Origin of the sequence: Xenorhabdus siamensis (assembly GCF_037996745.1) — a bacterium.
Classification (GTDB): Bacteria; Pseudomonadota; Gammaproteobacteria; order Enterobacterales; family Enterobacteriaceae; genus Xenorhabdus; species Xenorhabdus indica.
The window spans coordinates 1-115343 of the sequence record NZ_JBBMXE010000017.1 but is presented as its reverse complement, the minus strand read 5'-3'; the positions used below and the strand labels follow the sequence as shown (position 1 = coordinate 115343).

Genomic DNA, 115343 nt, shown 5'->3' with positions numbered 1-115343 from the left:
AAAAAGAGGTTCCGTTGATGAGTTGTTCACCGAGCACATCGAATGTGTCAGATCATGTTGATTCTGCTATATGTGGACACTTACTTATCCCTAATACCACGATAAGCAAGAATACTTCCATATTTGAATGTCTCACTATTAATGAAACAGTATTTAGGGTAATTGTTTTATAATACTCTTCATATGAGTGATAGTGATATCATATCCCAAATAGTTTCTTAATTTAAAAATATTCTAATTTGATTGTTTTAACGGAAATATTTTTACATCTGGAAACCATAAACTACTTCCAACAACTTATTAGAATATTTATTTTTATTACTACGTTAATAATGAGTCTTACATAAGGTTTTTTATTTGTCTGTTTAATTTTAATATTTACACATTGAAATCATAACTTTTGTCAAAAATAATATTGCAATTAATTAGGGTAATTATTTTATGTATGAGAGCATTCTTAATGAAAAGCTAATGAAGTTAAAGGAAAATGGACAATATCGTGAATTTGTAACATTAAATCGCATCTGCAGACAATATCCTTTGGCAAAAACAAATCATATGGAAAATGAAAATTCCGTTGTCGTTTGGTGTAGCAATGATTATGTGAATGCAAGTAATGTCATTATCATTTTTAACTAATGTTTTTATTATTTATTTAAATTGTTTTTTAAATAAATTAAATTAATATGATTTGATGTGGTGATTAATTATAATTATATTTTTAACTCGTTGTAAATAATAATACTTCACATATATCCAGGAGGGTGAGTTGAAAGAGAAAAACATTAACGTTAGCTTAAGCATTCCTACGAAGATAATAATAAAAAATGGTGCGATAGAGGATGTAACTAGCTATCTTGAACAATATGAATTAAAGAAGACATTAGTCATTATAACTGAGGGGATGCTAAGTAGATCACTAAAAGTAAAAAATTTTTTAAGTGAAAAAAATCATAGAATAAAGATAATACCTTATATTTTAAATAGTAATTTTAAAGCTTCTGTTAGCGAGCTTAAAAAAGTGAAAGAAATCATTTATAATAATGAGTTAGATTCAATAATTTCTATTGGAGGTGGGAATGTTATAGATTTTGGTAAAGTGGCCGCCATCTGTATTGATAAAACTATTAGTCTAGATTCCATTGTTGGAAAAACAATAGAAAAGGTTGAAAAAAAATTATTTCATATATCAATACCTACAACTTTTGGAACAGGATCTGAGGTAACTAAAGGTGCTATTATTTATGATGATTTTAATGGATTAAAAGATGGTGTTAGGGGAGCATCAATATTTCCTGATTTAGCAATTATAGATCCTAACATTGGTAAAACATTGCCTGATAATATATTAAGGGAAACAATATTTGATAGCTTTTCACATGCTTTCGAATCTATTCAATCAGTAAATAACAATCGATTTATTGATTTAATTAGTTATGAGTCTTTGTTTACACTTGATTTAACGTTAGATAAGTATAGTATGGGAATATTTGATGATGACTTTTACAATAATATTGCTTATATTGCTCTTTTAGGTGGTATTTGTGTTTATCATAACAGTACTTGCTTACCACATAGATTTGAACAAGCACTATCTCCTATATATTCTTTGTCACATGGAGCAGGCTTATCAGCGCTTTATCCCGCATGGATAAAACAATTAGAAAGTCATAACGCGTTTACAGCATTACCTGAATATGTTATTAAAGGAAAAAGTCTCTATGAATATGTAATGGACATTATTGAGAAATTAAATTTAACTCATACACCAAACCAATTGAAATCATTAAATATATCATCAGATTTTATTTCAAATAAAATAACAGGGAAAATTGAGAACGATCCTCTTATCAAAAAAGAAGGAAATCATATTATTCAATTTTTATCACGTAAGTATTTAGGGGAATAAAAAATGTATTATTCATTAGTTTGCACTGGTATAGGAAAACAACAATATAAGCTAGAGAAAATAAAAAAATTAAAAGAATCTTTTGTTCTTGTTGAAGTGATAAAAGCTACTATTTGTGGCTCTGACTATATGGTTTTACATGGAATTCACCCATATAAAAAATATCCTGCAATACTTGGCCATGAATTTATCGGAAAAATTATTGATGCAAATGATACTGAGTTTAATATTAATGATATGGTGACTTCTCTTTCTTATGGTTATTGTGGGAAATGTGATCAATGTAAAAAAGAATATTTTAATCATTGTGTAAAAAAAATAACTTATAATACTTTTGGTAGCAGTGGTGCTTTTACAAAGCACATGATAGTACATAGAAATTCATTACTTACTCTACCTAAAGCACAAGATAATCAGTTATTCGTTATTTCTGAACCTTTAAGTATTGTAGTACATGCATTTAATAAAATAAAAATAAATAAATCAAGTCGATTGCTTATCATTGGTGCAGGTGCAATGGGTTTATTAAGTGCTATATATTACAGTGAATATACAGACGGTAGTAATTTGATTATCGTCGAACATGATAAATCAAGGAGAAAATTCGCACAAGATATGGGATTTGAGGTTATCTCAGATATAAATACAGTCCCATCTGATTACTTTAATATTTTAATAGTTGCCGGAGGAAATAAGTTCGATATAAACAAGGCAATGAAAATAATTACAAATAATAGTCTGTTAGTTTTGATTTCTTATTTCGATGCCAATAATGAGATTGATATGAATACAATAGTAAAAAAAGAAATCACTATTAAAGGATCATTTCTAAGTAGTAAAATAGATTTATTGGATTCTATAAATATACTATATAAATCGTTAAACAATAACTCATTGTTTAACAAAATAATAACAAATGAGATTAAATTTTCTGAACTTGAAGAATATATGGGTAAACACATTTCAAACGGAAAAGTACTTATTGATTCACTCGGGGTATTATAAAATGAAAATGAACGCTTTTGTTATAGGTGCAACTGGATTAACAGGATGTGAAGTCATTCGTTTGCTTTCTGCTCATCCAATGATTGGGGGTATATATCCAATTTCTCGTGAATCTGGTACTAGTTTGGAGGAGCTGCATTCTAACTTAACTGGTATTAGAAAGTATACGTACACATTAGAAGAAGTTAAAAATGTTGAACCAGATGTGGTTTTTATATGCTTGCCATCAGGACAATCTTTTGATGTGGCAAAAAAATTTATTAATACTAAAACTATTATTATAGATCTAGGAGCAGATTTTCGCTTTGATAATCCAGAACTATTTGAAAAAACGTACAAAAAAGCACACAGGGCTAAAGAAATACAACATAAATTTACATATGGATATATTGAAGAATTTAAGGATGAAATAAAAAACTCTAAATATATTTCCAACCCAGGGTGTTATGTCAATGCAGCACTATGCCCTTTAGTTCCTTTAATTAAAGCTGATATTGTAAATACTGATTATATTTTTATTAGTGCCATAAATGGAACTTCTGGCGCTGGTATTAATAATCAAAAAGAATTAATTCATCATAATCAATTTGCTAATATGTTAGCTTACTCTCTAAATGGGCACAGGCATACTGAAGAAATAGAGAATGTTTTATTCAAAACAACTATGAAAAAAGCAAATGTTTCTCTTGTAACTTCTCATGGTAATTTCGTTAGAGGAATATTTATGATTCAATGCATGAAATTGAATTCTCATATAACTTATCAACGAAATGACATCCTTGAATACCTAAGTGATTATTATAAAAATAATAATTTCATTTCAATAATAGGTTTAAATAAAACCTCTGAAGGAATAGGAAAAAATTATGGAATTTATCCGCAACTATCTAAAGTAATTGGTTCTAACTCTTGCCATATATCTATTGATATAGTTCCAGAAACTCGTGAGTTAAGAGTTGTTAGTATAATAGACAATTCAATAAAGGGAGCAGCAGGTACAGCTATCCAGAATATGAATGCCATTATAAATATTGATGAAGAAACAGGACTAACAAAATATGGCATTTAAAATACTTGTAATAGATCCTATTCATATCAAATTAAAAAATTATTTAATAAAAAACTTTAACGTTACTATAAAACAACAGATTTCTCAACAGGAATTAATGGAGTGTATTGTTTATTATGAAATTTTAATTTTGCGCAGTGGTGCAAAAGTTGATAATGCATTGTTAGATAGAGCAGTTAATTTAAAAATTATAATTCGTGCGGGGACTGGAACGGATAATATCAATATCTCTGCAGTGAAGGAAAAAAATATTATATTTTATAATACTCCTAATACTAATTCTCGTGCGGTTGCTGAAATGAGCTTTGGGTTCATACATTGTTTATATAGGCATATAAAAAGAGCTAAATGCCTTTTCAAAATGGTAGGAGTATCAAAGAAACTCAGTCCAATTTTTGCGAATTTTGATTTTCCACAAACAAAAAAGCAAAAAGAAGGACTGAGTTATGCCTATCCTACCACCAATCTCCCGTAATGAACGGCGCCTGATGAAAAAAACGGCACAAAAAACACGTAATAAACAGTACAGCATTCGCATTCTGGCCATTCTTATGGCTTATCAGGGAAAATCGGTCTGCCAAATCGCTGAAGCGCTTTGCGCCGCAGAATCTTCCGTATGGCGCTGGATAAAACGTTTCAAAACTGACGGCTGGATAGGGTTACAAAGTCAGCCTGCGGGACGTCCTCGCCGATGGAACTTAACCTGCCTCCTTCCTTTAATCACCTATTTGTTGACGCTTTCTCCCCAGCAGTTCAAATATATCCGCTCTCGTTGGAGTCTTGAACTTTTTGTCATACAAATCAAAAAAATAGCTAATGTGAAAATTTCAATCAGTACACTTTACCGGTTCTTTTGTCAAAATAAGATCGTTTGGCGGCGGGCTGCCCCGACATTAAACCTGCCTGATCCGGAGTATGAAGAGAAAATGGTGCGTATTAATCAGGCATTATTGCAGGCTTCAAGCGAAAATCCGGTGTTTTATGAAGATGAAGTGGATATCCACTTTAACCCCAAGATGGGTTCAGACTGGTGTTTCAGGGGCCAGCAAAAACGGATTATTACTCCGGGCCAAAATCAAAAATATTACTTTGCGGGTTGTTATCATGTCCAAACCCGAGAAATCGTTTATACCGGTTACGGAAGAAAAAACTCTCAATTATTTATCAATATGTTAGAAAAGTTAAAAGCCCATTATCGTCACGCAAAAACACTGACAATTATTTTAGACAACTACAGAATCCATACCAGTCGGCTAGTTGAAGATTGGTTGTCACAAAATCCAACGGTAACGCTGTTATTTCTTCCGGTATATTCGCCTTGGTTGAATAAAATAGAACGGTTATGGCATTCATTGCATGAAACGGTCACACGAAATCATTGTTGCCAGTACATGTGGCAATTGATCAAAAAAATTAAGATCTTTTTGAATACAGCCTCAGCAAGTAGCTGGAAAGGAATAGGAAATATGGAAGTCTCATAATTATGAAAAGGTATTTAGTATAGAAATAGAATCTAATATTTGGAATAAAAAAAATTTTCAAGGGATAGAGTTGCATGAGAAAACAATAGGATTAGTAGGATTTGGGAGCATAGGAAAAGAAATTGCACGAATAGCAAAAGGATATAATATGAGTATATATTGTATTGTATCTAATTACTCACAAAAAAGAGCATCAGAGTTACTTGAAGAAAATGTAACTCTTTTGAAAGAATTATATGATCTTATCACTTTAAGTGATATTTTGGTTATTTGTTGCCCTTACAATGATTCAACCAAAAATTTAATAAATTTAGATAATATGAAAAACATGCATTCTAATTCAATTTTAATAAACATTGCAAGAGGGGGAATTGTCGTCGAAGAAGATTTATATCAACTACTTTTAGATGCAAAAATTTATGGAGCTGCTAGCGATGTATTTAGACAAGAAAGGAAATTTTCTCCATTATTTTCACTCAACAATTTCATAGGAACACCACATATTGGTGCAATGACAAATGAATCCCAGGAAAAAATAGCTAATTTAATCATAGAGCTTCTGGAAAAAGAAAGCAATTAAAATTACTCTTATTGAATAATATAAAAATAGGTGTTATTAAATGAATATCAAAGAAAAATTGAAAAAAAATATAAACACTCAGTTTATGGAGGCACATAATGGTTTAAGTGCAAAAATTGTTGAACAAATTGGTTTCAAAGCTATTTGGGCCTCGGGACTTTCAATTAGTGCATCAATGGGATTATCAGATCGTAATGAAGCATCATGGTCTCAGGTTATTAATGTTATTGAACAAATGTCTGATAATGTTGATATACCTATTCTAGTTGATGGGGATTCTGGTTTTGGAAATTATATTAATGTCATTAGATTTGTAAAACAGCTGAAGAAAATTTCTATTAATGCTTTATGCATTGAAGATAAACTTTTTCCAAAAATAAATTCTTTTATAGGAGAAAATCAAAATCTCGCTCCGATTGATGAGTTTTGTAATAAAATCAGAGCAGCCAAAGATACAGGAGGAGATGATTTTACTCTGGTTGCACGTGTTGAAGCTTTAATATCAGGAAAATCAATGAAAGAAGCTCTTGAACGTGCTGAAGCGTATAAAGAAGCTGGTGCTGATGCAATTCTCATTCATTCTAAAAAACATGATGCTCACGAGGTGTTTGAATTCTCTAAAAATTGGGGAAATAAACTTCCATTATTTGCAGTCCCAACAAAATATTTTAAAACATCTTATCCTGAATTCATTGAAAATGGTATAAATAATTTAATTTGGGCTAATCATCTGATACGTAGTTCCATTAAAAGCATGAAAGAAACAGCTAGAATTATTCATTCCGAAAAATCACTTATTAATATAGAAAATAAAATATCAACATTAGATGAGCTTTTTGATTTAACCAATGAAAAAAATATAGTTAAATTAGAAGAAATGTATGATCCGAAAAAATAGTAATTTGAGTATGATATTAAAATTGAAACTTTTACAAAATAAAAGAAATTAATAAAGGTGAATGCTATGATTAACATTGCAATAATTGGTGGTGGTCCTAATGGAATGTATACACTTAACGGATTATTAGATATAGCAAATAGCTTTCCAGATGAAAAAATTGCTATTACTATTTTTGATAAATATGGTAATTTTGGTTCAGGGTGGGCACATTCTCCACACCAACCGAAAACTAGTATGCTAAATCGTATAGTAGGTCAAATATCTTATTCTCCTGATTGTTCCAATCCACAATATAGTGATTATTCAAACTCAACAAGCATTACTTTTAGTCAGTGGTGTAGAAAAAAATATAAATTAACTAATAATGAGAGATACAATAAGAAAAACGATGAATTTCCTACTCGGGAATTGTATGGGGAATCTTTGTTTGAGATATTTAATGAGTTAGTTAGAGAGTTTTCAAATATTGGCGTGAAAGTTGATGTGGTAACAGAAGAAATTGTCAAAATAACAAAAAATATTATCGGTGGATACTTTGTTGAAACACAAAATGCACTTGAGAAAAATATATTTGATATTGTTATTCTGGCTACTGGACATCAAGAATCAAAGAATAATTTCTTTTTAGCTAAAGAACTAAATGAGCGTATAGAGTATTATACCAATCATCATTGAAGATGCTTGATTTCTTATCCGAATCAGATCATGCTTGCAACCATGAAAATTCATCTGACACCAGACCAAAAACACGCCCTCGAACTGATGCATGATACAACGCGTGATGGACGCGTTCGCGACCGCATCAAAGCGGTTCTTTTGGCTTCCGAGGGCTGGACTGCTCAGATGATTGCTCAGGCCTTACGTATTCATGAAAGCACTGTCAGTCGTCATCTGAAAGATTATTTCAGTCAGGAAAAACTCGCCCCTGAAAATGGCGGTTCTGAAAGCCATCTGTCTGCCCGGCAAACCGCTGAACTGGTGGATTATTTGACGGTGAATCTGATGCATACTACCGCACACATTGTGGCCTATGTCCAGGCACGCTGGCAGGTTTCGTTTACCGTGGCCGGGATGACCAAATGGCTTCACCGTCAAGGGTTCAGTTACAAGAAGCCGAAAGGGGTTCCTCATAAATTTGATGCGGATAAACAGCAACAATTTATTGAGGCCTACCACGCCCTGAAAGACGAATTCGGTCAGAATGAGCCGATTCTGTTTATTGATGCTGTGCATCCCTCACAGTCTACAAAATTAAGCTATGGCTGGATAAAATCAGGGGTAAAGCACGTCAAAATGATTGAAACTACAGGCAGCCGTACCCGACTCAACATCATGGGCGCCCTTAATTTACAGTGTATTGAAGAGACTATTATTCGTGAATATCCGAGCATTAACGCGGAAAATGTGGCGTATTTTTTCGGTGCCATTCGAGAAACCTATCCGCTTTCGCAGAAAATTCATCTCATCTTGGATGGGGCGGGTTATCACCGTACCGATTTGGTGAAAGATATCGCCGAGATCCTCAACATTGAGTTGCATTACTTGCCACCTTACAGTCCTAATCTCAATCCCATAGAGCGATTATGGAAATATATGAACGAGCAGGTGCGTAACAATGTCTACTTCGCCACACCGAAAGTGTTTCGCGAGGCAATTCACTCCTTTTTTCGTGTCACACTCCGGGAAAAAGCGGGTGAACTCGCTTGTCGATTGAATGATAATTTCCAGATTTTGAAACCGGCATCTTCAAGTTAGATTGGTATATAACTTTGCCTACCCACTTTTTGATGTTCCTGATTGGAGGAATAAGCGTATTGGTATTATTGGCATGGGATTAACAGCTATTGATATCATGCTTTATTACACTGAGAATAAAGGCGGATATTTTCAAAGGAATGGCAAAAAACTTGTCTATCATCCATCAGGAAATGAACCTGTAAAATTATTTGCATTAAGTAGATCAGGATACTTTACTTATAGCCGTCCACATAACTTTAAAGAAAAAAATATACATAAATATGAGCATAATGGATATTTTTTCACTAGAGAGTTTATCGATAAAATTCGTGATAATTTAGGCTATCCAGCTCATAGAGATAACTCATCAATTAATTATTCAAAACAGTTGGATTTTGATTGTCATATTTTTCCTGTGTTGATACTTGAATTGCAACTTTGTTACTATAGAATTTTATTTGGTAATGAAATATTGAACATTATGCTTGATAAGACTAATGTTCTAGTAGATAATTTCAGTCTTGATAATCCATATAAGGGTGCATGTGATGATGTATTCAGAGATTTGAGACAGATTGTTGTGTATGCTGTCGATTTTGGGGGGATTACACCTACTTCTTATCATCACATGCTAAAGGATTTTTATTCAATTCATAATCGTGCTGCAAATGGCAATTGTATTGAATTAATGGAAAAAATAGAAGCATTAATCGAGGCTGGGATGATTGATGTTACATACGCTAAATCTAACATCCAAATCGATGATAATACAGTTTATCTTCATAGCCTAAGTGATCCGGGTAACATTACTACACTTGAAACTATGATAGATGCTAAACTTCATAACTTCGATATCAAAAAATCGAAAAATCCTCTTTTTACATGTCTCATTGATGAAGGAATTGCTTCTTATTGGATACATAAAGACTCTTATGGAGTATTAAATCCTATTTCAGGTTTTAACATATCGAGAAATTTTCAATTAATTAATGACAAAGGTATAAAAGAAGCTGTTTTTTGTATAGGACAACCTTCAGAAGGAGTTATGTTTTTCCAAAATGGCTCTATTCGTCCTAATGTTAATCATCATGTAGCAAATGATGTGCTTAATTGCATTAATGCTATTAAAGAGGAAATTATCAACATTAAAAAAAATGAATTATGTTGATAACAGAATTTTAGCTTCATCTATTACAATAATGGAGTTAATTCTTAAAAACCAAGTGGATTAAATTAATTAATGTTAATTCAACAGGGATAGTGATATAAAAGATTTATCCCATAGATTATATCATCCTAAATAATAATTAACCTGAATTCTGGAGGAACAGGCCATGGACAAGTTAGTTGAAATTTTCTGCGATGTCGACGACTTTTGTCGTCTTTTCATCCCCCAGTGGGCGCAGTTTTGTCTCGATAACGGATACCGCCTGCGCCGCAGACAAGGCCGCATGTATCCCAGTGAAATCATGACAATTTTAATCCTCTTTCAGCGGTCGCATTACCGTGATTTTAAAAACTTTTATTTGGAGCATATCTGGCAATACCATCACCGCGACTTCCCCTCCTTGCTCAGTTATACCCGTTTTATCAGCGTTGCCCCGTCCGTTTTGGTCCCCTTATCCAGTTATCTGACTCAATTAAAAGGAAAACCGACAGGCATTGCTTTTATCGACTCCACGAGTTTGCGCGTTTGTCATAACATCCGTATTCCTCGTCATAAGGTCTTTCAGGGCATAGCGCAACGCGGAAAAACCTCAATGGGATGGTTCTATGGGTTCAAATTACACCTGATTATTAACCATCTGGGCGAAATTTTAGCGCTTAAAGTGACCCCGGGTAATGTGGATGATAGGGAGCCTGTACGCGAATTATCAAAAGATCTCACGGGTTCTCTTTACGGCGACAAAGGATATCTGAGTCAGGAATTGGCGGATGATTTAGCTAAAACGGATATCACCTTTATCACGAAAAAGCGCCGCAACATGAAAGCGCTTGCACTGGCTGAGTGGGATAAGGTTATGCTTAAAAAGCGTTTTAGTTAACCATTTTAACGGGATTGATTGGGGTTAAAATTATATATTAGATGGAGGTTTTGCATGAGTTACATGTATCCTTTTAAGAATTATCATCTGGATTTACCCAAAATTATTTCAGCAAAAGGCATTTGGTTATTTGATGAGTCTGGAAAAAGTTATATTGATTCTTCATCAGGACCTATGACTGTAAATTTGGGGCATTGTCATCCGTTAATTATAGAAAAAACTAAGAATCAATTGGAAAGATTGCATTTTATATATCGTTCTCATTTTCGTAGCAATGAATCTGAAGTTCTATCAAAAAAATTGATAGAGTTATCCAATGATAATAAGAGTCATGTGTTTTTTCTTAATAGTGGTTCTGAAGCATCTGAAGCAGCTTATCGTATTGCATTAGATTTTTTTCGTTATCAGGGAAAAGAAAAAAAAATAGTAGCTTTAGGAAGAGAAATTACTAATCATGGAAATACTATTACTTCCCTAAGTTATGGTGATCTACGTGCTCGAAGAAAAAGTTTAGATAATATCTTAGATTGTAACATCAGCAGAATAAAACTTACTCCATGTTATTGTTTTCAATGCCCTTTAGATAAATCACCAGAAACATGTAAATTAGATTGTGTATCAGAATCATTCAATATTATAGATAAGTTTGGAGCAGAAAAAATAGCATGTGTCTTCGTTGAACCTATCACTGGTTCTTCTGGTGGTGCTTTAGTTCCTCATAAAGACTATATGAAAAAACTAAAAGAGGGGTTAATTCAACGTGATATCTTACTTATTGCGGATGAAATAGTTACTGGTCTTGGGCGAACAGGAGCCTGGTTTAATATGAAAAGCTGGGGTGTAGACTCAGACATTACGATTATAGGTAAAGGTCTTGGAGCTGGCTTTACTCCTATATCTGGTGTGTTAATTTCTAAAGAAGTAAGCTCAGTTCTTGCTAAACAACCTATACCACATTTTGTAGGCCATACTTATTCTGGTAACCCACTTTCTACAGGCATAGCCCTCTCTGTTTTAGATGTGCTCGAATGAAGTTGGTATTGATAATATTAAAGTAAAAGGTGAGTATTTAGGAAATCTTTTATTTGATGTATTAAAAAAATTCTCTTTTGTTGTTGATATTAGAGGTAAGGGATTAATGTGGGCAATTGAAACAACATTCAATCAAGACTATTCTATTAATTTTATTAAATCGGGTCATAAGTATGGAATAAATATTTATAGTTGTATTTCTTCTGGAAAGAATGGAGATGCATTGACATTATTATTGACACCACCATTAACTATTACTAAACCAGAATTAGAAGAATTAGTTACTAGAGTGAAAATGGTTTTTGAGGATTACATATGAAAAAAAAATCCATTTTATATAGTGCTGGAATCAACATTGAAGAAGGGGTGCTTTTGCACCCTAGACTTGACGAGGAAATATATTCACTATCGGAGCTAATTCATAGTAATAGCAATGCATCTATATCAATAATTAATCATCAAGGTGATTTTTATAAAGGAACATCCAGAGAAATTACTTATATTGCAGAGTTATTATCACAAAAACTAAAATGTAATGTTAATTATATAAGTGATTGTATAGGTGAAAATGCAGTGCGTTATTCTAAGAATATGAAAATGGGAGAGATAGCACTTTTTGGTAATACTAGGTTATATAAAGAAGAGCAAGAGAATGATTTTAATTTCGCTAAGGAGCTTTCAAAGTTAGGTGATGAATTGATTATTGGTGGTTTTTGTAAATTACATAGGGAGAATTCTTCTAATTCATCTATTAAAAAATTTATTCCTTGGGAATATTCAAGTGGCGTGCGGAAAGAAATTAATAAATTAAATTTTTTATATAATAAAATTTTTTCTAAAAAAAGAACTATTTTAATATTAGGAGGTAATAAAATAGAAAAAGTTAATTTTCTCCTTTCACACCCTAAGTTATCCCATGTAAGTAAAATTGTGATTGGCGGTATAGTTCTTAATAGTGTTCTTAAATCTATAGGTGTTGAAATTGGTATTTTAAAATACTTTGAAATTAAGATACCAGATGAATTGCTAAATAAAATTTATATTCCAGACACTTTTATTGCTGAGAGGACTAATAAATCACATGTTATTCGAAAATTATATAATATCAATTCTGATGAGAAAATTATAGATTTTATTTTTGATAAAAAATATTTTAGCGATGTTTTTTTTTCACCAGAAAAATATGCTTTTTTAGCAGCAGGGCCTTTATCTATACCTAATAGTAAAAACTCCCATATTTGTTATCACACTCTCAGTAAAAATAGTATTGATGGTTTATTTATGGGGGGGGATACACTGATTGAAGTTTCAACTTTTTCCAATGTTTCCTCTGGAGGAGGAGCTTCGTTACAGTTTTTTTCTACAGGTTATGATCAGATGAATTTTTAAACATTTACTATAATTATTATGTAGGTTAAATTTTGGATGCTACCTAGCAGTAATAAAATAAGGTAATAGAAATAAAAATAAAAAGATAAATAGAGCAGTAAATTGAATATTTATCTTTATAGATTTAAGTTACCATCTCCGATGAAAAGTATTAAGAGAGACTTATTATGATCGAAGATCCTTTAGAAAAATTTAAAATCTGGTGGAATGAGATAAAAAAAACCAATATTAAACATGTAGGTGCAGTTTGTGTTTCAACTATTAATACCAATGGATTCCCATCTGGCCGTTTTGTTGATTTGAAAGAGGTAAATAAAGATGGTTTTATTTTCTGTACTAACTTAGGCTCGCCAAAAGGTATCGATATTGCACACAACGAAAAAGTAGGGTTAACTTTTTGGTGGGAAAATTTAGGCTATCAAGTTCGAGTTTTAGGTTATGCTAAAAGAATCCCATCACTTGCTGCTGATAAATATTGGGATACACGAACACAAGATGCCAAAATAATATCCCTTAGTTGCCAACAAAGTCAACCTATAGCTTCAATACAAGAGTTACACAAGCAGTTTGAAATAAAATTCCATGGCATTGGTAATAGAAGAATTTCACGACCTGACAATTGGGGAGGATATATTGTGAAACCGATATCTATAGAGTTTTTCTCCTTTAAAGACAATAGATTACATCTTCGTGAGTTATATTTATATGAAGATATGAGCTGGAAGAAAACATTATTACAGCCTTGAATTTTATTCTATACTCTATAGTTGAAATCATAACATTTTGCTTTCAAAATGTTATGATTGCCTTAATTAATATGTTAAAGTATTTTTACTTTATAGTTGAATAATAAAACATATCAAAGTTAGCGGATTATTCTGTTTATTCCAAAAAATAAAAATTTTAACCTACATATGGGTTATGGAGATTTTAAATTGAACATTTTAGGATTTATTATTACTATTTTGCCTATTGTGTTATCTCCTGGTGTTAGTTTTACCTTAGCTATGGCCAATGTAGTTAGTCAAGGAATGAAAGGATTAATCGTTGTTGTTTTAGGTACTGCTTTAGGTGTTTATACACACGCTTTCCTTGCTGGTTTAGGCATAAGTAGTATCTTTGCCAAATACCCCCATATAATGAGTATGATAAATGTAATTGGAACAGTTTACCTTATGTACGTTGCTATCTTGCTAATAAGAAATGGAATGTCGATAACTGCTAACCATCTTTATGGAATAACTAAAAAAACTACAATAAAAGAAGCCTACATTGCCAACCTATTTAATATAAAAGCCATTATGTTTTACCTAACAGTTATACCTCGTTTTTCTGATGCAGCCATGCCACATATCAGTCATTTTATGATCTTGGCATCAATCCATGTTTTAATTATGGTAATATGGTTGACTGCTATGACCTCTTTAGTTGCTTTGGCATCTAGTAAAATTAATCTGCTGATTTTGAGTAAAACAATAAATATTGTTGGTGGATGTTGCTTATTTTATTTTTCTTTACATAACTACTCAAACTAATCTCCGATCATTGTAGATATGCTCGCGCCCTAGGGCAACACTGACGCGCTGCGCTTGTCTTCTCCGATTTACTGGGCTAATACATTAACCCGGCAAATCGGAGAGCCGTAAATGTAGTGGTCAAGAAATTCCGGACACATTTCTGGCCTCTTCCTACTGCCTTTCGTATTCAGCAGGAGAAATTCCCCCATTAAAGCTATGAGGACGGATGTGGTTGTAATACCCGCCCAAATATTGAGTGATATCCCGTATTGCATCATGGATATCCAGATAGCCTTCCGGTGGGACCCATTCACTCTTCAGACTGCGAAAGACCCTTTCCATTGGGGCGTTATCTAAACAATGGCCGCGTCGGCTCATGCTCTGGATAATTTTGTTTCGCCACAATAAACGACGGAACTTATTGCTGCTGTATTGGCTTCCTTGATCTGAATGGAATATCAGGCGCCCCTTAATATGACGGGTTTCAAGTGTTGTGCTTTAATAAATTCGGACATTTTGGTAAAGGAATAGAATGACTTTAATTAAGAAGTCTTTATGAAACGAAAATCGCCCCAAAAATTTACTGATAACTTTAAAAGAGAAGCTGTCAATCTGGTTGTTGAACAGGGTTATACCGTCCCACTGGCGGCTGAAACTTTGGGTATCTCAACAAAACTCCTGTATACATGGCGAAAGCAGGCTGTGGAGCAAGCCAAACCCGGAGCGTTAACCACTGAGGAGCGACAGGAGTTATTGCAGCTTCGTAAAGAAAACAAACAGCTAAAAATGGAGAAAGAGATCTTAAAAAAGCGAGCGCATTCTTTGCGAGAGAACTGCTGTAAGGTGTTGGTTCATCAAAGAACATGCAGAGCAATTTCCCATTTGCCAGTTATGTCGCGTGATGAAAGTCAGTCATTCCACGTTTTATGCCTGGCAGGCAAAACCCGTTCGGCTGCTTTCCGATGAGCAACGTGCATTGCACCAAAAAGCCACCACGCTGTTTAAAGAAAGCCGGGAAAGCTTAGGCTATCGGGTGTTGGCGAAAAAATTACGCAAAGAAGGCTTTACTATCAGTGATTATCGGACCCGAAAGCTGATGAAACAGCTCGGCTTATCCGTCAGGCAGCGTAAAAGCTACCGGGCTCCACGCAAAGGGAAAGCTGTATCAACGGCCTGTAACCTGCTTAACCGGAACTTTAATCCGTTGGCCCCGAATGAAGTCTGGGCAGGCGATATGACCTATCTCAAAACGCCTGAAGGCTGGTTATACCTGGCCATCGTGATGGATTTATACTCGCGGCGGATCGTGGGATGGCAGATGTCAACGGAGATAGAGACGACCCTGCTCAGCCAGGCCTTAACGAAAGCGTATCACTTACGCCCGCCGTCAAAAGGCTGTGTTTTTCACAGTGATAGAGGCAGCCAATACAAGCCAGCCATATCGGAATCTGCTCGACAGTTATGATATGAGAGCGAGTCAGGGGGATGTGGGGGCCTGTTGGGATAATGCAGTCGTTGAACGTTTCTTTGGCAGTTTAAAACATGACTGGCTCTTCAAAATTCATCATGAAAATCAGGCGGAGATGAAAAAAGATGTGCGGGATTATCTGCATTATTACAATTTAACGCGATTACACACGGCTAATAATGATTTAACTCCTGTGGAATATGAAATGGCCTTCGTAAAAATGTCCGATTTTTCTTGAGCAGAACAGTTGGATTATGCGCTTCTTTCACATAAGCATCAGACCTTATCTTCATTTAACTTTTGCATAGTGAGCTTGATTTACGTCATGAACTCACTTCACGTTATACGTGCAGGATATTCCCATATTCCTAATTCAACGCCTTAGCCACCTCTGCTTGTGAAATATTCAGCAGGCAATTTTCCTACATAAAACAATTAACTTATTACTACCATTTGACGCTTAATCTTGCTGCGTTTTGTTATACCTGTTGGCATTTCAACGTCCGCACGACTTTTGCTAACTGTTTGCGGAACTCAAGGCGTCACTTTTTGCGAGTTTACCGCTGAAAGTGACGCCGCAGCAAAAGAATAACGCAACTCTGACAGGCTCAAGCTTGCTTAACCACCCAGTGAATCTGACACTGCTTTTTACAGATTGAAAAAGGAGAGATTGACGATATCGAGGCTGGCTTTATGCTGGTGGGGATGACCTGTTAATACAGGCGGCAGTACTGAGTACTCAACCGATGCCCCGCAATACCTCAACTTGCGTTCACTCTGGCGCACAGATATTCGTCAAGGGCAAGGCAGGCATTTTCTGTTTTGTCCAAAATGTCGCGCGCCAGAGATTGCATGTTGTCAGGTATAAGTAAGGAAATTGATGAATTGGCTGATTGAAGAATTAAGCATTCGGATCGCTGCCTGTTATGTTGCGTGGGTTTATAGCTGTTAAACTTAGTCGTCCAGTTATTGATTCAGATAAAGCAATCAGTTAAAGTTCTCCCGCCATTGGCACAATCCAATGGTAAGGTTTAGCAGCCTTAAAGAGTAACCCCGCTGGTAGGAATTTCTACCAGTGGTGCTTGTTATCATCCTTTCAATGGTGATTCAGGCAGGGGAGGCTTCGGCCTCGCCGGATGGTTACTCCCGGTCTGCTAACCCTGCTTTGAATCACCACCATCAATGATCAATTAATGGAAGGGGTAGCAGGAATGAATAACAATGTTAAAAATGATTGGCATCAGGCCGATATTATTGCCGCATTACGTAAACGCGGTACAACTTTAGCGGCTGTTTCTCGTGAGTCGGGACTTAGTTCATCTACACTAGCAAACGCATTCAGTAGGCCTTGGCCTAAAGGCGAATGGATCATTGCTGATTATCTTGGCATCCATCCCTCAGAAATCTGGCCAAGTCGTTATTTCGATTCTCATACTGGAGAATTATTAGAAAGGAAAGCCCGCTCTAAGCCATAGGAATAACCCGTTTTAATTTGTGATCTAGTTCGTAAAAATGATAAATGTTTATATGAAGCCTTGAGCATGAAATGGCAGCCAAATGTGACCATTTTCAAATCTCATGGCTTTTTTGCTTTAACGTGATGATTAAAAAGTTATAAATCTAATTTCTACGCACAATCGACCAGATTTAACGTAGCAAAATAATGTGGGGGTACAACTGGGGGTATGTGACTTTTTTGATAAAATTAATTTATTAAATATTAATATGTTAACATGCCAGTGTTGCGCTCTCCTCCACTTCTGTCAGCATCTCTTAAAGTCTACTTTCCCCAGTAAAATCAACGAAAACTCCCAAATAAAGCTCTACTAACGTCTACAGGCATCTATTGCAATGTATCCCAGTCAGGGGATATATATAGGGGTAACTTTCTGTACCCTCTAAAAAAATACCCCCATTACTGTGAGGGGGCAAGGATGCTGGAAATATGAAACTAACAGCCCGACAAGTTAAGCATCTTGATACGGCAATTATTACAGAAGGTTATGCCACAGCACTTACGATTAACCAGCTTTATAAAGGTTGTGTTCTGGCGGCATTGTTTATGGTGCTGTCGAACCGTTATGACTGGCAGTTGTTTCTGGAAATCACCGACGCCGGGTAATTTTCAACTTTTCCGAAGTTGTACCGGAAAATGAACGTGATCCGCTCCTGCGGGATAAAATCGCGGCAGAATTGCCTGTGATTATCCGGCATTTGTTGCATCGGTTTGCTGATCCACAATCAGCGAGGCGTTTACTGGCAGAGCAACAGAAATCTGCGGAGGCGCTGGATATCAAACGCGGTACAGATCTACTGGTCGATTTTTGTGGTTATCTTATTGCTTCCCATGAAGCAGACGGTTTGTTAATCGGCAATGCGGAAATTAGCCGTTCAATCCCCGTAAGTACCTCTATCACGCCTACCTTGCTTATATGAAAGGCAATAACCTGAACAAACCTGTTTCTGTAACTCGTTTTGGCATGGATATGCCGGGCGCACTGGCAGAGTACAGCCAGCAATATTTACGCAAGAAAAGCAAACAAGGCATTCGTAGCAATCTGAGCCTGAATCTTGATACCGCTATCGAATGGATGCCAAAACTGACAAGGAGTAGCCAGCCAGAAGAATAATTTTTTTCTGATTGGAGGTGAACGGTTGGGTGAAGAGTTTAATTTCAACTCATCACCCTTTAACAATATGAATTTAAATAAAATTATTCGAAGGTGAACAGGATGAATAGTTTTACCCATAATTCTTTAATAGGGAGGGGGTAGGTAAAAATGTTTTCTCTGGCAGGTGATCTTTTAGATCTCCGGGTTACTGGAGTAATTTATTAGCCCGGTAACTCGGAGAAGACAAGCGCAGCGCGTCAGTTTCTCGCTTTAAGCAAACCAAAATTAGTCTGCCACATCAAGTTGCTATGAGCAAAATATAAGGCCGGGTTGTTTCAGGTTGGTGGTAGTTCAAAAACTCCCCTGAGATGTTTACTAAACTTGTAGCGATTCAAAATGATTAGAGCGTCTTTACTCGTTATAATACCGGCCTGATTATAGGCCTAATGGCTATTTAAAACGTATTAATAGTGGAGTTTCACAATGACAAGTACCCAACAACGCGCCGAACTACAGCGTCAAATCTGGCAAATTGCCAACGATGTGAGAGGTTCAGTTGATGGCTGGGATTTCAAACAGTATGTACTGGGTACGCTGTTTTATCGTTTTATAAGTGAAAATTTTGCAAACTACATTGAAGGCGGTGATGAGAGTATCAACTATGCTGAGCTTTCAGATGATATTATCACTGACGAGATTAAAGATGATGCCATTAAAACCAAAGGCTATTTTATTTATCCAAGCCAGCTGTTTGCCAATATTGCCAAAAATGCCAATAAAAATGAAAATTTAAACAAAGACTTAAATAGTATTTTTGTCGCTATTGAAAGCTCAGCTAGCGGCTACCCATCTGAAGCCGAGATCAAAGGCCTTTTTGCTGATTTTGATACCACCAGTAATCGTTTAGGTAATACCGTTAAAGATAAAAATACCCGCTTAGCCGCCGTATTAAAAGGTGTAGCAGGACTTCAATTTGGTCAGTTTGAAAATAACAAGATTGATCTGTTTGGTGATGCTTACGAGTTTTTAATCTCTAACTATGCTGCTAATGCAGGTAAATCAGGTGGTGAATTTTTTACACCACAACACGTTTCTAGGTTAATAGCTCAACTTGCCATGCACGGGCAGACCAGCGTAAATAAAATCTATGATCCCGCCGCCGGTTCGGGTTCACTGCTATTACAAGCGAAGAAACACTTTGATGCTCATATCATTGAGGACGGTTTTTTTGGTCAGGAGATTAATCATACTACCTATAATCTTGCGCGTATGAATATGTTTTTGCATAACATTAACTACGATAAATTCAATATTGCGCTAGGTAACACCCTGCTAGAGCCGCATTTTGGTGATGACAAACCGTTCGATGCCATCGTCTCTAATCCACCGTATTCGGTGAAATGGATTGGCAGTGATGATCCAACACTGATCAATGATGACCGCTTTGCTCCTGCTGGCGTATTAGCGCCGAAATCCAAAGCCGATTTTGCCTTTGTACTGCACGCATTGAGTTACTTATCCAGTAAAGGCCGTGCAGCGATTGTTTGTTTCCCCGGTATTTTTTACCGTGGTGGAGCTGAGCAAAAGATCCGCCAATATTTGGTAGATAACAACTATGTTGAAACCGTAATCTCATTAGCGCCTAACCTATTTTTTGGCACGACCATTGCTGTCAACATTCTTGTGATGTCTAAACACAAAACAGACACCACTACTCAGTTTATTGATGCAAGCTCTCTGTTTAAGAAAGAAACTAATAACAACATACTCACCGACAATCATATCGAACAAATTATGCAGGTCTTCGACAGTAAAGATGATGTTGAGCACTTTGCAAAATCAGTCAGTTTTGAAGCCATCGTTGCTAACGATTACAACCTGTCGGTGAGTAGTTATGTCGAAGTTAAAGATAACCGCGAATTAATTGATATTACAAAACTCAATGCTGAATTAAAGACCACTGTTAAAAAAATCGATCAGTTGCGGGCGGATATTGATGCCATTGTTGCCAAAATTGAAGGTGTGGAGAGCAAGGAATGAGCAACATGAGTTTTATGGAAAAACTGCTTCAAGGGGTTGAGGTGGAATGGGAATTGTTGGGGCAAGTGGCGAAAGTAAAACATGGCAAAGATTGGAAGAAATTGAATTCTGGTGATATTCCAGTGTATGGTTCAGGCGGGATCATGGGGTATGTCGATACTTATTCATATAATAAGCCAACGGTTTTAATTCCCCGCAAGGGTTCTATAACAAATATTTTTTATATTGAGTCACCTTTTTGGAATGTTGACACAATTTACTATACAGAAATTAATACTAAGAAAATTATCCCTAAATTTTTATATTATTTTATCAGAACTATTGATCTATTGGCACTAGATACAGGAGCAGGAAGACCTAGTTTGACGCAGGCTATATTAAACAAAATACAAATTCCCATTCCCTCACTTCATATCCAAAAAGAAATCGTCCGTATTTTGGATACCTTTACCGATCTCACAGCCGAGCTCACAGCCGAGCTCACAGCCGAGCTCACAGCTCGCAAAAAACAATACAACTACTATCGTGATCAGTTGTTATGTTTTGAAGAAGATGAGGTGGAGTGGAAGACTTTGGGGGAAGTAGCGGAGTATTCAAAAACTCGCATTTGCTTTGACAAACTAAATAAAACTAATTATGCAGGTGTTGACAATCTCCTGCAAGATCGGGCAGGAAAAAAAGAATCTAGCTATATGCCAACTGAGGGCAACTTAACCGAATATCGAAATGGTGACATCTTAATCGGTAATATTCGGCCCTATTTGAAGAAGATATGGCACGCTGACCGTATCGGCGGTACAAATGGAGATGTGCTTGTTATTCGTCTTACTGATGAAGCGGTAAAAACGAGGTATCTATATCAGGTTTTAGCGGATGATAAATTTTTCGATTACAACATGCAGCATTCTAAAGGAACCAAAATGCCCCGCGGTAATAAAATAAAAATAATGGAATATCTCATTCCTATTCCTCCGCTTGCAGAACAAGAACGTATTGTCGGCATCCTAGATAAATTCGACACTTTAACCAGTTCTATCAGCGAAGGTTTGCCTCGTGAAATTGAACTACGCCAAAAACAATACGAATATTATCGCGATCTGTTATTGAGTTTCCCCAAACCAGAGGTAGAGGCGTGATATGAGTAAAACGCTAACGGAAATAGCACAGCAGCTAAAAGAGGCCAATAAGAAAGTACAACTGATCTATGCCTTTAATGGTACGGGTAAAACTCGGCTTTCGAAAGAATTTAAACAGCTGATTGCGCCAAAAATTGATAATGATGAAAGTACCAACAATAAAGAACTATCATTAACGCGTACTAATTTTTTGTATTACAACGCCTTTACCGAGGACTTGTTTTACTGGGATAACGACTTATCTGAGAATACCGAACCTAAACTCAAAATTCAGCCGAATTCATTTACAGATTGGGTGCTGAAAGATCAGGGGCAAGACCAAAATATCATTGCTAACTTCCAACGCTATACAGATGAAAAATTAACTCCACATTTTAGTGAAAATGGTTCAGAGGTCACGTTTTCTTTCGAACGTGGGAATGAAGCACCAACTAAAAATGTTAAAATATCAAAGGGTGAAGAAAGCAACTTTATCTGGAGCGTGTTTTACACACTGATTGAGCAAGTTATCAGCGTGCTGAATGTTGCTGAACCTGATGAGCGAGAAACCGATCAGTTTAATCAATTGCAATACGTCTTTATTGATGATCCTGTGAGTTCGTTAGATGAAAATCATTTGATTGAATTGGCAGTGCATCTTGCTCAGCTTATTAAATCTAACGAATCTAGCGTTAAATTCATCATAACGACGCATAACCCTCTTTTCTATAACGTGCTACATAATGAACTAAATAGCGATGATAAAAGCTATAAAAAGAAAGGATTTGAGAAATACAGGCTGACAAAGCATGAGGATGGCACATATCAACTGGCAACCCAACCGAATGACTCACCATTCTCATATCATCTTTATTTAAAGTCAGAACTCGAAAAAGCCATCGAAAACGATCAGTTGAGCAAGTATCATTTCAACTTTTTAAGAAATATATTAGAAAAAACCTCTACTTTTCTGGGCTATAAAAAGTGGGGTGATTTATTGCCAAAAACAGATGATGGTAGGCCTAATCCTTATGAAGCCAGGATTATTAATATCTTTAGTCATTCAAAACATGCAGGTGAAGAGGTCTCTGCACTTACAGATGATGACCAGCGTGTATTGCGTTATCTGGTTAATGAAATTAACACGATGTACCGCTTCCACCAGTCAGAAGACTAGAGTGAATCGAATTTATAGGTGAAGTATGCACGAATACAACACGATTGCTGAGTCAAAAAACTTTATCGTACTTGATAAATATATTAAGGAATTACAACTTAATGAGGCTTATCAGAGTGAGAATGATTTAGAACGGGAATTAATCGATGATTTAATCAGCCAAGGTTATGAACATGTGACCGGCTTAAATACGCCCCAAAACATGCTGGCTAATGCGCGGAAGCAATTGCAGGCACTGAACAATGTAGAATTTCTGGATAGTGAGTGGCAACGCTTTGTTGAGCAGTACTTAGATAAGCCCAACGATAGCAGCATAGATAAAACGCGTAAAATTCATAACGATTATATCCACGACTTTGTTTTTGATGATGGGCATATTGAGAACATCTATCTGGTCGATAAGAAAAACATTCCCCGTAATAAACTACAAGTCATTAAGCAATTCGAGCAAGCAGGATCGCAGGCGAACCGATACGATGTGACCATTTTGGTTAATGGTCTGCCATTGGTACAAATTGAGCTTAAAAAGCGCGGAGTTGCTATTCGTGAAGCCTTTAACCAAGTGCATCGTTATAGCAAAGAGAGTTTTAATACAGAAAACTCACTGTTTAAATACTTACAGCTTTTTGTGATTTCAAACGGTACAGATACCCGCTATTTTGCCAACACCACCAAGCGTGATAAAAACAGTTTTGATTTCACCATGAATTGGGCGAAGTCTGATAATAAATTAATTAAAGACTTGAAAGATTTCACGGCGACATTTTTACAGAAAAATACCTTGCTGAATGTGTTAATTCATTATTCTGTCTTTGATATTAGCAATACTTTATTAGTGATGCGCCCCTATCAAATAGCGGCAACTGAACGTATTTTGTGGAAAATTAAAAGTGCGTATCAGGCTAAAAATTGGAGTAATACGGAAAGCGGTGGTTTTATTTGGCATACCACAGGTTCGGGAAAGACCTTAACCAGTTTCAAAGCAGCACGTTTGGCCACTGAGCTGGATTTTATCGATAAAGTGTTTTTTGTGGTCGATCGTAAGGATCTGGATTACCAGACCATGAAAGAATATCAACGTTTTTCGCCTGACAGTGTTAATGGTTCGGAAAGTACCGCAGGGCTAAAACGGAATATTGAAAAAGATGACAATAAAATTATTGTTACGACCATTCAAAAACTGAATAACTTAATAAAAAGTGAAAACGATTTACCTATTTACAATAAGCAAGTGGTGTTTATTTTTGATGAGGCACACCGCAGCCAGTTTGGTGAAGCACAAAAAAACCTAAAGAAAAAATTTAAAAAATATTATCAGTTTGGTTTTACCGGCACGCCCATTTTCCCGCAAAACGCATTGGGAGCAGACACCACCAGTAGTGTGTTTGGGCACCAATTACATTCGTATGTAATTACTGATGCTATTCGTGATGAAAAAGTATTGAAGTTTAAAGTTGATTATAACGATGTAAGACCACAGTTTAAGTCCATTGAAACAGAGTTAGACGAGAAAAAGTTAACCGCGGCAGAAAACAAGCATGCTTTTTTACATCCCGTTCGTATTCGTGAAATTTCCCAGTATATTTTAAATAACTTCAGGCAAAAAACGCATCGTCTCCAGGCCGGTGGCAAGGGGTTTAATGCGATGTTTGCGGTCAGTAGCGTGGATGCGGCCAAAGCTTACTATGAGGCGTTCAAGCATTTGCAAAAAGATACTGACGAAAATAAAACAAGCAGAAGACCGCTTAATATTGCCACCATCTTCTCTTTCGCCGCCAATGAAGAGCAAGATGCTAAAGGTGAGATTATTGATGAAAGTTTTGAGCTCACCGCGATGGACAGCAGCGCCAAAGAATTTTTAAGCGCAGCCATTGATGATTATAATGCCGCGTTCAAAATGAATTTTGGTGTGGATAGTCAAGGTTTCCAAAATTATTATAAAGATCTCGCTCAGCGAGTCAAAAATCAAGAAGTCGATTTACTGATTGTTGTTGGTATGTTTTTGACGGGATTTGATGCGCCGACACTGAATACGTTATTTGTCGATAAAAATCTGCGTTTCCACGGCTTAATGCAAGCTTTTTCACGCACTAATCGTATTTATGATGCCACAAAAACCTTTGGTAATATCGTCACCTTCCGTGATTTAGAACAGTCTACAGTTGAGGCTATCACTTTATTTGGTGATAGCAATACCAGAAATATTGTGCTGGAGAAAAGTTATCAAGAATACATGGAAGGCTTTACTGATTTAGTCACCGGCGAAGCACGCCGTGGATTTTTAGATGTAGTGACAGAGTTACAAAGACGCTTTCCTAATCCTGATGATATTGTTAAAGAGCAAGATAAAAAGGATTTTGCCAAGCTATTTGGCGAATATTTGCGTGTAGAGAATGTACTGCAAAACTACGATGAATTTGCAGGATTAAAGGCTCTACAGCATGTAGATATGAGTAATCTGGAAGCTGTTGAAGCATTTAAAGCTAAATACTACCTAGACGATGAAGATATCGCTGCTATGCAAGCGATTGAGATGCCGACTGAGCGTGCTATTCAAGATTATCGCTCGACCTATAATGATACGCGTGATTGGTTACGCCGTGAAAAATCATCTAATGAGAAAGATAAATCGACTATTGACTGGGATGATGTCGTTTTTGAAATAGATTTGCTCAAATCACAGGAAATTAATCTGGATTACATTCTTGAGTTGATTTTTGAAAACAATAAAAAGAATAAGAATAAGGCAGAATTAATTGATGAAGTTCGCCGTTTGATTCGTTCCAGCCTTGGTAATCGAGCAAAAGAAAGTCTAATTGTTGATTTCATTAATCAAACTAATTTGGACGAAATTATCGACAAAGCCAGTATCATTGATGAATTCTTCAAATTTGCTCAAGCTGAACAAAAACGTGAAGCAGAGGAGTTAATCAATTCTGAGAACTTAAATGAAGATGCGGCTAAACGCTATATCACAGCATCATTAAGACGAGAATACGCAAGTGAAAACGGCACAGAACTCAATTCAACGCTACCAAAGTTAAGTCCGCTTAACCCGGAATACAGAACGAAAAAGCAAACCGTTTTCCAGAAAATTGCTGCATTTGTTGAAAAGTTTAAGGGGGTAGGTGGGCAAATATAGGTATAAGCTATATACAACACCCGATCTGCTATTAGCTATCATAAACCACTTATCAGCCATTTAGACGCCTTGGTGTTTAGATGGCTATTACGCTATTTCTCCCTCTTCCATTTGCATCATTATCTCACCTTTCCTCGGTTCACAAATTGATGTGTTTCAATAGCTTTAAACACCACAACAGATTGTAATTATTGTGAATTTTTATGAGGCTATTTTTAACATCAAACAATAGTTGACCTTGACAAACCTAATCGATTAGGTATTAACCTATTATGACAAAGATCCTATCGCCTGTAAGGATCACCTACTGGGTAGCGAAACAAAACTCCCGTAGCCTGAAAAAGAGAGAGCAATAATTGCGGTACATCTGCGCATCTTTGGAAGCAGATATTGTCAGACATAAACCCCTTGTCTGGCAATGAAGGTTTATTAAGCTAGAAATACGCTCAAAAGGCGTTTTTATCTTACCATAGAAGTGTATTGAACATTGAATCATGCATTTTCTTTCATATCAACATAAAGCATATTTTCCTTTATCTTCAATGAACAACAGGATGGCTTTCGCACATCCGGTTCACGCTTCTCACGATCACTGTCTGAAGTATTCAGCAGGCAGTCTTTCTACACCTGACAATTAACCCATAGCTACCATTTGGGCACTTCAAGGCTTGCACAGCCTTTGCTGATTGTTTGCAGAACTCAAGGCGTCACTTTTTGCGGATTTATCGCTGAAAATGACGCCGCAGCAAAAGGGCAACACATCCCTGATAGGCTCTGGCCTAGTTAACCACACAGTGAATCTGACACTGTATTTTATAGATTGAAAAAGTATCAAAAGGAGAACTTGATGATATCGAGGCTGGCGTTTAGCCGATGGGGATGACCTGCAAACGCAGGCGGCAGTACAGCGTACTCAACCGATACCCCGCAATACCTCAACTTGTGTTCACTCTGGCGCACAGATATCCGTCAAGGGCAAAGCAGATATTTTTTGTTTTGTCCGAACTATCGCGCGCCAGAGATTGCATGTTGTCAGGTATTAAATAGAAGCCAATGAGTCGATTGATTGAAGAATTAAAGTTTTTGCCAGGGAGATTGGCGGTAGCTATAAAGCCTACCATGACCGCATTCGGGATATTGATCGTTATGTTGAGCGTGTTTATATTCGTTAAACTTAGTTGTTTAGTTATTTAGTATTATAAAACAATAAGTTAATCATTACAGCCATTGGGGCAATCCAATGGTCAAGGCGTTGCGGCCTTGTGTTCACAGACACTGGTAAGAAGTTTTACCAGTGTGCCTGCATTCGCCCTTTCAATGGTGATTCAGGCGGTGGAGGCAATGCCTCGCTGGTGTGAACCCAGTCCGCGAACCCTGCTACTATCAATGATCAATTAATGGAAAGGGTAGCAGGAATGAATAACAGCGTTAAAAACGACTGGCATCAGGCCGATATTATTGCTGCATTGCGTAAACGTGGTACAACTTTAGCGGCCGTTTCTCGTGAGTCAGGACTCAGTTCATCTACATTAGCAAACACTCTCAGTCGTCCCTGGCCTAGAGGTGAATGGATAATCGCGGATTATGAATATGTTTCCACGGGCTGATAAACCGACCTTTCTATAAAATATTTACCGCCTGATGGATCAAGCCAGAAAAGTCTACTGCCCCTGAAAATAAAATGATTGTTTCCCAATGACTTAATAAACACTATTAAAAAAACACCATCAAATAAATAATATAAATAAATATTTCATCAGTTTTCAATAAAAATTGATATTTGCTAATATTAATATCATAAGCATTTGTTTTTGATATTGATTATATAAGAAAATTCTGTAGAGTCTCAAACCTGTAAAAAACAACAACCAATTATATTTATTTTTCATATTATTAATAGTGATTATTATCACTTTTGAATTTATAAACAAGTGGAAAATCATATGGAAGAGCTAATTGCCATAGCTAAATACCCTATTGGCCTGGATCCGGAAAAGCTTTTTGCCATGCCTAAACTTAACTATGCATTTATACGCATAAATAATATTTGTAATGCACGTTGCGAATTTTGCGATGTATGGCAAACCGCTCAGATTGATGCACATAAACAAATAGACATGATTAGACTCTGGCAAGAGTTAGAGGCTCTTTCACCACAGGAGGTAAATATTCATGGAGGAGAGGCTTTTTTATCAAAAGATTTTCTGGCTATTTTGGATTGTAATAGAAATACACCGATCTCTATTACAACCAATGGAACTGCTTTATCAAAAAAGATTTTCAATCGTGTACAAAACAAGAGTCATCTTGTCAGAAAATTTTATATCTCAATTGACCATGTAGAACCTGAAAAAAATGGCGAGTCACGAGGCATTCGTTGGCTAACAAACAATCTTTATGATGCCATGGAATATATTAAGCAGGAAATACCCGGTTCTATTATTATCGTTAATCATGTCGTTACTTCATTAAATTACGATACTATCGATAAGTTTCTGCTTAAAATGGCCGAACTGAGCGTTGATGGTGTTAATCTTATTCCGATTAAAGATTATCCTTTACTGTTTTTAAATAGTGCTCAAATTAAGTTATTTATGCAGAAAATAAATACTCTATTGGAAAGCAAACAGATTTCACGCCATTTATTTATGGATGCCAATTATGAAATTTTCGGCCGCAATGAGGAGGATTATTGCCGCGCTGAAATGGGACATTATAATGCGTCTGGCAAAAAAGCATGTGCCATTCCATTGACAACACTATTTATCGATGCTGTAACAGGAAATGTCTATCCTTGCGATACCACGATGTATCGACCAAACCCTGAGCAATATATTATGGGGAATGTCTTGGAAAGTTCATTACACGATATTTGGCATGGTGATAAATTCTCACTCTTCCGTAAAAAAATGTATCCCGTAATCACTTGTAACTGTATTAAAGGCTGTGATCCTGCCAATAGATTAAGGTAAAACTATGTCTCTAGAAATACATATCAATAATCAGGCTAGTTTTCATCGCGGGAAGCCGACTATTTTCTGTATGCCAGATATCAAAGATAGTGAGCGCTTTGTTCAACTCTGCTATCAATATAATTTAAATCTTATTCTATTGATCAAGAAAAAGTGGCTGGATTCAACGGATTGCTCTTTAGCATTGGCATATTTGGTGGTTGATGATCCGCTAGCTAATCACACCTGTAAAAAAATAACAGCAGCACTGAAACAGGTCAAAGGCACACTATCAATTATCACAGCCCCAATTCACATCAATTACTTTATCGCTTTTTCTGAGCTTCATGTTGAATTGATGGCCTCCATCGCAACCCATATTAACCAAGATACCCACATCATTGATGTAGCCCAATCATTTAGAGATAAATGGATAATGCGCAAGACTGCCAATGAACATGGGCTGTTTTGTCCCAAATTCACTCTGGCATCAGAGATGTTAATCTCACCTGAACATTTCGAGCGCTTTACTGAATCCGTTGAGAATTCTGCCAAACACAAAGGCAACCAGGTTGGTTTTATTATAAAGCCCCGTTCATTTTGGGGATCGATGGGGGTGACCGAGCATTCAGACCGCACTTCCTTATTTTATGCATTACAGCAACTTGATACACCTGAAGAGTATCTAGTGGAAGAAAAAATCCAGGGCAGGTTACTGCATGTTGATACAGCAGTATTCCAGCATAAGATTATCTATCAAAGCATTGGAGTTTATGCCTGTTCATTACTCCCTTCCGATCAAACCAAACCTAACCATTTTATGTGGCATACCATGTTACCAGGCTCCCCAAATAGCCACAGGTTGTTTGAATTTAATCGACGGGTATTGCAGGCATTCAATCTCGAATACGGTTTCACTCATACTGAAATTTTCATCGAAGAAAATACCGATAATCTTATACTTTGTGAAACCGCATCACGCCCACCAGGTCTCAGGCTATTCGAGCTTCATGCGAAGGCCTATGGTAAGCATGCTTTTGATGTCTTTATTAATGCATTAATTTCCCCTGCCTTGGCTTGCAAAGAGCCTTCTTTTCCCATAAAGAACGATGATCTTAATTGCATTGGTATGATCATTTTTAACCCACCGATTGGAGAAGTAAAATCCATAACTCCTATAGAAGAAATTATTGATGAGCATGTGATTGAATGGGAGCAATATGCCAAGATTGGCAGTTATTTTTCCAGCACCCATTACACTGAAAAAATGGGATATGTTATTTGCTCTGCCAAAAATGAACATGAATGCGTGAAATATTTAAACAATTATAATAATAAATTTAATTATACAACCATAAAAAAAGATTAATACAATGATAAGATATCTGTTTCTTTTTTCTTTATTTATTAATGGCGTTGGCTCAAGTATTCTTGCCGTCGGATATCCCTATATCTTATTATCTGAGAATACGCCAATGACATACTATTATGCCAATATGGGAGTCATATTTTTATTTACATCCATTGGCGCTTTGTTATGGGGATATAAAATTGACTATTCATCAGACATCTGGAAATTTCGTATTGTTATATTATTGATTGAAATTTTTAGTACATTGTTATTATTAATATTATTACTAAGCGAAATAGCATTCTCCCCTGTTATGTTGCTTTTATTTATTTCAATACTGGAATTTCTTTTTGCCTATGAAATTCCATGGTCACGTGTTGCCTGGCATGAACTTAATGACTGGATAGGGCAACAAGGTGGTAAACATTTGAATGTCTCGCTCTATATTGTTATTGCAACATCGCTTATTTCAGCTCTTGGCCCTGGATTTGGCGCTCTACTGGGAATTACTCAAGGGATAGATACTATTGTGACTATCAAATTATTCTCTCTGTTACCTTATTTTTATATCTGCTATCTTATGATAAAAATGCAAATAAAACGGACAGCAGAGCATAAATCTCAGTTGTCCGTTGGGTTACGTTCTGTATTTCAACAGAGCTATTATAAGACATTTGCTATTACTATTGTCTTTACAATTCTTGCCAATGCGTTTTTGATGGTGGCACTCCCTGTTGTTGTTATGGAAAGTCTGGCAAATGAAAGTTATGGATTGGTCACCTTGTTCTATTTACTCAGTGCCCTGATACCCATTTTCTGTACAACATTACTCAATAGAACAAGCGTTGATAACCGTATCCAACGTTATCCCATTTCAATATTTATTGGTATGTTTATATTTGGTATTCTGTTTTTTCAGTTAAACATGTTTTATGCAAAGTCCTTTTTCTATTTACTCTATAACATTGCAATAATTTATTTTAATGTCTTAATTACCAAGACCATTTATCAAAAGGGATTAGAAATGCAACAAGGTCGTCTGTTTTCTTTATTTCAGATCACAATGAATTTTTCATTCCCAATCGCTGCAATCATCGTATCCATTGCTCCTGACTCCATACAATCTTTTTTACCTGTGGTCGGTTTCTCTATACTTTTACTGATTGCAATAGCTGTTTATTTAATAATTCAAATGAATAAAGTATCTGCTCCGGTTCATCATTGGCACAGGTAATATTAATAAAAATATTGATTATTAGGATTATAATATGTCATATCTTAGACCTTACCTCGGTAATACCAAGATTGCTGATAATATACAATTCCGCTTGCAAACTGTTCTTGATAATAAAGCGGTATTTAGATATGCCACAGAGAGCCAATATTGCCGTCAGGCAGAAAGGTTGTTACAAAATATTCTGCATACCCAATTTGCCATTCTACTGACAAATGGTACTGTTGCGCTCAAAGCTGCTTTGCTTGGACTCAGGCCCAAAGTAGGGCAATGGGTTCTTATTCCTTCCATCTCATTTATCGCTACTGCCAATGCCGCGCTCAGTTGTGGATTAATCCCTGTTCTCGTTGATGTTGATGACAATGGCATGATGTGTCCAGAGGCATTAAACAAGACGTTAAATCAAATGGATACCAAACCTCTGGCAGTCATTGCCGTTCACCTGGAAGGTACTGCTGCTTCAATTGCTGAAATCGCCCAAATTTGCCAACAACATAATGTGTATCTGATTGAAGACTGTGCACAAGCTATGGGGGTGAAATATCAAAATCAGTCTGTGGGCACATTTGGCGAATATGGCGGTTTCAGTTTTCAGGCCAATAAATTAATCAGTAGCGGTGAAGGGGGGTTACTCATTGCCAAAAATAATTCTTTGTTTATCAATGCCTGCATGATGACTGACCACGGTGCTGAGCGTACAGCAGAGGGTTACCCAGATTGGAGTCATAGTATTGGTTTTGGTGACAATAATAAATTCAATGAAATACAAGCTGCATTGCTGATTAACCAACTGGAAAATATCGAACTGTTCCGCGCCTTATTAATAGAGCGTTATCAAGAAATCCTGAAACATTTACCCGCAGATTGGATCACCCCACGCCCAAAGGGGACGATACCCGTTTCTGTCTGGTTAAAACGCAGCAAATTGCCCAAAGATCGCTTCAATTCAACACTGCTATATGATTGGCAAGCCTGGGATCTGGCTAACCACCCGATTATAAAAAATCAGCTTTCTCCCTACTCTGACCGTTTCCCTTGGGCTCTGCAAGAAAGTCCACTCTCTGTATCAGCATTAGAGAAACACAAAGTCATCGTAAGTGACCGTATTTGCCTGCCTGTACCTATTGATAATGCGATTTACGAAAATGTCTTACAGTGGGCGATGGAAGGAAACTTGTCATGATGTTAGACAATAATTTTTTCACTCAGATCAACGGAAATAACCAGCCTGTCCAATATGTGTTGGGAGGCTCTTGCATCTGTTACGCAAAAGGTGTGCCTGCCCGGCTTTCACTACAAGATTTGATCGATTCTGTGCTGCCAACAATTATCGCTTCACAGCACAATGCCTCTGTTTATCTCTATTTTCAATCTCATGAAGCAATCATGATGGCCGACTTGTTACATTTTGATCCGCAACAAGCTAACCACAAAACAATGAGAGAGTGGTTAGAAGCCGGCATTGTTTATACTTTGGAGCAGCTTGACATCCCTTTACCCCATAAGATCCGGCAGCATATTGATCTGTTGGTTCCTGATATCAAAACGGTGTTACCAACTTCAATGCTATATGGTCTCTACGCCAAAAAACCGGATGCCACTTATCCGCAGGGAACAGATGAAGAACAGATGATATTGGATGTGTATTACCGCAACATTACCCTCTATACACCCGAATTCCTCAGCACAGTGCTTGAAATTCCTCCAGAACAAGCACTGTTTGTGGAAAATACCACGCAACAAAAAGCAATCCAGATTTACTATCATGCGACTGGGCAGAATTGCAATATATTGCTTTATACCCCGGCACCAAATACACAAGGAAAGGAAATGTGTTTGGGCAATAGCAATCATAAAATCGAGTTACGCCTCACCACAAAACAGATTATGCATCGTGCCGCTAAAATTGGTCATGACGATTACTATCAAACCGTCTTTAACCTGCATTCTATTGTAGATATCATGCGAGGCTGGCAATTAAAGGTATTAGGCAATGAAGCATAAAACTGTTGTTGTCATTAGGGGAACACCGGCAAGTGGTAAATCCACAGCGTGCAACGGCCTGAAAGATGCCATGTTGGCGCAGGGGCTAACCGTCTCCTATTTACCCTGGGATACTTTTCATCATTTTGTTGAACCAAGAACAGACCTTACACAAAAAGTCATCATGGAAGACACTTTGCGGTTGTTAAAGGTTGCTGATGATTGTCTTGATGCCGGTAGTGACTTGATCATTCTGGATGGCGTATTTATTTATCCTGAAGAAATTGACGCTATCCATTCCCTATTGGCGCGAAAAGGTGTTCGAATTCTGTATTATCGGCTCGTTGCGCAGGAACCAACGCTGGTTACCCGTAATCAGGAGCGAGCTATAGAAGATCGTTTACCCGATTCCCGTATCAGAGAAGTCGCCCAGGATCGTTTATGGGATAACAATATCCCTCATGAAACGTTGCTTGATAGCACGAAATATTCTCCAGACAGTATTGTGGCTCTGATAAGCCAAGCAATTATGCAACAATCTGCACCAATTGCCCTTTTTTCCAATCCAACCACATCTCATTTATGGCGTTTGGGTACAGCATTGCGTTACTCTGAATTCAGACGTTTTGAACATGTTGATCTGGTTTGGCAAGAAGGCCAGCAACAGTGGCAAAGCAATACTTTCTTCGATTTCACTTTTACGCCTCAAGAAGAAAAAGAATTGCTCTCTTTTTTAAAGCAGCAACCTGTTTTATTTAAGTATTTGAACGAAAAATCCCGCGTCTATTCCTACCTGCGTGATTTAGCGCAACAATACGGTTTACGATGTTATGAAGAAAGCAAATGGTCAGCTCCCATTGTCAACATACCTCCTAAGACAAGGGTGGCTAATTTTTTGATCCAGCACTCAACACGATTAAAACGCAGCCTTAAGAAGGCACAAACTTACCATACCATCACACGTTACAGTACTTCGGCTCAAATTGAACAATTGTGGCAAGATGCGCTGTATGTAGACGCGAAGGGCTGGAAAATCATTCAACAAAGTGATATGCGCAGCCTGAATCGTGAAGACCTCCAATATCTTCCTGGACTGTTATCCAAAAGTAATCAATATCATCTGGCAGTCACTTATGACGATAACGGTACGCCTGGAGCTTGGTCTTTGATGATAAACAACGGTGCAGGTCAATGGTATGCCGCTAAATGGGGTTGTAGTTATCAGGGTAGAGAAAAATTGATGGGAATCAATTGCCTGATTAGTCATCTGGAAACGCTCTATTGCCCTTATACTGGCCTTCAACTTGATCTATGGGGCAGAGAAAATGAATTCTATGACCAGTTAGCCAATGAATATATTGAACGTCTTCATCTCAGGATAACACCATGATATCTCACCACAATCGACTATCTTTGCAAGGTATACAATCTCAGCAAGATATCATGTCTTTGGACAATATCATGAGCTATGGCTGTTCAGTACGAGGCTTTTTCCGCGCAGATCTACAATCCGTGGCGGCTCAAGGTTATTGCCTGATGCCAGAGTGGATATGTCAAAGCATGGTTGAATCCGTTTACACAGCCAATTGGCAGCCACTCTTCTATCCTGTTTTACCGCCAAAGCAAGCCAGCATGATTTTGCAAGCGGATTTCCAAGCTGTGATGGAAATACTAAGCCCTCTTCCACAACCATGCGCCATTCTTCTCGCTCATCCTTTAGGTTATATTGACCCAGGATGTATGGAATTTTTGCGAAGGATTCAAAACAACCACAATATCCATGTATTTCTAGATCTTTCTCAGGGATATGGAAGAAAGGATTGTTTACAGGAGCTCCTGCATGCTCATGCCGCTTATTATTCTTTTAACGGCAATAAACTTATCCGTACCGGTGGAGCATTACGCCTTGAGGTGACAGAGGGCTATTTTTGTTGCTAAAGGCTGGGCAATTGGCGGGATTAGCCAATGTGTATCTTGAACGGGAAGAAAAAGTGACCCTGAATATTGCTGAATTTTATATCAGGAATGAATACCAACGCCAGAAACTGGGTTATGGATTATGGCATGCCATGTTGCAATGGGGACGTCGCCACGGTGCTACACGTGTCCATCTGGAGACAGATATGGGCAAAAATGCCAACTTTTTTTGGCAATCTCATGGGCTTGTAAGCCATCAAGTAGATGGACGCATACACTACAATGGCCCTATAACCTCCCTAAAGATACTATGGATCAGACATGGGCAAATTATCCCGCTTGATCATTTAGATTACTGCCCTGAAGATAATTTGATCGCCCTTGATGCCACTTCAATCAAACAGGCTGAAGAAATTGGCAGACGAATATTGGGGAAATTTCCTTGGCAAAATATTTATACTTCACCTCAACGTCGGGCACTTGAAACAGCTAAAGCACTCAGCTCAGCATATCAATCTTGTTCAATACAAGAAACTGATGCACTTTGTGAATTTTTTCCAGAAGAACTTATTGGCATGAAACTGGCAGATATTCCGCATCGCTATGGTGAAGATTATGCTTATCGGTTACTACATAACCCTCTCGATTCACCTTTCAAAGATTCAGAACAGGTAATGGACGCGGCTGATAGAATCTATCGTTTTATTACGCAAATTGGCGATGAACTCTCAATGTCTTCTATGCGGATTATTATCTCCCATCAAAATTTGCACAATATTTTCTTAGCCCATTTAATGACAAATGATCTCAATCTTTCTGGACGATTGCATCTTAACAATCTCCATGGCAGTACTTTTTTATATTGTCCTTATACTAAACAATTTGATATAGAAAATGTAAATATTCCTTTGTGAGATAGCAATATGTTTAAAAAAACTCCATATATTATTTTTGACGCAGACCCATTCTGTTTTGGCCCAATATCCACCACATTAAATGTGGTGGAGAAATTAAAGCGTCGAAATAAATTAATACCGGACATCCAATTTATTTTATTAGGCACACTTACCTCTTCTCAATTAGGTGAAAAGTCTGGTCTTTTTGATGCAATTTATGAATGTGATACCACTTCGGTTACAGCGCTTTCAAGCTATTCTGAACTTATTTCAGGTGCAAGTTTGTATATCATTAACACCAACCTTAACTCGATTGATTTTATCTCAAAGTTTAATATACCAATTATCTATATCGACACACTATTTTGGATGTGGAATAATCTTCATGTCGATCTGCACAAAACTGAAAAAACATTTATTCAGGATTTTCATGGAATAGAACACAACATTGAACGATTTCATGATAAGCTGGGTAATTATCAAGTTATTCCACCCATTCTTCACAGTTCTCTGCAACAATGCATGGTGGATGACCATCCTCCAGAAGGTATATTAATTACTCTTGGTGGCATTGATACAGTCTATGCCGACACAACAAATTTTTATTATCATTTTCTCGAAGAGTTATTATCTATTCCCTATATGCAAAATGAAACCAATATTACTATTGCAGGCGGGGGAAAGACCATCATAAATCTGGCAGAAATGTTTGCCAAAACGCATCCCCATATTCATATTGGCTGTTTTGCCAGACATGATTTTTTGCAAAAATTACACCGTGCTCGTAAGGTATTAGCCAATCCGGGTTTAACAACATTTTATGAATGTATCTCTCTCAATAAAGATGTTTTTTTCTTACCGCCACAAAACTATAGTCAACAATTACAATTAGACGTGTATCTGCAAAACTATTATAGTGATGAGTACGGTTTCTTATGGCAAACGGAATATGGTTATCCTGATATTCCCCCATACCTACCAGAGAAAGATGGATTAGCATTAATTAAAAAATGTAATAACTTATTTATCAATAACCCTACAGAAAGAAAACGTGCCATGAATAAGATAAATCAATTTTTTGAAAAAGAGAAAAGCAACCCTCATTCTTATCATAATATTTTCCAAAACGATTCAGATGATATCATTGCCGATTATATTGAAAATAGGATGTCCAATAAAAATCGGCAATATGAAACTATAATTTAAATATAATGCAATAATGAAAAATATAATTTATTCAAGGCATAATTATTTGATATCTTTATAAATAATTTATTATCATCTATGCATAAATATTAAAGCTTATTTCTGTAAGAGGCGACCCTATGTCTATGATATTTTCTGATGTTAAAGTATTTGTTGGTGGTCCTATTCAACACGCATTGAAATTAAGGGTGTTAGACAATAATTTACAAGTTCACATTAAATCTGCTATCCATCATCTGGAGTCACTAGGTGCAGAGGTTTTTTCGGCTCATCGTACAGAGCAATTTGGCGGAACAACACACTTATTTACTCCAGAGAAAGTTTCTCAGCGGGATCGCCAATGGATGGAACAATGCGATATTTTTGTTGCCATTTTACCTGTCTGCCCACAACAGAAACAACTAATAAGAACAGATGGTACTCATATTGAGTTGGGTTGGGCTTCCGCCTTAAAACGTCCTATCATATTAGTTACCGAAAAACCCTTTGATAACTCTGCCAGCCATCTACTAAAAGGCCTGTCTGCTATTGCTCAAGTTTATCATGTCCCTCTGAATGATTTTGAACATGAGCCGGCTATATTAAGCAATACCATTCAGTCTATAGTAGAAAAGAAAGTTACCCAAAAAACCTCAGCCGTCGCATGAAATTAGGAGGTAGTAGGGGAGATGGGCCCTGATGGATTGGTAAGGCAATAAAAAAGATTATTTTTGTTAATCATGTATTAATATATTGTTGTTGGTGGGTGGCTTATATGATAAACCCGCAGGAAACTGCGGGTTAAGTATTGAGATGATTTATTTCCTTTCTTCGAGAGGAGAATAACGTGACTCTATTTTAACGTTGACATAAAAGTCACCGGAATTATCTTCATAATGGGTATCAAAAAATAAAAGAATTAATTCACCATCTGTGGAACTGTCCTGTGGAGTACACCATTGCCAATTTCATAGGTCTTATCGCCGATTTTTGCAATTAAAGCACCACCTGGACGATTAGGCGGACTCCCTTGAGGGGCGGACCACGGGTTCGGACGGTTGTCATTGGCAAATTTCACCCATCCTGAAGCAATAATAGATATTACATCTCCTTTTTGGAGTACAAGACCTGTCGGTTGACCTTGTGCCAGTTTGCCGGGAACAGTTCCAGACCAATCATACATAGTATTACCTCCAATTATGTTTTTATATCTTTATAAAAGCGGTATAAGACTTTGCCGCCTGTGAACATCAATAAACTGGTTCATAATACTGGAGAGTGTTTCTTGGGTTAGGATGGCACAGAATGGCTGATAGGACATCAATAAAATCCATTCCCATTGGTGATAAAATTTGGTAACGATGCTTCCTTTTCGTCTTTTAACTTCTTGATTACCTTAATTTCCGGTTCTATGACTGAATTGCCTAAAATCAATACGTTATGCTAAATGAGAGGATCTTCCCTTTTAACTCATTTAACCCTTATTACGGGGAAAATTAACTACAGGGATTCGTTCAGTTTAAGGAGTCCTATCGCTGAGGTTCTCAGTTTGGCTCGTCACTCAGCGAAATTTTCGGCTGAGTTCCAATCGGATAAATTTTTGTCTTATTCCCGCATGTTAAAGGACAGATTTTTGTTCTATAGTGATAGTTACTTTATATTCTGTACAATACGTCTGTGTTTTAATCCTGAGTTAGAAGGAAAATTTTTATGTGTAATAGGTTTATTTTTATAATTAATATTTTTTAAAATCAATGTAATAATTGCGTATAATAATGAAATAAACTCAATGTCCTCTTATTTTATTCAATTATCAGGCTTAAATAAAAAATATCAATCAAAGATGAAAAACTCATTTTTATCACACCAGCTTTATCAGTCATCATATAAATTATATTGATTCCCTATTTATGATTTTATGCCATCCTGCCGTCAAAATATGCACTCACAAAATATTAATCAATGGAATTTAGTCAAGCAGTACTTTCCAGTATTAATGAATCAATTTTATTGATGTTCACAGGTGGGGAAGTCTCCCACTGCCTCATATTGCCAAAGGTATTTGTAATAAACTTCTTTGGCTTAATCAGTAGTCTACGTTGTTAATACATGAGGAAATAAATATGAGTACTCCAGATAAAAATCCTGAAATAAAAACATTAGAAAATAATTTCGTAATTGTGCCGACTCGCGAATATGTGCAAAACGCAATCGAAGAACACGCCCGGAGCCGTAATCACCCTTACGCGACATTGAAAGACAGAGGGTTTGTCATTCTAAGTAATGAGGTCGATAGCGATAGTGAAATGACCGCGGCAACATCAAAGGCAGTGAAAGCGGCATATGATTTAGCCAATACCGCCAATCAAAATGCTCTCAACAATAATTCCAATCTCTGTTTGGAAAAAAAGCGGAATGGGGCAGATATTCCTGATAAAGCAGAATTTGTGAGGAATCTTGGTTTATCAGAATTGGTTTATAGAACTGTAGGAAATAGTCCAAACCAGATACCGGATATGAACAGTTTTGAATCAAAACTTGATGAATCTGGCTATCAGAAGCTCCCTGGTGGACTAATTATTCAATGGGGAGTTGTAAGCGGTGGAATAAATTCAACGGACCTGCGAAGATTTCCAATTCCATTTAAAAACAAGTGCTTTGTTGTAAAAGGGTAATCCCCCGGATCACGGGGGATTATCTTGTTAAAACTGACAAACAAGGGCTGTATCAAGGCAATTTCGTTGATAATCATCCCAAAAACCTGGGGGATAATTATCAATATCGCTTTTTAACAACATGGGTTTTTGCCATATAAATTGTTTGAACCCCGCCTTTTGGATCGCGGTTTGATATTGTTCACGACTCCAACGATATGCCGTACAAGGGCTAGGTGGTGTGGTAAGAAATTCACATCTCAGTAGAATTGTATCTTTCACGGGCTCTTCACTCAGAATTTTTATACAATAATTTTCATAATTCCCTTTTTCTAATCGATAATCAGGTTCAACGGTATAAGCAATCAATTTACCGGAAGGCTTGAGATGAGCGGCAACAACACGGAACATAGTTTCAAGGTCTTCAATAGATTCTGCATGGCAGAATAACCAGGCTGCATTAACTATGTCAAATTTGCCAAATGATTCCATCTTGCAGACATCTCTTACATAAAACTCGATATTGTCACCATATTGTTGTGATTTGCTTTTCGCAATTGCTATCATGTTATCTGATATATCGACCCCAATGACTTTTGAAGCGCCACGATTCTTGTATTCCCGACTAAAGAGACCATACCCACAGGCTAAATCTAACACTGATTTTCCTTGTATATCTCCTGCCAGATTAAAAATGGTTCTGATTTTTATTTTGATATGGGCAGCAGTATTTGAAAAACTCTCGTAAAGATGGGCAATAGGGTCATATAAAATGTCATCTTTCATGTTTTTTATCCTTAGCTAAAAGCAAAAGTATTTATTTGTCAGAGAGATATATTATTTAGTATAAATTTAATAATCATTAAAAGTATTTTTACTATTATACATTAATACATCAGTGATGAGTCAGATATGATTTTTTATATTGTTTAATTTTCAGATAAATATAAGGGGGTAAACAAATATAAAACGGCTATGATATATTTTGTGGAGACTACCATTCCTGTGATGATTTTCCTGTGATGATTAAGTAAAAATGCTTTATAATAAACCGATTAAAGCGTCTGTTTAACTGTCTTCCAGTATAATGCTCTCTTTAGGAATGGCCTGGGGAATGGGTCTGCGGATGATGCCTCCAGTATTGTTGAAATACTGGAGATTTTTCTCCCATCTAAACGTGGAGCTATTCACCTGTGAGAAAAGTGGCATCCATCACGTTACTATATTTTCTCTTAGTTTTTCTGCATTTTTTGATAAGCCAGCTATATTTATTAATGTCCTATCCCAAGTATATGTTCATTTTATGTTTTGATTAAGATCTATTCAGGATCAAGATAATAAATAGAACAATCTGAAGAGATAGGGGCTAAGTCTGGTTAATTTAAAACAAGGTAGTAATATGAAATATCGTCATTTCTTTTTTTTTGTAGTGTTGCTGTTTTTATCTTTACCAGTTATGGCTGATGAAAAATATTGGTATTATGGGTGTCCTAAATATTCAGAAAAGGGAATAGAAGAGGTAATGCAAAAAATAAAAAATACTCCTTTTAGAATAATTAGTGAATTGCAGGGGTATAGCAAGGGTGAAGCTGAAATGTATATAAAAAAAACAAAATGCGATTTGCGGAATCTGGATGAGTACGCTCAGGAATTAAAAAAACGGATAAAAGAGGGTAAAAAATTTATAGCTCGTTAAAAGACGTTTTTGACAGAGTGTTTTGTAGTTTTGCGTAATCGCCATTTTATTAAATGTGACCGTTTAGGCGGTCACTTAAAAAATCATAAAGCAAGCCATGTTAATTGTCAGCGTTTAAACGATTTTTTTAAGTGGACTAAAATCTCTATAACCTGATTTTTCACAGTTTTTTCACCATTAACAATCCGATCCGCATGTTTTTTTAATTCATCATCAAAGAACAGACTACGAGAATCTGACAGATAAAAACACATTTCTTCCATTAACTCTTCTTTGGTTGTTTCGTTGTTCTTGACATCACGAAGTAATCGACGACAAAGAGTGATGTCCATTGGTGTGTTGAGATGAATAGCTATATCCGTCGTCTTTCAAAATTGCTTTTTGTTGGCTGCGCTTGCTCACTCCGGTCACATAATCTCTATTAAAAGTCTATTTATCAATCTATTGGATATTTGTAGCTTATTATAAATTATCCAGCCAGCCCCTAAGAAATATCGTAAAAGGTGTCGCAGATTCGCTGGCTGGTGGTTTTTTTATGGCAACCGAGCTACTTTGGCCTCTACAACGACACCCAGAATATGAATTTTATCACTGAGTGGTATCATATTATATTGGGAATTCAGTGGCTTAAGATAAGCATCATACCCTTCCGTAATCAATTGCTTGAACGTCAGTTCCTTTTCTCCTTCAAGCTTTGCAACAACCAAATTATTGGTGATGGGTTTTATCTCCGGATCAACCAAAATAATCATTCCTTGCGGTATGCTCAAGCCATTTGGTGAATTCATTGAATCATCTTTTACTTCCAGCCAAAAAGCACGGTATGAACATTCAACAGAAGTATCGTACTGTTTAATATTGTTTCTATGGTATAGCGATATAGGTTCTTCACACCAATTTCCAGCATCAGCCCAGTTGAGTAACGGGTATTGCCTGTAATAGGTTACATTATCAACCAAAGTCATATTATCGCCATAGACTGCGGTCAGCAGTTTCCTTGCTTGTTTGTCTAGTGATGGACTGAAATCATTAATGGTAACTCCTAATCTGTTGGCGAAATCGGCAGCTATCTCCAAATTAAGGGCATTTGTGCCATTAAGATAGTGTGAAATAGCCCCCTGACTTTTGCCAAGCTCGTCCGCAAATTTTTCCTGAGAGATGCCTAATTGTTTTTTCTTTGACTCAAATATGTCTTTCAAACGCTTGGCATCTGCGAGTTGTTCTGTTGTAAGTTTCTTTTTCATGCACGCATTTTAATACCAATGCTATTGAAATGATAAATACTAAAAGTATTGAAATATTTAATACTTTGGATATTATTTGAGAAATACAGGAGGAAAATATGGAAAAAATACCATTATCAGAATATGTGAAGCAGAATGGACAAGCCAAAACAGCAAGTTTGGTTGGTGTTCATCAAACTGCTATCAGTAAGGCATTACGGGCTGGTCGTAAAATATTTTTGATTCGTCAGGAGGATGGTAGTTATAAAGCGGAAGAGTGTCGGCCATTTCCTAGTCAGAAACAGATTGTATAGCGAAGAAAAAGAACATTAGGGGAATTAGGCAGTATTATTTACTGATTAACTTTAGTTATTTCATTGATTTTATTCTTATACATTTTGTGTATATTGTCTCGGAGAAAATATGGAGTATCACTTTCGTCATTATATTAGTGCAATGGGGAGTATTTTAGATATTATGCCCACAAATGATTACCAAAGAATTTTGGACAATGAACAAGATTTAAAAAATCAAATTGGTTCTGATTGTTTGGGGCCTCTTCCTCCTCCTGATGTTTTGAAGGACTATGAATCCATTCTTTCTGGTAGCACAGAGAGAATATTATCGTTCAGAGAAAAAGAGCAAAAATTTCAGTATGATAATCAAAAGCTGGCACTGGATGGCATGATAAAAAAGGATAGAAGAGGGCAATGGATGGGTTTTTCTATTGCAATGTTTATTTTAATTATCGCTACGTTTTTTGCACTCAGAGGTGAAATGGTGTTTGCAGGAACACTAATTACAATTGATTTAATTGGGTTAGCGGCAGTATTTGTTATAGGAAGAAAGTTAGGTGCTAAGTGATTTTGTTATGTCAGTAATGATCAGAGCATTTAGAGATGAGTTTTTTACTTAGTGTTTTTATGATTTTTTATTTTTAGTATTCTTGCTGCATATTAAGATATTACGTAATTTATATCGATAAATATAAAAAGTTTTTGTATTATATTTATTGGCTATAAATGTAATGTATTAGTGTGCTATGGAGAACTAATATGGATATAAAAACCTTATGTAAGCTTTATCAGTCAGAAAAAAATATTAAGTATCTTTTTTTCTGGGGACATAAAACTAAAAATTCTGGTCTTGTCACAAAATCTTGCTTAAGTCAGTGGTATCCAGCGCAATTTATTGTAGATGGTGTCAAAAGGACAATTCTAATATTTATAATCCATTAACATGGAATGGATTGAATTTATTAGGTTTTGCTCTGATGACTGTGCGTGAAAGATTAAAAAATAGGATAAGATAAATGACACAGCTAACAGTAAGGGATTCTGATCGGTTTTCTGGCAAGAAAGTTATCATTGTTCATGGTTATATTGCTTCACCTTCATCACACTGGTTTCCCTGGTTAAGTAAAGTGCTGACTGAACAAGGGGCAGAAGTGATTGTGCCAGAAATGCCCGATTCCTTATCACCTAAGCCTGAAGCATGGGCCAAAAAATTAACTGAGGTAGTGCCTAAAACAGACGGTAACACAATTTTTATTGGCCACAGTCTTGGTTGTGTGACTTTACTTCGGTATTTAGAGGTAATATGCTCCACAACCGATCAAATTGGTGGGTATATTTTGGTTTCAGGATTTGATTCCATGCAGTGTACATTGCCAGAGTTAGCAAATTTCACTTTCCAACCATTGAATTATGTCCTCTTGCGCGAAGTAACAAAACACCGTATTTCCATTATCTCTTCCAATGATGAAATTGTTTCTCCTCAATCATCCTATGCTCTTGCCAATTCGTTGCAAACCGAAATCATTAATATTGAAAATGCAGGCCATTTTCTTGATAGAGACAGTTTTACCCGTTTGCTTCCTATTTATGATGTACTGAAAACTATCGTATCAGGATAAATACTAAGAACTCAGCTCTTGGTCATGTTTTTAGCATAGTGGGCGATATTCGCTCACTATATCTCTTTTTAGCTCATTATCCCTTTGCTGTTTCACCTAAGTTATCATCAAATAAAACAAATGTTTTGTGAAACAAGTTTATGTATTTTTAAGCTTCTTATTGCGTTGTTTGATGTATTAGTCATGGGCAATATGATTAACCAGAACAATACTATTGCCGTCCACTCCATTTTGGGTAGAGGTACAGACATGATTATTTCCGCTTCAACTGATTATCGGGCTGCTGCACAGGCTAAATTACCCCCTTTCCTGTTCCACTATATTGACGGTGGAGCTTATGCAGAGCATACCCTTAAACGCAATACCGAGGACTTATCTCACATTGAACTACGTCAGCGTGTACTGAAAGACATGTCTGAATTGGATCTGGAAACCCGTTTATTTGGGGAAAAAATGACAATGCCTGTGGCATTGGCTCCCGTTGGATTAAGTGGGATGTACGCTCGTCGGGGGGAAGTACAGGCTGCGCGGGCTGCTGCTAAAAAGGGTATTCCATTCACGTTATCGACGGTATCAATATGTCCGATTGAAGAAGTTGCTTCTGCAATTGAACGTCCAATATGGTTTCAGCTTTATGTACTGAAAGATCGTGGTTTTATGCGTAATGTTCTGGAAAGAGCAGAGGCGGCCGGCGTTAAAAATCTGGTATTTACTGTTGATATGCCTGTACCCGGTGCTCGTTATCGTGATGCACATTCAGGTATGAGTGGCCCAAATGCTTCTTTACGGCGTTTTTTGCAGGCGATAACGCATCCACAGTGGGCGTGGAATGTTGGCTTGATGGGTAAACCCCACGATCTCGGTAACATATCTAAATATCGCGGTATATCCACCAAATTGGGAGATTATATTGGCTGGTTGGGAAGCAATTTTGATCCATCCATATCGTGGAAAGATTTAGAGTGGATCCGCGATTGCTGGAAAGGGCCAATGATTATTAAAGGTATCCTCGATCCTGACGATGCTAAGGATGCTGTCCGTTTTGGCGCGGATGGTATTGTGGTTTCTAATCACGGAGGGCGCCAGTTGGATGGTGTTCTTTCAACCGCCAGAGCTTTACCAGCTATTGCCGATGCTGTCAAAAATGACATTACTATTCTGACTGACTCCGGTATTCGTACCGGGTTGGATGTAGTACGAATGATCGCATTGGGTGCTGACAGTGTTTTATTGGGACGCGCTTTTGCTTATGCATTGGCAGCAGCCGGAGAAGCAGGAGTTTCTAATTTATTGGATCTGATTGATAAAGAAATACGGGTTGCAATGACATTGACGGGAGCAAAGTCCATTGCAGAAATTAATTCAGATTTGCTGGTCGATAAGTGAACGTAAAATTAGTGACTTTAGGCAGTTGTGTGTTCTGATTGATAGTCAGCAGAAACGGAATTGTTTTGCTGACTATTTTTCATCAGATGCCGATAGGGCGGTATCCTTGCCATTCTGGTTTATCTGGCTGACCGTGAGGGTTTTCAGTCAGATGAACATGGTAGCCGCTGATTTGCCCCAAAAGCAGGCAGTCATCAACATCTTTTAGGTTGTCTTTATGTAGTTGATCATAACCAGTGAGCAAATATTTTTTAGCTTTTTCTTTTGCATCTTCTACGCTATGAGCAACGAAAAATCCGAACTCATGGGCTTCTGCCAGAGAGTGATTTTGGTAACCTCCCATGTTTACGAAATAGAGGTTCATCTCTCCGTGGTATTCGTTATCGCTGAGGGAAATATCATAACCGTCGGCCCATGTGACTGGCATATAACCATCCAGATGAAGTTTATCTTTATCACCAAACCAGACATCACGTAATACAGGGTATGCTTCTTCAATCTTATTCACTGCAACAAACTGGACATCATGAACTTCGATATTGGATTTTCCAGCGTTTCCACCAAGATAAAACATATATAGCTGAATCATATCCTTCCTTAATTACTTGAATACTTTTGAATGGCTACGTTTGAAAACAAAAAAGTTATTGATTTAAAAAACTATTTTCCCATAAGAAAATAATTTTGCTTTTCCTGTCAGATAAACACGTTCTCCTTGTATTTCGCATAATATATCGCCGCCTCTATCTGATAACTGACGGGCACGAAGTACCGATTTATTGAGCCTTGTTCCCCAGAAAGGTGCCAGAACACAATGAGCCGAACCTGTGACAGGGTCTTCATTAATGCCTTTTGCTGGAGCAAAATAGCGCGAAACAAAGTCGGTAGATAAATCGCCAGAGGCAGTAATGGCAAGCCCTGATAGCGGAAGGGCGGCTATTTTATCAAAGTGTGGTTGGGCATGAAGAACTTGATCGGCAGAATCCAGTACACAGATATAACGATCATGGGAAGTAAATACCTCGCTGATCTCTTGGCCTAAAGCCTCTTGCATGATGGGAAGAAGTGTTTTCTCTTCTTGGTAACCAGCGGCAGGAAAGTCTAATGTAAAAACGCCATCCTGATGGGTGACACGAAGTTCTCCAGAACGGGTTTTGAATGTAATTGGATTATTTTGATAAGAATGTTGTTCAACGAGAACAAAAGCTGTTGCCAGTGTTGCATGCCCACATAAATTGACTTCCACTCTGGGAGTAAACCAGCGTAGGTGATCGCCAACTAAAAAAGCCGTTTCTGAAAGGTTGAACTCGGCAGCAATGGCAATTAATGTTTCATCTGATAACCATTCGTCCAGTAAGACAACAGCAGCAGGATTACCGGAGAAGGTTTTTTCTGTAAAAGCATCGACATGATAAATAGGGTATGAGCGCATCAGAAACTCACTTTGCTGTTAAAAAATGTGATCTAGCATGTTGGAATTGTTATTGTTTGTAAATGGTTATTTTTTTGACTCTGGAACTACCCATTACTAGTAGTTGATCTAAGGTGGTAATGATTATTAAATAATAATACTTGCAATAGTTACACTAGGGGATTTATGAAAATAAAAGGGATACATAGCCTGTTTTTTCTTACGGTAATTGGTTGTTCTCAGGCATCAGCGTATGATTTCAGCTACAAAAGTGATATACCCGCTGATAACAAACCTTCAGAAGAATATCTGAAAAAAAGGGAAGAATTGGGCACCAATTATTGGAACATTAATAAGTTAGCACAAGACAATGCCCTGGCTGAGAAACGAGAAGAAGAGTTGAAGGAATACAGCGAAAGACACGATTCGAAAATGTATACTGGGCTTCCTTCCGACTGGGATTATGCCAAAAAAAGGTATCTTATGAATGGATTGCCCCCCCAATACAACGAGTCCGCCGGATTCCAAAAACTGGGATTTTCTTACCAAATAAAGGAAAGGCATTTTTTCAACGAAATGACCCCCCGTTCAGCCCGACGCAAATGTTATCGTGAAACCAGACAGAAATTGGAGAAAGAACGAGGTAATCTCTATTCCGAGATGGAGATCTCCGATGCTTGTGGGAGATGGTGATGGTTATTATATGATTTAATAGATAACTTTCATCTGCCAGAACTCAGGCAGCCACGTAAAAAAATGGCTGCCTTAGGGCATTTTAATGAAGACTGACTAATGCATATTATCACTATATAAAGACGGCATATCTTTAGGGCGTGTTTTAAAACGGCGGTGTAACCACATGTATTGCTCTGGAGCTTGCATAATTTCCCGCTCGATCACCTTATTCATGAAGGTTGCCGCCTCGACTTCACCTTTTTCAGGGAAATTTTCTACAGCGGGTTGAATAATCAGCTCATAACCTTTTCCATCAGGTAATCTGCGTGGTGTAAAAGGTAATAAAGCTGGATTGGATAATCTAACCAGAATTGAAGTTCCAGTTGTTGTTGCGGCATGTTCAACAGCAAATAATGGAGCGAATACACTTTTACGTGGACCATAATCATGATCTGGTGCGTACCAAACGATTTCACCATTTTTCAGGCAACGGATCATTCCCTTGACATCTTTTCTGTCCAACATGTATTTGTTGGAACGTAAACGTCCCCAGGTTTGTAGCCAATCGATAACTGGATTATCATTCGGGCGATAAACCCCGATGCCTGGATTGAGCATACCAAAAATACGGGCTCCCAGTTCCAGTGTCAGAAAATGGATCCCAATTACGATGATCCCCTGACCTGTGGCTTGTACTTTTTGGATGTTCTCTCGTCCTGTAATTTTGAACCAGTGTTTAATTCTCCAGTCAGGCCAGAACCAAGCCATACCGGTTTCAAATAGCCCCATACCAACAGATTCAAAGTTTTTGACCAGCCATTTATTCCGTTCCTCCGGTGGCATATTAGGAAAACAGAGAGCCAGATTGCGTTCAGCGATTTTGGCTCGTTTTTTCAAAAAACGCTGTGATAACCGACCAAGCCGGGTTCCTATCCAGTAAATTATGGGGTAAGGAAGTAAGACCAGCAGATAGAGTATGCCGATACCTAGCCAAGTCAGCCAGTACCGGGGATGTAAAAGTGAACGATGAAAAGAAGGCGCTTGTATCATGTGTTTTCAGTGTATTAAAGATAATAATCTAACTATAAGAAACTATTTTATAAGGTCTTAAGAGTAATACAGGGGGGTATTGTGACACTTTTTAGTAGAATATCGAAATACCGAGGCACTAAATGATTCATCAATTGATAACAAATAGAAACTTCCCCCATGCCCTGGCTATGCTGTGCTAGGGTATGATTATGATATTCCTCAGCATCATATTCAAATAATTGTTTTATTCCGGTAGAAATTGCTCAAAGTGATACTGTGATAAGCAAGCTAGTTTGGGGATTAAGCTGATTCAGAACAGGGATTGATAGATCTGGGTCACAGAAAAAAGTAATATTGCAGGGAATAAAAACCTCAAATGTAGTGTGTGGGGTTTCTGGTTAAAATTGTCGGTAATGATCTAGTGTGGACACGCTGTGAACACAGACGGACATAAATGTATAAATATCAACAAACTACAAGGGTATTTTGAACACCATGCCAGTGTTACATAACCGTATTTCTAATAAAGAGCTGAAAGAGCGCATGTTGGCTGAAGTAGAGCCGCGCACAACTATTTCTTTTTATAAGTATTTTACTATTTCTGAACCACAGGTCTTTCGCGATAGCTTGTATCAAAAATTCACTGAATTATCAGTCTTTGGGCGGGTTTATATCGCCAAAGAGGGTATCAATGCGCAAATTAGCATACCTTCCAAAAATGTTGATGCTCTGAAAACATTATTGGATGCAACGGATCCTGCCTTGTATAACCTGCGACTCAATATTGCGCTGGAAGATGATGGCAAGTCATTTTGGGTATTACGTATGAAAGTGCGTGAACGCATTGTTGCTGATGGTATTGATGATGAAACTTTTAATCCGTCAAAAACGGGTGAATACCTGAAAGCCGCTCAGGTAAACCAAATGCTGGATGATCCTAATACTGTGTTTGTCGATATGCGTAACCATTATGAATATGAAGTTGGGCATTTTGAAAACGCAATTGAGATCCCATCGGATACATTTCGTGAACAATTGCCGATGGCAGTAGAAATGTTGAAAGATGATAAAGATAAAAATATCGTTATGTATTGTACTGGCGGGATACGTTGCGAAAAAGCGAGTGCCTACATGCTCCACAATGGTTTTAATAACGTTTACCATGTAGAAGGTGGCATTATTGAGTATGCCCGCAAAGCAAAAGAGCAAGGTTTACCTGTTCGCTTTATTGGTAAAAACTTTGTTTTTGATGAGCGTATGGGAGAGCGTATTTCTGAGGACGTTATCGCTCATTGTCATCAGTGTGGTGCAATTTGTGATAGCCACACTAACTGTAAAAATGATGGATGCCATTTGCTATTCATTCAATGTCCATCCTGTGCAGAGCAGTTTGAGGGATGTTGTAGCGATGCTTGTCGGGAAGAAATGTCACTCCCTGAAGATGAGCAACGTGCTCGCAGGGCAGGAAGAGAAAATGGGGCTAAGATTTTTAATAAATCTCGTTATCGGTTAAATGACGGTCTAAATATTACCTCATTGCAATTCAATAAGTAATAAATTTATCTTAAGTATCTTCTCTCAAGCAGATACAAAAATTGGCGTAATAATACTTAAGTTATTACGCCAATTTAGTTATTTTTGTAGTGTTAGCAGATATACTTAAAAATATTATAAACGAAAAGTAGCTCTATTTTGTTGGTTACTCCTATTTTTTCTATGATATGCCGTTTATGTGAATAAACTGTACTGCTACTTATATTTAGTAATTTGGCAATGTTATAGGTATCTATTTCCAGCATCCAATAATAGATGATCCTGTTTTCTTGTTGACTAAAAATAGAACTTTTTATATTGAAATTGGCAAAATAACGTTGAATATCATGTGATGCCAACTCTCTTAGCCGTGCCAACAACAAGGACAGATTCTTTTTTGGTAAGATAAAATCTTTATTAGTCAATTGGATATGATTTTCTATCCATGGGTATGGTTTATCAAGATAGATATATATACGGGTATCACGAACTAATGAAATCAATAACTTCATTTGTTCACAATATGAACTGTGATGACCATAATGTGTCATATTCATCAGAACAATATCAGGCGAAAATATTGACAGAATATTTATCGCCTCCTGAATTGAATGAGCTTCTGTTGGAAGGATATCTGTATTTTCTTTTAGAGATTCAATGATCCCAAGACGTGTATAATGACACTCATCAATGATTAATAATTTCATTAATTGAACATCCTTGTTCTATAGCGGTTATCATTAAATGAATTAGGTCGCTTGATATTTCAAAACCAAGCCAACGAACATAGCGGTATGATACAGTATTGTACAGAATAATAAACTATATAAATGATTTTATCGGCTGAAATTTGTTTTGATACTCATGTTGGACACTCAGTGTATTGAGTGTCCAGTTGTGTTTGAATTTTCAAGTTTGTTGTTAATGTTTCGTATAGTCAAGTTGAGTGTATTCCGATGATTCAATCTTTTCGATTCCAGCCTGCAAGATTAGGATCAGTTGTTTTGCAACCCCTGTTGTCAACCACAATGTTTTGTCAATACTAACATTATCTGTGGCTTGATCTTGGGAGGATAAGTAATGAAGACGAATCATCATGGCGTCGTAGGCATCTACGATACTGATGTCCCAACCTACAACTGGATGGGTTTGGATTATTTCATTTTTTTGCCCCATATAACCTCCTAATCAGACTACAGCACCTTGATTGATATAATTGACTAAGAGCAGTGGAACTCATCTAAGGATGAGCAGTTGCAGTATAAACCTTTTTATCAATCTAATACTACAACCAGTTGTAGAAACCAGATATTGGTCATTTTATCTGATAATAAGAAACTAAAACTTTTGTGAATTAAACTTGCTTAAGCATGAATTACTGTTACTTCCCATCTTGCATCTTCTCCAGCCAGGAATGGAATCAGTTTTTCACCAGCATGTTCGATATATTCGGTAATTGGTGTAGGCTTGCGTATAAGCTCAATAAATCCCTCATTAACCGGTAAATCATAAAATTTCGGGCCATTTAGAGAGCAGAATGCTTCGAAGTGATGCATTGCATCCATTTCTTCGAACACAGTGGCGTAGGCAGCCAAAGCCGTAGGTGCATTGAAGACACCAGCACAACCACAGGAGGATTCTTTACGATGCAATAAATGAGGGGCGGAGTCTGTTCCCAAGAAGAAACGGTCACAACCACTGGCGATGGCTGAACGTAACGCTTCTTGATGAATATTACGTTTTAATATCGGCAGACAATAGAGATGAGGGCGGATACCACCGACCAACATATGATTACGGTTAAACATCAAGTGTTGTGGTGTTAGTGTCGCTCCTAATTTATCGTTGCTTTCAAGAACGTATTCGGCAGCTTCTTTAGTCGTAATATGCTCAAAAACAACTTTCAGATCAGGGAATTGTTTACGTAAAGGTTCCATCACTTGTTCGATGAAGCGGGCTTCCCTATCAAAAATATCAATATGAGCTGCGGTAACTTCACCATGAATTAATAGAGGCATGCCCAACTTTTCCATCGTTTCCAATAAAGGATATATCTTTTGTACGTCAGAAACACCATGGCTGGAATTAGTTGTTGCATTTGCGGGATAGAGTTTACAGGCTGTAAAAATGCCCTCGTTATAGCCGATTTCAATTTGTGAGCTATCTGTTGAATCCGTCAGATAGCATGTCATCAGTGGTTCGAATGAATGCTCTGACGGAATGGCTGCCATGATCCTCTCTTTATAGGCTCTGGCGCTGGCAATATCTATTACAGGCGGAACAAGGTTGGGCATGACAATAGCTCGGCCAAAAAAGCGGCTGGTATGGGGGACAATGGTTTTCAATATATCACCATCGCGAAAATGAACATGCCAGTCGTCAGGGCGGCGGATTTTAATAGTATAAGTTTCAGTAGTCATGGAACCGGCTCCAGAATATAGATGAAAAATGACGGATGCTGATTCAGCATTCCTTAAGCCGGAGGAAGATGATAAAGAGAAAATAGTTAAATAGCTATTATTAAATGATAGAATTCTACATTCTTGCAGAATTAAGTCTTTAATTTTATATAAGTTAGGGTATTCAGAGGAAATTAATCGTATCAAAAAAGGAAAAAATAGAAGTAATAAAACGAGGGTGAATTGAAGTTGGCTCCTCCAACTGGACTCGAACCAGTGACATACGGATTAACAGTCCGCCGTTCTACCGACTGAACTATGGAGGAACTCCTTCAAGACGGGGCGAATATTAATGGCTTTCTTTCTATTTGTCAAAGAAGAAAATCATAATAACGGTTTGTTTGTTGTTAATATGTACTTTGTGCGCTTTTTTTAGCTTTTTCGTGTTATTTTCAGGAAAATAATCAAAATATTACAGAAACAAAATTGATAAATAGGGCATAAGTGGTGAGCATGATCATTGGAGAGCAAAAAGCCCGACTAGCAGAGCTAAAATCGGGCTTCTTAGAATTTGGCTCCTCCAACTGGACTCGAACCAGTGACATACGGATTAACAGTCCGCCGTTCTACCGACTGAACTATGGAGGAATTGCGGTGTTCCTGAGAACGAGGCGAATAATAGGTGAATGGAGACGGGTTGTAAAGCAGAAATAATGAAAAATAAGTTCAAGTGGTTGATGGTTATTCAAGGTGATGATGTTTTATCATTTTTTGTGACGAAATATCACCAATACTATAATTTTTTTATATCTTGTACGTGAGATTAATATCTCGTTGTATTTTCTGAAATGAGATCGCAGAGAAAATTACAGGTAGAACTAATAGGAAAAATTTTAGCGAAAAACATCGTCAGTTTTTTACCCATACAATAGGAACATAAGTAATGATTAGATAGTTGAGGGAAAATGTGTTTGGGTAAGGTAGATGTGGTTATTGGCATCAGTACCAGTGATAAAAGGTAAAAAGCCCGACTAGCAGAGCTAAAATCGGGCTTTTTAGAATTTGGCTCCTCCAACTGGACTCGAACCAGTGACATACGGATTAACAGTCCGCCGTTCTACCGACTGAACTATGGAGGAATTGCTGCGTTCCTGAGAACGAAACGAATAATAGGGGAATACTGAGGAGTTGTAAAGCGAAAAAATAGAAAATAAATTCAATTGGTTAAGTAGTGTTCAGAGTGACAATGTGACGATAGAAAACGTATCTGAGTAAGATAAAAAATTGTTTGTTAGAGTTAGAGATAGCCCACAAAGGGGGAGATAGCAAAAAGCCCGATTAGCAGAGCTAAAATCGGGCTTCTTAGAATTTGGCTCCTCCAACTGGACTCGAACCAGTGACATACGGATTAACAGTCCGCCGTTCTACCGACTGAACTATGGAGGAATTACTGGGTTCCTGAGAACGAGGCGAATATTAACGATGAACTCAGAGAGTGTCAACGCAAAAATTCTATTTTTCTATTGGTTGCTCATCATATGAGCGCATTGTGCTATGAATATGCTACTTTGCTGAAATTACATATTTTTGTTCAACCTTAGGAGATTGAAAATAAGGCGATTGTTCTGAACACGCAATCATAAAATACATCATAAAAACAAATTCCGTCTTTTCGCCTGATGATTCGTTTGATTTCATTCTTTATTTCGTTAGATACATTTGGGTGAGCAAGTATTGTGTTGACAGCATCCTGTGATACTTTTTCATCAACGAACCACTCACCGTTGTAGCAGACGCGTAAATCTAGTACATCAATGTCTTCAAAATGATAAACCGGCTTGATATCAAATAGCAGAACGGCAGCCATGGCGAAAAAAAGCATGGTAAATAGGATAAGTGACCAAACGCCAAAATAGGGGGCATACCACATCAGTACAGCGAGGAAGGCATAAGCAACGATCATCGCCAAAAACAGGTATGGATGCTGGTGAATAAAGATGCTATTAAAGTGCACCTTACCATCTCGATGCTCTGCGAGATTGATCCGCTCAAGATCCTGAATCAATATCTGTTTGATGATATCCATAATACTAGCCCGATTATTGTAGAAATCTGTTATCGAATTAAAAGTGTTAACATTTTTAAGGTTATCATGCCCAGAGCATCCACCTGTATAGCAATTACTTTTTTTTATTTGCAAAACTGTTATTGTCTGGAAAGAACACGAGAATTTTTTCTTAAGATAAAAGTTGAATAAATCAAATAAAATCATAAATTCATCTATTTATTCGGTTATTCTGTTCTAATATTGAGCGTATAAATTTTTTTTAGATCGATAATACATAAAAAGGTTGCTATTCCTGTGCGGTCATGCGTTAATGCGTCTGGCCTGATAAACAGACCTACTTTATGTACGACATCTTGAGTTAATGCGTTATGTGTAAAAGTGCTATCCTAAGTAGCCTTTGTAGACCGTTTCCTTCTTAGTGCCTCCATAAGTAATAGCTGATACTGGCCAACACATGCCCGAGGTGGCGAGTTTTTTTTGATATATAGGAAAGTCACATGAAAATGACAGGTCAAGTGAAGTGGTTCAACGAGTCCAAAGGTTTTGGTTTCATTACTCCAACTGATGGTAGCAAAGACGTATTCGTTCACTTCTCTGCCATTCAAGGTAACGGTTTCAAAACTCTGGCTGAAGGCCAGAACGTAGAATTCACCATTGAAGATGGTGCCAAAGGCCCAGCAGCAGCAAACGTGACTGCTATCTAATTTAGCCTTCATGCCTTATTAAGCTCGCCATGCTAAAACGCGTTGGCGGGCTTTTTGTTTATAGAATGATTTTTAATAAAAAATAATATCTATATATTATAAACTTCGGTAATTTTTTTTATTGAACAGATGATAAAGATAGCATTTTTTCAAGTTCATTTATTAATTAAGGCCTTTACTTATCCATTTTACCTGATTATACTCCCGGCCAAATTCTATTGGAGTGCTGATAATTGAACAGTCAAAGTTTTAGGTTTAATAAAAAATAATTCGGTAAGCTGTTCATTTACATTCAATTTACTGCTTACCTGAAATGGTGTGCAGTACTACTTAATTTCCACGAGTTGTACTCTCCCGGAAAATCACGCAATGCTGTAGGGCTGCTATTTTAAATCTTTAATTCTTTAAATATAGTATCAACAGGTATGTCGGGGTATCTATAATGCAACTTTATACTCATTCCTTGTTTCCTCCGGGGACATATCAATAACCAGATCGAATTTCTATATTCGGTCCTGTTCCTATTGCACAAAATAAAGAAATTATTTCTTTAGGCTACCCGTTGAACTTTAGCTCAATACAAAAAATGAATAGCGATTAGAGATCGTACCTGTAAAGCGTACGATCATTTTAATTGCAGGCTTGATATTATCTGAAATCTTGAAGCCAATAAATACTCAGCTATAGAAACCCGGAATCAAGTTGGATCCTATACCTAATAGATTTTGGGTTATAGTGTAGAAGCTGTAAATGAGCGGTTGGTAAATGAGCTAAGCCAATGAATAAGTAACCTGGCAGGTAAAAGGAATACATTTATCCATTTTAATATTATTGGGAGAGTGTCATGTTTCTAACATCTATTGCTATTCATTTACTATCTGCTATGTGTTTCGGGGCATTAATTGGTGCAGAACGCCAGTGGCGCCAACGTATGGCAGGATTGAGAACCAATGCCTTAGTTGCCACTGGCGCTGCGGTTTTTATTCTTTGTTCAATATCAACTTCGCCTGATAGCCCCGGACGTATTGCTGCGCAGATTGTATCTGGTATTGGTTTTCTTGGTGCTGGTGTGATCATGAGAGAAGGCATGAATATTCGTGGTTTAAATACAGCGGCAACTTTATGGTGTTCAGCAGGTATTGGGGTCTTGTGTGGGTTAGGGCAATATTGGTCAGCGAGTATTGCAACTGCAATAATTCTATCAGCAAATATTTTGTTGAGAGAAGCGGCTCAGAGAATTAATGCTCAGCCTCAACAATTAGCCTTAGATTTAGAGCAGCGTTATAAAATCCAAATTATCTGTGATATTGGTGATGAAATATTAATCAGGACGCTGATCCTGCAAGCAATTAATGGATTAAACATTCGGCTACAATCATTAAGTAGTACTGATACCCACCAACCAAATAGACTTGAGGTGTGTGCAGAAATATTGGCAACGCCTGCGAAGCAAAAAGAGATCGAATCGATTGTTTGTCGAGTGAGTTTAGAAAAAAGCGTCAGCTCAGTTAACTGGAAAATTGCTGCTGAGTTACCTGCTTAGAATAATTTTATATAAGTAATCTAATTATTTTATAAGGAGTTTATGTGGACGATCCTCCTTCATTTCTTAGTATGAATAAGATGTTGCCTATGAAATAACGTCATTACATTAATAATATAGAATGGTATTGAATATAAATCCTTTCATTAATGATAATGAACATTATTCTCAGTTAGGCAACACCAAAAACTTTATAAATTCTTCTCTATTAGCAAAGAAGAGGTAATCACTATGATGGAAAATTGAATATCGCGTGTATGATTGGGAGTGCCGTCACAAAAACTGATTAATCATTTCAGAAAAGAGTTTATTATAGTGCAACACTTCAACACTTCAACACTTCAACACTTCAACACTTCAACACTTCAACACTTCAACACTTCAACACTTCAACACTTCAACACTTCAACACTTCATAGAATCGTCGGGATAATAAACTGAAGGATAAGTCAATTATCAGATATGGAAGTCAAAGAAAGTAGAGATTTGTTTTCTTTACGGCTACAGAAAAATTGATGAGTTACCTTTTAGTTGTGTTAGTTGGAAGTTATCAATTTTTGTGTAGGAATCACAGAAAAACTACCAATTGATTTTCAAAGGCATAGCAGAAAGGATGTGATCTGTTTGCTGCCATGTGTAGAAAAAGGAGTAGCTATTCCGCTTACTGAAGAAAGTCGTAACAATATCATGTAATTGGTTAGCTACCATAACGAACAAGGTTTCAGGGTGTTAATCTTAGCAATACGTGAATTAAACCTTGATGAAGTGAAACATCTACTTCTGTTACTAACGAAAAAGAGTAAGTATTTCGGTTAAGGTGTTTTCCGAAGATAATTCTGTCATTACCGCTAAAATTTGTCATGATATAGAGTTAGATATTAAGAATATTCTTAGTTGCCTTGATATTGAATGTATGAGTGATGAAAACCTTTCAAAATAAGTGGAATTAAGATCTGTTTTTTCACTTAATCCTTCGGAAAAAAATCATGTACTTTAAAGTCACTACAAAATAATAAGCATGCAATAGATCTTTCTGATGATGGAATAAATGATGTACTGATATTGCAGTATGTTGGAGTATTTATGTGGATATTGGGATGGATATCGCAAAAGAATTTGCAGGTATCATTTTGTTTGATAAAAATCAAATGGCATTAGAAGAAGGCGTAAAAAGATAAGGAAAACGTTTGGTAATATTATGTAGTATTTAAATATGACGGTCAGATCGAATTTTGGAATGTATTTTCTATACTGTTGCCAATGCATTTATTCTATTTTTACCTATGTTAACCATTTATTAATTCGTACAAAACCTAATGTACGATATTTCACATTAAGTCTTTGGAGTGGGATAAAATGGATAAAAGTTTCTTGAGAAAACCTCTCAAATAGGATGTGAAAAATGTGGGGTATTTTATGCTCCGACACTTTCTATTTTCTATATTACAACACATTCTATGTGGTATTTATCTGAACTAATAGTGTATAACATTAAGCCGTATTCCAATCTGAAGAGTAGTGGAAGAGGTGTTATCACAAAAATCAGGTGTACATATGTTGTGCAAAAAACTGATTGTATAAAGTACCATCGTTTTACCTGTATTATTGATGACATTAATAACAATGGCATTAGGTAGTTACATATCATGATCATCATTTACTACTTTCATAAGGGTTAAAACTGTTACCTTGGGAATATTTTCCTTGATTAATTGAGGAAACTGATAAGCTCCTGCATTATCATTCATGTGATAAAACGATTTTATATTCATAGTATTGGTGAATGATTGTGAGTAATTTCCATTAATTAATACCTTATTCTATCTTGAGTAAGAAAATAGCCATCGCAATTTTCGTATCAATAGCTCTGGCTATTAATGACTTTTGGCAGATATTTTGAATAGGTATTGATGTTATTCTTTAACTACGAACCTACTATCATAATAATGATAAACTTAACGAAGTAATAGAATTATTTTTTTACGCTATTTTTTTTATTTGAATTGTTTTATTACATGACTTGTTATTATTTATATTCCAAATTAAGTAAAATAAGACACTATTTGTTTTTATTCCATCTATTGTTTTTTTGCATTCTACTTAAACTATAAATTACTTTTTAAATTTAGTTTTGCGCTGTATAATAATTTATTGGTTAATTTGCCTTTTGTAATTATTTTGTTTCTGAATTTATCCTATTTAAGGAAATTAATATTAGGAAAATAGGTTATTTTGTACTTGATATGTCAGTTTATAAACTGGTCGGATGAGTGTTATAATCATCGATTATTCTTAACATTTATGAAGTTGTGGAGGATATATATTATAATTTTTTCTTATGTTTTTGGCTTGTGGAGTGCTCAGCGGTTGTAAATAACCACCAATGGGGTTTTCGTTAAAAAAATGTCAAAAGCTATCATTCTGTGCGTTATTTTTAATAAATAAAATTTATCAATTGTAATGGCTTGGTAATGTGGTACTGGCATTGTTATGTGGTAGGATTTGTTAGGGTATCGGAGACTTGTTGATTACTATTGCTCTGGGGTGAAGATGCAGATGTTTTTTTATTTCAACATCATACTGTATTTTATCTTATTTTTGTGATCTGTGCGATACTTGTACTCTAAGTGATGTTGATGTCGCCTCGGTCACTGTATGAAAATGGTGCAATCGTAAATTAAAAATGATCAGAGTGGTATCTTTTCAATAACTAGTATTCACATATGATTAATAAATTTGGCATAACTATGATCTAAATCAACTAATAGTGGAAGATGAGTACCTATCCACATTATCAGGAAACAATTTTTAATAATATTTTGATAATTTAGCTAAAGAAAGGATTTTTTATCGTTATTTTAAATTTATAAGTTTAATAGATCGTACAAAACAAAAAATGGTCTCTAATATTTTTATTTAAATAATTTAACTTATTAATTATGGACTATTTTTTGTTTTCTTTTGCTTGAATAGTTAATGAGCTAGAATCATAATAAAAAAAGGTAGTTTTGTGATGTATGTCACATAGTATTTAAAATGACATATATTCTCCGTTGTATAAATTGATGATTCAGGAGTAAAGTTAATTAGTATTAAGAATATTCTTAATCAATTGTGGCAAGTTCATTATCCAGATGACGCAATAATACTTTTACAATCCATTACCGAAATATTTTAGAAATTGGGCGATCCCAAGAGTAATACAAAGGACAGTTACTGCTCTGGCTAAAGATGTATATTTCAGTTATGTCGGAGATTATTGAATCTCATGCTACTGGTAATTTTGTCGTGAGTGATTCTTTGATCACTTAATTGATTTTTTCATGTAATCGGACGGGATATATAGAAATGAGTACGGTTGAATTGCTCAAACATATTTATGACATAAATTTATCGTATTTGCTTTTAGCACAACGGCTAATTAACCATGAGAAAGCGTCTGCGATGTTCCGTTTAGGTATTAGTGAATCTATGGCTGATACATTGGCCGAGCTGACATTGCCTCAGTTAGTAAAATTAGCTGAAACAAACCAACTGATTTGCCATTTTCGGTTTGAAGATCACGAAACTGTACAGCAGTTGACGAAGGAATCACGGGTGGATGATTTGCAGCAAATCCATACAGGGATCTTGCTATCTACCCATCTTTTTCAACAGTTATCCACTCAGGATGACGCTTCAATCAAGAAAAGAGCATAAAGATGGTTGAGAAAAGTATTGTCCAGGAAGCTAAAGATATCCAGTTGGCAATGGAACTCATCACTTTAGGCGCACGGTTGCAGATGCTTGAAAGTGAAACGCAATTAAGCCGGGGAAGGTTGATCAAACTGTATAAAGAATTGCGGGGAAGCCCTCCGCCTAAAGGGATGCTCCCCTTTTCGACGGATTGGTTTATGACTTGGGAACAGAATATTCATTCTTCCATGTTCTACAATGCTTACCGTTTCCTGTTGAAAAGTGGACATTGTGCTGGTGTTGAGGCTGTAGTAAAGGCTTATAGATTATATCTTGAGCAATGCCCTCCAGCGAGTGAAGATGGGCCCGTTTTGGCTCTAACCAGAGCCTGGACTCTCATTCGTTTTGTTGACAGTGGGATGTTGCAGCCAACCGAGTGTCGCTGCTGTGGTGGGACTTTTATCACACATGCTCACCAACCGGTAAATAGTTTTGTTTGTAGTCTTTGCCAGCCGCCTTCAAGAGCAGTAAAAAAACGTAAACTTTCTACGCAATCTGCCGATACTAATTCACAACTGCTGGATGGATTTGCTCAGCAAGCTATGTGAATTTAAATGGGAAAGTGAAAATTAGGTTACAGGTTTTGGTTACTCTGGCCTGTAATCTACACCCATCCTCTTCCTCATTGACTAGTTCGCCCTGTTCAAATCCCATCTGCTCACCAACTTAGCTAAAGGATATCGCGTGTTAGTACTTTTAGGATATATCATGGTTTTCGGTGCGGTAATTGGTGGCTATCTGCTTGTCGGTGGTCACATGGGCGCACTTTATCAGCCAGCGGAATTTTTGATTATTACAGGTGCGGGCATTGGTGCTTTTATCGTGGGTAACAATGGCAAGGCGATAAAGGCTACATTACGTGTTTTACCAAAAGTATTGCGTAGATCAAAATACAATAAAGCGATGTACATGGATCTGATGGCTTTACAGTTTCGTCTGCTATCCAAATCCCGCCAACATGGGCTTTTGGCTCTGGAGCGTGATATTGAGAATCCGCAACAGAGTGATATCTTCACACAGTATCCCCGCTTACTAAAAGATCCTTATCTGATGAACTTCATCACGGATTATATGCGCTTGATCATCAGCGGTAATATGAATCCACATGAAATCGAAGCCCTGATGGATGAAGAAATCGAGACTTATGAGCAGGAAAGTGAAATTCCTGCAACCAGTCTGACAATGGTGGGAGATTCATTACCGGCATTTGGGATCGTTGCGGCCGTGATGGGGGTAGTTCATGCGTTAGGTTCGGCTGATCGGCCAGCAGGAGAACTCGGAGTATTAATTGCTCACGCAATGGTAGGAACATTTCTGGGGATCTTACTGGCTTACGGTTTTGTCTCGCCTCTAGCGACTTTGTTGCGTCAGCGCAGTAGTGAGCAGGTAAAAATGATGCAATGTATTAAAGTTACTCTGCTTTCCAGCATGAATGGTTATGCCCCACAAATTGCGGTTGAATTTGGTCGTAAAACATTATTTCTCACAGATCGTCCTTCATTTACAGAACTTGAAGAGCATGTTCGTAGGGTTAAGGCCCCTGTACAACAAGAAGCTGAAGACTAATTATGAGAGCGAATAATGTTTCTGTTATCAGAATAAAAAAGCGCAAAAAACATGGTCATGGTCATAGTGGTGGCTCATGGAAAATTGCGTATGCCGACTTCATGACTGCAATGATGGCTTTCTTTCTGGTTATGTGGCTGGTATCTATCGCCAGTCCACAGGAATTGACCAGTATTGCAGAATATTTCCGTACCCCTTTGCAGGTTGCAATCAATAAGGGGAAACAGAGTAGTGATAATACAAACCCGATCCCTGGGGGAGGGGATGACGTTTTCCAGCAGGATGGAGAAGTTTTCCGTCAGAACAAGCAAGTTGAAGCTAGTGAGGAAACTCGTCGTTTGGATCGGTTGCGTCAACAACTTGATCACCTGATCATCACTGATCCTCGTCTCAAAGAACTGCGTCCGCACTTATTGATTGACATGATGGATGAAGGTTTACGCATTCAAATCATCGACAGGGAAAATCGTCCGATGTTCCTGATTGGTAGTGCGAAAGTTGAAAACTATATGAGCGATATTTTGCGGGCAATTGCACCAATTCTGAATACCATTCCAAATAAGATCAGCCTGTCTGGGCACACTGATAATTTGCAATATATCAATGGACAACGTGGTTACAGTAACTGGGAGCTCTCTTCAGACCGTGCAAATGCATCAAGACGAGAGTTGCTAATTGGTGGCTTAGAGGAGTCCAAAGTCCTGCGGGTTGTTGGTATGGCATCCACCGTCAGTATGCAGAAAGATATTGCTCCCGATGCTCCTGTTAATCGTCGTATCAGCATTATTGTTTTGAATAAGGAAGCAGAAAAACGGATTGAGCAGGAAAACAGCGGCGGTAACGCCATGACTGCAAGCAGTAGTATGGATATGCAAGACGTCATCAGAATGGATTCGAATGAGGGAACGCCTTCTCAGCAACCCACCAGACAATCCAATGAAATCACAACGCCCGGACAGCCAAAAGTAGAATCGGCAAGTGATACTAATAAGGTGACAGAGTAAGTAACGATGGATATTACCGCGTTTTATCAGACTTTTTTTGATGAAGCAGATGAGCTATTGGCGGATATGGAGCAACATTTATTGCTGCTTAATGCCGATGAACCTGATCATGAACAGCTAAATGCCATCTTTCGCAGCGCCCACTCTATTAAGGGGGGCGCTGCGACATTTGGTTTTACCAAGCTACAACAAACTACACATGTATTGGAAAATCTGCTGGATAGTGCCAGACGTGACGAAATACGCCTGACAACTGACATTATCAACCTGTTTTTAGAAGCGAAAGATATTATGCAGCAACAATTGGATGCCTATAAAAGTTCTCAGGAGCCAGATGAAGATACATTCAATTATATCTGCGAGACATTGCGTCAGCTTGCATTAGAGTTACAAGAAGATCAGCAGCGGGAAGAACAGCAAAATATGGAAGTTTTGACTGCAATATCTGAAGTTGAGCCTGTAATGGAAGAGACTATCCAACATGCGACAGAAAGTCAGGCAGAGAAGGAAGTACAAGCAGTAACAACAGATCAACCTGGACAATCAGAAGAAAAAAGCTCTCCGGCTGTGGCAATAGATCAGGGCAGGATCCGTGTTCATCTGTCTGGGTTGAAAGAGCGTGAAGTTGCTTTGATGAAAGATGAACTCGGACATCTTGGAGAGGTTTATGACGTTGAACAAACCACAGATAGCCTTGAGGCCTCATTAATCACATCTGCAACAGAGGATGATATTACTGCGGTATTGTGTTTTGTGGTTGAACCTGAGCAGATAACTTTTTTGCCTGTATCGGATCTCCAACCGACAGAATCAAAAACTGAAGAAAGTACGACATCATCCGATACTACAACGACAAATACTGTCATAAATAATGTGGCATCTGATACTGTCGATAGACCACAGTCTGTTAATACGAATAATGCAAATAGTACAAATAGCGCGAAGAAAAAAGCAGACGTACATGACGTTGGTCGTCCGGCACCGCGTCCAGTAGCAGGATCACCGCGTCAACGTGTGGAATCTTCCAGCATTCGTGTGGCTGTTGAGAAAGTGGATCAACTCATCAATCTGGTAGGTGAGCTGGTGATCACTCAATCTATGCTGGCGCAGCATTGTGATGCTTTAGAGCCGACAAAACACAGTGAACTGTTGAGTTGCATGGCTCAATTGCAGCGCAACTCTCGTGACTTACAAGAGTCTGTTATGTCGATCCGCATGATGCCGATGGAATATGTTTTCAGCCGTTATCCACGCTTAGTGCGGGATTTGGCAGGAAAATTGAATAAAAAAGTAGAACTGACATTAATCGGCAGCTCAACAGAGTTGGATAAGAGTTTGATTGAGCGAATTATCGATCCGCTTACGCACTTAGTGCGCAATAGTCTTGACCACGGTATCGAAATCCCGGAAAAACGTCTTGCAGAAGGTAAACCGGAAACGGGTAATTTAACTCTTGCTGCGGAGCATCAGGGCGGCAATATCTGTATTGAAGTTATTGATGATGGTGCAGGGCTAAATCGAGAGAAAATCTTAGCCAAAGCTCAGTCTCAGGGGCTGACGGTGAGTGAAAACATGAGCAACGAAGAAGTGGCTATGTTGATTTTTGCTCCCGGATTTTCTACCGCGGAAGTGGTCACAGATGTTTCCGGCCGTGGAGTGGGGATGGATGTGGTTAAACGTAACATTCAAGATATGGGAGGACAGATCCAGATCAACTTCCAAGAAGGGAAGGGGACAGTCATTCGTATTTTGCTGCCGCTGACATTGGCAATATTGGATGGTATGTCTGTCAAAGTTAACGATGAAGTCTTCATTTTACCGTTGAGTGCTGTTGTCAGCTCCTTACAGCCACAAGAAGCAGATATTTATCCATTGGCGGGAGATGAAAAACTGTTGCAGGTACGTGGTGAATATCTGCCATTGCTTGAACTGTACCGGATATTTGACATTGCAAATACAGAAACGGATCCAACAAAAGGTATTGCCGTGATTGTACAAAGTGCGGGACGTCGTTATGCACTGTTGGTAGATAAACTGGTCGGGCAGCATCAGGTTGTTGTTAAAAATATTGAAAGCAACTACCGCAAAGTACCGGGCATTTCAGCGGCCACTATTATGGGGGATGGCAGTGTTGCCTTAATTATTGATATTCCTGCTTTGCAGAAACTTAATCATGAGCAGTTGGCCGTGCGTAAGGCTGAACTTGCAAACAAAAATAATCACTTAAGTTAGACTCAATTTCAAGTCACAGTAAAAGGTAACATCATGCCAGCCATAGACGAATTTAGTAAATTATCGGGGGAAACAGCCGGAAAGGAATATCTGGTTTTCACCTTGGGTGACGAAGAGTATGGAATTGAAATCCTGAAGGTACAAGAAATACGTGGTTATGATCAGGTTACCCGGATTGCCAACACTCCAGCTTTTATAAAAGGTATAACTAACTTGCGTGGAGTGATTGTTCCCATTATTGACCTACGGATCAAATTTTCACAAGAAAATGTCACTTACAACGATAACACTGTGGTCATCATTTTGAATCTGCTTAATCGCATAGTGGGGATTGTGGTTGATGGTGTATCTGATGTGCTGTCTCTGAAAGAAGAGCAAATTTGTCCTGCACCAGAATTCGCCGTCACCTTATCAACTGAATATCTGACCGGGCTTGGCTCCATTGAAGAGCGTATGCTGATCCTGGTAGACATTGAAAAATTGCTCAACAGCGAGGAAATGGCATTGGTAGATTCTGTCGCCAGAGATTGATATTTCAGGGCTGCCATAATTCTCGCTCTTTTTGCCAAGAGTTTGGTGCAAAGTAGAAGTATGAAAAGGCAGCCCGGTTTGTTGTAGATCAAAAAGACACAGTAAAAACTCAATTTTTTGTATTACGCGTAAAGTTCCCTTTAAGGATGCCGATAACACAGGCATAGCAATTTATTACACAAGGGAAGTCATGTTTAACCGAATGAAAATAGTGACGGGACTTATCTCGGTCATCATATTATTTGGTGCTCTGCAATTTGTCTCAGGGGGACTGTTCTTTAAGGCATTAAAGAATGATACCAAAGCCTTTGATACATTAGATGAAATGCGGCAGCGTCAGAAATTATTGGATGAGAGTTGGATCAACCTGTTACAAGCGCGCAATAACCTGAATCGTATTGGCATCATCTATATCCTGAAAGAGCATGGTGGAGAGAGAGAATACAAAATTGAGGATGTTTTAGCAGAAGCTAAGGTTAACTTAGCGCGTGCTGAGCGTCGTTTCCGGCAATTTGAGCAATTGCCAAGCATAGTTATACGCGAACCAGAGCGTATGCAGAGCTTAAAACAAACCCACCAAGACTATCTCAATGCACTGAAAGAACTAGATGTGTTGCTGGTAAAAAAACAGTTTAAAGAATTTTTTGCCCAGCCAACTACTACGTATCAGAACGCATTTGATGCTGAATACACCTTTTACTTGGATCAAAATGAAAAACTGTATCAGCAGTTGTCAGATGAAGCTGATGCCGCCTACCACAATATTATCATTAGCCTGATTTTTGTATTTATATTGCTGATTGCCGTTATGGCAGCAAGTTGGGTTGGTTTGCGTAAGTCATTGATTGATCCGCTGCACAAACTGTTGGATGCCATTAAAGCTTTCTCGAAAGGTGATTTGACTAAATCTGTTGATGTCTCTGGCAACAATGAAATGGGAATGTTGGCGGTTGGCCTGAAAAATATGCAAGACGAGCTGATCCATACCGTCAGAAGTGTGCATCACAGTACTGAAACCATCTATACCGGCACCAGCGAAATCGCAGCGGGTAACAATGATCTCTCTGCCCGTACTGAGCAGCAAGTGGCTTCATTGGAGGAAACTGCGGCCAGCATGGAACAGTTGACAGCAACGGTAAAACAAAATGCTGACAACGCGCGCCAAGCCAGTAATCTGGCGGATAACGCCTCAGATATCGCCCGTCAGGGAGGCAAAGTGGTAGCAAATGTAGTGCAAACTATGCACGAAATTGCTGATAGCTCACGCAAAATTTCAGATATCACGGGTGTTATTGATGCCATCGCTTTCCAGACTAATATTCTGGCTCTTAATGCTGCGGTAGAAGCGGCTCGTGCAGGTGAACACGGTCGTGGCTTTGCTGTGGTTGCTGGTGAAGTCCGCAATCTGGCACAACGCAGTGCAGAAGCAGCGAAAGAGATTAAGTCACTGATTGAAGACTCCGTCAGCCGTACTGATACAGGCTCTGTACTGGTAGAAAGTGCTGGCGAAACAATGAATCAAATTGTCGATTCTGTTACCCGTGTGACCGACATCATGGGAGAAATAGCATCGGCTTCTGATGAACAAAGTCGGGGAATTACACAAGTTGGTGTCGCTATCTCTGAAATGGATAGGGTTACACAACAGAATGCATCATTGGTTGAACAGTCTGCGGCCGCAGCAGCAGCGTTGGAAGAGCAGGCCATGATCTTGACCAAAGCAGTATCATTATTTCAGTTACCGGAGCAGGCAGAAAGGAAGCAGCCTGAGAAAAGAAAACATGAAGTTTTACCGACGATAAAATCGCCGACTCCTCCAGCTAATAAAACAAATCCTCCCGTGCTGAAAAAAAGCAGCGATGTGGAAGACCCATCTAATTGGGAAACATTCTAAAAAAATAATAGCGATAACTACGGCTGCATTATGCAGCCGTTAAACGAGGTGATTACATGTTAGGCAGGTTTCGCATATCAACCAGTTTGTATCTATTACTGATGATGTTTTGTGTTATGCAGATTATTTCCAGTGGCTTATCTTTGGGGATAATTCATACAGACCAGTCATATATAGAAAGAATTGATTTGGGAACTCAACGAAGAGATACCCTTGGATTGAGTTGGGCGGCGTTGCTGCAAACGCGTAATACCTTGAATAAGATCGCGATTGCTCATAAAGTCGGGCAACCGAGAGAGCAAATAGATGAAATGGAAGCACTGCTCAAAAGTTCACTGAATGAAGCTGAAAGGAACTTCGCACGTTTTAGTGCATTGCCTCTGATGGAGCAGAGTGACAATGGAGCTGAATTATTGTTGGCTGTTGAGCATTCATACCAAGAATACATTAATGCATTGAAGGAATTAAAAACCTTCCTTTATGAAGGGCACTTTCAGGAATTCCTCGATCAACCAACAGAAAGTTATCAGAGTAAATTAGAGGTTGCATACAATAACTATATGCATTATCTCGGTGCTCATATCAGTAAAGCAGTTTCTGATGGCGCATTCTATTATAAAGTCTCCATTGCCATGTTCTTTGGCGCTATCCTGATGGTGTTTGTTGTTTCCCTGTCAGCTCACTGGTGGCTGAAACGTAATCTTCTCAAACCTTTTGCAAATATGAGAGCGTGTTTTCAGGATGTGGCTGAAGGGCGGCTAAATAAAGAAGTGGCAGTCACCACCGATGACGAAATTGGTAACATATTCAGAAAACTGCGTGATATGCAGAATTCACTGATCAAATCTATTTCGTCGGTGCGGGACAATACCAACCAAATGTATGCCGGTATCCAGGAAATCACGCAAGGTAATACTGATTTATCCTCACGTACTGAGGAACAGGCGGCATCACTGGAAGAAACTGCGGCCAGTATGGAGCAGTTAACGGTTACTGTTAAGCAAAACGCAGAACATGCCCGTCAGGCCAGTGCACTTGCGGTAGCAGCTTCTCAAACAGCAATGAAAGGTGGTGAACAGACCAGCAGTGTTGTTGCAACGATGGACGAAATTGCCAATAGTTCAAAGAAAATCAGCGCGATTATCAGCGTGATTGATGGTATCGCTTTCCAGACCAACATTTTGGCCTTGAATGCAGCGGTTGAAGCTGCCCGCGCTGGTGAGCAGGGCCGAGGATTTTCTGTAGTCGCCGGAGAAGTTCGTGATCTGGCGCAACGTAGCGCTGATGCCGCAAAAGAAATCAAAATATTGATCGATGAATCCGTCCATCGTGTTAACCAGGGTTCTGATTTGGTAAATAATGCCGGACGAACAATGGATGAATTGGTCAAATCAGTAAACCAGGTCACTGATCTTATGTCTGAAATTGCTGCGGCTTCTGACGAACAAAGCCGTGGTATTCATCAGATAGCCCAAGCTGTCAGTCAGATGGATCAAGTCACACAGCAAAATGCGGCATTGGTGGAACAGTCCGCTGCCGCCGCTGCTGCGCTTGAAGATAAGGCAGATATATTGGTGAAAACGGTTGCTCAATTTGAATTACCGACAGATTTGGAACATGAGCATGATCATCAGGGATATCCTGCGTCAAAAATGACCGATGAGTATGTTGTAAATCAAGTACGCTGAGGTCAGATGAAATCCAATTTAACAGCTTCAGATGCTGAAGCTACTGCACCGCTGAACTTTATGTTTCAGCGGCATACGTTGTCGGATGCGCAATTTCAGCGCATCTGCCAGTTTATTTACCAACGAGCTGGCATTGTCTTGGCAAAAAATAAGCGCGAGATGGTTTACAACCGCCTGGTCAGGCGCTTGCGTGTTCTGGGACTCAATGATTTTGGTCAATATCTGTCAATTCTGGAACAGGATAGTTATAGCAAGGAGTGGGAACTATTTATCAATGCATTAACGACTAATCTCACCGCATTTTTTAGGGAAGCCCATCATTTTCCTATTCTGGCGGCACATGCTGGTAGAAAAAACGGGGGAACTTACCGTGTCTGGAGTGCAGCCGCATCAACGGGAGAAGAGCCGTATTCCATTGCGATGACACTGTATGACACTTTATGTGGTAAGGACACTTTGTATGGCAGATCGTGTGATGTATTGGGGCACCGTTCAAACCGGATAAAAATCATTGGCAGTGATATTGATACCCAGGTGTTGGAAAAAGCTCGCCAAGGTGTTTATCGATTAGATGAATTACAACATCTGAGTGAAAGCCAGAAGAAAAAATATTTTTTCAAAGGCGTTGGTTATTTTGAAGGGTACGCCAGAGTTCGCCCAGTGCTTACTGAGCTGGTTAGCTTTCAGCACCTGAATTTACTTGATTCTGAGTGGGCACTGGAAGGTAAATTTGATGCAATTTTTTGTCGTAATGTCATGATTTATTTTGATAAAAAAACGCAGGAAAGAATTTTGCGCCGCTTTGTCAATTTCTTAAAACCAGATGGTCTGCTCTTTGCAGGGCATTCCGAAAACGTCACTCAAATCAGCCGAGAGTTCTACTTGCAAGGACAAACCGTTTACGGTTTAGGCCGGGCAAGGAGGGGTCATGAATAAAATAACCGTTCTTTGTGTGGATGATTCGGCGCTGATGCGTCAAATCATGCGGGAAATCATCAATAGTCACCCAGACATGGAAGTGGTGGACTGTGCGCCTGATCCGTATGTTGCCCGCGATTTAATCAAAAAATATAACCCGCAGGTATTGACATTGGATGTCGAGATGCCGCGGATGGATGGCATTGATTTTCTTGAAAAATTAATGCGTTTACGACCTATGCCTGTTGTGATGGTTTCATCACTGACGGCAAAAGGTTCGGAAATTACATTAAAAGCACTGGAATTGGGAGCTGTAGACTTTGTAACCAAGCCGCAATTAGGTATTCGTGAAGGCATGCTGGCTTATAGTGAGCTGATTGCGGAGAAAATCCGTGCGGCGGCACAGGCAAAAATCAGCACAGTAAGACCAACACAAGAAATTGCGGCTCCACTGAATTTTAAGCCACTTTTGTCCAGTGAGAAATTGATCGCGGTTGGAGCTTCAACCGGAGGAACTGAGGCAATCAAGAATCTGTTACAACCTTTACCTGTTACCAGCCCGGCATTACTTATTACACAGCATATGCCATCCGGCTTTACTCGCTCATTTGCAGAACGACTAAATAAATTGAGCCAGGTTACTGTCAAAGAAGCGGAAGATGGTGAGCGTGTCTTACCGGGACATGCCTATATCGCACCGGGAGATCGCCATATGGAACTGTGCCGTAGCGGAGCTAACTACCAAATTATGACCAGCAGTGCTCCACCCGTTAATCGTCACCGTCCTTCTGTCGATGTTCTGTTTCGTTCTGTTGCTAAATATGCAGGGCGTAACGCGGTGGGCGTCATATTAACGGGTATGGGCAGTGATGGTGCGGCTGGTTTATTGGAAATGAAACAAGCGGGAGCTTACACATTGGCACAAAGTGAATCAAGTTGTGTGGTCTTTGGTATGCCGCGGGCCGCGATCCAGTTAGGTGCTGTCGATGAAGTGATGGATCTGCAAAAGCTGAGTAAAACGATGCTGGCTAAAATCAGTACCGGGCAATCGATTCGGATTTAGTCGTTATTATACCTGATATATTTCAAGTTGCAGCACAATCGGCAAGCCGCACCTTGAAAGATAAAGGGAATATTGTGGTTAACTTTTACAGCACGATGCTGCTGGATGAATAAAATTTCAAGGAGTTTTTATGGCAAGTAAGGATCTAAGATTTCTGGTGGTTGATGACTTTTCAACCATGCGTCGAATTGTGCGTAATTTGCTGAAAGAACTGGGTTTTAACAATGTTGATGAAGCATTGGATGGAGCAGAAGCGCTGGCAAAACTTCGTGCAGCCGAATTTGATTTTGTTATTTCTGACTGGAACATGCCTAACATTGATGGTCTCGAATTGTTAAAAACAATTCGCAGTGACGAAAAATTGGCTGCTTTGCCAGTTTTGATGGTGACGGCAGAAGCAAAAAAAGAAAACATCATTGCCGCAGCACAGGCTGGAGCCAGTGGTTATGTTGTGAAACCATTTACTGCGGCAATTTTGGAAGAAAAGCTCAATAAAATATTTGAAAAATTGGGGCTTTAAGGAGACAAAATGAGTGAAAATCCAGTCATGCCGAGAGATGAGGCGGTTACAACCAGTGAAATAATCAGTCGTATCGGACAGTTAACGAGAATGCTGCGCGATAGTCTGCGTGAACTGGGATTGGATCGAACCATTGCTCAGGCGGCTGAGGCGATCCCTGATGCGAGGGAGCGATTGAATTACGTTGTCCAGATGACAGCACAGGCGGCTGAAAGAGTGCTGAACTGCGTTGAAGTAGCTCAACCTCGCCAGAATGAATTGGAAACCTCTGCAAAATCCTTAACCCTACGTTGGGATGAATGGTTTGCGAACCCGGCTAATTTAGAGCTGACTGATGCGCGCGCTTTGGTGACGGACACGAGAGATTATCTCAAACTCGTGCCAGAACATGCTGCCTTCACCAATGCTCAATTGCTTGAGATCATGATGGCTCAAGATTTTCAGGATCTCACCGGGCAGGTCATTAAACGGATGATGGAAGTCATTCAGGAATTGGAAAAGCAACTGGTCATGGTATTAATGGAAAATATGCCTTCTGATCAGGTGGCCAAAACTAAAAAAGAGAACGAAAGTCTTCTTAATGGCCCTCAGGTTAACCAGAATGGGATTGGTGTCATTGCCAACCAGGAACAGGTTGATGATTTATTAGATAGTTTAGGTTTTTGATAACGAGTGATAATACTTTAACGAACGACATTTATTCTTAAATATATTTGATGTTTGGGCGAGTCAAGCGGCTGCCCAAACGTTATTTCCAAAGTTTCCAACTATGCAAAAATGCCAGATTTTCGGTTAGAGCACAATGTTACTGATTGATTTGATGTATAAAATGATTTCATTATTCAGATCCTATCAAAGGAAAACACAGTGCAGTCGATTGAAAAAGTCATCTATTTGGCAGATTCATTTGTTTCTTACCGTAAATATTTTAATGAGAATCACCAAAATCCGGTGATGTTTCTCCATGGTACGAATAGCAGTGGTAATGGTAGCTTTGGAGGGATAAGAACGGCATTTAATGGTGACAGGACGGTTATTATTCCTGATTATGCCGGGTGTGGAAATTCTGGGTTGCCATCAGAAATATTGACTGTCGAGCACCTTGCGGAACAGACAAGGCTAACAGTTAAATTCGCAGGCAAATATTTATAAATGGTTGACAGCGACACATTGTAAATAATTGAGAGTTGTTTTCTGCTGTGGCCTTTACTTAGCAATCTGGCGGCTTGTTGCTGGTCTTCTGCGGTAAATCTGACAGGCCGCCCGCCAATTCTCCCCTGTTCCCGTGCCGCGGCTAAACCTGCGTTAGTTCTTTCAACAATCAATTCACGTTCCATTTCCGCCAATGCACTCATTACATGAAAGAAAAATCTTCCCATAGCTGTGCTGGTATCGATACTGTCAGTCAGACTTTGAAAATGAATTCCTCGTTCATGTAGTTCTGAAATGAGTGTCACCAGATTTTTTACACTGCGTCCCAGGCGATCTAGCTTCCATACAACGAGTGTATCACCAGATTTAAGGTGCTTTAACGCACGTTTTAATCCTGGGCGATTGGCAGTTTTCCCACTGATTTTGTCTTCAAAAATCATTTCGCAGTTAATGCTGATCAATGCATTTCTTTGTAAATCACTATTTTGGTCATTTGTTGACACTCGGATATAACCAATTCTTGCCACGGATAATCCTTTAATTACATAAGAAACTATTTGTCAGAGAATAATACCTATTTTTTTGTTACAAAAAACCCAAAATTTGTCAGATCACGCGATAAAAATTTGCCTAATGGCCTTTATTATTTAATTTTTTGATTTATGAAGATTTGCTATAAACAAAATTATTTAAGATATTATTAGAGTTAGTGATCATACTCACAGTATTAAGTTTTCTTACCAACAAGCCCTAATTAGTTCTCGCTTATTTCCTCAAAATCATCTTTTATTTAATTGAAACATTTTTGTTACCGGTTTGTTAAGTATGATTCCGAGGGTATATATGGAACTGATCACACAATGGTTAGGTGCAATAAACGGGGTTGTATGGGGAGTACCAATGCTTATTGGCCTTCTGGGTATAGGTATTTTCATGCAGATCCGTCTGTCTTTCTTGCCGATACGCAAATTAGGCACAGGGTTCAAATTACTCTTTCAAAAAAATACACAACGTGGTGAAGGGCAAATTTCCCCTTTTAATGCATTAATGACTGCATTGTCCGCAACGATAGGTACAGGGAATATAGCAGGGGTTGCAACGGCGATTGTTATGGGGGGCCCGGGTGCCTTATTTTGGATGTGGATGACTGCGTTGGTGGGAATGGCAACTAAATATTCCGAAGCTGTGCTGGCAGTACGTTACCGTGAAACAGATAAGAACGGTAACTATGTTGGTGGACCCATGTACTATATTAAAAATGGATTAGGGAAAAAATGGGTATGGCTAGGAACATTATTTGCTTTCTTCGGAAGCATAGCCGGCTTTGGCATTGGTAATACGGTACAAGCCAACTCAGTTTCTGAAGTACTGCAAAGTAGCTTTGGTGTTGATAAAACCATAACGGCGGCGGTACTGGTTCTTCTAGTTGGTGCGGTATTGATTGGTGGTATCAAACGGATTTCTGATGTTGCAGGTAAACTGGTGCCTGTTATGACTGTAGGTTATTTGGGCGCAGGTATGGTCGTTTTAGGACTCAATGTGAGTGTCATTCCAGATGCGTTTGCCTTGATTGTTAAATCTGCTTTCACTCCTGTTGCAGCACAGGGGGGATTTGCTGGAGCAGCCGTCTGGGCTGCAATTCGTTTTGGGATTGCCAGAGGTGTATTTTCTAACGAAGCAGGTATGGGAAGTGCTCCTATTGCTCACGCCACAGCGAAAACCCAAAACCCGATCCGCCAGGGCTTAATTGCTATGTTGGGGACGTTCATTGATACCATTGTGGTATGTTCTATTACCGGGTTGACCATCGTTATTACTGGCGGTTGGTTGACAGGTCAGACAGGAGCAACATTAACAGCGACTGCTTTCTCGTCAGTTATTCCGGGAGGTCACTACGTTGTTGCAATCGCACTGGTAATCTTTGCTTTTACGACCATATTAGGATGGAGCTTCTATGGTGAGAAATGTATTCAGTATTTACTGGGCACAAAAGCCATTATTCCTTTCCGTATTATTTGGATCATTGCGTTACCGATTGGCGCAACTCAATCACTAAACTTTGTCTGGTTACTGGCAGATACACTCAATGCCATGATGGCTATCCCTAACTTAATTGGGATTGCGCTGTTAAGTCCGGTTGTATACCGCCTGACGAAAAATCATATCCATGATGTTAATGCGGATAGCATTGAGATTAAGGCAAGTCGTGTTGAGATTAAAACCGCAATGAAGGCAGATTAATAATTATTAAGCCAATATAAATTGGAATAGTTTTCCATATCTCAAGCAGGGTGTTATCAGTCTGAACGCCTAGCATTCTGGTATGGGGGCGACGTTATATTTCCAGTAAGGCATAAATCTCATATACCGTTGTTTTTCACGTTGCGGCATCTTGAAACCCATCGGGGATAATGCCGCAAATACCCCCGCAAATTTTGCAGTGTTCTTGCCATTGAATTTCCTGGCTTTTGTCATGCTTAGCACAATTTTATTTGCTCTTTGCTGAGGTTTGTTGAGGGCAAATTTCCTACATGTAATAACGAATGCTCACCAAGGAAAGCTGTGGCTGAAGATAGCGATCTTGAAAAAACCGAAGAACCCACGCCCCATAAACGGGAAAAAGCGCGTAAAGAGGGGCAGATAGCACGTTCAAAGGAACTCACTTCTATCCTGATGTTAGCAGGGGGCGTCAGTCTGCTTTGGATGAGCGGACAGTCGATCACTCATGAGCTTTCATTGATGGTATTCGAGGGATTCAACTTTGACCATAACATGGTCAGTAATGATAAGCAGATGGTACAGCAGGTTGGTCGCTTATTAAAACAAGCAGTCTGGGCACTGTTACCTGTGTTTGTCGGCTTGATCCTGATTGCTTTAAGTGCACCGACATTGATGGGAGGGCTGATATTCAGCTCAAAATCCATCAAATTTGATCTGGCGAAACTGGATCCAGTTGCTGGTCTGAAGAAAATTCTCTCCATGAACGCATTGGCGGAACTGTTCAAGGCCATCTTGAAAGCATCAATGGTAGGAGGGGGAGCCGCCCTGTTTATTTGGGCAAATTGGCCTGCCATGCTGAATCTGACTACCCAAACACCGTTGGTGGCATTAAGTGATGCCATGCTGATGTTGATTTTTGCAGGCTACGTTGTCTTGTTTATGTTAATACCAATGGTGGCGTTTGATGTGTTTTATCAGATCCGCAGCCATCTGAAAAAACTGAAAATGACCCGTCAGGAAATCAAGGATGAATTTAAGGAACAAGAAGGGGATCCACATGTAAAGGCGCGAATTCGCCAACAACAGCGTGCGGCTGCACGTAAACGGATGATGGCGGATGTGCCAAAAGCGGATGTTATTGTCACTAACCCGACCCACTATGCCGTTGCTTTACAGTATGACAGTAAAAAAATGAGTGCACCTAAAGTATTGGCAAAAGGAACAGGACTCATTGCCTTGCGTATTAAAGAGATTGGTGCGGAAAATCGCATTCCACTATTGGAAGCCCCTCCATTAGCGCGAGCGTTGTTTCGCCATGCTGAAGTGGGCGGCTTTATTCCGGCAGCACTCTATGCTGCCGTTGCTGAAGTGCTTGCCTGGGTTTACCAATTGAAACGTTGGAAACGGGAAGGTGGCCTGAAACCAAAAACACCTGAAAATCTGCCAGTGCCGCCAGCACTGGATTTTGCTGGAGAGAATAATCGTCATGGCTAATCTGGCCTCATTGTTCCGTTTATCGGGGAATCGTTTACCGGGAAATATAAAAGGCTCCCAATGGCAAATGCTTGCGGGGCCTGTACTCATCCTCATGATCTTGTCGATGATGGTACTGCCGTTACCACCATTCCTGCTTGATCTACTGTTCACTTTTAATATCGCACTTTCCATCATGGTTTTGCTGGTAGCGATGTTTACTCGTCGGACGCTGGATTTTGCCGCTTTTCCAACGATTTTGCTGTTTTCAACATTATTGCGTTTGTCACTGAATGTCGCATCTACGCGTATCATTTTGATGGAAGGGCATACAGGATCGGCAGCAGCAGGACAAGTCGTAGAAGCTTTCGGTCACTTCCTTGTCGGAGGTAATTTTGCCATTGGTATCGTTGTCTTTGTTATCTTGATCCTGATTAACTTTATGGTGATCACCAAAGGTGCAGGACGTATCGCTGAAGTCGGTGCACGCTTTGTACTGGATGGGATGCCTGGTAAACAGATGGCAATTGATGCCGATTTGAATGCCGGATTGATAGGTGAAGATGAAGCCAAGAAACGGCGCGCTGAAGTCACACAAGAAGCAGACTTCTATGGTTCAATGGATGGTGCGAGTAAATTTGTGCGTGGCGATGCCATTGCCGGGTTGATGATCTTGGTGATCAACATCGTTGGCGGTTTGATCGTCGGTGTTGCCCAACATGGATTGAGTTTGGGGGATGCGGCAGAAGCCTATACATTGCTGACCATCGGTGATGGTTTGGTTGCTCAGTTACCGGCGTTGATTATCTCTACAGCAGCAGGTGTTATCGTGACCCGTGTAGCGACCGATGAAGATGTCGGCCAGCAAATGGTGACCCAGCTTTTCAACAACCCCAAAGTGATGATGTTGAGTGCTGGTGTATTGGGGTTGCTTGGTTTAGTGCCGGGAATGCCTAACTTTGTTTTCCTGTTGTTTACCGCGGCATTGGCGGGAGCAGGATATTTCCTGCTTCGTAAGGATAAAGATCCGTTTATGGTACAACATGAAGAGATGAAAGCAGTAGAAGAACAACAGCAAACTGCAGAAGCTTCATGGTCTGATGTGCAACTGGAAGATCCATTGGGAATGGAAGTCGGTTATCGGTTAATTCCGATGGTAGATTTTCGCCAGAATGGTGAGCTGCTTGGGCGTATTAGTGGTATCCGTAAAAAGTTTGCGCAAGAAGTGGGCTATTTACCCCCTGTTGTTCATATTCGTGACAACCTTGAATTAGCACCCGCCAGCTACCGTATCATGATGAAAGGAGTAGAGATTGGCCGGGGTGAAGCTCATCCGGGACGTTGGCTGGCGATTAATCCGGGCGGTGCGGTAGGTGAATTGCAGGGTGACCTGACCAAAGATCCGGCTTTCGGATTGCCGGCTGTCTGGATTGATGACAGTTTAAGGGAACAGGCACAGGTACAGGGTTATACTGTCGTAGCGGCGAGTACCGTTGTGGCAACTCATCTCAACCATTTGTTGTCACAGCATTCCAGTGAACTATTTGGCCGACAGGAAGCACAGCAACTGTTTGAGCGCGTCAGTCAGGAAATGCCGAAACTGACAGAAGACTTTATTCCTGGTGTCGTCAGCTTGACCACGTTACATAAAGTTCTGCAAAACCTGTTGGCAGAGCAAGTGCCGATCCGTGATATGCGCACCATTATTGAAACACTGGCTGAACATGCACCGGTACAAACTGATCCTTATGAACTGACTGCCGTTATCCGTATTGCTCTTGGCCGGGCGATTGCTCAACAATGGTTCCCCGGTGCGGATGAAATTAAAGTGATTGGCTTAGATGCGAATCTTGAACGTATTCTGCTTCAGGCATTGCAGGGTGGTGGTGGACTGGAGCCGGGGTTGGCTGAAAGTCTGGAACGTCAGGCGGCAGAAGCATTGGAGCGTCAGGAAATGCTCGGTGCGCCACCTGTGTTGTTGGTCAACCACGCACTACGTTCATTATTGTCTCGTTTTCTGCGCCGTGTACTGCCCCGATTGGTTGTACTTTCCAATCTTGAAATTACCGATAACCGTCAGATAAGAATGACAGCGACGATTGGAGGCACAAGATAGTACTGGTAGTGAAGTTTTCTGAATAATAATAAATATAAGGTGATCACTACGGTGATCACCTTATTATAGAAATAGTCAATCTTCTGGCTCTTACCATTGCAGTTGTTTTCTCATTTCATCTGGAACTAACTCGAAACAGTATTTTAATTCTCTCATTAAATGAAATGGGTCATTAGGACATATCCTGTTATTAGTATTTTTAAATAGTATCTGCCTGATTGTTTTTAAAATATATCTCTTCAATATTTATAGAGTACAAGACTGTAAATATTGTAAAAACAATTTAATATTAATAATGATATTAAATTTGAAAGCTAGACAGGCCTATTTCATTTGTAGTACGGTTGATAAGCATATTTTTTAGCAAGAATATTTTTAATCTTGATTCAAGTTAACTATTTTTAATATTCAAATGACATAAAGGATCTTCTATTTATTAGCAGCAATGTAATAATAATGAGGTATATACCAATCATCATTGAAGATGCTTGATTTCTTATCCGAATCAGATCATGCTTGCAACCATGAAAATTCATCTGACACCAGACCAAAAACACGCCCTCGAACTGATGCATGATACAACGCGTGATGGACGCGTTCGCGACCGCATCAAAGCGGTTCTTTTGGCTTCCGAGGGCTGGACTGCTCAGATGATTGCTCAGGCCTTACGTATTCATGAAAGCACTGTCAGTCGTCATCTGAAAGATTATTTCAGTCAGGAAAAACTCGCCCCTGAAAATGGCGGTTCTGAAAGCCATCTGTCTGCCCGGCAAACCGCTGAACTGGTGGATTATTTGACGGTGAATCTGATGCATACTACCGCACACATTGTGGCCTATGTCCAGGCACGCTGGCAGGTTTCGTTCACCGTGGCCGGGATGACCAAATGGCTTCACCGTCAAGGGTTCAGTTACAAGAAGCCGAAAGGGGTTCCTCATAAATTTGATGCGGATAAACAGCAACAATTTATTGAGGCCTACCACGCCCTGAAAGACGAATTCGGTCAGAATGAGCCGATTCTGTTTATTGATGCTGTGCATCCCTCACAGTCTACAAAATTAAGCTATGGCTGGATAAAATCAGGGGTAAAGCACGTCAAAATGATTGAAACTACAGGCAGCCGTACCCGACTCAACATCATGGGCGCCCTTAATTTACAGTGTATTGAAGAGACTATTATTCGTGAATATCCGAGCATTAACGCGGAAAATGTGGCGTATTTTTTCGGTGCCATTCGAGAAACCTATCCGCTTTCGCAGAAAATTCATCTCATCTTGGATGGGGCGGGTTATCACCGTACCGATTTGGTGAAAGATATCGCCGAGATCCTCAACATTGAGTTGCATTACTTGCCACCTTACAGTCCTAATCTCAATCCCATAGAGCGATTATGGAAATATATGAACGAGCAGGTGCGTAACAATGTCTACTTCGCCACACCGAAAGTGTTTCGCGAGGCAATTCACTCCTTTTTTCGTGTCACACTCCGGGAAAAAGCGGGTGGACTCGCTTGTCGATTGAATGATAATTTCCAGATTTTGAAACCGGCATCTTCAAGTTAGATTGGTATAAAATGGATAAAGCGGAAAAGAATACAGAAAGTAATCTTGTGTATAGTATTGATCCTGGATATCAACATGAAGGTGCTCTTAAGGGTTATGGTCAAGAGGCAACGCAAAAAACCTACACCCTCAACAATTATGATCCCGCCGTGAGCACGGATATTTTGACCTACACTTCTACTCGTATGGCCAAGACCGTGTTTAATACTTATGAAGATAACGATGATTTCAGTATCGCGTGTTATTTTACTGATTGGGCACAATACGATGCCAGAGCGGCAGAACCATCGCCTCCAGATGAGGTATTAAAAAATCAGGGCGGGCGCGGAGCTGATTTAACTCGTATTAAAGGTGATGCAACCAATAGTAGTCCCTTTAAGAGATTAATATTCAGCTTTGCTGGCATCATTGGTGATAAAGGGCCAAAAGGGGAGACTATTTTATCGGCTGCCGAAAGCTGGGGATTGGGTTCAGATAAGGATAATATTCCCGAAAGTTACATGGGGTGGCCTATCCCAATCGACCCGTGGGCAGATGTCAGTGCATACTTTAACTGTGGTTTTGAAAATGGTGCGTTCGATCCATATCCAACGATATATAATCAGGAAAAAGCCAAAGGACTACTGGGTGGCTTCCGTGAACTGAAAAAAGCTGACCCCAATCTGGAGATTTCCGTCAGTATTGGTGGCTGGTCAATGAGTGGCGCTTTTTATGATATTTGCCGCAATAATACCCACCGTAAACAGTTTGTTGAAGGGCTGAAAGATCTATTCCGTCGTTTCCCGATGTTTAATCATATTGATATTGACTGGGAATATCCCGGTTCTGCGGGAATGGGAAATCAGTTTGATAAAGATGATTATATTTATTATAAAAAACTGATTGAAGAAATAAAGGCTGCCAATATTGCCAATTTAAAAGGAATTAGTATTGCGGCTTCCGGCGATCCGGAAAAAATTGATGATGCCCATATTCCTGAATTAATGGCCGCAGGAGTTACAGGCATTAATTTGATGACTTATGACTTTTTTACTTTAGGTGATGGTCAACTTTCTCACCATACCAACCTGTATCGTAATAAAGACGATACGTATTCCAAATATTCCGTTGATGATGCTGTTCAGCATTTAATTAAACTTGGTGTTGATCAGAAAAAGATTTTTATTGGTTATTCGGGTTATACACGTAATGCGAAAGGTACGACTATTAGTAGTCAAAGCCCATTGCAAGGCACTTATACCGGAAGCGGTAATGTTGTAGGCAGTTTCGAATCCGCCGTTATTGAGTGGACAGACGTTATTTATAACTATATTGATTTCGAAAATGGCACCGGCCGTAATGGCTATGAAATCATCCACGATGAAATAGCACAAGCAGATTACCTTTATAACGAAAAGCTGCAAGTCTTTATGTCATTGGACACGCCACGCTCTGTCAGAGAAAAAGCCCGTTATGTCAAAGAAAAAGGATTAGGTGGTTTATTTATTTGGTCTGGTGATCAGGATAATGGCTTATTAACCAACGCAGCTCACGAAGGTTTGGGACGTAAAGTTAAGAATCAGGTTATTGATATGTCACCATTTTATTTTGATGACGATAATCTCCCTTCTTACGATCAACCCAAAGAGCCACAATGCAAGGATTGTGTTTAATTCTCAATATCATGTCCAGATGGTTATTTAATTGGTAACTGTTTTTTTGAATATGACCGAATCACTGAAATGGGATAATAAAAATGAGTAAGAACCATGATTATTCTGACGGGCCGCAGAATATGAAAAAAGTTTCACCATTATTAGCGGTGGCGGCAGAAATACCTTTATCTAATTTAGCACTAACAAAAAAATCACATCTCCACAAGAAGAATATTCATCCACGACATTTTCATTGGTTGATGCACTTAAAAATTTAGGCTATCACTCTATTTTCGATATTGTCAGTGTATCAAAGCAGCGTTTTATTAAACGCCATAATGCGTCATTGGCGGGTCATGCTGAGATTATTTTTGACAAAGCGGTGAGTATGGCTAACCAATTGGTTCAGTATTATCGACAAAATTCACTCAGGCAACATGACAGGGAAAAAGCGTCATTGCGAATTTCAGGCACAGAGTATCAGGATGCTGGCGAACAAGTTGGAAAACTCCCTGACTATAGCAGTCTGTTCCCAGAACCGTGGGATAATTTTTGTCAGCCAGATGCCATTGAATCCCTTGATAGCCCAGCGAATTATTTACTTGATCTTTATAAATTTGTTCAGCAAATCGAAGTCGATGGCACTAATCAGGCAAGAGTACTTGCAACAAGAAGGGAAGATATCTCACATCTGATGTTGGACAGTGAGGCACTTTACAAAGAGGTTCGCGCCCTGACTATCGTGAATAATGTGCTGTCTGAAAGTGCCAGAAAATATATTGATCAGACAGGAGAAGCCACTAAACCGGTTAATCAGGTATTGGGAGAAACCCGCTTTCCCTTTACGTTGCCCTATAATTTAGCCACTCAACAAATCAATAGAGGATTAGCAGAAAATAACACCGAATTAGGTGCTGTGATCCAGCAAGTAGATACACAATTCCCGTGGAATACAGGAATTGCAAAAAACCATCAGATTTTGCTGGCCTATACACAATTGAGCAATGAACAAATTGAGATATTAACTGAACCTGCTCATTTTTCTGAAAATTTACTGTCACGTGATCAATTGATGAAGTCTTACTACAGTGGCAGTACTACAGAGCTGGTGCCTGAAAAAGATATTTCACGACACGCTTATATTGTTGCTCAAGAGGAAGGGATAAACGGGCCAACGAAATTAGTTGAAAATTCCCCCCGTGCTTATGACACCATTTTCATCACCTGTAAAAATCAGGCAGGCAAAACTATCACAATTAAACTGCGGGCAGAAAGTGTTTTAACTTATTATCGCATCAAGGCAAGAATGGTGCCGTTTGATAATTCCCCACCTTTCAGCCGACAGTTAAAACTGACCTATCTGGAAAGTGATAACCCTGATATCGGTAATCTGGATGAAGGGCCATATTTTGCCAATATGACCATTTACGCTGCTATTCCAGTAGAAAAGCATCCAGCAGAAAATAATCAACAAATTGAAAAAGTTGTCGATCAACAAGTTGTTGATCAAATCGATGGAGTCGTTTTTCGGGCTATGAGTTATCGGTTAGCGATTGCTAAGTCTGGTACACCATCCTTCGAATTATCACCACAAGCCAGTGATTTTTTCGAAAATAATTATGGCTTGTCAGAAGAGCAAAGTGTCCAGCTTAAGAAAGTGACTGTCTTTGCTGATCAAACTCATACCAAAGTTACAGAACTTGAAAATCTGTTTAGCAGTGGCAAATATCGACCAATTGTTTCCCCGCATGTTCACTTCTCTAACACGATTTTCAGTAGTGAACAAACTTCGGCGACTTTTCCCGCTCCTTATCATTATGGTGGCGTTTATATCAATGCGGGGCAGCGTGATGCGCTGGAAATTATCCGAACAGATGATGGGCGTGAAATCAAAGCCGTATCACAATTCCGTTATGACAGGTTAAATCGTTTTATCCGTTTACAGCGTTGGTTTGATTTGCCTTACCATCAGCTTGATCTCTTGCTGGCTTCCGGCATAAAAGCTGAAACAAATAATCTGGACATGAGTATTACGGATAACGTTTTAAAATCATTAGGTCTATTTCGGCATCTGAATACTCAATACAAAGTGACAGCGGAAATGTTTGCCAGTTGGCTACATCAGGTAACCCCATTTTCAATCAGCGATGATGTGCCATTCTTTGACCAGCTCTTCAATCAGACGAAACTGTTTGATCAACCGTTAGTACTGGATAATACAGAATTTAATTACTTGGCAACTCAAGGAGATGATGCCAAAACGATCAAACAACTTTGTGCAGGATTGGGTATTTCTTCGGTGACGTTCCAACTCATCGCCCCGCTTGTTGAAAGTATACATACGCCAATACAGTCTGTGATGCCTGGAAGATTAAAGCGTAATCTTGAAGTTGTCTCAAGCCTCTACCGTTTAGTTAGTATTCCTCGCACCTTTGGTCTTTCCACAGAAGATGGATTGATTCTTGCTGATATTCTGACGAATAATCACGGTTATCTGGCTAAGCCGCTTGTTTTCCCTCTGACTAATACTTCTGCCAACAATGCAGAACAGAACAATCTTCTTATCCTCATCATGAAAATGGAGATGATGAGTGCCTGGTTGGTGAAAAGCAAAATTACGGCAGCAAAACTTTCCCTGATGCTAGGTAAAACAGTATTGCCTGTTGTGCCTACTGATAGCATGGTCACTTTCTTTAAAGGTATTGCTGCCGGCTTATCTGAAAATGTACTTTTATCATCGGCAGATTTTATCCGTCCAGAGCTGGCTGGAATCGACGGGTGGGCATTACTGACCGGGGAACATGGGCTACTTAATCAGCAAGGGTTGGTATTAGATATTCCACCAGAGTGGAACAAAACAGAGGAAAATCAAATCAAGGAGAAGGTCAAGACATTGTTTACTGAAGAAGGAGCGGTTTCGGATAATGTCATTAATATCGTGGCCCAACTTTTGATTCAGGCTAAAAATGCACAAGATAATCTGCTATCCAGTGCAATTGCAGCAGAATATGGCGTGGAAAAGAGCCTGGTTCCCTTACAGCTTCGCTGGTTAGGCAGTAATGTTTATCAAGTTTTGAACATGATCCTGACGGGAGTACCGGAAACCGCAGCGGATCTCAGTAGCCAATTTACCGATTTAACCTATAGCCTGCTTATTTATACTCAAATCATTAACACGTTAAAAATCAATAAAAACTTACTGTTACTGCGCCTGACAAAACCAGAATGGCTTGGTGTGCTAAATAACAAAACCTCAAACTCATTGTCATTGGATGAAATATATTCTTTGACTCGTTATCAAGATTTGGTGAACAGCGCCAATCAGAACGAAGACAAGTTGTATGATTATTTCGCTTATGCGAATGAGGATCACACCAATCAGTCACAATCTCATCAGTCACAATCCCATGGAAAAACAGCCAGAAATGGCATTGATGATCACAGTGAAACATGTGCAGATATTCTTGCAGATATTTTGGGATGGGATGCCAATGAAATCTATCTGGCTTGTACTTTGCGAGCATTAACTCCTCCTCAGGCACAAAATCTACTCCATATCGACTGGTTACGCAGATTGCAGCAGCTTGCAACCCATACAAATTTGTCAGTGAAAACCTTATGGGATGCCAGCGAATTAACAATCAGCACTGATTTCAACCTTTACCAGAGCGTTGGTGAAGCGGTTATGGCGGCCTTAAAAGCGCAAGGAGATATTGAGAATGTCTAATTCCATTGAAGCAAAATTACAAGAAGATTTGCGTGATGCTCTGGTCGATTATTATCTTGGGCAAATTGTTCCCAAAGGGGCAGATTTCCAGCGCGATCGTGAGAAAATCAAAAATGTTGATGATCTTTATGATTATCTCTTGTTGGATACACAAGTTTCTTCAAAAGTGACCACTTCACGATTGTCTTATGTTACTCAATCTGTGCAACAGTATATTAATCGCATTATGCTCAATTTGGAGCCGGGCCTTGCCATGACTCAGGAAGAGATCGCCGATTGGCAGGAGTTTGCCAACCGTTATGGTTATTGGTCAGCCAATCAGCAACTCAGGCTATATCCCGAAATTTATGTTGATCCAACTTTGCGTCTGACGAAAACGGAATTTTTCTTTCAACTGGAAAGTGCATTAAATCAGGGAAAATTGACCGATGATGCGGCACAAAAAGCGGTTCTTGGTTATCTGAATCAGTTTGAAGAAGTGAGTAATCTGGAAGTCCTTTCTGGTTATGAAGATGGTACAGACATTGCCAACGATAAAACCTATTTCATTGCCAGAACGCGAACCCAACCCTATCGTTACTTCTGGCGCTCATTGGATATGATGCAGCGTAACACTGAGACCAATGAGCTGTATCCGACAGCCTGGAGTGAGTGGAAACCTATCAGTGTGCCATTGGAAAATGCTCGCAACGGTATTGTTCGCCCGGTAATTATGAACAATCGCCTCTATATTGGCTGGTTTGAGGTTTCAGAAGAAAAAGATGATAAGGAGAGCACAACAATTCGCTACCGAACCAAGCTCAATATAGCGCATCTGGGGTTCGATAGTACATGGAGCAGCGGCACAACAGTACGCGAAGAAGTACTGGATCATGCTATGGATAAAATGATCGCTGTGCTTGACCGGACAGGAAAAGAAGAGCGTTTGGCACTGGTAGCCTTTACCCGTCTGCATGGTGAAGATAAGAACAAGCCTTATGATTATGACGAAGTATTCAGCTATATCTGTGACAATATGCTGATGGCTTCTTCCGATCTTCCTCCTTCAATGACGCATCTCTCTGACCAGGATGATTATGGCAATAAGCTGGTTTGGTTTTTCTTCCGCGATCCGTCGAATGGAGGAATGAACGAATTCAATCAGCTTATTCTTTATCCTGTTAATAACAACCTAAATTGGCCAATTGTAGGAGAGGAGGTGTTTGAGGGCGAATTGGGCAATAAGGAGAATTTCAAGCTCAGTGCAGCTTATGTGGAAGATACGCTGGATATGTATCTGACTTCTACTTCTACCTATAAATACGATTTCAGTAAGAGTAAAAATATTTTGTATTGCATCTGGTTGCAGGACAAAAATGGTAACCGATGCTGGCTTGAATATAAGTCCCTGACCAAAGCAGACTTTGAAAAAGGGAACATCGAGCTTCATGCCAGAGTGAAACGGTGTAACAGTGATGACCTGAAAGATATCATTGTTGTTACGGGTTTCAGCTTACCGAAAGAAAATGATAAAGATATCGGTGGCAGAATTAAGGTCACATTGAGTGTCGGTAAGTTGCTGCGGGAAAAATTCCAAATCAAACAGAGCAAACAGACTCAATATTTGCAATTCCCTGATCATCAGTCAAAACCCGTTTGGTATTCCGGTAAACAGATCCGCTTAAATACGTTGTTTGCCAAGGAACTTATTAGTAAAGCAAGCAAGAAGCTGGAACTGGTACTGAGTTGGGAAACCCAAAACCTGCATGAAGAATCTATCTCTGGTGGCGGTTCAGTGCCGATTGATCTGGAAGGAGCGAACGGTATCTATTTCTGGGAATTGTTCTTCCATATGCCGTTTCTGGTGGCATGGCGATTTAATGTTGAACAGCGTTTTGAAGAAGCCAATCGCTGGATTAAATACCTGTTTGATCCTTATGAAAATGAAGATGAACCCGCATTAAAACAGGGAAAACCGCGTTACTGGAACAGTCGTCCATTGCTTGATGCTCCCAAAGAGATCTACCGTTTAATGCAGCCCAGTGATCCTGATGCCATCGCTTCTGGCGAGCCGATCCACTATCGCAAGGCGATTTTCTATTTCCTGGTCAGAAACCTCATTGATCAAGGTGATATGGAATATCGAAAACTACAACCTACGGCAAGAACCATTGCTCGCCTGAGCTATGCCACGGCCAGTTCGCTGCTTGGCCGGCGCCCTGATGTGCAATTAACCAGTTACTGGCAGCCACTGACATTGCAAGATGCGCTTTACCGATACGATAACAGTGAACTACGCCAATTGGAGATGCAAAGCCAGCCGTTGCCGCACATTCCGGTTGTTCATGACAACACTATCCGTGCCATTGACAATGATCTGTTTATGAAACCGATCAACAGCGATCTGACCGCCCTTTGGGATCGACTTGAAAACCGGATTTACAATTTGCGGCATAACCTTACGTTGGATGGTAAAGAGATTAATCTGGCGTTATATGATGAAAAAATCTCTCCACGAGGCCTGATGAATCTGCGTTACCAACGTGTCGTGACAGCACGCAATGCCAGCCGAATGAATTTCAATCCTCCTAATTACCGTTTTGAGCCAATGCTGGCACGTGCCAAAGGGGGCGTTGATACATTGATCCAGTTCGGCAGTACCTTATTGAGTTTGCTGGAACGTAAGGAAAGCCTGAGCTTTGAAAAATACCAAATGCTGCAAAACAGCGATCTTTACCGCTTCTCAATAGATCTGCAACAGCAGGAAATCAATATTAATCAGGCTAGCCTGGAAGCGTTGCAAATTAGTAAGAAAGCCGCACAGGATCGATATGAACATTTCAAATCACTGTATGACGAAAATATCTCACCAACAGAACAACAGATAATTGAACTCCAGGCCCAATCAGCTTCTTCTTTATTGGCTGCGCAAACATTGCGTACCGGCGCAGCGGCTTTGGATATGTTGCCCAACATTTATGGGTTGGCGGTAGGAGGATCACGCTGGGGGGCTGCATTAAATGCCGCCGCTGAAATCATTATGATCAAACATCAGTCTGACAGTATCAAAGCTGACAGTTTGAGTGTATCGGAATCATATCGCCGTCGCCGTCAAGAGTGGGAAATACAGTACAAACAGGCGGAATGGGAGGTGAACTCTATTGATCAACAAATTAATGTGCAAAACCTGCAATTGGAGGCTGCGACTAAACGGTTAGCACAGATTGAAGCTGAACAACAAAAATCATTGGAATTGTTGGATTATTTCTCCAGCCGTTTTACTAATGAAAGCTTGTACACATGGATGATAAGCCAACTATCAAACTTATATCTGCAAGCTTATGATGCCGTTTCATCGCTATGTCTTTCCGCGGAAGCCTCATTACAGTATGAATTGGATTCAGAGCAGACCTTTATTGAAGGCAGCAGTTGGAATGATTTTTATCAGGGGCTGATGTCTGGTGAAACCCTGAAATTGGCATTGCAAAGAATGGAGCGTGCTTACGTTGAACAGAATTCACGTTTGCAAGAAATTACTAAGACCATTTCCCTGAAAGAACTTCGAAAAGAGTTGTGGGATAAGGATCTGGAAACGTTGAAACAACATTCAGCAATCACGTTCAACTTACAAGAAGCCGATTTTGCAAAGGATTATCCCAACCTTTCTCATCGTCGAATTAAATCTGTCTCAGTTTCCCTTCCGATGCTGGTGGGGCCTTATGAAGATATTTGTGCGCAGTTATCGTTGGGCGTTAATGCCCGTATGGTAAAAGCCGATGTTCAGGTGATGGAAAAGGTACTGAAAAATGGCCTTAATGCTGATTCTCCCTATTGGGTTCGTAGCATCCATCCTAACCAGCAGATCTCTCTGTCCAGTGGTATGAATGACAGCGGCATGTTCACACTGAATTTTGATGATGAACGCTTCTTACCATTTGAAGGCTCTGGCGTCGAATCAAGCTGGACATTCGCCTTCACTAACCAGGCACAGAATCTTGACAGCTTAACCGATGTCATTTTGCACGTCAGATACACAGCTAAAGCAGGTTCTTCTGCGTTTGGTAAAGCTGTCCAGAAACTACTGGCAGAAGCGAAAATGGTGGACTCATAACCGTGTGGTTTTGGCTTGTTACAGATGATTTCATGATGAACCAGCCTCCTGAAAAGGAGGCTGAACAGGAAAAACGATGGGAGTTTCTCAATGGCTAACAAATACACTTATACATCATCAAAAGCAATGTCCGATATCAGTGATGCTATTGGTGAACCATTAACTGACTGGAAACAGCAGGAAGGCGGGCAAGTTTATAATGTCATTTTTGATGGTAATGTTTATACCAACACTTATTGGGTTGAACGCTGGCATGTTCCTGGTCAATCCGGCAAAGAAAGCTCACCACACAATGCCTGGAAATATGTACGTGCAGCAACGGCTGATGAAATGAAACAGCATGGTAATCCAACGGATGGCACGGTATTGCCAACAGAAAATATTCCATTCCCTATTCTGCAATTTGATGAATATACGGAAGACAGTTACCAACAAATCGGATACAAACCTGATGGTTCAGGTTCATATTTATCTTATACCGCTACCCGTGTCTGTAAGCCTATGTATAACCAGTATGAAAGCGATCTAACAAAGCCTAAACTTTCTGCTTATATTACAGATTGGTCCCAATATGATGTTCGTCTTGATAAAGATGATGAAGAGAATAAAGATCCAAACAAATGGGGCAGGGGATTTGATTTAGCGACCATTGATCCAACCACTTATGACAAATTGATTTTCAGTTTCTTAGGTGTTTGTGGTGATGTGGGTGTTAAGAAAGACAAAGTGAACGAAGTATGGGCTGGCTGGAATTCCCAGACTGACCAGAAAATCAGTGAAGGTCACATTGTACCACTGGATCCTTACGGTGATTTAGGAACAGCGCGTAACGTGGGATTGCCAGAAACAAGTCAGAACACGGCAATTAATCCAGGAACGTTTTTGCCCTATTACAATCAGAGTAAAGCGGCTGGTTTATTGGGGGGATTGCGGGAACTCCAAAAGCGCGCACGTGCGGTCGGTCATAAACTGGAGCTGGCATTCAGTATTGGTGGCTGGAGCCTGTCGAGTTATTTCTCCGTGATGGCGGCTGATGAAAATCAGCGTAGTGTTTTCATTGGTAGCGTTGTCGATTTTTTTGAGCGTTTCCCGATGTTCAGTTGTGTGGATATTGACTGGGAATATCCAGGGGCTGCGGGGGATGAACACAACCACATTAGTGAAGATGATGGTAAAAATTATGCCCTTTTGGTTAAAGAGTTACGAACAGCACTGGATAATCGGTTTGGTATAGGCAGCAAGGAAATTTCCATTGCCTGTAGCGGGGTAAAAGCGAAATTGGAGAAATCCAATATTGCTGAACTAGTGGAAAATGGCTTGGATAACATTTTCCTGATGAGCTACGACTTTTTTGGTACAGGCTGGGCGAATTATATTGGTCACCACACTAATCTTTATTCCCCCAACGCTCCTGATCCCAACGGAGAATATGATCTTTCCGCCGAGGCAGCGATTCAATACCTGCATCAAGAATTGGGTATTCCCTTGAACATAATTAACTTAGGTTATGCCAACTATGGGCGTACAGGGAAAGGCGCTAATCTTGAAACACGTCAGTACGATATGCCTGCTGATGCGTTAGGAACAATGGAGAAGGGGGCACCGGAATTTTTCGATATCGTCAATAATTACCTGGATAATGAACATACACTCAGCACCGGGAAGAATGGATTTGTATTAATGACGGACACCAACGCGGATGCCGATTTCTTGTTCAGTGAAAAGCAGGGGCATTTTATTTCATTGGACACGCCGCGTACGGTGAAACAAAAAGGAGAATACGTCAGCAAACATCAATTAGGAGGGATCTTTTCCTGGTCTGGAGATCAGGATTGCGGGCTGTTAGCGAATGCAGCCAGAGAAGGAATGGGATATGTTGCCAAATCTAACCGTGAAACTATTGATATGGGGCCGTTGTATAATCCCGGAAAGCTTTACTATTTAAAATCGCTAAGTGAATTAAAGTCTTCTCGTTAAAACTATAGATTCAAGTCTCTGACAAACCTCGTTGAAAATAATGGGGTTTGTTATTTTTATCTCGAATAATTTTCTCATCTTACCTTTGTTATTGTCGGATCACGGATAGATAATTTTCGTTATTATGATAATTGTAATTTTTTTGATTATTATTAACAGGGTTTATAACCAAATTTTATTTGAGGGTCATGTTTCCAATTTATTGATAGTGATAAATGTTCAGATCATATTCTGTAATTCTGTCGTGCATTTCTATGGCTTTTAAAAAAGATAGGGGGATTTTGAAAAAGATAGGGTTTTAATACAACGACACAGAAACAGACCTCTTATTACTACGGATAAACCAAGAGGTCTGTAAAGATTGCTGTTTAAAGCATGAGAATAATCAAACACTGATCTTATGACCCGATAAGGTAGAATTATGACGGGCCTGACCATCAGCGCCATAAAGAGAAGGGCTGTGATGGCTTTTCAAAAAAGCAATTGCCTGACTATTTAACTCAATATGTTGATCCAACAAAAATCCATTATGCGCATTTAAATCACGAATTCGTTCAACTGACTGACTGATTTGATCCCACAACACAGCCAATATTTCATGGTCAGCATAAGGTGCATTCACTTTCAGCATTTCATTTAATTGCTGACGCTTTTTTTCCGCATGATCGAGTGCCGAAAGCAAAAATGTTTTTTGCTCTGTGACACGATGTAATTGATTCGCTTCAATAAAGCCTTCGCTCAGGATACGTTGTTCTTCTGCTATCGTTGTCGAAAGCGAATGTAAGTGTGCACTTTGCTGCTCAAGTAAGAGTTGAAGTTCTTCCATTTATGGCCTTTATGATTTTGCTGGTTTATTGCTTATATTCCTTGTTATTAAGGTAATACGTTTTAAGTAATCAGTTTTCAAGGGCTTCTCTGAGCAGGGCATCAGCAATTTTACCGCTGTCCATGGTCAGGGTTCCCTTTGCAATCGCTTCTTTCAGTTGTTGTACTTTCTGGATATTAATGTCTTGACTACTTGGCTGAACCAGTTTTTTCTGCGCCTCACTCAGTCTAACTTGCGTATCGGCGCTTTTTTCTGCAACAGCCACAATCCTGCGAGTGCTCTGGGCAGTTTCATTGGCATTGCGTTGCTGTAAAGCAGCAATAGCCAGTAGAGGTTGAGTGCGTTCAATACTCATAATCGTAATCCTTTAATCAGGCATTATTTATTTGTCTTAACTCTATTGGGTAGAGGTAGCAGGCGATATACCGCTGGCATGCCTGTAAATCATGGTCTGATGGTTATATCGGCGTAGAAACATAAAACTTTAGCCATTCATAACATCATTTTTACACTACCATTTTCCTGAGCTTTTCCGGTAATAACCTGTCCGGAAACCAAGCGGACACGAATATTATCAAAACTTGCAGCATTGTTAATTGCTTTTCCTTCATAATGTACCCGGAAATTTTGCCCATCTACGGTGATGACAACATTTTGTCCGGCTTTAATCACCCATGGACGCCGGAGCATATTACGTGTGATGAGTTTCCCGGCAGGTATGTTGCGAATGGCAATACCATTAAGTGTAATCTTTTTGTTATGGATAATATCGTTTGGCAATTTGTCTAAAGCGCCTGTTTTGACCTGAAAATCTTTTTCTCTCAGTACCGAATTACGTTGAATTGCACGATTTGAAACTAAGTATGGACCGATAACACTGACGTAGATTTGCATAAAACGACGTTGTTGACCACAGTTAACCGGCAGCGAAATATTTCCCCAATTTTTATTGCCCATTGGTGGATGTATTTCAGGGGATTCACATGTTGGCCATTGTTGTTCCGGTGTTTTGATGTCTACGGAAACTTTATAGTTCGTGCCGTGATGGATCTGCTTGAAATAATCATTAATTAAACGGGGTAAATCATTCCCCCATGCCAAAGCACCACCAAAAAACAGGTTAAGAAAAAAGGTAAGAAAGCCGATAAATTTTAATACAGGCATTTTAATCATTTTTATCTCTCTTGTTCTTACCTTACGCTCTATTACCTGACACCAGTGAGGTAAACCATGATCCAAAAATATTCAGTATCTGCTGGATGTTAATAGTGTAACGCGCTTGATTATTAGTTAATGGGATAAATAGCAAATCAATTTGTGTCTATTCTTCGAATCGGCTTTTTCTTCTGAGTTTATGCTGTTAGCGCTCTTAATGCGTTACGGGGCTTGGTTTTGCGGGACTTACCCTAAACTGGCCTATAAAGCTGGCTATAAAACAGGCGAGGGAGGAATATGCTCGATAAATTAGATACCGCCTTTCATTTTCGACAAGAAGCCCTGGTACTCCGCAACCAGCGGCAGGAAATTCTGTCGGCGAACATTGCCAATGCGGATACCCCTGGCTATCAGGCTCGCGATATCGATTTTGCCGCCCAATTAAGAAAGGTGATGGAGCATGGTCGTGTGACGGGGAATGGAATTGGGCTGACTCTGACTTCCAATCGACATATTCCCATTCAGCCTCAGAAACGTCTGGAGATGGATCTGTTGTACCGGGTGCCTCACCAGACGGCGATGGATGGAAATACCGTTGACATGGATATGGAACGCAGCAATTTTGCAGATAACAGTCTGAAATATCAGGCTGAACTTACCATGACAAATGCTCAGATCAAAAGCATGATGTCAGTTCTACAGTCACAAGGATAATGGGAATGTCTCTACTCAGTATTTTTGATATTGCCAGCTCCGCGCTTTCTGCTCAGTCTCAGCGGCTGAATGTCAGCGCCAGCAATATGGCGAATGCCGATAGTATCGTTGGGCCGAATGGCGAACCTTATCGTGCCAAACAAGTCGTATTTCGTGTCGCTGCACCAGCAGGGCAGGAGATCGGCGGTGTGCGTGTCAGTGAAGTGGTGGATGATCCCACACCTTTCCGTCTTGAATATCAACCGGGCAACCCGTTGGCGGATGAAAAAGGTTATGTGCGTATGCCAAATGTGGATGTCGTCGGGGAAATGGTCAATACCATCTCTGCTTCCCGCAGTTATCAGGCAAATATTGAAGTTTTCAATACTACTAAGTCCATCGTGCTGAAAACCCTGACTTTGGGTCAGTAACAGGAATTCCATTATGGCAATTACCGCTTCAATCAATGATTCTTTGGATAATTCAACGGTCGGTGAATTAGCCAGCATCACCAAAACACAGTCGCATAAAAGTGGCGATATCAAAGATAACTTCCTGAATTTACTGGTTGCACAGCTCAAAAATCAGGACCCAACCAATCCAATGCAAAACAATGAAATGACTTCGCAGTTTGCCCAGATCAGTACTGTCGAAGGCATTGAAAAGCTTAATAAATCGTTGGGTGCCGTTATCGGACAGATGGAAGGCAACCAGGCAATGCAAACGACCATGTTGATTGGTCGTAAGGTTATGATCCCAGGGAATAAAATTTTAGTCGGTTCCAATGAAAAAAAAGAAATCAGTGCACTTGGCTTTGAACTGAACCGGCCTGCCGACAGTGTCAAAGTAACCATCAAAGATAAAAGTGGTGCGGCAGTCCGGGAATTGGATATCGGTAAGTTAAATACAGGTGTTCATAATCCCGTATGGGATGGTAAGGACGCGGATGGTAAGGATGTTGCAGACGGTGCATATAGCTTTACTGTTTCTGCAAGCTATCAAGATCAAGCGATAGTGACATTCTCGTTGACACAAGGTGTGGTAAACAGCGTCACGCGGGATGAAGACGGCACTAAATTAGATTTAGGGCTGGCGGGTATGGTAACCATGGATAAAGTTCGTCAGATTCTTTAATTAAACGGAGGACATATGTCTTTTTCACAAGCGGTCAGTGGCTTGAATGCCGCAGCGAGTAATCTGGATGTTATTGGTAATAACATTTCAAACTCAGCGACATTTGGCTTTAAATCTAGCTCTGCCGCGTTTGCGGATGTTTTCAGTGGTTCAGACGTCGGTTTGGGTGTTAAGGTTTCTGGTATATTTCAGAACTTTAAAGATGGCTCAACCACTAAGACTAATCGCCAGTTGGATATGGCAATTACACAGGGCGGTTTTTTCCGCATGCAGGATTCCAGCGGTAATATTTTCTATTCCCGTAACGGTCAGTTCCAAATGGATAAAGAACGTAATCTGATCAATATGCAGGGCATGAAGTTGACGGGTTATCCGGCGGTAAATGGAGAGCTTCAGCAAGGCGGAGCTGTAGTACCGCTTTCAATTCCAACGGATATGTTGAATGCGAAAGTGAGCACAGAAGTTAAGTTGAAAGCTACCCTAAATTCAATGCACCCAGCGATTGATCAGGTGAAAAACGCCTTTGATCCGAATAATAAAGACAGCTTTAACTACAGCACTACTCTGCAAGTCTATGACAGTTTAGGGAATCAACATGATCTCAATATATTCTTCGTGAAAACAGCCAATAATAAGTGGGAGTTTCATGCTAAGGATATTTCTGTAGCAGGTTCTACCGCTCATAAATTGGGTGATGTGGTATTTGACGGTAATGGTCAAATGGTCGACACCAATAATGCATTTACATTTGATGTAGAATCTTTGAATGGGTCAGTTGCTGCGCCAATTACCATCGATTTTTCGGGGAGTAAACAGCAAAACATTGCACAGGATTCTACCTCTAATCCAATACAAGATGGTTATGCCGCAGGGAGTTTCATTGACTACCGTGTGGATAATGACGGCAAGATTTACGGTACTTATTCCAACAACCAGAAACAAGTATTAGGTCAGGTAGTATTGGCAAACTTTTCTAATCCTGAAGGCTTGGCTGCGCAAGGCGATAACGTTTGGGCAGAATCCGGTGCATCCGGCAGCCCGGTAGTGGGGACTGCGGGTTCCGGTAACTTCGGCAAGCTGATTAGCGGTGCGCTGGAAGCGTCTAACGTGGATATGAGTCAGGAGCTGGTCAATCTGATCGTCGCTCAGCGTAACTATCAATCCAACGCCCAAACCATCAAGACTCAGGATCAAATCCTGCAAACTTTGGTCAGTATGCGTTAATAAGCGCAGGCGGATAGCTTTATGGATCACGTTATATATACCGCTATGGGAGCCGCGCGCCAGACACTGGAGCATCAGGCCGTTACTGCTAACAATCTGGCGAATGCTTCGACGCCGGGCTTTAAAGCTCAGCTTGCTGCCTTGCGTGCTGTGCCAATTGAAGGTGAAACCCTACCTACCCGTACTTTGGTTGTTGCCTCCACTCCCGGCATGGATAGCCGTCAGGGGCCAATGAATTATACCGCTCGTCCATTGGATGTTGCTGTCGGACAAGGCGGCTATCTGGCTGTCCAGCTTGAAGATGGGGCAGAAGCCTATACCCGCAACGGCAATATCCAGATTTCACCAGAAGGGCAACTGATGGTGCAGGGGCGTATGTTGATGGGTGAAAACGGACCAATAGATGTTCCACCACAGGCTGAACTGACTATTGCAGCAGATGGTGCCATTTCTGCCCTGATTGCAAGCGATCCGCCGACTTTATTGGGGCAGATTGGCAAACTGAAAATCGTCAAACCGGAAGCGGGTCAAGTAGTGCGCGGTGATGATGGTTTGTTCCATTTAACGCCACAGGCGCGGGAACAACAAGGTGATGAACTGGCGGTGAGTACTGAAGTGAAAATCATGCCGGGTGTACTGGAAGGCAGCAATGTTAATCCAGTGGAAAGCATGGTGAACATGATCGCCAATGCGCGTCGTTTTGAGATGCAGATGAAAGTCATACACAGTTCCGATGAAAATGCTCAGCGGGCTAACCAGCTTCTCGCTATGAGCTAATCGGGGGGGATAAATTCATGATCCGATCTTTATGGATTGCCAAGACTGGGCTGGATGCTCAGCAAACAAATATGGATGTAATTGCCAACAACTTGGCAAACGTCAGCACTAATGGTTTTAAACGTCAGCGTGCGGTGTTTGAGGATTTACTTTATCAAACTGAACGCCAGTCCGGTGCGATGTCGTCCGAACAGACTAACCTGCCATCCGGTTTACAGATTGGTACAGGGGTTCGTCCGGTAGCGACTGAGCGATTGCACAGTCAGGGGAACCTGGCACAGACCAGTAAAAGTGAAGACGTGGCAATAAAGGGACAGGGTTTTTTCCAGATTCAGTTGCCTGATGGCACAACTGGCTATACCCGTGATGGTTCATTTCAGGTGGATCAGAATGGTCAATTAGTGACTGCCGGTGGTTTTCAGGTCGTGCCTGCCATCATCATTCCAGACAATGCCACTAAAATGAACATTGCCCGTGATGGTATCGTTAGCGTAAACGTGCAGGGGCAAAACGCGCTGCAGCAGGTTGGACAACTGACACTGACTACCTTTATTAATGAAAGCGGTCTGGAAAGCATCGGTGAGAACCTGTATCTGGAAACTAACAGTTCCGGTGTTCCGGTAGAAAATGCACCGGGCATCAATGGTGCCGGATTGCTCTACCAGGGGTATGTTGAAACCTCTAACGTCAATGTGGCGGAAGAACTGGTCAGTATGATTCAGGTTCAACGAGCCTACGAAATTAACAGTAAAGCAGTATCGACTTCAGATCAAATGCTGCAAAAACTGACTCAGTTATAACCTAATCATTAATCAGTGGGGGAATAAATTCCCCACGATTTCTACGATAAACTTAAGAGCATCGAAGATGGATACAATGCCCGTTGCTGAAAGCTATGCTGAAAAACATGCCGAAAAACATGTTGCTTATAGCTCTGCCGGTTTACGGAAAAACCGGGGGAATAAGCGGCATATCAGCAGAACTGTGGCGGTAATCGCATTGTCGGTACTGACATTAGGGGGATGTGCTTATATGCCGCACAAACCACTGGTGAAAGGGGTGACAACTGCCAAACCCGCCGAAGCACCTGCCCCAACGCCGAATGGTTCTGTTTTTCAGACTGTCCAGCCAGTCTATTACGGTTATCAGCCACTGTTTGAAGACCGTCGTCCACGCAATATCGGTGATACGCTGACGATTATCCTGCAAGAAAATGTCAGTGCCAGCAAAAACTCCTCAGCGAATGCCAGCCGTAATGGTAAAACCAGTTTCGCTGCTGCCTTGACTCCCCGTTTTTTACAGGGATTGATCGGTGGTGATAAAACTGATTTGGGCATGGAAGGTAATAATGAATTTGGCGGTAAAGGCGGGGCGAATGCAAACAATACTTTCAGGGGCACAATTACTGTGACCGTGGATCAATTGTTGGCAAACGGTAACCTGCATGTTGTCGGGGAAAAACAGATTGCTATCAATCAGGGAACGGAATTTATCCGCTTCTCTGGCGTTGTGAACCCGCGCACCATCACTGGTAACAATACAGTCAGCTCTAATCAGGTTGCAGATGCCCGCATTGAGTATGTTGGCGATGGTTATATCAATGAAGCGCAGCACATGGGGTGGTTACAGCGTTTCTTTATAAATATCTCACCGTTTTAAAAGAGGATGGTCAGGATGAAAAAATTAGTCGCCAGCCTTTTTACGTTTTTGCTGGTACTGTTCAACACATTCGTGCCGACCAGTGCTTTTGCTGAGCGCATTCGTGATTTGACGACCATTGAGGGCGTCAGAGATAACGCGCTGATTGGTTATGGCTTAGTGGTCGGGCTGGATGGCACGGGTGACCAGACCATGCAAACGCCTTTCACTACCCAAAGTTTAAGTAATATGTTGTCACAGTTGGGTATCACTGTGCCGCCCGGTACAAATATGCAGCTTAAGAACGTTGCTGCTGTTATGGTGACAGCCAAGTTGCCCCCATTTGCGCGTTCAGGGCAAAGCATTGACGTGGTCGTTTCCTCATTGGGTAATGCCAAAAGTCTGCGTGGTGGTACATTGCTGATGACTCCACTGAAGGGTGTTGATAATCAGGTATATGCACTGGCGCAGGGCAATATTCTGGTCGGTGGTGCGGGAGTGAGTGCAGGTGGCAACAGCCTTAAAATCAATCAACTTGCAGGCGGGCGAATTTCCAATGGTGCTGTCATTGAACGGGAGTTGCCAACGAAATTTGGTCAGAAAGGTATTCTGAATCTGCAATTGAATGAAGATGATTTTAGCCTGGCTCAGCAAATCAGTGATGCTGTCAACCGTCTGAACGGGGTAGGCACAGCAACAGCGCTGGATTCCCGCACGGTACAGTTACGTTTGCCGATAGAGAACAGCGAACAGGTGAAATTCCTGTCACAGGTTCAGAACCTGAATATTCGTGTCGATGCTGGCGACGCCAAAGTGATTTTCAACTCCCGTACAGGATCGGTGGTGATGAACCGCAATGTCACATTGGATAGCTGCGCAATTGCTCATGGCAGCCTGTCTGTGATTGTTGAACGTCAGACGGTAGTCAATCAGCCGAATACACCACTGGCAGGGGGAAATACTGTTGTGACCCGCAATACCGGGGTTGGTATTCAGGAGCAGGGCGGTGTGCTACAGAAAGTGAATGCCAGTGCAAACCTGACGCAGGTTATTCGTGCGCTGAATGTTTTGGGAGCAACACCGACAGACTTGATGTCTATTTTGCAGGCGATGGAAAGTGCAGGTTGCTTGCGGGCGAAGTTGGAGATTATTTGATGAATGATTTTCTGACGGTGCCGAATGTTGCTTACGATGTGAATTCACTCCATTCACTGAAAGCCAAATTGGCACAGGAACCACAACAGGGGCTACGGCAGGTAGCCCAACAACTGGAAGGCGTATTTGTTCAGATGATGCTGAAAAGTATGCGTTCCTCGTTGCCACAGGATGGCATATTGAGTAGTGACCAGACGCGTTTTTATACTTCGATGTACGATCAGCAGATTGCCCAGGATCTTTCTCAAAAAGGACTGGGATTTGCCGATATGATCGTCAAACAGTTTTCCGACGCTATTCCTAATACTACTATCCCTAATACTACTATTCCTAATACTAACAGCACTCCCAGTGAATTGGCCGGAACTGTGCCGACGCCATTGGATAATGAAATCCTGCATACCCTGCCAAAACAGGCTTTGGAGCAGTTTCTACGTCGGACAATGCCTGATAAATCACCCAATCGTGCAGCACAGTCGAAAACTCTGCCAATGACCAGGTCTTTGCCAATAACTGGGTCTTTGCCAATAAACAGTGCCAGCTTTGTTTCTATGCTTTCTGTGCCTGCGCAGATAGCCAGTCAGCAAAGTGGGATCCCCCATTTACTGATCATTGCACAAGCAGCGCTGGAATCTGGTTGGGGGCAACGGGAAATTTTGACTGAAGAGGGCAAGCCGAGTCATAACCTGTTTGGTGTCAAAGCAGGCAAGAGCTGGCAAGGACCTGTCACTCAGATCACGACAACCGAATACATTGCTGGTGAACCGAAGATAATACGTGACAGTTTCCGGGTTTATGACTCTTACCTGGAAGCTGTCACGGATTACGTCAAATTACTGGCGGAAAACCCGCGCTATGCCAAAGTCGCCCGGTCAACGACCGCAGAACAGGGAGCATACTCCTTGCAAGATGCAGGGTATGCCACAGACCCTGGTTATGCTGAGAAATTGGTATCACTGATCCAGCAATTAAAGCGTAGTGGCCATCAGATGGTAAAAGCCTATGACTATGATTTCGATAACTTGTTCTGACCGAACAGTCTAAGTCATTTTTGTTCAAGGATCAGAATATCCTGCCGATAACTTTTACAGATAATTTATCCCTTTCGTCTTTCAAGTTGCCTCTTGAAATCCATAGGGTATATACCGATAACAACAGTAGTTGGCCTCCCATGATGGAGGCATAACGAAAACGTAAAAGGATCTACACATGTCCAACAGTCTTATGAATACTGCCATGAGTGGTATTAATGCTGCGCAGGTGGTAATGAGTGTAGTGGGTAATAACATTGCCAACTCCAGAAGCGAAGGTTATAACCGACAGACCACCGTAATGACACAAAATAATGGAGCTATGTCACCTGCTGGTTTTGTGGGTAACGGTGTGACGGTGACTACCATTAACCGTGAGTATAGCGAGTTTACTAATCAGCAATACAACGCGGCGCAAACCAAACAATCTGCCTTAAAGGCTTATAACGAGCAAATTACCAAAATCAACAATTTGTTGGCAGATAAAGACACTAGCTTGTCGAACTCCATTGAAGACTTTTTCAAAAGCCTGGGGACGGTTGAAAGCAATGCAGAAGACAGCGCGGCAAGAACCACGGTGTTAGGCAAAGCGAAAGGTTTAGTCAGCCGATTTAAAGAAGCAGACGAATTTCTGCGTCAGGTTGATGACAGCATCAATTCTCAGATTGAGCAAAATGTTAAAGAAATCAACAAATACGCAGAAGAAATTGCCAAACTGAATAATGAAATCACCCGTATACGTGGTGTGGGTACAGGTGAACCGTTGGCATTGTTGGATAAACGTGATCTGGCGGTCAGCAAGTTAAATGAACTGGTGGAAGTGAATGTTACTCAGCAGGATGGCGAGGTTTATAACGTCTCATTCGGTGGCGGTATGTCACTGGTATCGGGTAGTAAATCCTATCGGATAGAAGCTATTCCATCCAGTACTGACAGTAGCCGTATTACGCTAGGTTATAACAATAGTACAGTGGGGACGAGAGAAATTGATGAGCGTTTCGTTTCAGGCGGCAAGTTGGGCGGGGTATTGCGCGTGCGCAGCGAAGTTGTCGATTCAACCCGCAATGAACTGAACCAACTGACGCTGGTCATGGCTGACCAATTTAACCAGGTGCAACATGGTGGCTTTGACCTGAAAGGTAAACCGGGCGTTGATTTCTTCAACGTCAGCAAACCGAATGTTGTTTCTAACAGTGATAACAAAGGTACGGCTGACATCAAGGTGGAATATAGTGATACCACCAAAGTGAAAGCTAGTGATTACACTCTCAAATATGAAAGTGGAGATTGGAAAATACAACGTCTTTCTGATCGCGAAATAGTTGCTGTGACTAAAAACGGCAATACGCTGGAATTTGATGGGCTGAAAGTAGAAATTGATGCTACTAGCGTACAGGATCACGATAAATACACACTGAAAACGGTCAGTAACGTCGTGGCTACGTTAGAATTGAATCTTAAGGATTCATCCCAATTGGCGACAGCGGCAGACAAAAAGGCTGGTCAAAGTGATAACCGCAACGCGAAGAAATTCCTTGAATTACAGGATAAACGTTTGGTGGATGGCAAGGCTTCCTTTGCCGGAGCATACGCCTCACTGGTAAGCACAGTGGGCAGCAAAGCCGATAGCGCAAATATCAGCGTTGAAACACAAGGTCATATCGTTGATAAACTGAAATCGACCCTTGAATCAATTTCCGTCGTTAATATGGACGAAGAATACGGCGAGCTGCAACGTATGCAACAGTACTATCTGGCAAACGCCCGTGTGATCCAGACGGCGACAACTTTATTCGATGCTATTTTGGGCATTCGCTGATAACTGTTTCTGATGGTAACTATTCTTGCTAGTCGCTATTCGCCGGTAACAAAAAGGAAATGATATTGTGCGTGTAAGTACGAATTTATTATACAGCCAAAAAATGAATGGGATTTTGGGCGCCCAATCCAAGTGGATGAAATATGGTGAACAACTGTCCAGCGGTCGCCGGGTAATTAATCCATCCGATGATCCTTTGGCTGCATCACAAAGCATCATGGTTTCTCAATCTGAATCGAAAAACCAGCAGTTTATGACTGCTCGTATTTTTGCCAAAAATGCCATGTCATCCCAACTGAGCATTACTTCTGATGTCGTTAAGGTGGTAGCTAATGTGTTTGAGACTTTAGTTGCGGCGGCGGATGAGCAGAGTGAGCAGGATCGTGAATCCTATGCGCAGCAATTGGAAGGTTTTAAACAAGCGCTGCTGAACCTCGGCAATAAAACTGACGGTAATGGCCGTTATATTTTTGCTGGTTATAAAACGGATAAGCCGCCTTTTGTAGCAGATAAAGATGGCAAAATCAGTTACGTCGGAGGTTACGAAGCAATCACCCAGAAAGTGGATGATAACCGCACAATGGTGATTGCTCATACCGGACAGCAAGTCTTCTTATCAGCGACATCCAACCCAATTAAAGAGCCTGATGGCAGTCCGAGTGAATCTGATGTTTTTGCCTCCATTGATATGGCAATCAAAGCGTTGAGATCGCCATACAGTTTAGCGACTGAAGAGCAGAAAAACGAAGCTAATGAGCTGATGAATAAAGCTAACCGTGGGATCCGTAACAGCCAGAATAACTTCTCTTCTGTGGAAGCCGTACTTGGTTTACAACTTCAGGAATTGGATAAACTGGATTTTTTGGGGAATGAACGTAGTATTGCCAATAAAGTTCGCTCTGGGGAATTGGTCGATGTGGATTGGACTGCGACTATTTCCAGCTATTTCCAACAACAGGTTGCTTTGCAGGCTTCTTTTAAAGTGTTTACAGACTTAAAAGGAATGTCTCTGTTTGAGATGTATCGATAATTAAGTCTAATGTGAGATTGTGATTTTTAGGCTCTTGGCTCTTATCTGTTTGTTAATTAAACGGATAAGGGCTTATTCCTTTCCTCTGTGTTTTTATCACGCTTTTTTTATCACGCATTATTATTAATAGCCTAAATTTATTATACCTCTTAGGGGGTATTGAATTTTTCTTCTCCGACAAATCCTGGTTTTTCTATTCATCATATTATTTTATCTTGTGATCAAGATCTGATCTTTGGCAGGCCGAGAGAATGCCGTATTAAGTTTTTTGATATAAACGTTTCAGATTTAATTTAATGAGCTTAAGAAAGGATTAAATCTCGTCTTATGCCTTATAAACAGATGAGAAAAATAAATGAGCATGAAAATTATAAATATACTCGCCTGTATCACCTTTATTTTGTTCAGTACTATATTGATAGGATGTTTGTCAACTGTTGATTTTGAGTGGACGATCGGGGAAGAAGGGATCAATACCGTTTGTGATGTGGTCAGTTCTTTTGTTATCAATGATGACAGAATATTGACAGCACCATTATGTCTTTTTTTTCTATTGCCATTTATGTTGGTATTTGCAGTGAAAGGCATCAAAGCATTTTCACTGTGCAAGTTGAAATCGATCAGTTATGTACTGGTTGCAGGATTTTCAATGGGATATTGGTATTGGATGTTCTTTGGTCGGTTTATCGGGTGTTCATTCGCGACATATTAATCTGATATGTCCTTTAACCAGTCTAATTACCTAAAATGGTTATTTATTGGGAGATGACAGGAATTTATCTCCCAATAAATAACAACCAAAATATTTTTTAATCTTCTTTTGATAGTGACGAGAGGGTTATAATCGTAAAGTTTAGTCATAGAGTCAGTTATTTGATTAATAAGGTATATTTATTGTGATGCGATTTGGCGCTTATTGATAGAGCTATACGTTAAGATCAATGTCAAAACCGATAGTAGAGCGATAGCCCCTCTTTTTAGGATCTATCAATTTGGCCAGAGCTTTGATTTTTTCTTGTCTGACTAAATACAAATCAGGCTCATATAAATGATAAAATTTCTGTATTTCATTGATGAAATTATTTTTGTTAATTCCAACTTGTTCTAAATTGAATATGTTAATAGGTGCTTTATTTTTATGTGGCATTTTTATCCCTTATCGTATATATAAAAAATATGTTGTTGCGTTTTTTTAAGGGTGATAAGCTTATATGCTCTTCCCCTTTCAAATTCTCAGTCTGAAAGCTATAAGGTATAAAATTTAAATATTTATTAGATTTTATTTTTGATTCTTGGTGATGAAAACTTATTTGTCAATATATTAAAACCGTATATATGATGTAGATCAATAATAACTATTTGTTGAAGAATGGGTAACGTTGATATATCTTTTGGGTTCATTTTTACTTCTGTAATAATTTGAATATGGATGAATTCAATCTTGAAAAAAGAGTGTCTGCAATTGCAGCTTTACTGGCAGATAGCACTCGTACCCGAATATTATTTTTAATGATGGATGGTCGTGCTTATACTGCTACTGAATTAAGTGCTGTTGCTGATGTGGCTCCTTCGACAATGAGTACTCATTTAAGTCGATTGGTAGAACAAAATCTGGTGATTTGCATTAAACAGGGAAGATTCCGTTATTTTAAAATTCACAGTGAAGACGTTGCTGTATTATTGGAAAACATGATGTGTTTTGCTAATAGCGAAGATATGGGCACTATCAAAATTTCCACACCAAAATCACTGCGCTTTTTCCGAACTTGTTATGACCATATGGCAGGAGAGGTGGCAGTAAAAATTCACAATAGTTTGCTTGTGCTTGTGCTTGTGCTTGTCTGGATTGGAGTGAGCGGTATTTTCATCTGAGTGGTTTTTTGGGCGCCTCTTTGCTGAAAACTTTTCTGCAAAAAAAGTGGGCTGTCAAACAGTTAGATAGCCGTGAGCTGAAATTGACAGAGCAGGGAAGAAGAGTCGTTCAGCAGAAGTTTGGCGTTGGAATATAGGCGGTGTATACCCTATGGGTTTCAAGAGGTAACTTGAAAGACGACGGGGATAAGTTAAACCGCCATATTTTTGTAATCACGATGCCATACATTTCACAATTCAATACCCTGATAACCAGCTAAAATTCGTTCCCATTCCTGCTGAGCAAACCATTTCTGGGTTTCTCCGTTGTAATGCATATCATCGGAGATAAATACGCCAAATTGAGTGGCTATGCCGTTGTAGTTTGGGGCATTTCTGGCATCAACCAGTGTTCGGTATTCAGGATTGGCGGCGATAACACTATTAATTGCCTCGGTTACGTAACTGATATTAATGGGATCAAACCAAACTGAAAGTGGGTAATAAAATCGCCATGGTATGTTGCGGGAGCCTATGGCATCACTGAGGCCAGTGATAATACGGATAAAATTCATCTCTGATGCTTTTGCTGCTGCTAAGCTTTCAGTTTCTGCTTCCCACTGATTCCAGTGAACAGCCAGTATACGAGGATTTTTACCCATTTTACGCAGGGAATTGACCGCCATACGTAATGTTCTGACGGCGCGGGGATAGAGCGAGTCCACATCGTCAGGATCTCGTTCTGGTGCCCAGCGATTATCGGGAATATCAGGCAAATACATACCCTGTCCACCGTAACCCATCAGAACGACATAAAGATCAGGCAAACTAAGTGTGTTACCTGCGTCGATATGATCTTGCCAGTGGCGGGCGAAACGATTTGCGAGATTGACAGGGTGATCCTGATTACCACGTAGCAGACCGCTGGGAGCACCAATATTGGCATGACCAAAACTGGTTAACCCCGTCCAATTAATTGTGGAAAAATTAACGCTATAAACTTCTGGCAAGGATAAGGTAAATACGTTTTCTAAACCCTGAATAATTGCTTCATCTGATGATAATTCAGTACCATGACCATAACTGTTTGATTGGCCAAGGACGATTAATAATGGCGCGTCATTATTTCTCCACAGAGGATATATTTTTTCAGAAAGGGATGATTTTTTATCTATCATTACGATCTCCTTTAGTGTTTTTTTCTATGCTTAATTGATATAAAGATGGTATTTTTCACACATAATAGAAACTAACTTTTTTGTTAAAAAGATCAATCAATAGATAATATGCTTTAAATATCTTATTTAATAAGATACCCAGTATGAGTGTTGAATTTTAAAAGAATGATTCATTAATTATTATAACTTGCATTCTTACATATTTATAAATGTAATTTTTCCCCACTTGTCCCCCCCTACACAAAGGTAATAAATTCATTCAATCATTATCACTCATTAATATATTCGTTCTGTTTAGCAGCGAGAGTATATTTAACCATCTCAGTAGCCTGTCGATTTTTGAATTACATTTATCAGAGGGGATTATTTATACTAAAGCGGATAGGTGAATAGCTTATATGATATAGCAGTTATCATTTTAGAACTCCATTAATGATGAGTAATAGTAATGCTTATTTTAAATGATTTCATTAAAAGGGGGAAATATGAAAATTTTATTTAGTATCGTTTTAATGGCCTTATCTTTAATAACAAATCCAGCTATGGCTAGCCATAAGGCTGATATAGATTTTATAAACGAATCATCCAGTACATCTAATAGTATTTATATTGTGAAAAAGAATAATTGGTGCATGTCTGATCCTGGCCCAGACAAAATAATCATTTCTCGACCTGTACTTTCAAATATATCAAAAGTCTCTATACCTATTGAAACACAAGCTTGTACATTGTTTCAATGGAGGGAAATAGATTGGAAAGTAAATTATGGAGTTAGCGCAAGCCCTGAAAGTCCCGGAGCTTGCGATTTGAAATGGATTCTTTGGCCGAAATGGGTATGGAACAACGTTGGTTGGCGTTGGCAAATTGAGAGTAATTGTCCCATAAAAAGTGCAAAGTGTAGTAAAGACAATGGCAGAGGCCGTCTTGATATGTTCGATTGTTTAAACAAGGAAGTCTCGTTCAGCGATGCCAATGGAGACAAGGGAAGGGTAGAAATAGTTTTTAATTTTGAAGGATAATTAGAGTTTAATTATTTGTATTAGCTCAGACTTGACCTGACAGTTACCGGTTATTTATACAGGTGTCTGTCAGGTTAAATCTAGTTCAGATTTTTTTCTGCCCAGAGTCGTTTTCCATCTAGTCATGTTTCCATTGGTGTTCGACCACAACACATTTTACCTTGATGTGTTCTTTCATTATTGTAGTGCCATAACCCGTTGTCCAGATCCGATTGCAGACTTTCCAGATCACCATACAGCTTTTTGCGGAACGTGATTTGGTAAAACTCTTGTAAAATCGTTTTATGGAACCGTTCACAGATACCATTAGTTTGCGGAGACATCGCCTTCGTTTTGGTATGGTCGATATCATTAATCGCTAAATAAAGTTGATAATCATGATGTTCAACTCGACCACAGAACTCAGTTCCTCTATCCGTCAGTATTCTTAGCATTGGCAGCTGGTGAGATTGATAGAACGGTAATACACGGTCATTTAACAAGTCTGCTGCCGTAATCGGTGTTTTGCTCGTGTACAGCTTACAATGCGCAACTTTCGAATACGTATCGATGAATGTTTGCTGATAAATACGCCCAACCCCTTTCAGATTACCCACGTAGAAAGTATCTTGTGAGCCTAAATAGCCAGGATGAGCTGTTTCGATTTCACCACAAGCCTCGTCATCATGGGCTTTCTTCTCAAGGGCGGTGATTTGAGCGTCATTGAGTGTAATACCTTCTTCAGCAACTTTAGCTTCAAGGGCTTTGAGCCGTTTTGCAAAGTTCTCAAGGTTGTTCCTGAGCCAGATAGAGCGTACACCACTTCCTGAGATGAAAATGCCTTTTTGTCGTAACTCATTACTGGTTCGATGTTGCCCGTGAGCAGGGAACTCTACCGCATGTTCAACAACGGCACGCTTAGTCGTCTCATCCGCTCTATTTTTAAAATTAGGAACACGACGGCTTTGGTTGATAAGATTATCAATACCGCCTTCTTGGGCAAGTTCTTGATAACGATAAAACGTATCGCGTGATACGCCCATCACTTTGCAAGCTTTAGAAACGTTGCCGAGTTCTTCCGCTAAATTAAGTAAACCGACTTTGTGTTTAATAATAGGATTGTTAGTATATAGCATGAGAGTTACCTCGTGTTTTGTTTAAGATTTGGACATCTCTATCAAAACCGGTAACTCTCAACTTTTCAAGTTGAATTGTCAGATCAAGTTTGAACTACTACAGATAATGTGTTGTCTAATAACTGGTCGAAATAATTTTTTCCTCTTACTCCTGATTCTGTCTTCTTTTGAATTATATAGGTAGTGTAACTATCACCGAAAGCATCAATCAAACGAGCAGCTCAGTAACCTATATACAAATATTTGGTCATGTATTCAAAGCGTTGATCACCCTCAAACATAATATTCACGTTCAATGAAAGTGCCGATGATTTTGTCATGCATTTCAGGTGATTTTGAATAACTGAGTGTTTTACGGTTCAGGCGCTTTATTCAGTTATGTAAGGTTAAGTTTTCGCGTTCGATACGTTGAGTAAAATATTTTCCAACCAGATGGTTGGCTGAAGGCAGTAAATTATAGGCACGGTAAGAATAATTGAGCGGGAAAGTACGATGATAGGATAAACAACGATAACGCTGATGACCACCTTTGCCAATACTGTGTTTTTTAACGTCCTTCGTTTGGTGACAAAATCGACATATTACTTCCACTGTAGCCATGTATGTTATCTCGCAAAAAGAGGCATTGTAGATGAAGAACAACATATTAAATACATGACCGTTCCAATGATAGCAATTGTTACAAAAAATGCCCTGTTATGCTGGGTATCATTGATATTTGTCATATAACATATTCCGTTTTCCAATAAAAATAATATAAAAAACAAAATTACCCATATATAAACAATAAAAAACTAATAAATACACTAAAAATTAGTATTTTAGCATATGATTGTGTTTTTTATGTGCGTATTGCATTAATAATTTCAATCTAAGATACTGTCCAAAAGTCAAACAAAATAAATTTTAAGTTAAAATATCTGATCAACCAGATTGGACTAAAATAATAACTTATTTAAATCATCACATTGAAATAAAAATCCAGAGATAATATGTTAATGTAACCAATAAAAAATATAACTGATGGTCAGAAATAACATAACTAAAAATTTTTTTTGGGAAAAATCACGACCTACTAAGGTGCCACCTATTTTATTTTGATGGAATATTGTTATGAAATTTATTGCTAGTAATGATTTAAAAATAAAAAATAAACGTTCTGCACTAATTATAGCGGGTACATCAGGAATAGGAGAGTCTGTGATTCATGATCTAATTATGCAAGATTATGATGTCACATTTACTTGGTGGAAAGGAAATTCCAAAGCAAAAAAACTAGAAGAAAAATACGGCACTCACATAAAATCAGTGCAGCTTAATTTAATGAATGAAGAAAGCGTCATGAAATTTTGTCAACGTATTGAGAGAGAAAAAATCAATGTAACAATTTATTGTGCTGGAGTTAATCCTGCTAAACTGTGTGATAATTTAGAGCCGAAAACTATAAAAAATATCACATGGATAAATTTTATTTCTGCTACACTGATCTTTAATATTATTGCTAATAATATGAAATTACACAAAGAATCAGAAACAAAATTTATTTATATCAGTTCTGTAGCGGCCCACAAGATAAATGTTGGTAACAGTATTTATGGTGCAACAAAAATAGCTATGGAACGATATATGTCCAATATAGCATTAGAGTTTGCACGATTTAACATACGAACTTTATGCCTTAGTCCAGGTTACATAAAAACACGTATGCTAGAAGAATATTGCAATAATAAAGGTATCACTTTACATGATATTGAAAAAAACATCCCCACCCGTCAACTACTTTTACCACAAGACATTGTTAATACTATAAACTCTTTTATTAACAACCAAATAACTACTACAGGTATCACATTAACATTAGGAAACGGTGAGAGGTTAATCTAATATGTATATTTCTGTGATAGAAAAAATATTTAAAGATGTGATGTACATTAGTGAAGATACAAAAATTGACATCAATAAGTCATTATTCCTAGATTATGATATGACATCTATTGATTTTATTGATTTTTCTTTCGAGTTGAAGAAAAAAATTAATATTGAACTTGCACCTGATATTTTATGGCCTATAAATAAAATGGCTACATTGGAAGAAAACTATTCATTTAAAGATAAAAAATGGACATCAGAAGGAATTTCTCGTTTAAACGAGCATCTAATGTTTTTAGATAACTCTAGAATTAATGATCCAAAAATAGAATTTAAAGAATTATACAAATATTTCACCATCTCTTATATAAATAAAAAGATAATTAATTCCATAAATAATTTGGGATGAAAAATGAGAAAGTCTTATATTAAAAACTATGGTGTTTATCATCAGTATGCTAAAAGTAGCACTGATTTACTATCATTAATGATCTCTAAAACTGCTAGAAGCTTTCCATTAGTAGATGTTTATTCTGTTCCAGAAATTTTAATCAGTGATCTTACACAGATTAAACGAGAGGATAGAGCTGTATTAAATACCATATCTAAATTATCAATCAATGCATTAGCTGATTTGGGACAAAAAATTAATCTTGAGTCTTTATCAAAAGCAGTACTTTACTCAGCTTGTGATAGTGAAGAGCATAATTTGCATACGTTAAAAGAGATTGTTCATAAAGGGATTAATGATTTTTGGAAAAACTTATCCTACTTTAAAAAATTAAATAATCCATTGGAAATGCTTCGGATGTTACCAACTAACCCCCTCTATCATATTTCAAAAATATTATCTAATCATGAAGAAGGTATTCCTTTGCGTGCTGCATCATTAAGTGGTATGAGTGCATTAAAAATGGCACAAGAAGATATTATTCATAATGATGTTAAGCAAGGCGCATTAATTATAAACAGTGCTAATATGTTAAGTTCTGATATTTTAACTGTGTTTGGCAGATTCGGCGAAATCCGCAATGACGCGTCGATGAACTCAGGAATTATTCCTAGCTGGGGTAGTGTTATCCTCCATTTGGATCACGATCCACATGGAGCGCTAGCTGAGATAATTTCTATAAATATTCATTATGCACCGAAAGTAAAATACACTCATGAAGATTGGGTAAACCTTTTTGTCCAACAAAAAAATAAACACGGAGCTCCAGATATAATAATTAGTTATGATAACGGAATATTAGAGCAAAAAGATTCAGAATATAATTCAATAGAAAAAATATTCCCTAATACAAAAATCATTAATTATAAATCAATCACAGGTTACACAGGAAGGTTAAATAACATTCTTGACATTTTATGTTGTCTGAATGATCCGGAAATTCCAAACGGCACCAGATTATTATTAAATGGAACTGGAATAAATTATGGTTTGGGATGTATATTTTTAACTAAAAAAGTGACATAAATATGGATAAAAACTTATCTTATGATCCATTGTGTATTAGTACATATAGTGCAGTTACCCCAATAGGTAATACACTTGAAGAAATATATTTTAATTTAAAAAATAATATTAGTGGAATTAAGCTTATTAAAAAATTTGACCATCATTCTTTGAATTCATCTTATGCAGGCATTCCAGATGAGGGAAATGAGTTCATTCAATGGCCAAAGAAAAAACATTTTCGCAATGGTGAACTCTTTTATGCAGAAAAAGCAATAGCTGAACTCTCCCGTCAAATAACGCTATCTGACTATTATTCAGACAATGAAATAGGTTGTATAATTGGCACGGATGAACCTGCTATGGACGTAGAGCAGTGTATTGAATTTACTAATAAATTGCCATCTAATGCCACTAGAGAAGATCGTATCAAAGCAGCAATTGAACATTTTAAAATCAGCGAACTATTCGACCTAGACTGCGGAGCCATTCTCAAATCTATTCATAATACTGTTCCGTTCACTGGCATCAGTTTTGCGCATCTTGGATTATGTTCTGCCTCAACGCAAAGTATCGGATTGGCTATGCGTGCTATTCAGAGAGGCCAGATAAAAGCGGCTATCACAGGTGGTGTTTCTGCTAAGGTTACACCGCTAAATATGGCTCGTTTAGAAGGGATGGGGGTTATTACTACTGATAATCGTTATACGGGATCACAACTGTCACGTCCTTTTGAGCGTAATCGTAGTGGTTTTGTATTAGCAGAAGGTGCCGTTTTTTTTGTCATTGAAAAAGAATCAGCCGTTCGAGCACGCCAAGGAATACCACTAGTGCGGTTATTGGGATATGGCAGTTCACTGTGCGCTGAAAATATAGTGGCACCACACCATGATGAGTTAGAAATGAGGCTATCAATGGAAAGGGCACTGAAGGACGCAAAGATCGCTAAGAGTTGTATCGATTTTGTTAGTGCTCACGGTACATCAACGGTACAAAACGATATTCATGAATCTCGAGCTATTTCCAGAGTATTTGGTGAACATCAACCGGCAATTATTGCAACCAAATCAAATCATGGTCATCTGATCGCCACCGCTGGTGCTATGGAGATACTTACGGTTATTGTGGCATTTCAACATAATTTCCTGCCGGGTATTCTAAATCTTAATGAACCAGACCCTATGTTACCGGAACATATTTCGTTAGTTAAGCAGCATACCTATATGCCATTGCATTATGCGATTAAAAATTCATTTGGTATGGGTGGCAGTGCAGCCAGCTTAGTATTAACCCCAA

Annotated in this window: 96 protein-coding genes, 4 tRNA genes and 10 pseudogenes (1 of these 110 running past the window's edge); 85 read left to right on the top strand and 25 right to left on the bottom strand. The window is 39.2% G+C overall.

Annotation, left to right across the window (positions count from 1 at the left end):
* The 17 genes and pseudogenes from AAC852_RS17120 to AAC852_RS17040 all read left to right on the top strand — a co-directional run.
* Positions 1–61 (top strand): annotated as a pseudogene (locus AAC852_RS17120) (IS630 family transposase); its annotated part reaches 428 nt to the left of the window's first position; the annotation flags it as partial.
* Between the two features lie 708 nt (positions 62–769).
* Entirely contained in the window at positions 770–1909 is a 1140-nt protein-coding gene (locus tag AAC852_RS17115; RefSeq protein WP_340622032.1) for an iron-containing alcohol dehydrogenase, read from the top strand.
* Between the two features lie 3 nt (positions 1910–1912).
* The gene (locus AAC852_RS17110) at positions 1913–2914 is read left to right on the top strand and encodes a zinc-dependent alcohol dehydrogenase (RefSeq protein ID WP_340622031.1); all 1002 of its coding nucleotides are present in this window, start codon (positions 1913–1915) and stop codon (positions 2912–2914) included.
* 1 nt (position 2915) lies between these two features.
* Positions 2916–3983: an N-acetyl-gamma-glutamyl-phosphate reductase gene (gene argC / locus AAC852_RS17105; protein ID WP_340622030.1), complete on the top strand. Its 1068-nt coding sequence runs from the start codon at positions 2916–2918 to the stop codon at positions 3981–3983.
* Positions 3973–4458: a Rossmann-fold NAD(P)-binding domain-containing protein gene (locus AAC852_RS17100; protein ID WP_340622029.1), complete on the top strand. Its 486-nt coding sequence runs from the start codon at positions 3973–3975 to the stop codon at positions 4456–4458. Before argC ends, AAC852_RS17100 begins: the two co-directional genes overlap by 11 nt.
* A complete protein-coding gene (locus AAC852_RS17095; protein WP_340620924.1) occupies positions 4430–5464 on the top strand; it encodes an IS630 family transposase in 1035 nt (344 codons plus the stop codon). Before AAC852_RS17100 ends, AAC852_RS17095 begins: the two co-directional genes overlap by 29 nt.
* Entirely contained in the window at positions 5448–6044 is a 597-nt protein-coding gene (locus AAC852_RS17090) for an NAD(P)-dependent oxidoreductase (RefSeq protein WP_340622082.1), read from the top strand. The genes AAC852_RS17095 and AAC852_RS17090 overlap by 17 nt, the downstream gene beginning before the upstream one ends.
* Positions 6045–6084: 40 nt before the next feature.
* A complete protein-coding gene (aepX, locus tag AAC852_RS17085) occupies positions 6085–6942 on the top strand; it encodes a phosphoenolpyruvate mutase (RefSeq protein ID WP_340622028.1) in 858 nt (285 codons plus the stop codon).
* A gap of 66 nt (positions 6943–7008) precedes the next feature.
* Complete coding sequence (locus AAC852_RS17080; RefSeq protein WP_340622027.1) at positions 7009–7620, top strand: FAD/NAD(P)-binding protein; 612 nt, start codon at positions 7009–7011, stop codon at positions 7618–7620.
* A gap of 42 nt (positions 7621–7662) precedes the next feature.
* Positions 7663–8700, top strand: coding sequence for an IS630 family transposase (locus AAC852_RS17075; RefSeq protein ID WP_156115446.1), 1038 nt, complete (start codon positions 7663–7665; stop codon positions 8698–8700).
* 73 nt (positions 8701–8773) lie between these two features.
* A complete protein-coding gene (locus tag AAC852_RS17070; RefSeq protein WP_340622026.1) occupies positions 8774–9850 on the top strand; it encodes an FAD/NAD(P)-binding protein in 1077 nt (358 codons plus the stop codon).
* A 166-nt stretch (positions 9851–10016) separates the two neighbouring features.
* A pseudogene (locus tag AAC852_RS17065) lies at positions 10017–10721 on the top strand (IS982 family transposase); the annotation flags it as partial.
* Between the two features lie 60 nt (positions 10722–10781).
* Entirely contained in the window at positions 10782–11759 is a 978-nt protein-coding gene (locus AAC852_RS17060; protein WP_340622025.1) for an aminotransferase class III-fold pyridoxal phosphate-dependent enzyme, read from the top strand.
* Positions 11746–12078: an aminotransferase class III-fold pyridoxal phosphate-dependent enzyme gene (locus tag AAC852_RS17055; RefSeq protein WP_340622024.1), complete on the top strand. Its 333-nt coding sequence runs from the start codon at positions 11746–11748 to the stop codon at positions 12076–12078. The genes AAC852_RS17060 and AAC852_RS17055 overlap by 14 nt, the downstream gene beginning before the upstream one ends.
* Entirely contained in the window at positions 12075–13148 is a 1074-nt protein-coding gene (gene pgk / locus AAC852_RS17050; RefSeq protein WP_340622023.1) for a phosphoglycerate kinase, read from the top strand. Before AAC852_RS17055 ends, pgk begins: the two co-directional genes overlap by 4 nt.
* A gap of 167 nt (positions 13149–13315) precedes the next feature.
* On the top strand, positions 13316–13894 hold the full coding sequence (locus tag AAC852_RS17045; protein ID WP_340622022.1) for a pyridoxine/pyridoxamine 5'-phosphate oxidase: 579 nt from the start codon (positions 13316–13318) through the stop codon (positions 13892–13894).
* Between the two features lie 189 nt (positions 13895–14083).
* Positions 14084–14683: a LysE family translocator gene (locus tag AAC852_RS17040; protein ID WP_340622021.1), complete on the top strand. Its 600-nt coding sequence runs from the start codon at positions 14084–14086 to the stop codon at positions 14681–14683.
* Positions 14684–14836: 153 nt separating this feature from the next.
* Here AAC852_RS17040 and AAC852_RS17035 read toward each other — a convergent pair.
* Positions 14837–15154: pseudogene (locus tag AAC852_RS17035) on the bottom strand (integrase core domain-containing protein); the annotation flags it as partial.
* 66 nt (positions 15155–15220) lie between these two features.
* On the opposite strand from AAC852_RS17035, the pseudogene AAC852_RS17030 reads away from it, so the two are divergent.
* The 20 genes and pseudogenes from AAC852_RS17030 (at position 15221) to AAC852_RS16940 (ending at position 38404) form a co-directional block, all read left to right on the top strand.
* Positions 15221–16371, top strand: a pseudogene (locus tag AAC852_RS17030) (IS3 family transposase).
* 973 nt (positions 16372–17344) lie between these two features.
* Positions 17345–17608, top strand: coding sequence for a helix-turn-helix domain-containing protein (locus tag AAC852_RS17025; protein ID WP_099123491.1), 264 nt, complete (start codon positions 17345–17347; stop codon positions 17606–17608).
* A 470-nt stretch (positions 17609–18078) separates the two neighbouring features.
* Positions 18079–18255 carry a hypothetical protein gene (locus tag AAC852_RS17020; RefSeq protein WP_340622020.1) on the top strand — a complete coding sequence of 59 codons (177 nt, stop codon included), beginning with the start codon at positions 18079–18081 and terminating at the stop codon, positions 18253–18255.
* Positions 18234–18763: pseudogene (locus AAC852_RS17015) on the top strand (primase-like DNA-binding domain-containing protein); the annotation flags it as partial. The gene AAC852_RS17020 and the pseudogene AAC852_RS17015, both read left to right, overlap by 22 nt.
* 465 nt (positions 18764–19228) lie before the next feature.
* Complete coding sequence (locus AAC852_RS17010; protein WP_047685935.1) at positions 19229–20785, top strand: type I restriction-modification system subunit M; 1557 nt, start codon at positions 19229–19231, stop codon at positions 20783–20785.
* A complete protein-coding gene (locus tag AAC852_RS17005) occupies positions 20782–21921 on the top strand; it encodes a restriction endonuclease subunit S (RefSeq protein ID WP_340622019.1) in 1140 nt (379 codons plus the stop codon). The genes AAC852_RS17010 and AAC852_RS17005 overlap by 4 nt, the downstream gene beginning before the upstream one ends.
* Position 21922: 1 nt before the next feature.
* On the top strand, positions 21923–23077 hold the full coding sequence (locus AAC852_RS17000) for an AAA family ATPase (protein WP_340622018.1): 1155 nt from the start codon (positions 21923–21925) through the stop codon (positions 23075–23077).
* 25 nt (positions 23078–23102) lie between these two features.
* A complete protein-coding gene (locus tag AAC852_RS16995; RefSeq protein WP_340622017.1) occupies positions 23103–26219 on the top strand; it encodes a type I restriction endonuclease subunit R in 3117 nt (1038 codons plus the stop codon).
* Positions 26220–27292: 1073 nt separating this feature from the next.
* Positions 27293–27391: a phage integrase N-terminal domain-containing protein gene (locus AAC852_RS20090; RefSeq protein ID WP_422824317.1), complete on the top strand. Its 99-nt coding sequence runs from the start codon at positions 27293–27295 to the stop codon at positions 27389–27391.
* A 243-nt stretch (positions 27392–27634) separates the two neighbouring features.
* Positions 27635–27805: pseudogene (locus AAC852_RS16990) on the top strand (helix-turn-helix domain-containing protein); the annotation flags it as partial.
* Between the two features lie 357 nt (positions 27806–28162).
* Positions 28163–29191 (top strand): radical SAM protein, encoded by a 1029-nt coding sequence (locus tag AAC852_RS16985; RefSeq protein WP_340622016.1) that lies wholly within the window; start codon positions 28163–28165, stop codon positions 29189–29191.
* Between the two features lie 196 nt (positions 29192–29387).
* Complete coding sequence (locus AAC852_RS16980; protein WP_340622015.1) at positions 29388–30539, top strand: ATP-grasp domain-containing protein; 1152 nt, start codon at positions 29388–29390, stop codon at positions 30537–30539.
* A gap of 4 nt (positions 30540–30543) precedes the next feature.
* Positions 30544–31755, top strand: a complete 1212-nt coding sequence (locus AAC852_RS16975; protein WP_340622014.1) for an MFS transporter — start codon at positions 30544–30546, stop codon at positions 31753–31755.
* A gap of 34 nt (positions 31756–31789) precedes the next feature.
* The gene (locus AAC852_RS16970; protein WP_340622013.1) at positions 31790–32938 is read left to right on the top strand and encodes a DegT/DnrJ/EryC1/StrS family aminotransferase; all 1149 of its coding nucleotides are present in this window, start codon (positions 31790–31792) and stop codon (positions 32936–32938) included.
* Positions 32935–33759 (top strand): hypothetical protein, encoded by an 825-nt coding sequence (locus AAC852_RS16965; protein ID WP_340622012.1) that lies wholly within the window; start codon positions 32935–32937, stop codon positions 33757–33759. The genes AAC852_RS16970 and AAC852_RS16965 overlap by 4 nt, the downstream gene beginning before the upstream one ends.
* Positions 33749–35128: a P-loop nucleotide/nucleoside kinase family protein gene (locus AAC852_RS16960; RefSeq protein ID WP_340622011.1), complete on the top strand. Its 1380-nt coding sequence runs from the start codon at positions 33749–33751 to the stop codon at positions 35126–35128. The genes AAC852_RS16965 and AAC852_RS16960 overlap by 11 nt, the downstream gene beginning before the upstream one ends.
* Before the next feature lie 53 nt (positions 35129–35181).
* The gene (locus AAC852_RS16955) at positions 35182–35676 is read left to right on the top strand and encodes a hypothetical protein (protein WP_340622010.1); all 495 of its coding nucleotides are present in this window, start codon (positions 35182–35184) and stop codon (positions 35674–35676) included.
* Positions 35667–36569, top strand: coding sequence for a GNAT family N-acetyltransferase (locus AAC852_RS16950; RefSeq protein WP_340622009.1), 903 nt, complete (start codon positions 35667–35669; stop codon positions 36567–36569). The genes AAC852_RS16955 and AAC852_RS16950 overlap by 10 nt, the downstream gene beginning before the upstream one ends.
* A 9-nt stretch (positions 36570–36578) precedes the next feature.
* Positions 36579–37757 (top strand): hypothetical protein, encoded by a 1179-nt coding sequence (locus AAC852_RS16945; protein WP_340622008.1) that lies wholly within the window; start codon positions 36579–36581, stop codon positions 37755–37757.
* Positions 37758–37876: 119 nt separating this feature from the next.
* Positions 37877–38404, top strand: coding sequence for a nucleoside 2-deoxyribosyltransferase (locus AAC852_RS16940; RefSeq protein ID WP_340622007.1), 528 nt, complete (start codon positions 37877–37879; stop codon positions 38402–38404).
* 237 nt (positions 38405–38641) lie between these two features.
* Here the strand turns inward: AAC852_RS16940 and AAC852_RS16935 are convergent.
* A pseudogene (locus tag AAC852_RS16935) lies at positions 38642–38919 on the bottom strand (LecA/PA-IL family lectin); the annotation flags it as partial.
* Positions 38920–39859: 940 nt separating this feature from the next.
* Between AAC852_RS16935 and AAC852_RS16930 the strand changes: the two are divergent.
* Positions 39860–40411, top strand: coding sequence for a tail fiber protein (locus AAC852_RS16930; protein WP_340622006.1), 552 nt, complete (start codon positions 39860–39862; stop codon positions 40409–40411).
* Positions 40412–40438: 27 nt separating this feature from the next.
* Here AAC852_RS16930 and AAC852_RS16925 read toward each other — a convergent pair whose 3' ends face one another.
* Positions 40439–41176 carry a class I SAM-dependent DNA methyltransferase gene (locus AAC852_RS16925; protein ID WP_340622005.1) on the bottom strand — a complete coding sequence of 246 codons (738 nt, stop codon included), beginning with the start codon at positions 41174–41176 and terminating at the stop codon, positions 40439–40441.
* 613 nt (positions 41177–41789) lie between these two features.
* Between AAC852_RS16925 and AAC852_RS16920 the strand changes: the two genes are divergently transcribed.
* On the top strand, positions 41790–42086 hold the full coding sequence (locus AAC852_RS16920; RefSeq protein ID WP_340622004.1) for a hypothetical protein: 297 nt from the start codon (positions 41790–41792) through the stop codon (positions 42084–42086).
* A gap of 107 nt (positions 42087–42193) precedes the next feature.
* Here the strand turns inward: AAC852_RS16920 and AAC852_RS16915 are convergent, their stop codons facing one another.
* Positions 42194–42418 (bottom strand): nucleoside/nucleotide kinase family protein, encoded by a 225-nt coding sequence (locus AAC852_RS16915; protein WP_340622003.1) that lies wholly within the window; start codon positions 42416–42418, stop codon positions 42194–42196.
* Positions 42419–42619: 201 nt separating this feature from the next.
* Positions 42620–43330 (bottom strand): LexA family protein, encoded by a 711-nt coding sequence (locus tag AAC852_RS16910; protein WP_340622002.1) that lies wholly within the window; start codon positions 43328–43330, stop codon positions 42620–42622.
* A gap of 98 nt (positions 43331–43428) precedes the next feature.
* Here AAC852_RS16910 and AAC852_RS16905 point away from each other — a divergent pair, with 98 nt between their 5' ends.
* The 4 genes from AAC852_RS16905 (at position 43429) to lldD (ending at position 46610) form a co-directional block, all read left to right on the top strand.
* Complete coding sequence (locus tag AAC852_RS16905; protein WP_038267062.1) at positions 43429–43623, top strand: Cro/CI family transcriptional regulator; 195 nt, start codon at positions 43429–43431, stop codon at positions 43621–43623.
* 109 nt (positions 43624–43732) lie between these two features.
* On the top strand, positions 43733–44173 hold the full coding sequence (locus tag AAC852_RS16900; RefSeq protein ID WP_340622001.1) for a DUF2335 domain-containing protein: 441 nt from the start codon (positions 43733–43735) through the stop codon (positions 44171–44173).
* 448 nt (positions 44174–44621) lie between these two features.
* Positions 44622–45224 carry an RBBP9/YdeN family alpha/beta hydrolase gene (locus AAC852_RS16895; RefSeq protein ID WP_340622000.1) on the top strand — a complete coding sequence of 201 codons (603 nt, stop codon included), beginning with the start codon at positions 44622–44624 and terminating at the stop codon, positions 45222–45224.
* 249 nt (positions 45225–45473) lie between these two features.
* On the top strand, positions 45474–46610 hold the full coding sequence (lldD, locus tag AAC852_RS16890) for an FMN-dependent L-lactate dehydrogenase LldD (protein WP_340622081.1): 1137 nt from the start codon (positions 45474–45476) through the stop codon (positions 46608–46610).
* A gap of 82 nt (positions 46611–46692) precedes the next feature.
* On the opposite strand, the gene AAC852_RS16885 is transcribed toward lldD, so the two are convergent.
* Together AAC852_RS16885 and AAC852_RS16880 are read right to left on the bottom strand one after the other, a co-directional pair.
* Positions 46693–47199, bottom strand: a complete 507-nt coding sequence (locus AAC852_RS16885; protein ID WP_340621999.1) for a DUF1543 domain-containing protein — start codon at positions 47197–47199, stop codon at positions 46693–46695.
* 63 nt (positions 47200–47262) lie between these two features.
* Positions 47263–48042: a PhzF family phenazine biosynthesis protein gene (locus AAC852_RS16880; protein WP_340621998.1), complete on the bottom strand. Its 780-nt coding sequence runs from the start codon at positions 48040–48042 to the stop codon at positions 47263–47265.
* A 165-nt stretch (positions 48043–48207) separates the two neighbouring features.
* Here AAC852_RS16880 and AAC852_RS16875 point away from each other — a divergent pair, with 165 nt between their 5' ends.
* Entirely contained in the window at positions 48208–48714 is a 507-nt protein-coding gene (locus tag AAC852_RS16875; protein ID WP_340621997.1) for a hypothetical protein, read from the top strand.
* 96 nt (positions 48715–48810) lie between these two features.
* Here AAC852_RS16875 and AAC852_RS16870 read toward each other — a convergent pair whose 3' ends face one another.
* Complete coding sequence (locus tag AAC852_RS16870) at positions 48811–49746, bottom strand: Kdo(2)-lipid IV(A) acyltransferase (RefSeq protein WP_340621996.1); 936 nt, start codon at positions 49744–49746, stop codon at positions 48811–48813.
* A gap of 477 nt (positions 49747–50223) precedes the next feature.
* Between AAC852_RS16870 and trhO the strand changes: the two genes are divergently transcribed.
* A complete protein-coding gene (trhO, locus tag AAC852_RS16865) occupies positions 50224–51282 on the top strand; it encodes an oxygen-dependent tRNA uridine(34) hydroxylase TrhO (protein ID WP_340621995.1) in 1059 nt (352 codons plus the stop codon).
* A 92-nt stretch (positions 51283–51374) separates the two neighbouring features.
* Here the strand turns inward: trhO and AAC852_RS16860 are convergent, their stop codons facing one another.
* The 8 genes from AAC852_RS16860 to AAC852_RS16825 all read right to left on the bottom strand — a co-directional run bounded on the left by AAC852_RS16860 (position 51375) and on the right by AAC852_RS16825 (position 55746).
* Positions 51375–51968 (bottom strand): LuxR C-terminal-related transcriptional regulator, encoded by a 594-nt coding sequence (locus AAC852_RS16860; protein ID WP_340621994.1) that lies wholly within the window; start codon positions 51966–51968, stop codon positions 51375–51377.
* Between the two features lie 214 nt (positions 51969–52182).
* Positions 52183–52437 carry a biofilm formation regulator BssS gene (gene bssS / locus AAC852_RS16855; protein ID WP_047685375.1) on the bottom strand — a complete coding sequence of 85 codons (255 nt, stop codon included), beginning with the start codon at positions 52435–52437 and terminating at the stop codon, positions 52183–52185.
* 188 nt (positions 52438–52625) lie between these two features.
* The gene (gene pyrC, locus AAC852_RS16850; RefSeq protein ID WP_340621993.1) at positions 52626–53681 is read right to left on the bottom strand and encodes a dihydroorotase; all 1056 of its coding nucleotides are present in this window, start codon (positions 53679–53681) and stop codon (positions 52626–52628) included.
* 229 nt (positions 53682–53910) lie between these two features.
* Positions 53911–53986, bottom strand: a tRNA-Asn gene (locus AAC852_RS16845).
* Between the two features lie 246 nt (positions 53987–54232).
* A tRNA-Asn gene (locus AAC852_RS16840) sits at positions 54233–54308 on the bottom strand.
* Positions 54309–54723: 415 nt separating this feature from the next.
* Positions 54724–54799: transfer RNA gene (locus tag AAC852_RS16835), tRNA-Asn, on the bottom strand.
* A 231-nt stretch (positions 54800–55030) separates the two neighbouring features.
* Positions 55031–55106 (bottom strand) — tRNA-Asn (locus tag AAC852_RS16830).
* A 151-nt stretch (positions 55107–55257) separates the two neighbouring features.
* On the bottom strand, positions 55258–55746 hold the full coding sequence (locus AAC852_RS16825; protein WP_340621992.1) for a YlaC family protein: 489 nt from the start codon (positions 55744–55746) through the stop codon (positions 55258–55260).
* 479 nt (positions 55747–56225) lie between these two features.
* On the opposite strand from AAC852_RS16825, the gene cspE reads away from it, so the two are divergent.
* The 14 genes from cspE (at position 56226) to cheZ (ending at position 73792) form a co-directional block, all read left to right on the top strand.
* Positions 56226–56432: a transcription antiterminator/RNA stability regulator CspE gene (gene cspE / locus AAC852_RS16820; RefSeq protein WP_038265922.1), complete on the top strand. Its 207-nt coding sequence runs from the start codon at positions 56226–56228 to the stop codon at positions 56430–56432.
* Between the two features lie 844 nt (positions 56433–57276).
* Positions 57277–57975: an MgtC family protein gene (locus AAC852_RS16815; protein WP_340621991.1), complete on the top strand. Its 699-nt coding sequence runs from the start codon at positions 57277–57279 to the stop codon at positions 57973–57975.
* Between the two features lie 3348 nt (positions 57976–61323).
* Positions 61324–61674 (top strand): flagellar transcriptional regulator FlhD, encoded by a 351-nt coding sequence (gene flhD, locus AAC852_RS16810; RefSeq protein WP_047681063.1) that lies wholly within the window; start codon positions 61324–61326, stop codon positions 61672–61674.
* A 2-nt stretch (positions 61675–61676) separates the two neighbouring features.
* Positions 61677–62258, top strand: a complete 582-nt coding sequence (gene flhC, locus AAC852_RS16805) for a flagellar transcriptional regulator FlhC (RefSeq protein ID WP_340621990.1) — start codon at positions 61677–61679, stop codon at positions 62256–62258.
* A 136-nt stretch (positions 62259–62394) separates the two neighbouring features.
* On the top strand, positions 62395–63276 hold the full coding sequence (gene motA, locus AAC852_RS16800) for a flagellar motor stator protein MotA (RefSeq protein ID WP_340621989.1): 882 nt from the start codon (positions 62395–62397) through the stop codon (positions 63274–63276).
* Positions 63277–63278: 2 nt separating this feature from the next.
* Complete coding sequence (gene motB / locus AAC852_RS16795; protein WP_340621988.1) at positions 63279–64280, top strand: flagellar motor protein MotB; 1002 nt, start codon at positions 63279–63281, stop codon at positions 64278–64280.
* Positions 64281–64286: 6 nt separating this feature from the next.
* Positions 64287–66512, top strand: a complete 2226-nt coding sequence (gene cheA / locus AAC852_RS16790) for a chemotaxis protein CheA (RefSeq protein ID WP_340621987.1) — start codon at positions 64287–64289, stop codon at positions 66510–66512.
* A gap of 33 nt (positions 66513–66545) precedes the next feature.
* Positions 66546–67043: a chemotaxis protein CheW gene (gene cheW, locus AAC852_RS16785; RefSeq protein WP_038268995.1), complete on the top strand. Its 498-nt coding sequence runs from the start codon at positions 66546–66548 to the stop codon at positions 67041–67043.
* A gap of 190 nt (positions 67044–67233) precedes the next feature.
* Positions 67234–68937 carry a methyl-accepting chemotaxis protein gene (locus AAC852_RS16780; protein ID WP_340621986.1) on the top strand — a complete coding sequence of 568 codons (1704 nt, stop codon included), beginning with the start codon at positions 67234–67236 and terminating at the stop codon, positions 68935–68937.
* 56 nt (positions 68938–68993) lie between these two features.
* The gene (locus tag AAC852_RS16775) at positions 68994–70625 is read left to right on the top strand and encodes a methyl-accepting chemotaxis protein (protein WP_340621985.1); all 1632 of its coding nucleotides are present in this window, start codon (positions 68994–68996) and stop codon (positions 70623–70625) included.
* A 6-nt stretch (positions 70626–70631) separates the two neighbouring features.
* Entirely contained in the window at positions 70632–71561 is a 930-nt protein-coding gene (cheR, locus tag AAC852_RS16770) for a protein-glutamate O-methyltransferase CheR (RefSeq protein ID WP_340621984.1), read from the top strand.
* The gene (locus tag AAC852_RS16765; RefSeq protein WP_340621983.1) at positions 71554–72606 is read left to right on the top strand and encodes a protein-glutamate methylesterase/protein-glutamine glutaminase; all 1053 of its coding nucleotides are present in this window, start codon (positions 71554–71556) and stop codon (positions 72604–72606) included. The genes cheR and AAC852_RS16765 overlap by 8 nt, the downstream gene beginning before the upstream one ends.
* Before the next feature lie 130 nt (positions 72607–72736).
* Entirely contained in the window at positions 72737–73126 is a 390-nt protein-coding gene (cheY, locus tag AAC852_RS16760; protein WP_099134854.1) for a chemotaxis response regulator CheY, read from the top strand.
* 9 nt (positions 73127–73135) lie between these two features.
* Positions 73136–73792, top strand: coding sequence for a protein phosphatase CheZ (gene cheZ / locus AAC852_RS16755; protein WP_340621982.1), 657 nt, complete (start codon positions 73136–73138; stop codon positions 73790–73792).
* A 380-nt stretch (positions 73793–74172) separates the two neighbouring features.
* Here the strand turns inward: cheZ and AAC852_RS16750 are convergent, their stop codons facing one another.
* Entirely contained in the window at positions 74173–74805 is a 633-nt protein-coding gene (locus tag AAC852_RS16750; RefSeq protein ID WP_340621981.1) for a recombinase family protein, read from the bottom strand.
* Positions 74806–75121: 316 nt separating this feature from the next.
* On the opposite strand from AAC852_RS16750, the gene AAC852_RS16745 reads away from it, so the two are divergent.
* The 8 genes from AAC852_RS16745 to AAC852_RS16710 all read left to right on the top strand — a co-directional run bounded on the left by AAC852_RS16745 (position 75122) and on the right by AAC852_RS16710 (position 93077).
* Positions 75122–76519: an alanine/glycine:cation symporter family protein gene (locus AAC852_RS16745; protein ID WP_340621980.1), complete on the top strand. Its 1398-nt coding sequence runs from the start codon at positions 75122–75124 to the stop codon at positions 76517–76519.
* A gap of 321 nt (positions 76520–76840) precedes the next feature.
* Positions 76841–77992 (top strand): flagellar biosynthesis protein FlhB, encoded by a 1152-nt coding sequence (gene flhB, locus AAC852_RS16740; protein WP_340621979.1) that lies wholly within the window; start codon positions 76841–76843, stop codon positions 77990–77992.
* Complete coding sequence (gene flhA, locus AAC852_RS16735) at positions 77985–80087, top strand: flagellar biosynthesis protein FlhA (RefSeq protein ID WP_340621978.1); 2103 nt, start codon at positions 77985–77987, stop codon at positions 80085–80087. The genes flhB and flhA overlap by 8 nt, the downstream gene beginning before the upstream one ends.
* A gap of 524 nt (positions 80088–80611) precedes the next feature.
* A complete protein-coding gene (locus AAC852_RS16730) occupies positions 80612–81649 on the top strand; it encodes an IS630 family transposase (RefSeq protein WP_340619667.1) in 1038 nt (345 codons plus the stop codon).
* An 11-nt stretch (positions 81650–81660) separates the two neighbouring features.
* Positions 81661–83301 (top strand): glycosyl hydrolase family 18 protein, encoded by a 1641-nt coding sequence (locus AAC852_RS16725; RefSeq protein WP_340621977.1) that lies wholly within the window; start codon positions 81661–81663, stop codon positions 83299–83301.
* A 235-nt stretch (positions 83302–83536) separates the two neighbouring features.
* Positions 83537–87010, top strand: coding sequence for a Tc toxin subunit A (locus tag AAC852_RS16720; RefSeq protein ID WP_340621976.1), 3474 nt, complete (start codon positions 83537–83539; stop codon positions 87008–87010).
* The gene (locus AAC852_RS16715; RefSeq protein ID WP_340621975.1) at positions 87003–91100 is read left to right on the top strand and encodes a Tc toxin subunit A-related protein; all 4098 of its coding nucleotides are present in this window, start codon (positions 87003–87005) and stop codon (positions 91098–91100) included. Before AAC852_RS16720 ends, AAC852_RS16715 begins: the two co-directional genes overlap by 8 nt.
* Positions 91101–91190: 90 nt before the next feature.
* Positions 91191–93077, top strand: a complete 1887-nt coding sequence (locus AAC852_RS16710) for a glycosyl hydrolase family 18 protein (protein ID WP_340621974.1) — start codon at positions 91191–91193, stop codon at positions 93075–93077.
* Positions 93078–93462: 385 nt separating this feature from the next.
* Here the strand turns inward: AAC852_RS16710 and AAC852_RS16705 are convergent, their stop codons facing one another.
* The 3 genes from AAC852_RS16705 to flgA form a co-directional block, all read right to left on the bottom strand.
* Positions 93463–93903 (bottom strand): flagella synthesis protein FlgN, encoded by a 441-nt coding sequence (locus tag AAC852_RS16705; RefSeq protein WP_340621973.1) that lies wholly within the window; start codon positions 93901–93903, stop codon positions 93463–93465.
* Positions 93904–93973: 70 nt separating this feature from the next.
* A complete protein-coding gene (gene flgM / locus AAC852_RS16700; RefSeq protein WP_047681124.1) occupies positions 93974–94258 on the bottom strand; it encodes a flagellar biosynthesis anti-sigma factor FlgM in 285 nt (94 codons plus the stop codon).
* Between the two features lie 137 nt (positions 94259–94395).
* Positions 94396–95076, bottom strand: a complete 681-nt coding sequence (gene flgA / locus AAC852_RS16695; protein ID WP_340621972.1) for a flagellar basal body P-ring formation chaperone FlgA — start codon at positions 95074–95076, stop codon at positions 94396–94398.
* Positions 95077–95355: 279 nt separating this feature from the next.
* On the opposite strand from flgA, the gene flgB reads away from it, so the two are divergent.
* From flgB to AAC852_RS16635, 12 genes are all read left to right on the top strand, one after another.
* Complete coding sequence (gene flgB / locus AAC852_RS16690) at positions 95356–95772, top strand: flagellar basal body rod protein FlgB (protein ID WP_047681127.1); 417 nt, start codon at positions 95356–95358, stop codon at positions 95770–95772.
* A gap of 5 nt (positions 95773–95777) precedes the next feature.
* Positions 95778–96182, top strand: coding sequence for a flagellar basal body rod protein FlgC (flgC, locus tag AAC852_RS16685; RefSeq protein WP_340621971.1), 405 nt, complete (start codon positions 95778–95780; stop codon positions 96180–96182).
* Positions 96183–96195: 13 nt separating this feature from the next.
* A complete protein-coding gene (locus AAC852_RS16680; protein ID WP_340621970.1) occupies positions 96196–96885 on the top strand; it encodes a flagellar hook assembly protein FlgD in 690 nt (229 codons plus the stop codon).
* A 15-nt stretch (positions 96886–96900) separates the two neighbouring features.
* Positions 96901–98109, top strand: a complete 1209-nt coding sequence (gene flgE, locus AAC852_RS16675; RefSeq protein ID WP_340621969.1) for a flagellar hook protein FlgE — start codon at positions 96901–96903, stop codon at positions 98107–98109.
* Between the two features lie 21 nt (positions 98110–98130).
* A complete protein-coding gene (locus AAC852_RS16670; protein WP_340621968.1) occupies positions 98131–98886 on the top strand; it encodes a flagellar basal body rod protein FlgF in 756 nt (251 codons plus the stop codon).
* Between the two features lie 17 nt (positions 98887–98903).
* Positions 98904–99686 (top strand): flagellar basal-body rod protein FlgG, encoded by a 783-nt coding sequence (flgG, locus tag AAC852_RS16665; protein ID WP_340621967.1) that lies wholly within the window; start codon positions 98904–98906, stop codon positions 99684–99686.
* A gap of 67 nt (positions 99687–99753) precedes the next feature.
* Complete coding sequence (locus AAC852_RS16660) at positions 99754–100545, top strand: flagellar basal body L-ring protein FlgH (protein WP_340621966.1); 792 nt, start codon at positions 99754–99756, stop codon at positions 100543–100545.
* A gap of 15 nt (positions 100546–100560) precedes the next feature.
* On the top strand, positions 100561–101679 hold the full coding sequence (locus AAC852_RS16655; RefSeq protein WP_340621965.1) for a flagellar basal body P-ring protein FlgI: 1119 nt from the start codon (positions 100561–100563) through the stop codon (positions 101677–101679).
* The gene (gene flgJ / locus AAC852_RS16650; RefSeq protein ID WP_340621964.1) at positions 101679–102710 is read left to right on the top strand and encodes a flagellar assembly peptidoglycan hydrolase FlgJ; all 1032 of its coding nucleotides are present in this window, start codon (positions 101679–101681) and stop codon (positions 102708–102710) included. The genes AAC852_RS16655 and flgJ overlap by 1 nt, the downstream gene beginning before the upstream one ends.
* Positions 102711–102888: 178 nt before the next feature.
* Positions 102889–104529, top strand: a complete 1641-nt coding sequence (gene flgK, locus AAC852_RS16645) for a flagellar hook-associated protein FlgK (RefSeq protein WP_340621963.1) — start codon at positions 102889–102891, stop codon at positions 104527–104529.
* 67 nt (positions 104530–104596) lie between these two features.
* On the top strand, positions 104597–105559 hold the full coding sequence (gene flgL / locus AAC852_RS16640; RefSeq protein ID WP_340621962.1) for a flagellar hook-associated protein FlgL: 963 nt from the start codon (positions 104597–104599) through the stop codon (positions 105557–105559).
* 355 nt (positions 105560–105914) lie between these two features.
* Entirely contained in the window at positions 105915–106271 is a 357-nt protein-coding gene (locus AAC852_RS16635; RefSeq protein WP_340621961.1) for a DUF2645 family protein, read from the top strand.
* A 213-nt stretch (positions 106272–106484) separates the two neighbouring features.
* On the opposite strand, the gene AAC852_RS16630 is transcribed toward AAC852_RS16635, so the two are convergent.
* Positions 106485–106706, bottom strand: coding sequence for a hypothetical protein (locus tag AAC852_RS16630; protein WP_340621960.1), 222 nt, complete (start codon positions 106704–106706; stop codon positions 106485–106487).
* Positions 106707–106984: 278 nt separating this feature from the next.
* Here AAC852_RS16630 and AAC852_RS16625 point away from each other — a divergent pair.
* Positions 106985–107568 (top strand): annotated as a pseudogene (locus AAC852_RS16625) (ArsR/SmtB family transcription factor).
* 93 nt (positions 107569–107661) lie between these two features.
* Here AAC852_RS16625 and AAC852_RS16620 read toward each other — a convergent pair.
* Entirely contained in the window at positions 107662–108588 is a 927-nt protein-coding gene (locus AAC852_RS16620; RefSeq protein ID WP_340621959.1) for a sialate O-acetylesterase, read from the bottom strand.
* Positions 108589–109073: 485 nt separating this feature from the next.
* Between AAC852_RS16620 and AAC852_RS16615 the strand changes: the two genes are divergently transcribed.
* Entirely contained in the window at positions 109074–109607 is a 534-nt protein-coding gene (locus AAC852_RS16615) for a hypothetical protein (protein WP_340621958.1), read from the top strand.
* A 122-nt stretch (positions 109608–109729) separates the two neighbouring features.
* On the opposite strand, the gene AAC852_RS16610 is transcribed toward AAC852_RS16615, so the two are convergent.
* The 3 genes and pseudogenes from AAC852_RS16610 to AAC852_RS20190 all read right to left on the bottom strand — a co-directional run.
* Positions 109730–110722: an IS481 family transposase gene (locus AAC852_RS16610; RefSeq protein WP_422824316.1), complete on the bottom strand. Its 993-nt coding sequence runs from the start codon at positions 110720–110722 to the stop codon at positions 109730–109732.
* A 273-nt stretch (positions 110723–110995) separates the two neighbouring features.
* Positions 110996–111193 (bottom strand): annotated as a pseudogene (locus AAC852_RS20195) (IS1 family transposase); the annotation flags it as partial.
* Between the two features lie 39 nt (positions 111194–111232).
* Positions 111233–111322: pseudogene (locus AAC852_RS20190) on the bottom strand (IS1 family transposase); the annotation flags it as partial.
* A 513-nt stretch (positions 111323–111835) separates the two neighbouring features.
* Between AAC852_RS20190 and AAC852_RS16600 the strand changes: the two are divergent.
* The 4 genes from AAC852_RS16600 to AAC852_RS16585 all read left to right on the top strand — a co-directional run.
* Positions 111836–112606 (top strand): SDR family oxidoreductase, encoded by a 771-nt coding sequence (locus AAC852_RS16600; protein WP_340621957.1) that lies wholly within the window; start codon positions 111836–111838, stop codon positions 112604–112606.
* Position 112607: 1 nt separating this feature from the next.
* Complete coding sequence (locus tag AAC852_RS16595; protein WP_340621956.1) at positions 112608–113000, top strand: acyl carrier protein; 393 nt, start codon at positions 112608–112610, stop codon at positions 112998–113000.
* Between the two features lie 3 nt (positions 113001–113003).
* Positions 113004–114068 carry a hypothetical protein gene (locus AAC852_RS16590; RefSeq protein ID WP_340621955.1) on the top strand — a complete coding sequence of 355 codons (1065 nt, stop codon included), beginning with the start codon at positions 113004–113006 and terminating at the stop codon, positions 114066–114068.
* Between the two features lie 2 nt (positions 114069–114070).
* On the top strand, positions 114071–115343 hold a 1273-nt coding region (locus AAC852_RS16585; RefSeq protein ID WP_340621954.1), incomplete at its 3' end, for a beta-ketoacyl-[acyl-carrier-protein] synthase family protein.

Bases quoted from the DNA above. Each gene is read 5' to 3' on its own strand.
- flgG (WP_340621967.1), top strand. From the start codon at position 98,904: ATGATCCGATCTTTATGGATTGCCAAGACTGGGCTGGATGCTCAGCAA.
- AAC852_RS16945 (WP_340622008.1), top strand. From the start codon at position 36,579: ATGTTTAAAAAAACTCCATATATTATTTTTGACGCAGACCCATTCTGT.
- flgC (WP_340621971.1), top strand. From the start codon at position 95,778: ATGTCTCTACTCAGTATTTTTGATATTGCCAGCTCCGCGCTTTCTGCT.
- AAC852_RS16745 (WP_340621980.1), top strand. From the start codon at position 75,122: ATGGAACTGATCACACAATGGTTAGGTGCAATAAACGGGGTTGTATGG.
- flgE (WP_340621969.1), top strand. From the start codon at position 96,901: ATGTCTTTTTCACAAGCGGTCAGTGGCTTGAATGCCGCAGCGAGTAAT.
- AAC852_RS16940 (WP_340622007.1), top strand. From the start codon at position 37,877: ATGTCTATGATATTTTCTGATGTTAAAGTATTTGTTGGTGGTCCTATT.
- AAC852_RS16725 (WP_340621977.1), top strand. From the start codon at position 81,661: ATGGATAAAGCGGAAAAGAATACAGAAAGTAATCTTGTGTATAGTATT.
- flgB (WP_047681127.1), top strand. From the start codon at position 95,356: ATGCTCGATAAATTAGATACCGCCTTTCATTTTCGACAAGAAGCCCTG.
- AAC852_RS16635 (WP_340621961.1), top strand. From the start codon at position 105,915: ATGAGCATGAAAATTATAAATATACTCGCCTGTATCACCTTTATTTTG.
- AAC852_RS16620 (WP_340621959.1), bottom strand. From the start codon at position 108,588: ATGATAGATAAAAAATCATCCCTTTCTGAAAAAATATATCCTCTGTGG.
- AAC852_RS16595 (WP_340621956.1), top strand. From the start codon at position 112,608: ATGTATATTTCTGTGATAGAAAAAATATTTAAAGATGTGATGTACATT.
- AAC852_RS16860 (WP_340621994.1), bottom strand. From the start codon at position 51,968: ATGAAATTATTAATCATTGATGAGTGTCATTATACACGTCTTGGGATC.
- AAC852_RS16880 (WP_340621998.1), bottom strand. From the start codon at position 48,042: ATGCGCTCATACCCTATTTATCATGTCGATGCTTTTACAGAAAAAACC.
- AAC852_RS16870 (WP_340621996.1), bottom strand. From the start codon at position 49,746: ATGATACAAGCGCCTTCTTTTCATCGTTCACTTTTACATCCCCGGTAC.
- AAC852_RS17100 (WP_340622029.1), top strand. From the start codon at position 3,973: ATGGCATTTAAAATACTTGTAATAGATCCTATTCATATCAAATTAAAA.
- AAC852_RS16660 (WP_340621966.1), top strand. From the start codon at position 99,754: ATGGATACAATGCCCGTTGCTGAAAGCTATGCTGAAAAACATGCCGAA.
- AAC852_RS16630 (WP_340621960.1), bottom strand. From the start codon at position 106,706: ATGCCACATAAAAATAAAGCACCTATTAACATATTCAATTTAGAACAA.
- AAC852_RS17025 (WP_099123491.1), top strand. From the start codon at position 17,345: ATGAATAACAATGTTAAAAATGATTGGCATCAGGCCGATATTATTGCC.
- AAC852_RS17045 (WP_340622022.1), top strand. From the start codon at position 13,316: ATGATCGAAGATCCTTTAGAAAAATTTAAAATCTGGTGGAATGAGATA.
- AAC852_RS16920 (WP_340622004.1), top strand. From the start codon at position 41,790: ATGAAATATCGTCATTTCTTTTTTTTTGTAGTGTTGCTGTTTTTATCT.
- AAC852_RS16910 (WP_340622002.1), bottom strand. From the start codon at position 43,330: ATGAAAAAGAAACTTACAACAGAACAACTCGCAGATGCCAAGCGTTTG.
- AAC852_RS16610 (WP_422824316.1), bottom strand. From the start codon at position 110,722: ATGCTATATACTAACAATCCTATTATTAAACACAAAGTCGGTTTACTT.
- flgM (WP_047681124.1), bottom strand. From the start codon at position 94,258: ATGAGTATTGAACGCACTCAACCTCTACTGGCTATTGCTGCTTTACAG.
- AAC852_RS16670 (WP_340621968.1), top strand. From the start codon at position 98,131: ATGGATCACGTTATATATACCGCTATGGGAGCCGCGCGCCAGACACTG.
- AAC852_RS16925 (WP_340622005.1), bottom strand. From the start codon at position 41,176: ATGAAAGATGACATTTTATATGACCCTATTGCCCATCTTTACGAGAGT.
- AAC852_RS17060 (WP_340622025.1), top strand. From the start codon at position 10,782: ATGAGTTACATGTATCCTTTTAAGAATTATCATCTGGATTTACCCAAA.
- AAC852_RS16655 (WP_340621965.1), top strand. From the start codon at position 100,561: ATGAAAAAATTAGTCGCCAGCCTTTTTACGTTTTTGCTGGTACTGTTC.
- AAC852_RS16590 (WP_340621955.1), top strand. From the start codon at position 113,004: ATGAGAAAGTCTTATATTAAAAACTATGGTGTTTATCATCAGTATGCT.
- AAC852_RS17020 (WP_340622020.1), top strand. From the start codon at position 18,079: ATGAAACTAACAGCCCGACAAGTTAAGCATCTTGATACGGCAATTATT.
- lldD (WP_340622081.1), top strand. From the start codon at position 45,474: ATGATTATTTCCGCTTCAACTGATTATCGGGCTGCTGCACAGGCTAAA.
- AAC852_RS16705 (WP_340621973.1), bottom strand. From the start codon at position 93,903: ATGGAAGAACTTCAACTCTTACTTGAGCAGCAAAGTGCACACTTACAT.
- AAC852_RS16775 (WP_340621985.1), top strand. From the start codon at position 68,994: ATGTTAGGCAGGTTTCGCATATCAACCAGTTTGTATCTATTACTGATG.
- AAC852_RS16900 (WP_340622001.1), top strand. From the start codon at position 43,733: ATGGAGTATCACTTTCGTCATTATATTAGTGCAATGGGGAGTATTTTA.
- AAC852_RS16965 (WP_340622012.1), top strand. From the start codon at position 32,935: ATGATGTTAGACAATAATTTTTTCACTCAGATCAACGGAAATAACCAG.
- AAC852_RS16905 (WP_038267062.1), top strand. From the start codon at position 43,429: ATGGAAAAAATACCATTATCAGAATATGTGAAGCAGAATGGACAAGCC.
- pyrC (WP_340621993.1), bottom strand. From the start codon at position 53,681: ATGACTACTGAAACTTATACTATTAAAATCCGCCGCCCTGACGACTGG.
- pgk (WP_340622023.1), top strand. From the start codon at position 12,075: ATGAAAAAAAAATCCATTTTATATAGTGCTGGAATCAACATTGAAGAA.
- AAC852_RS16715 (WP_340621975.1), top strand. From the start codon at position 87,003: ATGTCTAATTCCATTGAAGCAAAATTACAAGAAGATTTGCGTGATGCT.
- AAC852_RS16875 (WP_340621997.1), top strand. From the start codon at position 48,208: ATGAAAATAAAAGGGATACATAGCCTGTTTTTTCTTACGGTAATTGGT.
- trhO (WP_340621995.1), top strand. From the start codon at position 50,224: ATGCCAGTGTTACATAACCGTATTTCTAATAAAGAGCTGAAAGAGCGC.
- cheR (WP_340621984.1), top strand. From the start codon at position 70,632: ATGAAATCCAATTTAACAGCTTCAGATGCTGAAGCTACTGCACCGCTG.
- AAC852_RS16885 (WP_340621999.1), bottom strand. From the start codon at position 47,199: ATGATTCAGCTATATATGTTTTATCTTGGTGGAAACGCTGGAAAATCC.
- flgJ (WP_340621964.1), top strand. From the start codon at position 101,679: ATGAATGATTTTCTGACGGTGCCGAATGTTGCTTACGATGTGAATTCA.
- AAC852_RS17080 (WP_340622027.1), top strand. From the start codon at position 7,009: ATGATTAACATTGCAATAATTGGTGGTGGTCCTAATGGAATGTATACA.
- AAC852_RS16985 (WP_340622016.1), top strand. From the start codon at position 28,163: ATGGAAGAGCTAATTGCCATAGCTAAATACCCTATTGGCCTGGATCCG.
- flgK (WP_340621963.1), top strand. From the start codon at position 102,889: ATGTCCAACAGTCTTATGAATACTGCCATGAGTGGTATTAATGCTGCG.
- AAC852_RS16825 (WP_340621992.1), bottom strand. From the start codon at position 55,746: ATGGATATCATCAAACAGATATTGATTCAGGATCTTGAGCGGATCAAT.
- flgA (WP_340621972.1), bottom strand. From the start codon at position 95,076: ATGATTAAAATGCCTGTATTAAAATTTATCGGCTTTCTTACCTTTTTT.
- AAC852_RS16995 (WP_340622017.1), top strand. From the start codon at position 23,103: ATGCACGAATACAACACGATTGCTGAGTCAAAAAACTTTATCGTACTT.
- AAC852_RS17070 (WP_340622026.1), top strand. From the start codon at position 8,774: ATGGGATTAACAGCTATTGATATCATGCTTTATTACACTGAGAATAAA.
- AAC852_RS17000 (WP_340622018.1), top strand. From the start codon at position 21,923: ATGAGTAAAACGCTAACGGAAATAGCACAGCAGCTAAAAGAGGCCAAT.
- AAC852_RS16815 (WP_340621991.1), top strand. From the start codon at position 57,277: ATGTTTCTAACATCTATTGCTATTCATTTACTATCTGCTATGTGTTTC.
- AAC852_RS17005 (WP_340622019.1), top strand. From the start codon at position 20,782: ATGAGCAACATGAGTTTTATGGAAAAACTGCTTCAAGGGGTTGAGGTG.
- cspE (WP_038265922.1), top strand. From the start codon at position 56,226: ATGAAAATGACAGGTCAAGTGAAGTGGTTCAACGAGTCCAAAGGTTTT.
- AAC852_RS17055 (WP_340622024.1), top strand. From the start codon at position 11,746: ATGTGCTCGAATGAAGTTGGTATTGATAATATTAAAGTAAAAGGTGAG.
- AAC852_RS16955 (WP_340622010.1), top strand. From the start codon at position 35,182: ATGTCTTTGGACAATATCATGAGCTATGGCTGTTCAGTACGAGGCTTT.
- AAC852_RS17075 (WP_156115446.1), top strand. From the start codon at position 7,663: ATGAAAATTCATCTGACACCAGACCAAAAACACGCCCTCGAACTGATG.
- AAC852_RS16895 (WP_340622000.1), top strand. From the start codon at position 44,622: ATGACACAGCTAACAGTAAGGGATTCTGATCGGTTTTCTGGCAAGAAA.
- AAC852_RS16615 (WP_340621958.1), top strand. From the start codon at position 109,074: ATGAAAATTTTATTTAGTATCGTTTTAATGGCCTTATCTTTAATAACA.
- cheY (WP_099134854.1), top strand. From the start codon at position 72,737: ATGGCAAGTAAGGATCTAAGATTTCTGGTGGTTGATGACTTTTCAACC.
- AAC852_RS16780 (WP_340621986.1), top strand. From the start codon at position 67,234: ATGTTTAACCGAATGAAAATAGTGACGGGACTTATCTCGGTCATCATA.
- AAC852_RS16960 (WP_340622011.1), top strand. From the start codon at position 33,749: ATGAAGCATAAAACTGTTGTTGTCATTAGGGGAACACCGGCAAGTGGT.
- aepX (WP_340622028.1), top strand. From the start codon at position 6,085: ATGAATATCAAAGAAAAATTGAAAAAAAATATAAACACTCAGTTTATG.
- AAC852_RS16710 (WP_340621974.1), top strand. From the start codon at position 91,191: ATGGCTAACAAATACACTTATACATCATCAAAAGCAATGTCCGATATC.
- AAC852_RS16970 (WP_340622013.1), top strand. From the start codon at position 31,790: ATGTCATATCTTAGACCTTACCTCGGTAATACCAAGATTGCTGATAAT.
- flhC (WP_340621990.1), top strand. From the start codon at position 61,677: ATGGTTGAGAAAAGTATTGTCCAGGAAGCTAAAGATATCCAGTTGGCA.
- cheZ (WP_340621982.1), top strand. From the start codon at position 73,136: ATGAGTGAAAATCCAGTCATGCCGAGAGATGAGGCGGTTACAACCAGT.
- AAC852_RS17110 (WP_340622031.1), top strand. From the start codon at position 1,913: ATGTATTATTCATTAGTTTGCACTGGTATAGGAAAACAACAATATAAG.
- AAC852_RS16975 (WP_340622014.1), top strand. From the start codon at position 30,544: ATGATAAGATATCTGTTTCTTTTTTCTTTATTTATTAATGGCGTTGGC.
- AAC852_RS16600 (WP_340621957.1), top strand. From the start codon at position 111,836: ATGAAATTTATTGCTAGTAATGATTTAAAAATAAAAAATAAACGTTCT.
- AAC852_RS16765 (WP_340621983.1), top strand. From the start codon at position 71,554: ATGAATAAAATAACCGTTCTTTGTGTGGATGATTCGGCGCTGATGCGT.
- motB (WP_340621988.1), top strand. From the start codon at position 63,279: ATGAGAGCGAATAATGTTTCTGTTATCAGAATAAAAAAGCGCAAAAAA.
- AAC852_RS17095 (WP_340620924.1), top strand. From the start codon at position 4,430: ATGCCTATCCTACCACCAATCTCCCGTAATGAACGGCGCCTGATGAAA.
- cheW (WP_038268995.1), top strand. From the start codon at position 66,546: ATGCCAGCCATAGACGAATTTAGTAAATTATCGGGGGAAACAGCCGGA.
- AAC852_RS16730 (WP_340619667.1), top strand. From the start codon at position 80,612: ATGAAAATTCATCTGACACCAGACCAAAAACACGCCCTCGAACTGATG.
- argC (WP_340622030.1), top strand. From the start codon at position 2,916: ATGAAAATGAACGCTTTTGTTATAGGTGCAACTGGATTAACAGGATGT.
- AAC852_RS17010 (WP_047685935.1), top strand. From the start codon at position 19,229: ATGACAAGTACCCAACAACGCGCCGAACTACAGCGTCAAATCTGGCAA.
- flhD (WP_047681063.1), top strand. From the start codon at position 61,324: ATGAGTACGGTTGAATTGCTCAAACATATTTATGACATAAATTTATCG.
- flhA (WP_340621978.1), top strand. From the start codon at position 77,985: ATGGCTAATCTGGCCTCATTGTTCCGTTTATCGGGGAATCGTTTACCG.
- AAC852_RS16680 (WP_340621970.1), top strand. From the start codon at position 96,196: ATGGCAATTACCGCTTCAATCAATGATTCTTTGGATAATTCAACGGTC.
- bssS (WP_047685375.1), bottom strand. From the start codon at position 52,437: ATGGGGCAAAAAAATGAAATAATCCAAACCCATCCAGTTGTAGGTTGG.
- AAC852_RS16930 (WP_340622006.1), top strand. From the start codon at position 39,860: ATGAGTACTCCAGATAAAAATCCTGAAATAAAAACATTAGAAAATAAT.
- AAC852_RS16915 (WP_340622003.1), bottom strand. From the start codon at position 42,418: ATGGACATCACTCTTTGTCGTCGATTACTTCGTGATGTCAAGAACAAC.
- cheA (WP_340621987.1), top strand. From the start codon at position 64,287: ATGGATATTACCGCGTTTTATCAGACTTTTTTTGATGAAGCAGATGAG.